Source organism: Streptomyces shenzhenensis (assembly GCF_021462265.1).
Taxonomy (GTDB): domain Bacteria; phylum Actinomycetota; class Actinomycetes; order Streptomycetales; family Streptomycetaceae; genus Streptomyces; species Streptomyces shenzhenensis.
Genome location: NZ_JAJONF010000031.1, coordinates 1 through 111,932, shown reverse-complemented (window position 1 = coordinate 111,932; position 111,932 = coordinate 1). Strand labels below are relative to the sequence as shown.

Below are 111,932 nucleotides of genomic sequence, written 5' to 3'. Positions count from 1 at the left end.
CGAACAGGCCCGCAAGGACGGAGACCTGAAGGCCGCCGATCTGTTCACCGAGATCGCCGCGGACGAGGGCCGCCACCGAAACGCCTACCGCACCGCGCTCACGGTCCTGACCACCGGCCGCGGCGCCATCCCGGCACCACCGATGGCCAAAACGGTGCCGGTGCCCGCCGGACTGCCCAAGGTGAAGGCCGCCCGCACCAAGGCCAACCTCGACACCGCCATGCACGGCGAGGCACTCGCCAACGCCAAGTACCTGCTCTACGCCGCCCACGCCAGGCAGACCGGCAACGCTGCCCTGGCCCGCCTGTTCGAGGGCACCGCGGGGGTCGAGCTGCACGAGCACTTCGCCGGCGAAGCGGTCCTGGCCGGCCTGGTCCGCACGACGAAGACGAACCTGCGCACGGCCATCACCGGCGAGCGCGGCGAGGTGTCCACCGTGTATCCGGGATTTGCCAAGCGGGCCACCGCCGTCGGCGACAGCGCCGCCGCCCGCTACTTCCGCAACACGGCAGCCGACGAGGCCACCCACGCGGCCGCGTTCCAGCAGGCACTCAACCAGCTGCGGTGACGCCTGGCTGAGCCGCGCGACCGGTCGGACACAAGGCGGGAACGTCCGGCCGGTCGGGCTTCGCGGGCGGTGCCCGAGCTGACGGTGACGCACCTTCTGGCGCGTCACCCCCCGCCGCCGGCCCCGGTTGTCGAGAAGCGGCCGTGCCAGACCGCCTTGGCGCCCGAGTCCCCGATCCGGTACACCTCAACGGCTGCGCCAACGGCCACGACCAGGGCGAGCACCAGCACTGCGACCCGTACCGGAACGGAAGCGGCCCGCCGAGCCGTAACCGAGGCCCCGCCCTCCGTGGAGCTCCCGGCAGCACCGCCGCCATCACGATCCCATCGAGAGCCGACACGGCCGAGCAGCCAGACGGCGACCGTCAGCACGAACAGGGCGATGACCCACGGAGTAAGTTCAGATCCCATCTCGGCGTGCTCTTCCACCAGCGCGGTCTCCTGTACTCGCTCCTCCAGCCACTCGCCGGATTCGGTGGTCAGCACCACCAGAACCAGGGTGACCAGCCCCAGTGCGGGCAGCACCCAGCTGAGCCGACGCGCTGCCGACGGCCACAGCACACAGACGAGAAGTGCCAACGCTGTCAGCGGGACGAGCACCACAGAGCTGTGAACGAAGAGGGGGTGGCCGGGAAGGCCGTTGATCAGCCCGACATCCACGGAAGCTCCTCAGGCACGCGGGTGGCACGCGAGTGCGGCGCCAACATCCCAAAATCTGCTGTTTCGGACATTGTGGGGCGGCCGTCGTTCGCGCGCAGGGATGCGCGCGCGTATGGAGTACCGAATGCGGTGCGGCAGCCTAGGTCGGCGGTCGGCGGTCGGCGGTCGGCGGTCGGCGGCTGGCGGCGATACGGCGTCGGCCTCTCAGCGCTCGCGACCCGTCATGGGCGGATCGGCGGGAGTTTCCGGCGCTTCCGGCTGGCCGGACCGTTGCGGTACGTGACCCGGTCGCGGGCCGCCAGGAGGGAGCCGACGATGCTGAGTACCGCGCAGCAGGTGGCGAGGACGAGGCCGAGCGGCTGGCGGTCGCCGGTCAGGGAGCCTGCCGCGTGGATCAACTGCGCCGTGCCGAGGGCCAGTGCGGCCCACCCGGCGACGGTGCCGGCCTGCCTGCGGCGTTGCCGCCGGACGGCTCACATGCCGAGCGCGAGCCAGAGGGCACCACCAGCGCCGAAAGCCACCGCACTGAACATTCCCGCCTCCTGCGGAAGCGTACCGATCCGCGAGGCGGAGCAGGAGTGTGCGCGGGCGGTCAGTTCAGGGGCGGTTGCCGGCGCTGCCCGACGGGTTGCCCGAAGTCGAAGCCGAAGTCGAAGCCGTGGACGTCGCCGTGACCGGCGTCGTGGCTGTGGCCGTCCACGCGTACGAAGCGCAGGAGTTCGCGGACGATGCCCGCGTTGCCCATGGCCCAGCCGGTCTGTGGTTCGAGGTCGGTGGGGGTGGCCCGGTGTTCGACGTTGGACCAGCGGGCGCCCTCGCCGTCGCGGATCGCGCGGGCGGCGAGGTCCGTGACGAGGACGTGGGCGAAGTCGTACGTGTCCTGTTGCTCGCCCTGCTCGCCGATCCGGTCGCAGGCCAGGGCGAGGACGCCCGCGGTACCGCAGCAGCGGCCGTTGTTGTCCCAGAAGCCGGGGCGCAGCCGCTGGGGCAGGCCGGAGTGGGTGACCGTGTGCCAGCAGCGGTCGGCGAGGGCGGCCCAGGCGGGGTCGGCGGTGATGTCACGCAACAGCCGGAAGACTTGTGCGTCCCCGGTCGGGCCGTGGCACCAGCCGTAGCTGAACGGCTCGATCAGTTCGGGGCGGAACTGAGGGGTGGAGTGCCGCACCAGGAAGCCCTCCGGCCCCGCTTCGTCGCGCGCGACGACGTCCGCGGCACCGGCCAGGGCCAGTTCGACCAGATCCGCCCGGCCGGTGGCGTCGCCGACGCGGGCCAGCGCGAGGACGATGCCGAGCGTGCCGTGCGAAATGTGGTGCAGACGGGCCTCGACACCCGTGCGGTGGGGCCAGTGGACGCCGGCCGGAGTCTGCTCCGCCGTGCGGAGATAGGGCTCCAGGGCGAGGACGGCCAGTTCGGGGTCGCCGGACAGCAGTGCGCCGAGGCCGATTCCCGCGTTCCCGCCCATCAGCTCGAACAGTTCGCCCCAGCGGGTGCCGTCGAAGCGTGCCCGCACGAGGCGCAGCGCGCGGTCGGCGGCGGCGCCGGCGGCCGGGTCGCCGAGTTCCTCGTGCACGGTCCGCAGGGCGAGCGCCATTCCGGTACGGCCGAAGCAGAGGGAGTCGTCGTCGACGCCGTCGACAAGGTCCGCGAGGCTGCGGGCCGCGCGCAGGGCGGCGTCGGCGTGGGAGTCGTCGCCGAAGTGCCGCCACGCCTCCAGGAGTACGGGGACGATCCCGGCCGTACCGCTGTAGAAGGCCGGGTTGAGGCTGTCGTCCGAAGGCCGCGTAGCCCAGGCGAGACCGCCCCCGGCCGTCCCGCGCGCCACCCCGGTCAACCAGCGCAGCCCCTCCACCGCGAGTTCCTCGACCTCGTCGACCGCTCCCGGGGCTCCTCGCATGGGTCCATTCTCGCAGGCCCTGCCGGTCCCCGTTTGCCGAACCGGCAAATAGGGACCGGCCTCTCGTGGGGGACTCTGCGGGAGCGGTTCCCCGTCGGCCGGCTGCCCGGGTGGCTCGGGGAGCGGGACCTCGACGTGTACGCGGAGGAAATTCGAGCGCACCGGACTGACCGGGGCGCTCAACCGGTACCGGCACATGGACCGCGACTGGGAGGATCTCGCCGCCTACGACGGCGCCCCGATCACCCAGCCGTCCCTGTTCGTCGGCGGCGGTCTCGATGCCGCCACGACCTGGCCGGCCGACGCCGTCGCGGCGTACCCGGTCACCCTCCCGGGTCTGGTCTCCTCCCGCCTCCTAGACGGCTGTGGGCACTGGATCCAGCAGGAACGGCCCGACGAGGTCAACCGGCTGCTCGCCGACTGGCTCGCCGGGCTGCCCGCCACCCGAACGTCGCTCTGCACGTGGCTCTGCACGTGGCTCTGAACGTCGCCCCGAATGTCACTTCACCAGATCGACAGCGGAGTCGCCCCGCACCGGCACGACGAAGGGCCCCCGACCGGAGTCGGGGGCCCTTCGTCGTGCCTGAAGTGCTGAGGCGTTCGGTCAGCCGCACTGGCAGGGGCTGCCCGACTGGCAGCCGCAGCCGCAGCCCGAACCGCAGCCGCAGGCGCCGATGACCAGGAGGTTCTTGATCTCGGCGGGTTGGTCGCTGTCGCGCTCCTGCGTAGGGTCGGGCGTGGTGCTGGGGGATTCGGCCATGGATCCCTCCCGGAGGTCCCTGAATGCCCTAGAGGTAGGGCCTTGTCCATTCCATGCCCGTTGCTCCGGGCGCATCAACGGCGCACGGCGGCGCACTGTGGTGCCCCGCGCCCGTTTCGCACCCCGCGTGCCCCGCCCGGCCGGGCGGTTACGCCCCCTCGGCGCCCGTCACCGGCTGGATGTCGGGCTGCAGCTCGTCCGCGTGCTCGCCGGTGACCAGGAAGACGACGCGCTTGGCGACGGCGACCGCGTGGTCGGCGTACCGCTCGTAGTAGCGGCCGAGGAGGGTCACGTCGACGGCGGTCTCGATGCCGTGCTTCCAGCGGTCGTCCAGCAGGTGCTGGAAGATCGTGCGGTGCAGCAGGTCCATCTCGTCGTCGTCCTGCTCCAGCTGCAGGGCCAGGTCGACGTCCTTGGTGATGATCACCTCGGCGGCCTTGGCCATCAGGCGCTGCGCGAGCTGCCCCATCTCCAGGACGGTCGCGTGCAGGTCGTGGGGGATGGCGTTCGCCGGGTAGCGGAGCCGGGCCAGCTTCGCCACGTGCTGGGCCAGGTCGCCGGAGCGCTCCAGGTCGGCGGACATGCGCAGCGAGGTGACGACGATCCGCAGGTCGGTCGCCACCGGCTGCTGGCGCGCGAGCAGGGCTATCGCGCGCGCCTCCAGGTCGTGGTGGAGCTCGTCCACCTTCTGGTCGGCCTCGATGACGCTCTCGGCGAGCTTGAGGTCGGCGTCGAGGATCGCCGTCGTGGCGCGCCCGATCGCCGATCCGACCAGCCGGGCCATGTCGACCAGGCTGTCGCCGATCGAGTCGAGTTCCTCGTGGTACGCGTCCCGCATGGGTTCCCTCTCCTACGTGTGTTCCCGGGGCTCCGTGGGCCGGGGCCCGTGGCCGAAAGCAGCTGCGAACCCCCACGCTTCCACGTTCCGGTCTCAACGCGACTGTTTCTGCCACCCCAAATGAACCAATACTGGCTCCAAGGTGAACTCTGGGCGACGAGTGTTCGAGCTGACACCTCGCGGGCTGTGGGGATGTCGTACGCCCTGCTTAACCTGTTTGCATGGACGTGAACGCGGCGGTCGCCGCAGCGGCAGCGATCGCCGGGGTTCTTACCGGTGTCATCGCCATGCTGGCGTTCCGCTGGAGCGAACGCGACCAGAAGCGACCGACCAGGACTTCTGTGCCGACCGACCCCGTGCTGCCCCCGGGCGTGGACACCGTACTGAGCGTGCTGCGCTCCTCCGCGGTCGTCCTCGACGAGGCCGACGCGGTGGTCAAGGCGAGCTCGGCGGCGTACGCCCTCGGACTCGTGCGCGGCGGCAAACTCGCCATCGAGCCGATGCTCGGGATGGCCCGGGACACCCGGCGCGACGGCGAGATACGGCAGGTCGAGCTGGACCTCCCGAGGCGGGGGACCGGGCGGGGCGAGGCCCTGGCCGTCTCCGCCCGGGTGGCGCCCCTCGGCTCCCGGCTCGTGCTGCTCCTCGTCGAGGACCTCACCGAGGCCCGCCGCATCGAGGCGGTACGCCGTGACTTCGTGGCGAATGTCAGCCACGAGCTGAAGACCCCGGTCGGCGCGCTCTCCCTGCTCTCCGAGGCCGTCATGGACGCCTCGGACGACCCGGAGGCCGTGCAGCGCTTCGCCGGTCGCATGCAGATCGAGGCCACGCGCCTGACCAACCTGGTCCAGGAGCTGATCGATCTGTCGAGAGTGCAGAACGACGATCCGCTGGAGGACGCGGAGCCGGTCCGGGTGGACGAGCTGGTCGCCGAGGCGATCGACCGGTGCCGGCACCAGGCCGGCGCCAAGCAGATCACCATGGCCGCCGGCGGCACCGCCGACCTGCGTGTCTGGGGCCACCGCGGCCAGCTGGCCGCCGCTCTCGGCAACCTCGTCGAGAACGCCGTGAACTACTCCCCGGCCCGCACCCGGGTGGGGATAGCCGCCCGCCGGATCGGCATGCCGGGCGGCGACATGATCGAGCTTGCCGTGACCGACCAGGGCATCGGCATCTCCGACAAGGACAAGGAGCGCATCTTCGAGCGCTTCTACCGCGTCGACCCGGCCCGCTCGCGGGCCACCGGTGGCACCGGTCTCGGTCTCGCCATCGTCAAGCACGTGGTCGCCTCGCACGGCGGGGAGGTCACGGTGTGGAGCGCCGAGAACCAGGGCTCCACGTTCACCCTCAGGCTGCCGGAGGCGGGCGTGGCCCGCGACCGCGCGTCGCAGCACCCCGACCCCGACCTCGACGACGAGGCCGGTACCACCGAGTCATCCCCGTACGAACCGCTTCCCGCCCCGGAGGTCCTTCCGTGACCCGAGTGCTCGTCGTCGAGGACGAGGAGTCCTTCTCCGACGCCCTGTCGTACATGCTCCGCAAAGAGGGCTTCGAGGTCGCCGTGGCGGCCACGGGCCCCGACGGACTCGACGAGTTCGAGCGCAACGGCGCCGACCTCGTCCTCCTCGACCTGATGCTGCCGGGGCTGCCCGGCACCGAGGTCTGCCGCCAGCTGCGCGGCCGGTCCAACGTCCCCGTCATCATGGTGACGGCCAAGGACAGCGAGATCGACAAGGTTGTCGGACTCGAAATAGGAGCCGATGACTACGTCACCAAGCCCTTCTCCTCCCGCGAGCTGGTAGCCCGTATCCGGGCCGTCCTGCGCCGTCGCGGCGAGCCGGAGGAGGTCACCCCGGCCGCCCTCGAAGCGGGCCCGGTCCGCATGGACGTCGACCGCCACGTGGTGACGGTCTCCGGCTCCAAGGTCGACCTCCCCCTCAAGGAGTTCGACCTCCTGGAGATGCTCCTGCGCAACGCCGGCCGCGTCCTCACCCGCATGCAGCTCATCGACCGCGTCTGGGGTGCCGACTACGTCGGCGACACCAAGACGCTCGACGTCCACGTCAAGCGCCTCCGCGCCAAGATCGAGCCGGACCCGGGCGCGCCGCGCTACCTGGTGACGGTCCGCGGTCTCGGGTACAAGTTCGAGCCGTAAGCCGGCGGTCTGGGCTTACGGCGGTACGGCCGACGTGTGGTGTGCCGGCCGTACCGCGGCTGTGCCGCGGTCGTCGCCCCCAGGGCCGGACCACCGTACGGCGGCCGGACAGGCCCCGGCCGCGACCGCACGGCCGTATGACGAAGACGGCCGTATGACGAAGACGGCCGTATGACGAAGGGCGGCCGTGAAAGAAGACGGCCGTGAACCAAGACGGCCGTATGACGAAGGGCGGCCCCCTCGGGGGTACCGCCCTTCTCGCGTCGCCGGTACGACCGCTCAGCCCGCGTTCGCCGATGCCGAGGCCGAGTCGGTCGATGTCGCCGAGGCGCTCGCCGACCCCTTGTTCTTCTTGCCCGGCTTGGCGCTCTGGCTCGCCGTGGACCCGGCGGCCGGGGAGCCGGCGGCCGACGAGGAAGCGGACACGGAGGGCGAGGCCGGGGCCGACGGCACCGCGCTCGGGCCCCAGCCCGTGAAGTAGCTCTCGGCCGGCACGACGAACGCGCGCAGGCTCACGTCACCGGTCTTGCTGAAGGTGAACGTGATCTTCTGCGCGTTGCCGTCGCGGACCGCCTCGCGGCTGCTGGCCAGCACTGCGGAGGCGTTGCCCTGGCCGCCCAGGATCAGCCGGCCGCCCGCCTGGATGGTCAGCGGCTGGGACTTGGTGGCGTGCAGTTCGGCGGTCTTGCCGGTGCCGGCGACGACGATCGACTGCAGCGTCTCCGGCACGGTGCCGGTGTTGAAGATCGTCGCGGCGATCGCGGCCGGCCCGGTCGACGTGAGGTCGGGCTGGGTGATCACGATCGCGTTCTGGATCTTGATGGCGCCGGCACTCGTCGCCGCGTTGTCCGGCTTGATCTGCAGCGTCTGGGAGTCGTTGCCGGCGCCGCAGGCGGCGAGCGCGGCGACGGAGAAGGCGATGGTGGCCGCGGCGAGGGCGCCGCGTCGAAGGCTGCTGCTCACGGCGGCGGCAACTCCTTGAACGCGCGGGCGGCCCCCTGTAAAGCCGCCCTAAGTGTCTGTCAGCGGACTTAGGTTACCGAGCCGTTCCCCGGCCGCCGCACCCGACCCTCCCCAAGCCCCTCGCTTCCCTCAAGCAGGGGTACCCACGGGCATCCACGAGTGCCCCTTCGGCCACTTTGGAGCGAGGCTCCCCCGGCATTCACATAACCCGCCCGCAACACCGCGCGAAAAATTTCCGTGAAGGAATGCGCGACCGCCGGGAAAATTGATCACACACTGCTTCAGGTGCGGCTTCGCGTACCGTTCAGTCGGCCCCGTGATCAATTCCGGAAACGTCCGGGATCCGGCTCCGGCAACCGAACGGAGTAGCGGAAGTCGTACGCTTGCAACCGGACATATGTGGACGTTCGGCCACCCGGGCGAGCCTCCGGATGTGTGTAACGTGCGCGTTTCGCCTCGCCCGGAGAGCCGCTCCCACCTGCGAATACCTGCTTCCGGGCGGCCCGCGAAGCACGTTCCTGTTGCTGTTGTCAAGCCCCGAGATATGCCCTGACCTGCGAAAACGCCATTCAGAACCGCCGGTTTCCGTGTTACCCTGGATAGCCACGGAAGGGGTACCTGTCACATGACGTTCAAGGTTGGCGACACCGTGGTCTATCCCCATCACGGGGCCGCGCTGATCGAGGCCATCGAAACTCGCCAGATCAAAGGCGTGGACAAGACCTACTTGGTGCTGAAGGTCGCCCAGGGTGACCTGACGGTACGTGTGCCAGCGGACAATGCGGAGTTCGTCGGCGTGCGCGATGTGGTCGGTCAGGACGGGCTGGACCGGGTCTTCGAGGTGCTGCGCGCGCCGTACGCCGAGGAGCCCACGAACTGGTCCCGTCGTTACAAGGCAAACCTGGAGAAGCTCGCCTCCGGCGATGTCATCAAGGTCGCGGAAGTCGTGCGTGACCTGTGGCGTCGTGAGCGCGAGCGCGGACTCTCCGCAGGTGAGAAGCGGATGCTCGCCAAGGCCCGCCAGATCCTGGTGAGCGAGCTCGCCCTCGCGGAGAACACGAACGAGGACAAGGCCGAGGCCCTGCTCGACGAGGTCCTCGCGTCCTGACGCAGACGCAGTCCAGCTCAGCACGCTGAACTCCGCACACCCGAACTGCCGCGGTGCCCGATGACACTTTCTGTCGCCGGGCGCTGCGGCATGTTTGCGTACGCCCTTGGTGAACCCCCGATACTAGGCGTGCCGGGCCCGGGCTGCTGGCTCGACCAGTGTCACGGAAGGGTCCGGTCAAGGCGTCGCGCCCGGCACTTCCCAGGCCATACCCACGCCAGGCCCGCACACAAACCTGACAGGAACCGATGTCTGACGATTCGCGTCCTTCGCGTACGGAACTGCGCACGGCAGCCGTGATTCCCGCCGCCGGCCGGGGCGTACGGCTCGGTCCGGGCGCTCCCAAGGCGCTGCGCACGCTGAACGGCACGCCCATGCTCATCCACGCCGTGCGCGCCCTCGCCGCCTCCCGCGCGGTCTCCCTGGTCGTCGTCGTGGCCCCGCCCGACGGCGCGGCCGAGGTCAAGTCCCTCCTCGACGTTCACGCGCTTCCCGACCGCACCGACTTCGTCGTCGTCCCCGGCGGCGAGTCCCGCCAGGAGTCGGTCCGCCTCGGCCTCGACGCGCTGCCCCCCGACTACGACATCGTCCTGGTCCACGACGCGGCCCGACCCCTGGTCCCCGTCGACACGGTCGACGCGGTGATCCAGGCGGTCCGCGACGGCGCCCCGGCGGTCGTCCCCGCCCTCCCGCTCGCCGACACGGTCAAGGAGGTCGAGCCGGCCGCCGTCCCCGGCGACCCCGAGCCGGTGCTGGCCACTCCCGAGCGCGCCCGCCTGCGCGCCGTCCAGACGCCCCAGGGCTTCGACCGCGGGACGCTGGTCCGCGCCCACGAGACGGTCACCGGCGACGTCACCGACGACGCCGGCATGGTCGAGCGGCTCGGCGAACAGGTCGTGGTCGTCCCCGGCCACGAGGAGGCCTTCAAGGTCACCCGGCCCCTCGACCTGGTCCTCGCGGAGGCGGTCCTGGCCCGCAGGAGGCTCAACGATGGCTTCTGAGGTGATCCTGCCCCGGGTGGGCGTCGGCACCGACATCCACGCCTTCGAGGAGGGCCGCGACCTGTGGTGCGCGGGCCTGAAGTGGGAGGGCGAGGGCCCGGGGCTGGCCGGCCACTCGGACGCGGACGTCGTCGCGCACGCGGCGTGCAACGCGTTGTTCTCCGCGGCGGGGCTGGGCGACCTGGGGCAGCACTTCGGTACGGGGCGGCCGGAATGGTCGGGCGCGTCCGGGGTGACCCTGCTGACGGAGGCGGCCCGGATCGTCCGGGCCGCGGGATTCCTGATCGGGAATGTCGCCGTACAGGTCGTGGGCCCACGCCCGAAGATCGGAAAGCGCCGCGACGAGGCCGAGAAGATCCTTTCCGACGCGGCGGGGGCTCCGGTTTCCGTTTCGGGGGCCACGACGGACGGCCTGGGTTTTCCGGGCAGAGGCGAAGGTCTTATGGCCATCGCGACGGCGTTGGTCGTTCAACAGAGCTGAACATAGGTGACCAGAGGTGAACAGAGGTGAGTGGACGCGCCGCCCGGGGGGCGCGGGGAATCGCGTGACGAGCCACGGCGCACCCGCACACGGCGACGGCGCTCCGCATACCGGTGCCATCCACCACCCTCGGCCCACTACCCTAGGTCCCGTGACCATTCGCCTGTACGACACCAACGCCCGGCAGATCCGTGACTTCACCCCGCTCATCCCGGGCTGTGTCTCGATCTACCTGTGTGGTGCCACCGTGCAGGCGGCCCCCCACATCGGGCACATCCGCTCGGGCCTGAACTTCGACATCATGCGCCGCTGGTTCGAATACCGCGGCTACCAGGTGACGTTCGTCCGGAACGTCACGGACATCGACGACAAGATCATCACCAAGTCCGCCGACCAGGGCCGCCCCTGGTGGGCGATCGGCTACGAGAACGAGCGCGCGTTCAACGACGGCTACACCGCGCTCGGCTGCCTCCCGCCGACGTACGAGCCCCGCGCGACGGGACACGTGCCGGAGATGATCGAGATGATGCGCGGGCTCATCGAGCGCGGACACGCCTACGAGGCCGACGGCAACGTCTACTTCGACGTGCGCTCCTACCCGGACTACCTCCAGCTCTCCAACCAGGAGCTGGACAACCTCCGCCAGCCCGAGGGCGAGGGCGAGACCGGCAAGCGGGACCAGCGGGACTTCGCGCTGTGGAAGTCCGCGAAGCCGGGCGAGCCCAGCTGGGAGACGCCGTGGGGGCGCGGCCGGCCCGGCTGGCACCTGGAGTGCTCGGCGATGGCCCACAAGTACCTCGGCGAGGCCTTCGACATCCACGGCGGCGGCCTCGACCTGATCTTCCCGCACCACGAGAACGAGATCGCCCAGGCCAAGGCGTTCGGCGACGACTTCGCCCGGTACTGGGTGCACAACGCCTGGGTCACCATGAGCGGCGAGAAGATGTCGAAGTCCCTCGGGAACTCGGTGCTCGTCTCCGAGATGGTCAAACACTGGCGCCCGATCGTGCTGCGCTACTACCTCGGCACCCCGCACTACCGCTCGATGATCGAGTACAGCGAGGAGTCGCTGCGCGAGGCCGAGGCCGCGTTCGCGCGGATCGACGGGTTCGTGCAGCGCGTGGTGGAGCTGGCCGGGGGAACCGTCGAGCCCTCGCCCGAGGTTCCGCCCGCCTTCGCCGAGGCGATGGACGACGACCTGGGCGTCCCGCAGGCGCTCGCGATCGTGCACACCACCGTCCGCCAGGGCAACTCCGCCCTCGCCGCCGACGACAAGGAAGCGGCCGTCGCCCGCCTCGCCGAGGTCCGCGCCATGCTCGGCGTCCTCGGCCTCGACCCGCTGGACGCGCACTGGTCCGGCGGGGCCGAGAAGGGCGAGGACCTGCACGCCGTGGTCGACACCCTCGTACGCCTCGTCCTCGACCAGCGCGAGTCCGCCCGCGCCCGCAAGGACTGGGCGACCGCCGACGCCATCCGCGACCAGCTGGGCCGGTCCGGCCTCGCGATCGAGGACAGCCCGTCCGGCCCGCGCTGGACCCTCAAGGCCTAGCGCTCCCAGCCAGCAAGATCGACTGTGCCGCCCGGCCCCCCGGGCGGCACACTGCATAAGACGTACGTACGAAACGAAGCTCACGGAGACGGGTAACTCATGGCAGCCAACAACCGCCGCATGTCCGGCAAGAAGGGCGCGCAGGTCGGCAGTGGCGGCCAGCGGCGCCGGGGCCTGGAGGGCAAGGGGCCGACCCCGCCCGCCGAGATGCGCAAGGGACACAAGAAGAACCGCATCGCCACGGTCAAGGCCAAGCAGGCCCAGCGCCGTCCGGTGGCCCGCGGCCGGGGCGGCAAGGGCACGTCCGAGATGGTCGTCGGCCGTAACCCGGTGGTCGAGGCGCTGCGCGAGGGCGTGCCGGCCTCCACCCTCTACGTCCAGCAGTTCATCGACAACGACGAGCGGGTCCGTGAGGCGTTGCAGCTCGCGGCCGAGCGCGGCGGCATCAACCTCATGGAGGCGCCGCGCCCCGAGCTGGACCGCATGACGAACGGCCTCAACCACCAGGGCCTGGTCCTCCAGGTCCCGCCGTACGAGTACGCGCACCCCGAGGACCTGGCCGAGGCGGCCTACGACGAGGGCGAGGACCCGCTGATCGTCGCCCTGGACGGGGTCACCGACCCGCGCAACCTGGGCGCGGTCGTCCGCTCGGTCTCCGCCTTCGGCGGCCACGGCGTGGTCGTCCCCGAGCGGCGCGCGGCCGGCATGACCGCCGGTGCCTGGAAGACGTCGGCCGGTACGGCGGCCCGTACGCCCGTCGCCCGCGCCACGAACCTGACCCGGGCCCTGGAGTCGTACAAGAAGGCCGGCATCGTGGTCGTCGGCCTCGCCGCGGACGGCGAGCACGAGATCGGTGACCTGGCGGCCCTCGGCGGACCCCTCGTCATCGTCGTCGGCAGCGAGGGCAAGGGCCTGTCCCGGCTGGTCGGCGAAACCTGTGACTTCCGGGTCCGGATCCCGATGCCGGGTGGTGCCGAGTCGCTCAACGCGGGTGTGGCCGCGGGGATCGTGCTGTACGAGGCGGCTCGGCAGCGGAGCTGAACAGACGTCCGTGACCGCACCCGCACGGAGTAATTCCGGCGTCCAGGACATCCTTGACGGGGTCCGGACACATCCGGGCGGTCGAGGCAGTGTCCTAACTCCACGTCACTCGGTTAGATGTGTGTGGACACCAGAACACCCCGCACACCCACGGGGGACCGCTTGTCGGGATTCCGCTCCGGATTCACTTCCGGGCCCGACGACGCTCCCGCGCTGAGCATGGTGAAGGTGCCGAGCGATCCGGCGCAGGTCGTCGTCAACAACGCGAGCTTCCGCGTGCAGCTGGGCGTATCGACACGGCGTACCCAATCCCCCCGGGTCGCACGGCACATGAGCGCCACCGAGGACACCGCGCGCATCCCGGTCGTCGGCACGGCGGGCAGAGCGGGGGCGGCGCCCGGCCGTCGCCGCCCGGTCGTCTGGAGCGGCAGGTCCGCGCCCGACGACACCGGCGCGCACCGGCTGCTCCAGGCCGTCCGGGGCGGCAGCGTCCGGCACACCGAGGAGGCCGCCGAACCGGTCGGTGCGACCCAGGTCATCCCACGCGTCGACGACGGCTACGACGCCGTCGGACAGACCGTCGAGACGCCGATGGTCGGCCACCCGCGCTCCCCGGCCTCCGGCGAGAACCGGCTGCTTCCGACCATGCCGGCGGTGGGCAGCGCCTACGACGACCTGACCTACGGCGACCCGCTCTACGACGGCCCGGGCTACGACGAACCGGCCCACGCCGACGACGAGTTCGAGGACTTCGAGGAACCGCGGCGGGCCCGGCGGTCCGGCGACGGCGACCCGGCCCGGCACGCCTACTACCCGGGCCGCCGGATGAACCTGGGCATGGTTCTCCTCCCCCTGCGCATCTTCCTCGGCTTCATCTCCGTCTACGCCGGCATGGGCAAGCTCTGCGACCCCGTCTACTTCGACGGCGGCAAGCGCGGCTCCATGGTCAAGTGGCTCAACACCCTGCACCCCTGGGAAGTGGCCGAGCCGCTGCGTCAGTTCGCGCTCCAGCACCCGGTCGGCTCCGGTCTGGTGATCGCCTTCCTCCAGGTGATCGTCGGCGTCCTGACCGTCCTCGGCTGCTGGCAGCGGGTCGCCGCGGTCGTCGGCGCGCTGCTCTCCGCCGCGCTCATCGTCACCGTCAGCTGGAAGACCGTCCCGGCGTACGACGCCCCCGACATCATCTACCTCGCCGCCTGGTCGCCGCTGATCACCGCCGGCGCCCCCGTCTACTCCGTGGACGGCCGCCTCGCGGGCAGCGCCTGGCGACGCCTCGGCCCCCGTTCCGACATCTGGGACCTGCGCGCCTACGTGCTCCGCCGGGGTGCCCTGATCACGGCCGTCACCGTCGGCCTGACCCTTCTCGTCGGCTCGCTCCTGGGCGGCGCGGTCCGCGACTCCAGCCGCGTGGTCGTCCCAGGCCCCGGCGAGGCGCCCCGCAACAACCTCCCCGGCGACCCGCTGCCCGGCGAGTCGGCCGAGCCCCGCCACCAGGCCCCCTCGGCCTCCACGGCTCCCTCCGGGGGCGCCACGGGGAGCCCCTCGCAGTCGGCGACCACCCCGGGTGCCGACCACAGCACGAGCGGCGCCACCACCGCCCCCAGCGAGACCCAGGGCACCACCGGCCAGGCCCCGCCCCAGCACACCGCCCCCGCACAGACCACAGCGGGCCCCACCTCGGGCGGCACCGCGACCGGCGGCGGCACCTCCTCGACGACCGGCGGCACCGGCACCCACACCGGCAGCACCGGCGGCGGCGCCACCTCCTCGGGCCAGCCGGGCCTGGTAGGCGGCCTACTCGGCTGACAGCCCCCACACGGCGACGGGCCCCGCACCTTACGGCGCGGGGCCCATCACCACACCGGCGCCCCTTTGCACCGGTGGTGGACGACGGTGGTCCGCCCTCCCTCGTAGGGGCGTGGGGTACCGATGCGGATGGCGGTGGTCTGCCGCGCCCGAAGGGGCGCGGGGAACTGCGTGCTCAGGTTCCACGCACCGGTGGTGGACGACGGTGGTCCGCCCTTCCTCGTAGGGGCGTGGGGTACCGATGCGGATGGCGGTGGTCTGCCGCGCCCGAAGGGGCGCGGGGAACTGCGCGCCCAGGCTCCACGCACCGGTGGTGGACGACGGTCGGTCCCCCCGCTAGGGGCGCGGCGGCCTCACCCGCTCGCAGTCGGCGAACCGGTCGCCCCGCCCCCCTTCGGCCTACCGCCCCAGCGAGGCCAGTTCCTTCGCGGCCTCGGACAGATCCTTCGCCGTGTCGATCGCCCGCCAGTACGCCCCCTGCGGAATCGGGAACCCGGCCAGCTGCCGGCTCCGGGCCAGGTGCGGGAACGTGGTCCGTTCGTGGTCCCCACGCTCGGGCAGCATCGCGGCGAACCCGGGAGAGAAGACGTAGACACCCGCGTTGATCTCGAACGTGGACGGCGGTGCCTCGATGAAGTCCGTGATGTGACCGAAGCCGTCCGTCTTCACGGCGCCCCAGGGGATCCGTGGCCGTGCCAGCGCCAGCGTCGCCACCGCGTCCCGCTCCGTGTGGAAGTCGGCCATGTCGCGCAGCGAGAACCGCGTCCAGATGTCGCCGTTCGTGGCGTACCAGGACCGGTCGGTGTGCGGGAGATGCGCGGCCGCGTACTTGAGGCCGCCGCCCCGCCCGAGCGGCTCGGTCTCCACCACCGTCGTGACGGACAGCGGCAGGTCGGCCGTCGCCAGCCACTTCTGCAGGACCTCGGCGAGATGGCCGCAGGAGATCACCACGTCCGTGACGCCCTCCTCGGCGAGCCAGGTCAACTGGTGGCCGATGATCGGCGTGCCCGTACCCGGGATCTCGACCATCGGCTTGGGCCGGTCGTCGGTGTACGGACGAAGCCGTGAGCCCTGGCCACCGGCCAGGACCACGGCTTGAGTGGGGCGCAACGCGGCGTTCGGATGGGTCATGCCCGAACTGTACGACGCGCCCCGTGGTCGGCTTCCAGCCGCGGGGGCCCCTTAAGGAGCCGTTACCCACTTCCCAACCGGCGTTAGAGCTTGCTAACTGTGCGCGGCCAGCACACCGGACGCGAAGGACGTGTCGCAGACCGGGCGGGCGTACGACTGGGCGCGCGAGGCGCCGTAGATGCGGACCGCGGCCCGGCCCAGTGCGCGGGCGATGGACGTGCAGTGCCGCGCCAGCGACGGGTGGCCGTTCACCGCCTGCTGGAGGTGGGTGAGGACCTGGCCGGGGTTCTTGTCCTGGAGCTCGGTCATCAACTGGTCACGCAGCACGTCCTGCGGGGCCTGGGAGAGGGCCTTGGAGGAGACGTGCGCGTCGGACACGTCGGTCGCGGTGAGCACCGAGCTCCGCGGGGATCCGGTCCAGTCGACGCGGGTGACCGCGAGGGTCCCGGAGAGCACCAGGACGACGGGCAGAACGAGGGCGAGAGTGTGGCCGATCCGGCGGGCAGGGCCGCCCCGGTGGCCGCGTCGCGTCTGAGGGGTGGTGGAGTGCTTCACGCGTGTGAGGGTAGCGCGTGGTGATGATTTGGCGACATTTAGTCACCGGTTCGGGGGACGGAAAAGCTCCGTGTTTCGGGTACGAGGTTGACGCACGGTGCTCGAAAACCACCCGCTTGCCGGGGTGAACCGGGTAACGGAAAGGGCCCCGCAGCAGGTCACGGGGCCCTTTCCGGCAACCTGGGTGAATTCACCCTGGTCGGAGGTTTCTCTGCTTGATCGCTCAGTCGGAGAGACGCTCGCCCGTGGACGTCGAGAACACGTGGGTCTCGCCCGGCCGCGGCACGACGTGCAGCGTGGCGCCCTTCTCCGGGACCGCGCGGCCGCTGACGCGGACGACCAGGTCCTTGAGGTCGTCGCCGACCTTGGCGCTGCCGTAGACGTAGCCGTCGGCGCCGAGCTCCTCGACGACGTTCACGGAGACCGCGAGACCGGCCGGCGCGTCCTCGGTGTCCTTGGTGAGGGCGGAGGCGGCCTCGCCGTTGTGCTCGACGATGTCGAAGTGCTCGGGACGGACGCCGACGGTCACCGTGCGGTCGCCCTTGTCGGCGGCGGCCTGCAGGGCCTCACGGTTGACCGGCACCACGCTGTTGCCGAACTTCACTCCGCCGTCGGTGATCGGGACCTCGACCAGGTTCATGGCGGGGGAGCCGATGAAGCCGGCGACGAAGAGGTTGGCCGGACGGTCGTACATGTTGCGCGGCGAGTCGACCTGCTGGAGCAGACCGTCCTTGAGGACCGCGACCCGGTCGCCCATCGTCATGGCCTCGACCTGGTCGTGGGTGACGTAGACGGTGGTGATGCCGAGACGGCGCTGCAGCGACGCGATCTGGGTACGGGTCGAGACACGGAGCTTGGCGTCCAGGTTGGACAGCGGCTCGTCCATGAGGAAGACCTGCGGCTCACGGACGATGGCGCGGCCCATCGCGACACGCTGGCGCTGACCACCGGAGAGCGCCTTCGGCTTGCGGTCCAGGTACTCGGTGAGGTCGAGGATCTTCGCGGCCTCCTCGACCTTCTGCCGGATCTCCGCCTTGTTGACGCCGGCGATCTTGAGCGCGAAGCCCATGTTGTCGGCGACCGTCATGTGCGGGTAGAGGGCGTAGTTCTGGAACACCATGGCGATGTCCCGGTCCTTGGGCGGCAGGTGCGTGACGTCGCGGTCACCGATGCGGATGGCGCCGGCGTTGACGTCCTCCAGGCCCGCGAGCATCCGCAGCGAGGTGGACTTTCCGCAACCCGACGGGCCGACCAGGACGAGGAACTCGCCGTCCTCGATCGCGATGTCGAGGCCGTCGACGGCGGGCTTGGTGGAGCCCGGGTAGATCCGGGTCGCCTTGTCGAACGTGACAGTGGCCATGGCTCAGAGGCCCCCTTCTACCGGCAGGAACGTGCCGGACGATCCGTTGTAGGAAGGTGGTTCGTGTAGTGCACTCGGGTAGACCACCCGAGTGAACTGGATCAGGACGGTACCTGTCGTTCACCCGGTATGTCAGTACCTGGAGCCCTGTGAACTTCACGGAAATTTTCGACAGGCCCCGTCCGGGACGTGGGTACACTGCACTGGCACGTCAGCGCCACGCGCGCGTGCAGGCCTCCTTAGCTCAGCTGGCCAGAGCAACGCACTTGTAATGCGTAGGTCGTCGGTTCGAATCCGACAGGGGGCTCCGACGACACAGGCGACCCGCCCGCTGGGCCCGTGACCTCGTGGTTTCGACTACGTTCGCGGCCCCGCGGCGTCGGCTCCCGCTTGGCAGCCGGTGCTGGTCGCGGGGTGGCCCCTGCCGGTTGATGTGACAGCCGTGCCACTGCCCTGACCGGTGCCGAGCGACGCTTCCGTGATGTCCAGTCCGTTGTCACCGTCGCCCCGGCGTGAGAAGCGGGCGCGGAACGTCATGGCGCTGACGTCGGCCTGCAGATGGGCGGTGGCCCCGTTCTCGGAGTCCCATCGCAGAACCATGACGGGCCCGTCCGTGGTGCAGGTGAAGTTCCCGGCGAAGGCGGGGTGGCCGTTCCTGGCGCGCAGCACGTCCAGCAGAGTGCTCACCACTGGCCGCTTCAGCGCTTCTTCCACTTCGTGGGCCGTGTAGTGGTGGCGGTTGACGTCCCGGCCCACCCCGGTGCGGCTGAGCAGGTCGAGATCGTTGCTGCCGGCCATGAGGCCGACGTAGTAGATCTGGGGGATGCCCGGGACGAAGAGCTGCAGCAGACGGGCCAGCAGATAGGCCCGGTCGTTCTGGCCGAGCGCGTCGTAGAAGGTGCAGTTGACCTGGTACAGGTCGAGGTTCGAGGCGGCGGCACCGGTTGCCAGTCGGCTCGATCCTCCGCTGTTGGCGTGGATGGTCTCGACCAGGTTGTCGATCTGCTCGGCGGACAGGAGGCCGGGTCTGCCGGGTGCGAGCGGGGAGGGGCCGATGTCGATGACGCCGATGCCGTCGTGCGTGTCGAGTACGGTCACCGCGTTCTCCGGACGGATCCGCAGCCACGCGGCAAGCGGTCCGGTGTCCCCCGTCATGAGGGTGTGCAGGACCAGAGGGGGCAGGGCGAAGTCGTACACGAGATCCACCCGGCGTGCGATCTCGATCTGCTGTGTGTGGTGGCCGTGCACCTCGACGAGGATGTGTGCGCCCTGCTCGTGGGCCGAGGACGACAGGCGGTCCATGACGGCGTATGCCTCGTCGGTCATGAAGCAGTCCGTGCCGGCCCTTTTGCCGACGTAGCCGGCGGCGTCCAGACGCACCATCCGCACGCCGGCGGATGTGAGGGAGGACAGCACCCGGGCCAGGTACGCCTCTCCCAGTGGGTGCGCGGCGTTGAGGTCTATCTGTTCGGGCGTGAACGTGGTCCACACCAGCCTCTGCCTTCCTCCCAGAGTCATGGGGGTGAACGGCAGTCCGGGCCGCGGCCGGTAGATGCGTGTCAGGTCCTCTTCGGTGGCACCGTCGGGGAAAACCGCGTCATACGTGAGGAACATCGGTGCCCAGTCGGAATCCTCGCCGCGCTCGACGACATCACGGAATGCTTCCGACCGGGCCGATACGTGGTTGACGATGGCATCCGCCATCACCGTGTGACGCGCGGCCAGATCGGTGATGTCCTGCCAGTCGCCCAGGCGGGAGTCGACGCTCGTGTGGTCGACGGGGTCGAAGCCCGCGTCGGCGCCGTCGTAGGGAACGAAGAAAGGAAGGATGTGGAGCCCGGCGAAGGCGCCCTGGAACGGGCCGTCCATCAAGTGACGTACCCCTTGCAGGGAGCCGCCGAAGCGGTCCGCGTAAGTGATGAGCTGGGGGCCCATTGCGGACCAGGCGTCCGGGGTCGCGGGGCCTGCGCTGGTCATGGGGTCTGCCTTTCAGCTGGTACTGGGGGCGGCCACTGGTTCAGGTCCGGGTGGGACGGCTCGCACACGACATCGGTGAGCAGGCGCGGGTGGGCCCGGCGGTCTCGGTCCGGCGGAGGAACCGGTACGCCGCCGGCGCGCAGCGGTGACGCCTGCGGCTCGGCCGCGTTCTGCGGCGGTGTGCTGTTCAGGGGACCGGTGCCGGGGGCGATCGCCGCTCCGGCCGTGTCGTCGCGGGCCGGTGGAGGGGGCTCGTCGGCACCGTGGAGCTGCCCCGGGTGAGGCGGGGAAAGGGCGCGGGGCAGGGCGGGTTGCGGGAGTGCCCCCCGCACTCGGTGTGGCCGCGGCTGCCGCCCGTCGCGGTTGCCTCGTGCAGTCGAGGACCGCTGGCCCTTCCGGTGCGAGTGATGCCATGGGCCCTGCGCTCGTGGTCGGTCACGGCGATGACGAGCAACTCCCCGGCAAAGGCGCCGAACCCTCGCCGAGGGCGCGGCGCAGGGCGGCGACGCGGGCCGCCCAGATCGTGCGCGACAGAGGCGCGTCCGGCGCGAGTTCCTCGCTGGCGTGGTAAGCGCCCGGATACACGTGCAGTTCGGTCAGGACCCCGGCGGCGGCCAGGCGCAGGCTGAAGGTCACGGACTCGTCGAGGAAGATGTCCTCGCTGCCGACGTCGATGAACACGGGAGGAAGACCGGCGAGTTGCTGCGCGTGTGCCGGCGAGGCGCAGCCGTCGGCGGGCCGGTCGCCGAGATACCAACGCCACGCCTCGATGTTGTTCGAGCGGTCCCAGACACCCAGGTCGGGAAGGCGGCGGGCGCTGTCACTCGCGGAAGTGTGATCGATCATGGGGTAGGGGGCCATCACCAGAAGGACCTGTGGGCCGGCTGCGTCACGGCAGCGTAGAGCCGTGGCCAGAGCCAGACCGCCGCCCGCGCTGCCGCCGAAGACGACGACGCGGTGCGGATCGGCGCCCAGGGATTCGGCGTTGGCCGTGGCCCACGCGAGCGCGGCCACGCAGTCGTCGAGGCCGGCGGGGTAGGGGTGCTCGGGTGCGAGCCGGTAGCCGACCGACACGACGAGGGCACCGCATGCCAGGCCGAGGCGGCCGGCCACGGTGTCGCCGCCGTCCAGGGTGCCCATGATCATTCCGCCGCCGTGGATGAAGAAGATCACCGGCATCCTGGGCCGGCGGGCACGTGGCCGGTAGAGCCGCAGGGGGATGGCGTGCCCTGCCGGGGCTGTGATCGTGACGTCCTCGACGGACAGGCGGTCGGAGAACGCCGTGCGGTGCCGCTGATCGAGGCAGGCGGCGATCTCGCGCCGCCGCGCCAGGTCCGGGATACGGTTCAGTCCGCCGGGAAGCTCTTGGTGCAGTGCGAGGAGCGCCTGCTTCGAGGAGGCGTCCACACGGTCGAACATGGGCAAGGGGCGGTCCTTTCACGTGGTTGTGCGGTGCGCCGGCCCTGCCCGGTGGGTGAGGGGCGGGCGAGATCGGACAGGCGGGGCCAGTCGCGCGCGGGCCGGCGCCGGCGGACGGGCGAGGGCCGCGCAGGCGGTCGTACGGAGCTGCGGCCAGGGTCTTCCGCGGCGTTCGCGGAACGCCGTGGTCATCCCTTCACGGCTCCTTGCAGGAGAGCCGTGACGAAGTGCCGCTGGAAGATCACGAAGACGAGGACCGCCGGAAGCATGATCAGCAGCGAACCGGCGGACAGGAGCACCACGTTGGTGCCGTAGTGCCCCTGGAAGGCGCCGAGGGCTCCGGCGACGGTGCGCTTCGCGGGATCGTCGATCAGGGCGATGGCGAGGAGGAACTGGTTCCACGTCCACAGGAACAGCAGGATCGCCAGGGAGGAGAGGGCCGGTCTGGCCAGCGGGAGGTGGACGCGGCGGAAGACGGTCCACGGTCCTGCCCCGTCCACCGACGCCGCCTCGGTGAGCTCCTTCGGCAGTGACAGGTAGAAGGTGCGCATCCAGACCACGCTGAAGGGCATGAACAGCCCCATGAGCGGGAGGACGAGCGCCCATCGCGTGTTCAGCAGTCCCATCGACTCCAGCTGGTAGTACAGCGGTGTGATCAGCGACTCGGTGGGAACGGTGAGGCCCACCAGCAGGAGACCGAAGACGATGCGGGCGCCGGGGAATCCCAGCACGGCCAAGCCGTAGCCGGCCGCGGCGGCGAGCGCCAGGGCGACAGGGACGACGCCCAGCACGATGAGGAGACTGGAGCCCAGCAGCGGCATCAGATCGGCTGCGTGGAAGGCGTCGACGAAGTTGTGCCAGTGCGGGTGGGACGGCCAGCTGATGCCGTGGGGCGTGGTGTTCTGTGGCGCCAGTGCCGTGGTGAACAGTGACAGGAACGGGATGGCCGTCGCCGCCATGAACAGCACGAGCATGACCCGCCCGGCGATGAGCTGAGGAACGCGATGGTTCATTCTGCGCCTCGGGAGATGCGTTGCAGGGGGGTGACCACGAGGAGGACGAGCACCATGAGGACGATGGCGGTGGCCGACGCCAGCCCGACCTCCCGCTGGGTGAACGCGAGCTGAAAGATCTGCAGGCCGGGGACGAGTGTCTGGGTGCCGGGGCCGCCCTGCGTGGTCACGTAGACGATGTCGAAACTGGCGAGGGCGGCGATCACCGTGACGGTGACGCAGACGCCGATCTCGCGGCGAAGGCCGGGAAGGGTGACGGCCATGAACTCCTGGACAGGGCCGGCGCCGTCGATCCTGGCCGCGTCGTACAGGGTGGGGTCGATCTTGTTGATGCCTGTGATCAGGAGCAGCGTGCACAGCCCGAGGGAGACCCATGAGCCGACGAGACCGACGGCGGTGAAGGCCCAGGTGAAGTCTCCGAGCCAGGCCCTTGACCAGCTGCCCAGCCCGATCGTCCGCAGAAACTGGTTCAGCACTCCGTCGCTGGAGTAGACCCAGCTCCACGCGAGTGCCGCGGCCACCAGGGGAATGACCTGCGGTATGAACAGCACCACGCGCGCCGTCGTGGCCAGCGGCCCGTTCGGCAGGCCGTGCAGCAGGGCCGCGGTGACCAGCCCCAGGCACACGGGGATCACGGTGAAGAAAAGGATCAGCTCGAAGGCGTGGAGGATCGGTGTCAGCTGTTCGGAGGAGGTCAGGACGCGACGGTAGTTGTCGACTCCGACGAAACGGGCGGCTCCGATGCCGTTCCAGTCGTAGAGCGAGTACTGCGCCGACACCACCAGCGGGCGCAGTACGAAGACTGTGTACGGCACCAGCGCCGGAAGCACGAAGAGCAGTCCCGCCCAGCGCCGCGCCCGGAGCCGGGGGCCCGGGCGAGGGGACGCCGGGTCCCGTCGCCCGGAAAGGGCGGTGCGGTCGGAAAGGAGCGTCACTGCGACAGCTCCTTCTCGTAGTCGGCCTGGAGCTTCTTCGCGAAGCCCGCTCCGGTTTCGCGGCCGGTGATGAGTTTCTGCAGCTCCGGCTTGATGGTGTTGGCGTAGATGCCGGCCGTCGCGTTGGCGGTGAAGTCCACGGCGACCCCCTTTTGGGCGAGATCGTTCGTGGCCTGCAGCGTCTGCGCGACCACGGATCCGTCGGCGACGGCCGGCAGCGCCAGATCCGTGGGGCCGCCGGGCGAGGAACCGGTGACATCGACGATGATCTTGCGTGCCTTGCTGTTGGTGTGGACCCAGTTCAGGAAGAAGGCCACCGTCGCGATGTTCTTGGACTTCGCCGGGATCGCGTACGTGGCGGGCGCGCTCATGGCGACCAGGCGGCCGCCGGCCGAGGCGGGCGGCGCGAGGAAGAAGCCGACGTTCTTGCCCATCGACTTCGCGAGGTTCTGCGATTCCCAGTCACCGTTGAACATGAACAGGCCCCCGCCCTTCTCGAACCGGGACATCATGTCGGTGTAGGTCAGGGCGTTGGCGTCCGAGGTGAAGTAGCCCTTCGCTCCCCAGGAGGCGATCTTGTCGGCGGCCTTGACCGTGGCCGGAGTGTCCAGATCGGCTCCGGGTCTGTCGAACACCCAGTTCGCGATCTTCGAGGGGTCCTCGTACTGGTTGAGCAGAGCCTGGAACGGGAAGTTGACGCCGCCGATGTCATTGAACTGCACGATCGGCTGAATTCCGGCCTTCTTGGCCTTGGCCAGCAGACTTTCGAGTTCCGCCACCGTGCTGGGCGGATTCGTCATGCCGATCTTGGCGGCCAGGGTCTTGTTGTAGAAGATTCCGGTGATGTTGTAGCCGATTCCCAGCGCGTACAGCGGTCCGCTGCCGCGGACGCCCTTGTCGCTGACTCTCATCTGGTCGATCAGGCCGGTGGAATACTTGTCCCAGCCGTATGCCCGGGCATATCCGTCAAGGTCGGCCAGCAGGCCGTCCTTGGCGGACGCGACGATGGTAGGAATGCGGATCAGGTCGGGCGCGTCACTGCTCGCCATGACCCTCGGAGCGTTCTGGGTGATGACGGCGAACTGGTCCTGGCGGATCTTGACCTTGACGTTCGGGTACTGCTTCTGGAATTCCTCCGCAAGCTTCACCGGCAGGGGGAAGCCGGTCTCGACGTAGAGGTTCAGGGTGACGGAACCCTTCGGCGCCGTCGTGCTGACCGCCTTGCCCGCCGCGCTCTTGGCGCCGGCCCCGACCGACGAGTTTCCGGGGGCGCTGCAGGCAGCGGTCAGAGCCATGCCTGCGGCAGCGGACAGCACCCATCGACGGGAGGGCCCGGACGTTTGCCGGCCCTCGTGAGAATTGAATCGAGACATGGCGGCGACTCCTTCTGGCGTAAGGAACGGCACTTGTCAGTGCAGTGGGAAGTTTCAGATCAGGGGGTGCGCCAGTGAGTTCGCAGGGTTGTCCGAGCCCGGTGAACAGGGGCGGCGATGTCCCGGCCGGATGGATCGATCGACCAACCGGCGCGCCATCTCGCACTGGCGGCTGCGGCCCAAATCGGCGGCAACGGTACGTGAGGTCGGGTAGGGCGTGAACCGTGGGACCGCAAGGGCAGGTTGCAGTTACGGCGCGGCGAGTTCCAAGGTGGAATTCGTGGCGATGCCGCGCTGTCCATCTCGTGGTGCGACCCGGTCAGGGTGGCGGGCGCTACGAGAGATGCGGCAGAGACGTGCCCGGCGCGCTCGTGGAGAACGGGCACATGAGAGCCGGTGTGCGGTGCACCGTGTTGTGCGACGCCTGCGGTCCAGGTAAGCGGTCGCTCACGGCAGTCTCCGGCGCGCGGGCTACGACGGCGCCACCACGCGCGGCGGGGCAGTGGTGTCGCGTAGTTCGAGCCTGGTCGGCATTTGCATGTGGTCCGCCACCTTCGCGTCGGGGTTGTCGAGCCGGCTCAGGAGCAGCCGGGCCGCTTCTGCGCCCTGGTCGGCGACCGGCTGCGCGATGGTCGTGAGACCGATCACCGCCGACAGTTCGTGATCGTCGAAGCCGACGAGCGAGATGTCGTCGGGCACCCTGAGCCGGTGCAGTCGCAAGGCGCGCAGCGCTCCCATCGCCATCTCGTCGGACTGGGCGAACACCGCTGTGGGAGGGTTGGCGACAGCCAGCAGTCTGCTCATGGCCCGCTCACCTCCCTCGACCGTGTATTCACCATCCACTTCCAGTTGGGCGTCGTAGGTGATGCCGCTTTCGTCCAGTACGTTCAGATAGCCGAGCCGGCGCTCGACGGGAGTCGTCCAGTGCAGCGGCCCGCTGCTGCCGGCGATCATGCCGATCCTGCGGTGCCCCAGGTTGACAAGATGGCGGACGGCCGCCTCCGCCCCGGCCCGGTCGTCGATGCCCACCACCGTGAAGCCGGGGCGGGCCGCACCGACGACTGCCGCCAGCGGCACGTCCAGTGAGCGCAGAGCGGCGGCTTCGTCCTCGTCGGGGATGAGGAGCGAGAGGACGGCGTCCACTCGCTTGCGCACCGGGAGCTTGGTGAAGAAGCGCTTGCGAACGTCCGCCGAGCCGAGGTTGTAGAGCAGTACGTCGTACCCGGCGGCACTGAGAACCCGTTCCGCCGCGTCGAGCACGGTGCCGAAGAACCATCGTCCGAGGTACGGGGCGACCACACCGACCGTGTACGTCCGCCCGCTGGCGAGACTCGACGCCGAGCGTGACGCCACGTAGCCGAGAGAGGCCGCGGTCTCCGCGATCCGTGCCCGCACCTCGTCGGAGACGCCGGTCCGGCCTCGCAGTGCACGCGACACCGTGGAGGGAGAGACACCCACCGCCTGCGCGACATCGGTGAGACTGGCGGTCATGTGGTGCCTCCCGGCTGCGCTGTTCGCGGACGTCTGAGGGGCGGACGACCAGAACGTAAGCCAGCCGCTCGCCGTGCGCAAGCGCTTGAGCTGAACTTTCTCAAGGGATCTTTGACCATGAGTCCCTTGCCGGGAACGCAAAGAGCACATGCGCTTGCGTAGACGCGCGGGCGCAGGCGCGAGCGGCAGGTTCTGTGAGGGCCGGAGGGGGAGACTCGCCTCGGCTGCTCGGCTGCTCGGCTGCTCGGCTGCTCGGCTGCTCGGCTGCTGCGACTGCCCGAGACGCCGCCGAGGATTCCCTGGAGAACGATCAGGACACCGCGGAGTGCACACTCAACGCACTGCCCTGCTTGGAAATGAACCTTGCACTCGGCCCCGAGCCGCTGCTTCGGGTTGCCCGCGGACTGCCTGCCGAAGGCAGCGGACCCATCGCATGCGGATGCCGACCGGCGGGGAAGGCCGGCGCCGCATGGTTGAGCGAGCGGCGGACGGCAGACCCGCTTCACTCGCGATCACCGCAGGTGCGCCGCCGGCTCTTCAGCCGGCGGCGCTTCCGGTGGCCGCCCGTACACTCTCCGCCGCGGTTCGCCACGTTCTCGGCGGGGCGGTCAGGGAACGATGTAGTTCGCGGCGCGGAACAGTTCGTACCACTCGGCGCGGGTCAGCGGGACGTCCGATCCGAGGGCGGCGTCCGTGACGCGCTGCGGGGTGGTGGTACCGATGACGACCTGCATCCGGGCGGGGTGCCGGGTGATCCAGGCGGTCGCGATGGCGAGGGCGGGCACACCGTACTTCGCCGCCAGGCGGTCGATGACGGCGTTGAGCTCGGGGTGGCGCTCCGAGCCGAGGAACGGTCCGTCGAAGAACCCGGCCTGGAACGGCGACCAGGCCTGCACGGTGATGTCGTGCAGTCGGCAGTAGTCGAGGAGACCGTCGTCGCGGCTGACCGACTGCTCCAAGCCCTGCATGTTGGCCGCGACGCCCTGCGCGACGAGCGGCGCGTGGGTGATCGACAGCTGGAGCTGGTTGGCCACCAGCGGCTGCGTGACGTGGCGCTTCAGCAGGTCTATCTGGCGGGGCGTGTGGTTCGAGACGCCGAAGGCCCTCACCTTGCCCGCCGTCGCGAGTTCGTCGAACGCCCGCGCCACTTCCGCGGGTTCGACCAGCGCGTCGGGACGGTGCAGGAGCAGGATGTCGAGGTAGTCGGTGCCAAGGGCCTTGAGCGAACCGTCCACCGACTCGACGATGTGTTCGTAGGAGAAGTCGAAGTACGGGCCTTCGCGGACGATGCCCGCCTTCGACTGGATGATCAGCTTCTCGCGCTGCGAGGCGCTCAGCTGCATGGCCTCGGCGAAGCGGCGCTCGCAGCCGTGCAGTTCGCTGCCGTACACGTCGGCGTGATCGAGGAAGGTGATGCCGGCGTCCATCGCGGCGGCGAGGAGTTCTCGTACCTCCGCGTCGCTCTTGTCCTGGATGCGCATCAGGCCGAGCACGATGTTCGGGACGACCATCTCGGTGCCGGGCAGCTTGAAGGTCTTCACGGTGGGTTTCCTTGTCCGTAAGCGGTGTGCGGTGCCGGTACCGGGCGTCTCAGGCCGCCGACAGGCGGGAGATCTGTTCGGGAGTCAGCGTGACGTCGGTGGCGGCGGCCGAGTCGCGGATGCTCTCGGGGCGAGAGGCCCCGGGGATCGGCACCACCACGGGAGCGAGGGCGAGCTGCCAGGCCAGGGTCACCCGGTAGACGCTGACGCCCACCTCGTCGGCGACCTCCCGGAAGACGGCGTGCTGCGCCGAGAGCGCGGGCGCGGCGGCGATGCCGCCCAGCGGGCTCCAGGGCAGGAACGCGATGCCGAGTCCGGCGCAGTGTTCCAGCTCGCCCTGGCTTGAGCGGAACCTGGGCGAGAACTGGTTCTGGACCGAGGCGAGCCGGCCGCCCAGGATCTCGTTCGCCTCGTCGATCTGGTGCACGGTCGCGTTCGAGATGCCCGCCATGAGGATCACGCCCTCGTCGAGCAGGTCACGGATCGCACCGACGGAATCGGCGTACGGGACGCGCGGATCGGGGCGGTGGAACTGGTAGAGGCCGATCGCCTCGACGCCCAGGCGTCTGGCCGACTCCTTGGCGGCCTGCTTGAGGTGGGCCGGATCGCCGTTCACGGTCCAACTGCCGTCGCCGGGCCGCAGATGACCGCCCTTCGTCGCGACGAGCACGTCGCCCGCTCCCGGGCCGTACTCGCGCAGCGCCCGGGCGATGAGCTCCTCGTTGTGTCCGACCTCGCCGGCGTCGCGGTGATATGCGTCCGCCGTGTCTATGAGCGTGACACCGGCGTCGAGTGCGGCGTGGATCGTCGCGATCGATCTGCCGGTGTCCGGCCGGCCCTCGATGGACATCGGCATGCCGCCGAGTCCGATCGCCGACACCGTCCGCCCGCCGATCGTGCGTTGCTTCATCGAACGTCTCCTCCGGATGTGGAAGACAGAAGACAGGGGGCCGAGGCCTTCTCGCACGAATTCGTCTCGCGTGCTCGCCCCGCGCGGGTCTTCGCTCGCTGAAGGCCTGCCTGAGCGAGCCTAGGAATCGATGATTCACAAGTCCAACAGCGGTTCGTCATGGCATTAAGAAGCGGAATGGATGAATAGAGCTGCCCGGGCGCAGGTGCCGTGTCGGCTGGGTGGGTCAGGGGCTGGTGTGGGTGGCGAGGTGTTCGGCGAGTCGGGTGCGGTAGGTGGTGATGCGGGCGGCGCGGTTCGCGGTGACGGCGCCGATGAGGGTGAGAGGGCCTTGGTGGCCGCCGGCGCGCAGGGCTTGGGTGGCCCGGAGTCCGGCGAGGGAGGCGCCGACGACGATGCTGTGGGGTGGGGTGGTCACGGCGATTTTTCGACGGTGATGGCGCGGACGGGGCAGGAGGCGGCGGTCCTGACGACCTTGCCGTGGCGGGCGCGGTCGGGTTCGGCGTCGTAGACGAGGTAGTCGTCGTCGAAGGAGAAGACTTCGGGGGCGGCGAAGACGCATTGACCGTGGCTTTCGCACAGGTTCATGTCGACGGTGACCTTGACGGTGGTGCTCATGCGGTGCCTCCCTCGACGGGCTGGTGCGCGGGTGGGTTGAAGCGGGAGTACTGCGGGGTGCTCCAGCTCAGAGGGGAGGCGTGGTCGGTCTGGACGACGTGGTGGATGGTGAATTCGACGATGCGCTGGGCACCGGGGACGGCGTCGGCGTGGTCGGGGTTCCAGTCGACGGTGGCGGTGCCGGTGAGCTGGAGGAGGGTGCCGGTGGTCCAGTCGGGGACGAGGAGGCCGGCGTGGGGGTTGACCTGGAGGTTGCCAAGGGTGTTGAACATGGCGTTGCCGGCGTAGTCGGGCCACCGGAGTCGTGTCGGGCCGAGGGTTTGGAGGAAGCCGGGGTTGCCGCCGCGGTGGGAGGCGTCGGCGTTGCCGTCCTGGTCGGCGGTGGCGATGAAGAAGGTGTCCGCTGTGGTGAGGAACGCGACTTGTCCGGCGCTGAGTTCGTGGCTGTGGCGGGGGGCGGCGGGGCTGGTGGGCCGCTTGGTGGGCTCCCGTTTCTGGATGTATTTGGGGCAGTTGGCGTAGACCTGGTCGAGGGTGACGTGGAGGCCGCCGGGGGTGGGGTGGGCGGTGCCGTTCATGCGCATGCGTCGCCGGGTGGTGGACTCCATGGCGAGCATGCCGAGGTGGGTGGGGCGGGTGAGTGGTTCGTGGAGCGGGTCTCCGGGTGGCGGCACGGCGGCGATGTCCAGGGACGTGGGGCCGGGGGCGGAGATGAATCCGGGTTCGCCGGTGAGTTGTGAGGCCCAGACGTCACCGTTGGCGTCGGTGCCGCCGATGACGATCACAGGTTGTTCGGCGAGGAAGTCGCGTGCGATGCCGGGGATCGCTGATCCGATGGCCGCGGAGGAGAAGTCGGCGTTGTCCAGCAGGCCGGCTCGTTCCTGCGCGATGCGTTCGCCGTGGTGGTAGGCACCCATGTCCGGCTCCTTTCCGGGTCGGTGGATGGCGGGCCCGGGCTGCCGCCGGGCAGCGGCGGCCCGGGGGCCGGAATGTCCGATGGGCGGCCCGCGACCTTGACGGGCTCGGTCACGTACCGGGCCGCAGAGGCGTGTGTCCTGTGTCCGGCCGGATCGGCGGGCGGTGTCGTGCGGCTTCGGAAGCAGGGCGGAGCTGGGAGTCAGGCGGAGCGCCGGCGACCGCCGGCAACTCGCGGAAGACGAGCCGCACGACGCCCTCGGCCCGGCGGAAACCTGCTACGGGCTTAGAAGAAGCCGCAGGTCGGAGCGGCTCCCGTGGGGGCGGGGGCGTTCTCCGCGCCGGTGGGGGCGTAGATCTCCAGGCGGATGCCGTCGGGGTCGGTGAAGAAGATGCCGCCGGACGCGGCGCCTTCGCCGTGGGAGACGACGCCGTCGTGGATGACGTCGACGCCGAGCTCCCGCAGGACCGCCTCGGCGGTCTTCACGTCGTCGATGGATTCGACCTGGAAGGACAGGTGGTGCAGGCCCGCGGTTCCGGTGGCGAACGCGGCGCTGCTCTGCTGCCACAGGGTCAGGACGAGGCGGCCGTCACGGCCGAGGAAGGCCCAGCGCTGGGCCTCGTCCTTGCCTTCGGCGATGGTCTCGAAGCCGAGGACGCGGCTGTAGAAGGGCAGCGACGTGCCGAGGTCGTTGACGTTCAGGCCGACGTGGCCGGTCTGCAGGGGGGTGTTGGCGAGGGAGGGGGACATGCGGGACGCCTTCCGTTGTGCGAAGCCGGGCAAGGCGTATGGAACCTAACCGATGAAATGAACGTTAATGGTTACATCGAACAGGGTCAACCGGTAAAACGTGGGTCAGCGGTTATCCTGGCCTCACGAGGCGAAAGGGCATCTTGATGAACAGTGACCCAGGCCGCGCCATCGGCGCGGACCCCCGCCCCCTCATCGGTGAGCCGCTGCCGCTGGACCTGCTCAACAGCCGCTGGATCGACGAGAGTGGTGAGCACGACCTGCTGGAGCACCCCGGCGGGATGGGGATCTGGCTCTCCTCCGCGGGGCTCGCCGACACCGCACCGCACAACCAGGAGACCCTCGACGCGCTCCTGGCCACCCGCACGGCGCTTGCCGCGCTCCTCGACGGGAAGGCCGATTCCGGGCAGGCCGTCGATGGGCTGAACGAAACCCTCCGGCACGGCAGGCTCCGACGCCGGCTCGGCCCCGAGGGTCCCGAGACCGTCATCGACACCGATTCCCCCAGCTGGCTGCCGGCCTGGAAGGCGGCCGACACCTACCTGCGGCTGCTGGAGGAGAACCCCGGCCGCATCCGCAAGTGCGCCAACCCCGAGTGCGTCCTGCATTTCTACGACATCTCCAAGAGCGGCGGCCGCCGCTGGTGCTCCATGGCCGTCTGCGGGAACCGCACCAAGGCCCGCCGCCACTACACGCGACACAAGAAGAGCGCCCCGGTTCCTGATGCCGATCGGTAGGCCGTGGTCCCCCTGCCGTTGCCCTCGCCGGGCAAGCCGGGGCTCCCGCCGGGTCGCCGAGCGGGAGATCTTCGCGTACCGCCGCATCGGTGAAGGCGGCAAGCGGACCGGTTGCCGCCTTCACCGTCTCCTGGCCAGGTCGCAACACGTCAGGGACTGCGAACCGACCGTGGGAGGGTGCCGCGATGATGTTCGACTGGGGAAGGCAGAGGCTGCACGAGCGCGATCTGTCCGACGAGCGAGGTTCTGCGCCTGCCGGGCGGCGGTCGTCTCCCCTGCCTGGACGATCCGGTCAGGTTCAACGAGGTGATCGGGAGTTTCCTGCTCGGGTAGGTGAAGATCCGCCTCGACGAAGGGCACGCGGCGAGCGGTGTCCGCCGTCGCGGGGCGCGGATCGCCCCGCGGCCGGCCGGCCGGTGGCCGCGGGGCGATCAGGAGACGTTCAGAAGACGTAGGGGATGTCGTGGATGACGTCCTGGTGGCGGATGCGCCACACTCCGTCGGTCCGGCGGAAGGTGAAGCGGTAGTACCCGGACTCGATCGGCTTGATGGTGCCCTGGGCGCCGAAGGTGCCGGCGGGCCATCCGCCCTCGGGCTTCCTGGTTCCGGCCACGTCGAAGGTGATGAACTGGGTTTCGATGCCGGCTTCGTCGCCGTCGATGGAGACCAGGTGGTCGTAGGTGGTGTGGTGGCTCCAGCCCAGGGGCGGGTGCGGCGCCATGGCCGTGGACATGGCCGCCGCGATCTGCTCTCCCCCGGAGAGGGTTCCGAGCAGTTCCGTCCCGTCGGGGCCGCGGTAGTGGATCTCGACGACGGCGTCGGCCTCGTAGAGCTCTGCCAGCGCCTCGCCGTCGCGCCGGTCCGCGGCCCGGGTGTAACGAGAAACGATCTCCCTGAGCTCGCTCTCGGTGTTGACGGTGTTGACGGTGCTCATGGTGTTCTCCGGTTCCCTGCGTGTGGGTGTCTGTGCATCCGCGGCGGACGGCCCCGCCCGGTCGCGTGCGTGCCGGGCCCTCGTGCAGGCGGCTGCCGGGGCGACGCAATATGCATGTGTGAAAAGTACATATTCTCGAGAGGAAGTGCAACTTTCATAGTTGCTAATATGGGTGCGCCAGGAACCGCCTGGACCGAGCGCTGGAACGAAGGGGTGCGGGCATGCTGGACGTGAGGTTCTCCAGTGCGCTGAAGGCCATGCTCCTGCTGGGGCATGGCGAGGAGGAGGGCAGTCCCGTCCTCAGCTCGACCCAGCTCGCCAGGAGCCTGGACACCAACCCGAGCCTGGTGCGCAAGCTGATGGTCCCGCTGGTACGGGACGGTCTCGTCGCGTCCATCAAGGGCCGCGGCGGGGGTGTCCGCCTGGGCCGGCCCGCGGACCGGATCACGCTGGAAGAGATCTACCGCTCAGCCATGGGCGACAAGCCGCTGTGGGCCCCCCGGCCGGAGGGGCCGCGGGAGTGCCTGGTCACCAACCACTCCGCCGAGTACTTCGTCAGGCTCACCGACGAGACCGAGGCGGCCGTCCTGGCCGCGCTGGCAGACCGCACCCTCGCCGACAGCCTCGACGAGCTGCGGGCCATCGACCGGGCTGCGGGTGCTCCCGCCGCACGCTCCCGCGACGGGCGACCTGCCTGACAGCGAGCCCGGGCGTCGAGGTGTGCCGATCCCGAGGGATCGTGAGCTTCAACGAGGCCCGGCCCCGCCCGGGGGAGGGCGAGGCCGGGGATCCCGCGCCCGTTCAGCGCACCTTTCGGAAGGTCTCGCGGACGTCGCCGACGTAGGCCTCGGGGTTCTCGTCATGGCCGAAGTGGCCGCCCTTGGCGTGGGCGTTGACGTTGACCGCGTTGAAGAGGCCGCGGGTCGGGCCGTTGGGCCGGGCACCCCGCGGAGGTCCGCAGAGGTCTGTGGAGGTGGCCGCGCGGGCGGCGCCGCCTTTCGGTGAGGACGGCATCCTCACCGAAAGGCGGCGGCCGCGCCCGCCCGGCGGTGTGACCTCGCGGTCAGCCGGTGACCGTCTTCGTCGGCTTGCTGGTCGCCGTGCCGTCCTTGTGACCGGTGCGGTGGGCGGTGACCTTCACGGTGATCTTCTTGCCCTTCTGGGCCGCCTTCAGGGTCAGCGTGGACTTGGTGGCACCGCTGATCGCCTTGCCGTTCGCGTACCACTGGTACGCGTATGAGGTCGCCGCAGGGCTCCACGTGCCGTGTGCCGCCGTCAGCTTCTTCCCGACCTTGGCCGTGCCGCCGACGGTGGGCGCCCTGGTCGCCTTCGGCGCGTCCCCCTTGGCGACCGTCACCGCGGCCGAGGTCGCCGTCCCGCTGAGCCAGCCGCTCTTCAGGGCCGTCACGGTCGCGGTGAGCTTCTTGCCGAGGAGGGCGGCCGGGACGGTGTACGACGCGGCGGTCGCCCCGGAGATCGCCTTGCCGTCGGCCTGCCACTGGTACGTGTACGAGCCCGGGGCCGCCGACCAGCTCCCGGTCGTCGCCGTGACCTTGGCGCCGACCTTGGCCGTGCCGGTGATCTGCGGGGCGGCCGTGCCGGTCAGCTGGGGCTGGGTCACCGTGAAGGTGCCGCGCGGGTACTCGCAGCACGTGGTGAACACGCCGACGTTCCAGGTGCCGGCCGTGACACCCGTCAGGTCCAGGGTGGCCGTCACGGAGCGGTTGTCGGCGGCGACCGAGTCGGCCTTCGCGGAGACGGTCCGGCCGGCCAGGCTCAGCCGTACCTCGGTGCTGGGACCGAGCGCGGTGCCGGTGACCGTCACCTTGACCTTGGTGCCGCTCACCCCGGTGGCCGGGCTGATCCCGTCGACGCTCACCTTGTCGGCCCCGCAGAGGGTGGACCGGCAGGCCAGCCGGGCGCTGTAGGCGGTGCGGGACGCGGTCTCGGGCAGGCTGAGCACGAACACCGTCGGGGTGGCCGCCGAGGACGAGCCGAGCACGGCGCAGTCGTAGCCCGCGCCGTCCGAGCCGATGGCGTAGGTGCAGCCGTCGCGCCAGGTCGCCGGGTTGTACAGGGTCGGTACGGCCGTGGCGGTCGCGCCGGCGGTGTCCTTGATGTCGGCCGAGAAACGGTCGAGGCCGGCCGTCGGCAGCACCGCGCAGACCGCGCTGTGCGCCTCGTCGAGGGTGCCGGTGACCGGGCCGTAGCCGTACGACACCGACGGGACCCGGGTGCACTCCGGCGCGGGGCCGTCGGCGGTCGCGATGCGCAGGGCGTCCAGGTGGTACTCGGGTGCGGCCTTCAGGGAGACCGGGGTCTGCACCAGGACCTGGTGGGTGGTGGAGCCGGTGACCGCGCAGGCGCTGTTGCGGAAGGAGCACTCGCTCCTGCCGTCGCCGCCGAGCACCGCGATGTTCGCCGTGCCCAGGGCGTCCCGCACGTTGACGTGGACGACGTCGGTGGCGGCGTCGGTGGTGACCTGGTGGCAGTTCAGGGTGCCGGGTCCGGCGTACGCGGCGGTCAGGGACGGGCCGCCGACCCTGGTCGCCGCCGTCTTCGCGCAGCCCGCCGTCGAGGCGCTCGCGCTGACGTCGCGCCGGGTCAGCGTGTAGGCGGCGGTCTGGTCCCGGCCGGTGACGAGCACGGTGTGGGCCAGGCCCGGGGTGAGCCCGCACACCGTCCAGCCGTTGGTGGTGGCGGACCGGTCGCAGACCTTCTTGCCGGTGGCGTCCAGCACCGAGAACTGTGCCGGTACGCCGCCCGAGGTGGCGATCAGCTGGAAGACCTCGGCGCCGGTGTGGGCGTCGGCGGGGATGGTCAGGCACTGCGAGAAGACGCCGTCGCCGGTGGTGAGGGCGGCCTTCGCGCCGTCGGCCGTGAAACTGCCGGCGGGCAGCACCGGGCAGCCGCCGGCCGCGTCGGTGCGGTGGAAGGCGATCGTGTACGGGCCGACCGCGTCCGCTCCGGAGTCCTCGGTGTGCACCAGGGCCCGGTAGGGGGCCGTACCGGTCAGCGCGCAGTCGCCGCCCGCCAGCTGTGTCGCGGTGCACTGCTCGGTGCCGGCGGCGTCGAAGACCTGCACGTCGACGTCGACGCCGGAGGCGGCGAGCGGGGTGAGCGCGGCGATCCTGGCGCCCTGCGGCTCGTCCAGCGTCAGGCAGTCGTACTGGCCGGCCGTGCTCAGCTCGCCCCGGTACGCGCCGGTCCCGGTGGCCACGCATCCGGCGGCGGAGGCGCGGTCGAGGACGACCAGGTCGTCATGGACCTCCTGGAAGGCGTACGACGCGTCGAGGACGGCGGTGTAGGTGCCCGCGCCCGGCAGCCGGCAGGGGTCGGTCTCCCGGCAGGCGATCTTCCCGGCCGCGTCGAAGACGAGGGCCGGGTCCGCGGAGTCCTCGTCGACCGCGTGGACCAGGAGGGCGGCGGCCTTGTCGACGGTGAACCTGAAGCAGGGGTCGGCGCCGAAGTCCAGGTCCGTGAGCTTCCCGAAGGGGCGTACGGACGCGGTCCGGCAGCCCTGCGGGTCGGACAGCGAGCGCACCTTGACCGTGTACTCGGCGGGGAAGTCCGCACCGGTCACCTGGGAGATCACCCGGTAGGGGCCGGTGCCGGGCAGCACACAGCTGAGGGTGGCCTCGTCGTCCTCGGTGATCCGCGGGCAGATCCGGGCGCCGCTCGCGTCGGTGATCCAGGCGACCATGCCGCCGTAGACCTTGGTGTCCCGGGAGAGCAGGACGCGTTCGCCGGGGCTGCCCGCGAAGGCCTGGCAGTCGGCCTCCAGCGGGCTCACCGCGGTCCGGGTGACCGTGGGCAGGTCCCAGCCGGTGCCGGCGGAGTCGAGGCAGCCCGGCGTGTCCGAGCCGAGCGGGACGACGGTGACCTGCGCGTCCTCGGGGTCGGCCCAGTCGCTGTTGACGACCGTGACGGTGTAGCCGCCGGCCGCGGGCACCTGGCAGCGGCCCTGCTCGGAGAACTGCTCGTCGTAGCAGTCCACCGGGGTGCCGTCCGCGGCGGACATCTCGGTGTACGCGTTGTTGTGGCTGTCGTCCAGCGACACCAGGTACAGGCCCGCCGCCGGGGCGGTGACGGTGAAGCAGGCGCTCTCCCGGGCCGGGACGGTAGCCCTGCCGACGGCGTCGCCGGGGTCGCCGAAGGGCGCGAGGGCCAGCGGCGCGCACACCGGGTCGTCGGCGCGGGCGGACCCGGCGGCGGTGAGGGTGAGCAGCGAGGTGAGCAGGGACACGACGAGGGCCGTCACGGCGGTGAGCCGCCCGGGTCTCGCCGACGTGCCGGAACCGGTGCCGGGCGCGGGATACGCCATCAATTCCCCCCTGGAATAAGAACGTTGAGGCGATGGTGATGGTCGCACACAGGTGTGACACAGCCTCAGCGAGTTTCCGGGGGCGCCCGGCCCGGGGGGCCTCAGTGCCGGCCGGCCACCCGGTCCGCGACCTGGGCCAGCCGGGAGGAGGCGGTGCTCGGGTGGCGGCGCTCGCGCTGGTCGGCGGCGCGGTAGGTGGCGTACATGCCCTGGACGCCGAGCCAGCGCAGCGGCTCCGGCTCCCACTTGCGGACCTTGTGCCCGACCCAGGGGAGTTGGGTCAGGTCGGTGCGCCCGGCCTGCCCGGAGTCGAGCTGCACGAGGTCCCGGAGGGTCCGGGCCGCGAGGTTGGTGGTGGCGACCCCGGATCCGACGTAGCCGCCCGCCCAGCCGAGCCCCGTCGCACGGTCCAGGGTGACGGTCGCGCACCAGTCCCGCGGCACTCCGAGCACCCCGGACCAGGCGTGCTCGACCGCGACACCGGCCAGCGACGGGAAGAACCGCACGAGGATCTCCCGCAGCGCCTCGATCGTCGCCTCCTGGGTGCGGCCGTCGTTGTCCGTCCGCGACCCGAACCGGTACGGCACGCCGCGCCCGCCGAGCGCGATCCGCCCGTCGGCCGTGCGCTGCGCGTACATGTACGCGTGCGCCATGTCGCCCAGGGTCTCCCGGCCCTCCCAGCCCACCGACGCCCACTGCTCCGCCGTCAGCGGCTCGGTGGCGATCATCGAGGAGTTCATCGGCAGCCAGGTCCGCTTCTGGCCCCTGAGGTTCGCGGTGAAGCCCTCGGTGCAGCGCAGGACGTAGGGGGCCCGGACCGTGCCGTAGGGGGTGACGGCGTGCCCCGGCCGGATCTCGGTGACCGGGGTCGACTCGTGGATCCGCACCCCCAGTGCCTCCACCGCCGCCACCAGCCCCTTCACCAGCTTCACGGGGTGCAGCCGGGCGCCGTGCGGGGTCCAGGTGCCGCCCACCGCGTCGGCGACCCGGATCCGCTCCCGGGTCTCCCCGGCGCCGTACAGCTCGCGGTCCTTCTCGCCGTACGACAGCTCGTGCCGGTGGAAGGCCTTCAGGCGGGCCAGCTGGGCCGGGGTGGTGGCGACCTCCAGCACCCCGCCCTTGTGCAGATCGGCGTCGATGCCCTCGGCCGCGGCGACCGCCACGACCTCGTCGACGGTGTCGTTCATCGCCTTCTGCAGGCGTACGGCGGCCTCGCGGCCGTGCAGCGCGGCGTACCGGTCGCGGCCGGCGATGCCGTTGTAGAGCCAGCCGCCGTTGCGGCCGGAGGCGCCGTAGCCGCAGAACTTCTGCTCCAGGACGGTGACCCGGAGGGAGGGAGCGGCCTTCTTCAGGTAGTACGCCGTCCACAGGCCGGTGTATCCGCCGCCCACGATCACCACGTCCGCCGACGCGTCACCGGCGAGCGGCTCGCGCACCGCGGGGAGGCCGTCGTCCGCGTACCAGAAGGAGATGCCGCCGTTGACGACACCGCTTGCCGAACTGCTTGCCGAGCTGGTCATGACCTGGACGCTAACCCCTGAGACCGGCCAGTGTCTCCTTCGGATTCCATGCTTTTCCGCGCCCCCTGACCAGCGGATAGCAGCCGAGACCGATCAGCGCGGCGACGAAATGTCCCAGGTCGGTGAAGGTGGGCGACTCGGTCAGCGGCAGCCCGTAGACGAGCAGGACGGCCGCCAGGTACGGATACCGCCAGGGCGTCTCGATCCGGTACGCGAGCACCGCGATCACCCCGGCCAGCGCGTAACTCACCCCGATGTCCAGGGTGTTGACGGCGGAGTGCGGGGCGATGCCGTCGTGGATCCCCTTCAGCAGCGCGCCCTCGCTGATCAGGGTGGCCAGGACGTGCGCGGTCACGCACACCGCCAGCCAGCGCGCCGTACCCAGCCAGCGTTCCGCCGGCGCGTGGAAGACGGTGTACAGGAAGGCGTACGGCACCCAGTGCCCGCCGTCGATCCACATCGCGCTGGCCACCAGCGCCCGCACCGGGTTGTCCGACAGCTCGCGGATGTTGGTGGACCGCTGCCGCAGGAACTGCTGCTCGAACTCCGGCGACATGTAGTGCAGCGCGACGGTGGTCACGAAGAGAATCGCCAGCCAGGCGTACGTACCGGGGGCGCTGCGGACGTACGCCCACACCGCGCCGCCGAGTTCCCGGAAAAATCGCATGAGGCGATTCATGCACGACCGTAACGTCGGGTGAGTGATTGACATTCCGGACGAACTGATCAACTGGCACGAGCGGAGCGGAGCGGCGGGCCGCGCCTTCGTCGCCGCGCTGCCCGGCCGGGCCGAGCGGTTCCTGGACCGGTGGGGGCTGCGGCCGGACGGCCCGTCCATGTACGGGCGCTGCGCGCTGGTCCTGCCGGTGCTGCGGGCCGACGACGGGGTCCGGGCGGTACTGAAACTCCAGGACGTCGACGACGAGACGGCCGGGGAGCCGGTCGCCCTGCGCGCCTGGGGCGGAGCGGGGGCGGTCCGGCTGCTCCGCGCGGACCCCGAGACCGGCACGCTGCTGCTCGAACGGCTCGACGCGGGACGGCGGCTCGCGGATCTGCCGGACTCCCGTGCGGCGACCCTGGTGGTCGCCCGCCTGCTGGCCCGGCTGACGGCCGCCGAGGCTCCCCAGGGCCTGCGCCGCCTCGCTGACGTCGCGGTGCGGCTGCGGGAGCGGGCCGCGGTGGCGCTGGCCGCGTACCCCGAGCCCGCCGAACGGCGTCTGCTCGGGGACTGCGCGGCGGCGCTGGGGGAGGTCGCCGGTGAACCCGGCGACCGGCTGCTCCACTGGGACCTGCACTTCGAGAACGTGCTGGCCTCCGATCGCGCCCCCTGGCTCGCCATCGACCCCAAGCCGCTCGCCGGCGACCCCGGCTTCGACCTCTTCCCGGCGCTGTGGAACCGCTTCGACGCCGGGGAGGTGCGGTGGCGCTTCGACGCCATGACCGACGTCCTCGGCCTCGACCGGGAGCGGGCCCGCGCCTGGACGCTGGGCCGGGTGCTGCAGAACGCGGTCTGGAGGATCGAGGGCGGCGGCCGGCCCGGCGAGGAACAGCTGGAGATCGCCCGCCGACTGCTCGGCTGATCGGCTGACCGACCTCGTACGGGGTGTTTTCGCAGGTCGCGGCGATTGTCAGTGGGGGCCTGCACTATGGGGGGCATGGCGAGGACAGGGACCGGTGGGGCCGGTGGCGGCGGGGTGCGGGGTGCACGGCGGCCGGAGGTGCGGCTGCCCGGGCTGGAGCCGTGGGACGGGGGTGAGCTGGAGCCGGACGGGGATTACGACGGGCAGGAGTTCCGGGAGGCGGACTTCGCCGGTCAGGACGCGGCGGGCGCCCGCTTCATGGACTGCGCGCTGACGGACTGTGCCTTCGACGAGACGCGGCTGCGGCACGCGCGCGTGCTGGACTCCGTCCTCACCGGGGCGAGAGGCGTCGGCACCGACCTGGCCGACGCGACCCTGCGCGACGTCGAACTGGTCGACGCCCGGCTGGGCGGTACCCAGTTGCACGGTGCCGTCCTGGAGCGCGTGGTGATCCGCGGCGGCAAGATCGACTACCTCAACCTGCGTACGGCGAAGATCAGAGACGTGGTCTTCGAGAGCTGCGTCCTGGTGGAACCGGACTTCGGCGACGCCGTGCTGGAGCGGGTGGAGTTCACCGACTGCACGGTGAAGGGGGCGGACTTCAGGGGGGTGACGATGAAGGACGTCGATCTGCGGGGCGCCGCCTCGCTGGAGATCGCGAGCGGGGTGGAGCGACTGGCCGGGGCCGTGATCAGCATGTCCCAGCTGCTGGACCTGGCACCGGTACTGGCGGCACAGCTGGGGATCCGGGTGGAGGGATGACCAGCCTCGGGGCCGGCACCCCGTGAGCGCACGGGGCGGTGCCGACGTGCGGCTACCGCCGGGGGGCGGGGCCGCCGTGGGGCGTGATCGCCGTGGGGGCGGGGCCGCCGTGGGGCGTGATCGCCGTGGGGGCGGGGCCGCCGCAGGGGCGCGACCAGCCCGCGCCGGCCCGCCCCCGGCCGCCCCGCAGCCGCGACCGGTCTGAGCGCTCAGACCGGAGCGCTCCGGCCGCCCTCAAGCAGACTGCCGTCACGGAGGGCGTCGTGACGCAGGCTGCTGTCACGCCGGTCGTCGGCACGCCGGCTGCGGGCGCTCGCTCAGGCCGGGGGCGGGGGCGCGGCCTTCTTCCGCAGGCCCAGGTGGTCGTCCGGGTCCTGAAGGCTGGTCTGCTGGGCGGCCAGCATGCGGCGGACCACCGGTTCCGGCATGCGGACCACCACCGGCCGGGGGAGGGTCAGCTCCCGTACGGCGGTGCCGGTGCGGCCCGAGCGCACGCGGTTGGTCACCCTCGCCACCACCCGCACGTCCAGCGTGAACTGCACGAGGACCGACGCCGCCTTGGGCTTGTGCAGCGGCATCGAACCGGACGCGTTCACCGCCGCGTCGGCCGCGCCGCCCGCACCACCGGCGTTGCCCATCAGCTGGTTGAGGCGGAACTCGTCGGCGTTGAGCAGCCCCGCGCCCGCCAGCCCGCGCGCCGACCGGCCCTGGTCGGCGGAGCTCAGGCCGTCCGTCTGGGTGGGCCTGGGCGCGTCCAGATGGCTCTGCCCCACCGTCTCGAAGGTCATCTTGTCGCCGACGCCCAGCACCCGCCCGTCCCGCAGCCGCGCGTGCAGGGACGCCCGCAGGTCCTGGCCCTCCACCCCCGTGGCGTGCACCGGCGGCAGCTCCGCCCCGGCCGAGGTCAGCAGCGGCAGCGCCGCGATCAGCCACTCGGTGGAGACGGCCTCCCGCAGGGTGTAGGCGGCGGCCTGGCCCGTGCTCCGGAAGCGGTCACCGCCGCCGGCCTCCCGGACCGCCGAGCCGACCAGCTCCCGTACTTGCGGGGCCCCTTGGAAGCCGTTCACCTGCGCCTCCATCGGCAGCCGCACACCCGCGGAGCGCCAGGTGCCGAGCGCGGCCGGGCGGTCGTCCCCCGGGCCGGGAGCGGGCGCCGCCGGCTGGTGGCGGGGCGCGGTCAGCCCTGCGAGGGCGGCGAGGTCCTTGTCCAGGACGCGGTGGGTCAGCGCCTGGCGGCCCAGTGAGACCAGCGCGATCCGGCGGCCGCCCTTGTGCAGTTCGAGGGTCGCCTCGATCGGCACCCGCATCCGCGACGACTTCGCGGTCTTGGCCTCCGCGACCGTCTTCATGCCGAGCTGGCCGCGGCTCGCCGTGCCGGAGCGCCGCGAGCCGCCCGAGCCGACGCCCAGGCCCGCCGCACCGCCCGTGCTCTTCAGCTGCCCGGCACCGCCGTCCGGTTTGCCGGAGCCGGCCAGGATCCCCTCCACGCCGGTCGTCACGCCCTCGTCGTGGGAGGCGGCCTGCTGGGCGACGGCCGCGGTGATGTACTCCATGTCCCGGCCGTCGTCCGCCGCACCCTCGCGGGTGCCGTCGCCGAGCCGGTTGACCTTGAACACCGCCCAGTACGGGGTCCTGCGGCCGTCGAACAGCTCGACGGTGACCCCGCCGTCCATCGCGCCGGACAGCAGTCCCGCGCTGCCGTCGCGGTCCAGGACGCGCAGCAGCCGTTGCACGTTGTCGTTGCGGTCCGCGAGCTGCTGCCGGGGCAGCAGGTCGTCGGCGAGGCTCTGCTGCCCGCCCTCCGCGAGGCGGGTACGCAGCCGGGCCAGCAGCGGCACGAAGTTCGGCAGGTTCTCGACCATGCCGAAGCCGAGGGGCAGCGCGCGGGAGAAGGACGGGCCGCCGGTGCGCCGCGGCCCGGCCGTGGACGGCCCGGCCTTGTCCGCCTTGTCTGCCTTGCTCGCCGTGTCCGTGTCCGTGTCCGTGTTCGTGGGCGTGCCCGTGGCGTGGGTCTTTCCCCGGGCCCCCTCCCGGGCCTCGCGTTCGGCGCCCGCCCGGGAGCTCTCGGCGGCCGTCCGGGACGGCGGCGACATCAGCTCCGGGTCGGGGTCGAGCTTCAGCTGCCGGCGGATCGGCGCCGGAAGCTGCGCCTCCGTCAGCCAGACCGCCGCCTCGGCCGGCAGGGTGCGGGCGGCCGTCGCCACGTAGGGGCCGCCGCCGGTGACCTTGACCTCGGCGACCATGGTGACCAGCAGGTCGCACTGGACCAGGTAGAGCGGCGCCTTCTTCGGGGTGTGCGCGTTGCGCTCGACCGTGCCGGACAGGGCCGACGCCCGGGCGTCGCCCTCGCTCGTGGTGTGGCTCCCGGACAGGCCCTGTCCGGTGCGCCACTCGGCGCCGTTCTCCGAGCCGGTCGCGCCGAACTGCCAGGTGCTGGTGGTGCCCCGACCCTCCTGGCCGGCCGCCTGGTGGCCGCCGAGCACGAAGGTCTCCGTACCGGGACCGGCGCCCCGGTGCACGAACTTCGGGTTGGTCAGGGTGAGCCGGGTGCCCACGGCCCCGTTCAGCGCGGCGAGCCGGCGCGGATAGCGCAGGTTCTTCACCACCCACCCGGAGGACGCGGCCTGCCGCAGCGAGGCCGTGATGGCCTGCGGTCCGAACCGCTCCTCGATCGCCAGCCGCGGCGCGAGCCCCTCCGTCTGCAGCGCCGGATCCTCGCGTACGCCCTTGTTGCGGGCGGCGGCCCTGGACAGCAGCTGGAAGGCGAGGTCCCGGACGGCCTGGCCGTCACCGACCGTCTCCACCAGCTGCCAGTCGCGCAGCGGCTGCCCGACCGACGGCCGGGGCACGAGGCCGGCCAGGTCGCCGATGCCCTCGGCGGTGACGGCGTACTCCGGCCGCGGCGCCTGCGCCCGCCGTCCGCCGCGGACCGCGTCCTGCCGCCGCCTGCCCTCGTCGTCGAGGGTGAACTCGGTCGGCGTGACCAGTCGGACGTCCTGCTCGTCCAGGTGCAGTCCCGCCAGTTGCTTCGCCTCGGCCGTGTCCTGGCCCGGCGAGCCGGGGGTGAGGGCGCGGCCCAGCTTGCGCTGCCGGGAGGTCATGGTGACGTCGACGTCCAGGCGCAGGGCCGCCCCGAAGGTGCTCGCCTTCTCGGAGCCGTTGGTGAGAATGTCCGTGCGCGTGGTGGGGCCGGCCTGGTTGCGGCGGGTGCCCGAGCGGTGCTTCTCGTAGCGGGCCGAGCCGGTCAGGACGCCGGGGACGAGCCTGGCCTGCCCGAGCACCAGACCGCCGATGGAGCGCGAACTGCCGCGTCCGCTCTGCGCGTTGGTGGTGACACCGGAGTGGCTGCGCACCAGCCAGTTGTCGGTGTCGCCGAGGTAGCCGGTCTCGCGGAGCTGCCCGCGGACGCGGATCTGCACGTCGTGGGAGTGCAGGGTGGTCTTGCGGCGCAGCCGTACCCGGATGCCGGTCGAGGTCAGCTGGTCCTTGTTGACCCGCAGGTTGGTCTCCGAGAGGGCGGCCATCAGCTCGCGGTGGTTGCGCCGCTGGAGCGCGGCCTCCTCCTTGCTCGGGATCGAGGCCACCGGGTCCGTACCGAAGGGGGGCAGGTAGCCGGCCAGCCGGGGATCGGTCGCGAACAGTTCCCGCACGGCCCGCACCATGGGCCCGGTGTCGAGCCGGCTGAGGGTCACGCTGGAGCCCATGGCGCCGAAGGGCAGGTGCCGTTCGACGTCGACCTCGTTGCCGTTCTCGTCGGTCCGCTTCGGCTTCTCGATGAACTCGCCGGCCTCGGTGCCGGGCGGCAGCGGCAGCCCGAGGGACTGTGCCTCGTCGGCGCGCAGGCTCATCCACACCCGCATCGAGTGCCGGGCGACCCGGCTTCCGGGGCGCAGGATCATCTCGGCCGACCGCGGTCCGGTGCCCTCCGCCGTGATCCGGACCGTCGTGAGGTAGAGCACCTTGTCGCCGCGCACCTCGGCGCCCTGACGGCTGGACACGGTCTGCTCGGCCACGGTGAACCGTGCCTTGCGGGCCGCCGCGACCGGCATCGCCGTACCCCGCAGGACGGCCGCGTTGCCGGCCGCCCCGACGCCGATGGCCGGGCCCAGGCCGCCGGTGACGGCGCGGCCCTTGCCCGCGCTCTCGGTGACGGTGTGCTGGGTCTGCTGATGGGTGCGCAACTGGGTCCCACCGGTGCCCCAGGCCGGTGACATGCCGGTGATCTCGGCGTGCATGCGGTAGCTGCCCACGGTGCCGCCGTCCTTGGCCGCGAGGTCCTCGCCGGTGACGCCGTCGCGCAGCAGCCGGGGCATGTCCTCCAGGACGGTCGCCGTGGAGGTGGCCTCGTAGAGGCGGCTGCGGCCGGGGGCCCCGGGTGCGGTGAGCGAGGGGTGCAGGACGGACGCGACCGTGTCGAAGAGCCCGCCGCCGCCCTGGTGCGGGGCGGCGGTGTCGCTGACGGCGACCGGGGCGAGGGAGTCGGCGAGCGAGACGTGCCGGGCGGTGTCCGCGCCGACGGGCTGCGGGGCGGCGGGCGCCCCGGTGCCGGCCGGGACCAGGTGTTCGGTGGGGACGCGCTGGGTGAGGGTGCCCGAGCCGTGGAAGGTCTGCGCGGTCGGCGCGCCCTGCTTCTTGATCCGTACGCCGTACCGCACCTTGCGCGGCGCCTCGACCGAGCCCTTGTCGCTGCGCAGCACCCGCGGCTCGGCCACGTTGCGCTGACTGCGGGACTCCCGCGAGGACTGCCAGGGCTGGGCGTTCGCCAGTGCGGCACCGCCCATCCAGAACCCCGGCGCGACGGGCGCGAGCCCGAAGGCCATACCGCCGGAGCCCTTGCTGGATCCACCGCTCGCGGTGGTCGCGACGGTGGTGGCGGTGTTGTGCTGGACGTCGACCTTGGTGTCCTTGCCCTCCGCCTCGTCCACCGCGGCGAGCGGCGCCCCGTCCGGGTCGGGCACGGTGTTCGCGAGCAGGTCCCCGGGGTGGAAGACCGGCGGCCGGTCGTCGGCGGCGCGGGAGACGGTGACGGTGACGTCGTACCACTCCTTGCCGCCCTTGCCCTGGACCGCGAAGGCGCGGCCCTGCCCGTAGAACGACTCGGGGCGGCCGGCGAGCTCGGCGCCGATGTCGGCGACCGTGCCGTCGCCGTGCCCGACGACGGCGGCCACCGCGTTCCGTACGAACTCCTGCCCGGTCAGCCCGTACGCCGTGGACAGCCCGGCGGCCTGGAAGTCCATCAGGTAGGGCGGCAGGACGAGGCCGGGGTCGGTGCGTTCCTCCGGGATGGGAGCCACGGGCGCCACGGGCCGGTTCCGTACCGTCGGCGGCCGGACGGCACCCTTGCCCTTCGCGTCCCGCAGCGCCCGCGTGGCGGCCATGTTCCCCGCGGTCCCCTGGAGGGCGAGCAGCGCGTGCTCCGGGGGCCCGAGGGGCTTCGAGGAGCCGGCCGGACTCGCGGTGGCCGGTCCCCGCGAGACCCCGGAAGAGGCGTCTTTTCCGCTGTCGCCTGCCTGTCGCTGCGTCCGCACGGAGTCAACGTATGGGGGGCCGGGACCTGCGGAACGGCTTCCGCCGACTCCCGCCTCACTTGTCACCCGCGCCTCAGCGGCCGGTCAACTCCCGTACAACCGACAGTCGTTCAGCCGCCCGGAACGGCGTCCGTCCGGGCGGCTACGACACCCTCGGGAAGCGGGCCTGGAGCGTCCAGATTGCCGGGTTGTCGGCCAGCTCCTCGTGCATGTCGGTGAGGTCGGCGATCAGGTCGTGCAGGAAGTCGCGTGCCTCCCGGCGCAGTTCGGCATGGGAGAAGGTGAGGGGCGGCTCCTCGGCCGGCATCCAGTCCGCCTCGATGTCCACCCAGCCGAAGCGGCGCTCGAAGAGCATGCGGTCGGTGGACTCGGTGAAGTCGAGTTCCGCGTGCTGGGGCCGGGCGGCCCGCGACCCCGCCGGATCCCTGTCCAGCCGCTCCACGATGTCGCACAGCGCCCACGCGAAGTCGAGCACCGGCACCCATCCCCAGGCTGTGGACAGCTCCCGGTCCGCCTTGGTGTCCGCGAGGTAGACGTCCCCGCAGAACAGGTCGTGGCGCAACGCGTGGACGTCCACGCGCCGGTAGTCCGTCTGGGGCGGGTCCGGGAAACGGTTGGAGAGGGCGTAGCCGATGTCGAGCACAGGCTGATGGTGTCACGCGTCCTACGATCACGAACATGTCCCGATCGACCACAAGCGTGCCCCGATCGACCATGAGCGTTCCCCGGTACCGGCTGGTGCTCCCGGCAGCCCTGCTCTGCCTCGCGCTGGCCGCGTGCGACGGCGGGGTCCGCGGCACCCCGGGCGGCGCGGGCCTCCGCGACCCGTACTTCCCGAAGGCGGGCGACGGCGGCTACGACGTCGGCCACTACGGCCTGACCCTCGCCTACGACCCCGGCACCCGCCGCCTCACCGGCACCGCCGTCATCACCGCCCGCGCCACCCAGGACCTGACCGCCTTCGACCTGGACCTGCAGGGCCTGAACGTCGACGACGTCACCGTGGGGGCCAGGCAGGCCCGCTGGAACCGCGCCGGCCAGGAGCTGACCGTCCGCCCGCACGACGACCCGGCGAAGGGGGAGACCTTCACCACGACCGTGCGCTACTCGGGCCGGCCGGAGACGCTCACCGACCCCGACGGCTCCAAGGAGGGCTGGCTGCGGACCGCCGACGGCGCGCTGGCCCTCGGCGAACCCGTCGGTTCGATGGCCTGGTTCCCCGGCAACGACCACCCCTCCGACAAGGCGTCGTACGACATCACGATCACCGTCCCCCAAGGCCTCCAGGCCGTCTCCAACGGAGAGCTGCGCGGCGAGACGACGAAGAACGGCCTGACCACCTTCGTCTGGCACACCGCCGAACCGATGGCGAGCTACCTCGCCACGGTCGCCGTGGGCCACTACACGGTCACCCGCTCCACCCTCCCCGACGGCCTGCCGGTGTACACGGCCGTCGACCCCACCGAGGCGGAGGCGAGCCGTGAGGTACTGGCGAAGCTGCCCGAGATCATCGCGTGGGAGCAGCACAACTTCGGCCGCTACCCCTTCTCCTCCGCCGGCGCGATCGTCGACCGCCCGGAGGACGCCGGGTACGCGCTGGAGACCCAGAACCGGCCCGTCTTCCCCGGCGCCCCGGACACCGACACCCTCGTCCACGAAATCGCCCACCAGTGGTACGGCGACTCCGTCACCCCGAAGACCTGGCGGGACATGTGGCTCAACGAGGGCTTCGCCACCTTCGCGGAGTGGCTGTGGGAGGAGGACCACGACGGGCTGACCGCCCAGGAGTCCTTCGACAAGCTCTACGCCACCCCCAAGGACGACGCGACGCTCTGGGGTTTCCCGCCCGCGAAGCCGCCGGGCGCCGCGTACGTCTCGGAGCGGCCGGTGTACGTGCGGGGCGCGATGGTCCTGCAGAAGATCCGGCAGACGGTCGGCGACGACCGTTTCCACGACATCCTCCAGGGCTGGGCGGCCGCCCACCGCCACGGCAACGCGGACACCGCCGGGTTCACCGCGTACGTGGAGAAGAAGGCACCGGGCAAGGACTTCACCGCGATCTGGGAGGACTGGCTGTACGGCGCCGCAAAGCCGTCCCGGCCCTAATCGCCGGTACCCAGTTCCTTGCGCAGCACGGCACAGGGGCGTCCGTGCTGCCGGTCCGGACGACGGCCGATCACCTCGTACCCGAGCGCGCTCCAGAAGGCGAGTCCCTTCGGGTTGTTCTCCAGCACGGCGAGCCGCACGGCGTCCCGGCCCGCCTCCCGGAACCGCTGCTCGACCTCCCCCGCGATCCGCCGCCCGTACCCCTTCCCGTGCTCCCCCGCGGCCACCATCAGCAGCCCGATCCACGGATCCGGGTCGGCCGGATCCGGATGCCGCGCCAGCGTGACGACCACTCCGACCAGCCGCCCTTCGGCCCGTGCCAGCAGCACCTCCACGTCCGGACTGGCCAGCTCGTCGGCCAGCTCGGCGGCCACCTGCTCCGGCCGGATGTCCTCCGGATCCGGGAAGTCACCGCTCAGCGCCTGGAACTCCCGGTTGGAGGCGTACAGAGCGGTGAGCTCGGAGAGCACCGGGGCCGGGATGTCGTGGTCGGGGGTGAGGGGGACGGGGGCGAGGATCATATCGGCCAACCTATCCGGCGAGCTCGCGCGGCGGGGCCGGGCGGCCGCGTGCGGGCAGCGCGTCCGGACGCGGCAGGATCGTCTCTCTGGAGCGCGCGCCTGTGCTCACGCCGGCTGTCGCCGGTCACAGTCGCACCTGCTCAGTGCTGCTCGCCCGTCCTGTCCCCGTAGCGCGGCAGGTTGTCGGTCGAGATGGTCCAGTCGCCGATGGTGACGTCCTCGCCGTAGACGAAGTCCTTGCAGGTCGCGTAGCGCGGGCCGTCGGGGGTGGGGTGGATGTCGGTGAGGACGGCGCCGGTGCCGGTGCGGGGGTCGAAGAGCGCGTGGACGGGGACGCCGATCAGGGGGTTGTGAACAGTTGGCTGTCGATGGCGCTTGAGTGTGTTCTGGCGCGAATGAGTGAGCGTCGGGGGAGGCGGGGCGCTTTCCCTTCCCCCGGGGAACGAGGGTTCCTGGGTCGAATGTGTGACCTTTACCGGTGACAGTCGTTGGGTGGGGTGAGGGTTTTCTGCGGCGCGGAACCGGGGGGTGGCAAGGGATGGGTGGACTGCGGCAGGTGGCGGCGCCCTTCGTGGCACCCGGTCCCTCGGGGGTCGCGGTCCGTACGCGGCTCAAGGACCTGACCCGCGGGGACGAGGAGGTGCTGGGCCTGGTCGGCGACCATCTCGGCGCGCTGGCTTCCCGTGATCTCAAGGCGCGCTGTTCGGCCGGGCCGGAGCATGACAGTGAGGGGTGGGCCGCGCGCAAGCGGGCCCTGACCGCCGAGTCCTCCTCACGCTGGGCGGGGTCGGTCACGAAGGCCAGCCATGACCAGTGGGCGCTCGCCCGACGCGGTCTGCTCGCGCACATCCACAGTCTTCAGGCCGGTGTGCGCACCCTCGCCCACCGGCTGTCCCTGCCCGTGGGCGAGAAGGGATCCAAGCGTGCACCCGGCGGATATCGCAGCGGGCGGGAATGGTTCGCCAAGTCCCGGCGTCTGCGGGTCCTCGAAGACCGGCTTCAGGCGGCACAGGCCGACTGGGAGGGCGGCATCGTGCACGTGGTGCGCGGCGGCAGGCGGCTGCTCAACACCCGCCACCACCTCGAGGCCGCCGGGCTCGGTGAAGCCGAATGGCGCCGCCGCTGGCGGGCCGGACGCCGCTTCCTCCAGGCGGACGGGGAGTCCGGCAAGCGGTACGGCAACGAGACCATCCGCGTCACCCCTGACGGCGAGGTCTCCCTCAAGCTCCCGGCTCCGCTGGCGTATCTGGCGAACGCGCCGCACGGCCGGTACGTCCTGGGCGCCCGGGTGTCGTTCGCACACCGGGGCGGGCAGTGGGCCGACCGCGTCAGCACGAACCGGGCCGTCGCCTACCGCATCCACGAGGACACCGGGCGGGGACGCTGGTATTTGACCGCGTCCTGGACCCTGCCCCCCGTCCAGACGATCCCGCTGGACGCGGCCCGCGCGAGGGGTGTGGTCGGCGTGGACACCAACGCCGACCACCTGGCCGCCTGGCGTCTGGACGCACACGGCAACCCCCTCGGGGAACCGCTGCGCTTCGGCTACGACCTCACCGGCACCGCTTCGCATCGTGACGCACAGGTCAGGCACGCCCTGATCCGGCTGCTGCACTGGGCCAGGCGGCACGGCCTGGCGATCGCCGTCGAGGACCTCGACTTCGCCGCGGAGACCACCCGGGAGAAGCACGGCCGCAGGAAGCGGTTCCGGAACCTGATCTCCGGCATGCCCGTGGCCCGGCTGCGGGCCCGGCTCGTGTCCATGGCGACGGAACTCGGCATCCCCGTCATCGCGGTCGACCCCGCCTACACCAGCCGCTGGGGCGCCCAGCACTGGCAGGAACCCCTCACCACCACAAGCAGGAAAACCACCCGCCACGACGCGGCCGCCGTGGCCATCGGAAGACGCGCCCTGGGACACCCGATCCGGCGACGGACGGCACCGCCCCCTGCTCACCGGAGCGATGAACAGGGGCATCGGACCGTCCAGGCCCGACCGGGCAGCCCGGGGCGTGAGGGACACCGCCCCCGCATCCCCGGACCACGGACACGATCCGTGCCGCCCGGACGCGCAGCGAACGCGGTCGACCAGAACGCCCAACACCGTCCGGGGCGTTCGGCTGAGCACGAGACCTGGCAACAGGACTCACTCCCGCTCAGTCTCTAGGAACGGTGGAGATTTCATCGTTCACGTCACTCAGAGTGGCCGAGCGCGCATACCGTGAACAGTGACGAAGCCCTTGCGTACGGTGACTGTCCGGCGCTTGTCCGGTGCTGTCCCGGCTGTCGGGACCGTTCTTACGGGAAAGGGCGTCGCGGGTACGGGCGTACGGCAAAAGGGGCGTGGGATGAGCGTGGACGACGGAGAGGTGACCGAGCCGGGCTGGGAGGTCGACCCGGACGACGACTGGGGCGTGGCGGTCATCGCCACCGTCGGGCGTCAGCTGAAGCTGCGGCGCGAGGCGGTGGGGATGCGGGCCGCCGAGTTCGGGGAGGCGGTCGGCTACGGGGAGGACATGGTCTACAAAGTGGAGGGCGGCAAGCGGATCCCCCGCCAGGAGTACCTGAACCGGGCGGACGAGGTCCTGGGCGCGGGTGGGCTGATCTCGGCGACCTGGGAGGACGTGAAGAGGGTCCGGTATCCGAAGAAGGTGCGCGAGCTTGCCAAGTTGGAGGGGCAGGCGGTTGAGATCGGGGTGTATGAGTGCAACATCATCGCCGGGCTGCTTCAAACGCCTGAGCACGCGCGAGCCGTGATCTCGGCGGCCCAGCCGCCCTACTCGCCAGATGACGTAGAGCGCATGGTGACGGCCCGTCTGGCTCGGCAGTCGGTCTTCGAACGCGACCCGGCTCCGTCCATCCACTTTGTGCTGGAAGAGGCGCCTCTGCGACGGCAGGTTGGGGGCACAATGGTGTGGCGACAGCAGCTCCAACGTCTGCTGGAGGCAGGGCGGTTGCACCACGTCACACTTCAGGTCATGCCGACCAACACGGATGCGCATCCAGGGTTGGACGGCAGGATCGAGTTGCTGAAGTTCCCGGACGGCACGGCCGTCGGACGCGCCGATGGTGCGTTCAGCGGGCGACCGACCACCGATCCGAAACAGCTTCGCCTCATCGAGCTGCAGTATGGAACCATCCGGGCGCAGGCTCTCCCTCCGCGGGAGTCGCAGGCCTTTATTGAGCAACTGCTGGGAGAGACATGATCCGCAAGGCCTCCTCCGGGGAACCCGCCGACCTGGTGTGGTTCAAGAGCAGCTACAGCGGCGGTACCAACGGCGAGTCCTGCGTAGAAGTCGCCCTCGCCTGGTTCAAGAGCACCTACAGCAGCGGCCCCGACGGCGAATCCTGCCTGGAAATAGCCCCCACCCCCACCACCATCCACATCCGCGACTCCAAGTACCGCTCGGCGCCCGGCCCCCGGCTCGCCCTCGCCCCCTCCGCCTGGGCGGCCTTCGTGCCGTACGCGTCCGCGCACTGAGCGGTGAGCGGACGCCGGAGCCCCCGGCCGCGACCCACGGCCAGGGGCTCCCGCACAGCGCAGCGTGCCGCGTCGGTCAGACGTTGACGCCGAAGTCCTGGGCGATGCCGACCAGGCCCGAGGCGTAGCCCTGGCCGACCGCGCGGAACTTCCACTCGGCGCCGTTGCGGTACAGCTCGCCGAAGACCATGGCCGTCTCCGTCGCCGCGTCCTCGGAGAGGTCGTAGCGGGCGATCTCGGCGCCGCCGGCCTGGTTGACGATGCGGATGTAGGCGTTGCGGACCTGGCCGAAGTTCTGGCCGCGGTTCTCGGCGTCGTAGATCGAGACCGGGAAGACGATCTTGTCGATGTCGGCCGGCAGGGCGGCCAGGTTGACGTTGATCGCCTCGTCGTCGCCGGCGCCCTCGCCCGTCCGGTTGTCACCGGTGTGGACGATGGTGTTGTCGGGGGTGTTCTTGTTGTTGAAGAAGACGAAGTGGGCGTCGGAGTAGACCTTGCCCTGCCCGTTGACCGCGATGGCCGAGGCGTCCAGGTCGAAGTCCGTGCCGGTGGTGGTGCGGACGTCCCAGCCGAGACCCACGGTGACGGCCGTCAGGCCCGGAGCCTCCTTGGTGAGCGAGACGTTGCCACCCTTGGACAGGCTTACAGCCATGGTTTGGGAGTCCTTTCCCTCGTTTGCGTACGGCGCTACGACGTACGGGCCTGAAGCTACAGGTACCCGTATGAACGCCACGAGGGGTACCGAAGGTTCCAGCTCCCTTTACTTTCTTTACCGAACGCTGGATGAACGTTATTCGCGTGACGTGCGCCGGTCAGGCGCGCGACTATGGGGGTATGTCCGGTCCTTACGTCATCCGCGGCTCCGTCTCGCTCCCCGAGGCGGAGCTCCACTGGCGTTTCTCCCGTTCGTCCGGGCCCGGCGGGCAGCACGTCAACACCAGTGACTCGCAGGTGGAGCTGCGCTTCGACCTCGCGAACACCGAGGCGCTGCCGCCGGTGTGGAAGCAGCGGGCGCTGGAGCGGCTGGCGGGGCGGCTCGTCGACGGGGTGATCGTCGTACGGGCGTCCGAGCACCGTTCGCAGTGGCGCAACCGCGAGACCGCCGCCGTACGCCTCGCCGCGCTCCTCGCGGAGGCCACCGCGCCGCCGCCCAAGCCGCGTACGCCGACCCGCATCCCGCGCGGGATCAACGAGCGCCGGCTGCGGGAGAAGAAGCAGCGCTCGCAGACCAAACGGGGGCGGACCGGCCGCGACTGGTCCTGACGCCGTTCCCGCGGCCCTCCCTTTTCCGCCCCCTCCGTCCCCTCCGGCCCATGGCTCGGCCAAGAAGTGATCACTGCCACCCAGGCCTCGGAAGGCGCGGTGGTGCAGCCGATCTCCCGGCCGGCATGCGCAGTCGGGAACGAGGATCTGTTCGTGGCACGCGGCGACGAGGCCACCGGGCTCACCCGTGGACTGCTCGCTGCCGGAATCCGCGACCCCGGCGGCGGACGAGCCCGGGAACGCCTCGCCGGCAGCGTCTGAGCTGCTGAAATCCCGCCAGATGGCTGGTTCGTGGCTGCACCGCGACGACTGCCCGGAGAACCGCACGGGCGTCAGGCGGATCATCGCCGCCTCGGTCACGGCCGTGCCGTTCGCTGTCAGCCGTTCGCGGTCGCAGTCGGGCGACGGTTCACGGACCGGCCGGTCTGAAAGTCGTTCCGCCATCCGGCGGATCCGCGGCGTCAGACAGAAACGCTTACGGAGTCCATTGGATGTGGCTACTATCTGCCACCAGTCGCCGGACTTTGGCGATTTTTTCCTCATGGATGCACCGAACGGCGGGGGGAGTGTCCCTAAGGTGACCGGATTTGGCGGGTTTGGTGGCAGGCGAACCAGGAGCATGGCCGCCGAGAACCAGCCATCGCATGGTGCTGTGCCGACGTCAGCCGACCTTCTCGCACGGTCGGTCGGGCCGGGCGGCAGCTCCCGTCGACTGCCCCTGCGTACCGTTCTGATCATCCTCGTGCTCGTACCGAGCCTCGCGCTCGCGGCCCTGTGGGGCCTGAGCACGTACCAGCTCACCAGCCGCTGGCAGTCGGAGAAGACCCAGGGCGACCTGGCCACCGCGTTGGGCAAGCCGTCGGCCATCCTCTTCCAGTCCCTCGAAGACGAGCGGCGGCTCACCGCGGAGGCGCAGGCCGGCCCCGGCACCACCACCCGCGGCAAGCTGGTCGCCGCGCGCGCCGCGACCGACAAGTCGGCGACCGGCTTCCGCGCGGTGGCGGACGAGGACACCTCGCACGGGCAGCAGGGGCTCGGCACCGCCCTGTCCGGCACCGTGCGCGACCTCGACCGGCTCGCCGCGCAGCGCCGGGCGGTGGACACCGGGTCGGCCGGTCAACAGGCGGCGTTCGACTACTACAGCCGCACCATCGACTCGCTGGTCACCGTCTTCACCGCGCTCGGCCACCGGAGCAACGCCGATGTGGCCCTGCTGTCGAACACCCTGGTCGACCTCTACGGCGCCGCCGACAGGATCGGGCGCGAGGACGCTCTGCTCGGCCGCGACTGGAGGACCGGGCATCTGCAGGTCGACGAGTACGACGTCTTCGTCGATGCCGTCGGCGCTCAGGAGTACCTGCTCCAGCGGGTCGCCCTCAGCCTCACCGATGGTGCCGAACGCGACGCCTACACGAAGATGACGTCCGCCAGGTCATGGCGGACCCAGCAGAGCCTGGAGGAGCAGGTCATCGTGGCCGGCCCCCACCACTCGCAGGGTGAGCTGGTGCTCGGCCAGATCCACACCCGATGGCGCGCCGCGGTGGACGCCAACCAGCCACTGCAGCTGAATCTGGTCCTGGCCCGGGTCGCGCACCTCGAGAAGGTCTCCGCCGACAGCGTCAGCCAGCTCCAGTGGACCCTGATCGTCGTCAGCGCCGTCGGCCTGCTCGCCGTGATCCTGGTCATCCTCACCACTTGGCGTCTCACCGTCCTCCTGCGCCGGCGCATCTTCGCCCTGCGCGAGGAAGCCGTGGAACTCCAGCAGCGGCTGCCCGACGTGGTGTCCCGGCTGGAGCGCGGCGAGAACGTCGACGTGGACCGCGAGGTCCGGCTGGTCGAGCCCACCCCCGACGAGCTCGGCGAGCTCGGGCGCGCCCTGAACGCGGCCAGCCGCAGCGCCGTGGCCACCGCGGTGCGGCAGGCCGAACAGCATCGCGGCTTCGAGCGGCTGCTCCAGCGGATCGCCCGGCGCACCCAGATCCTCATCGGCCTCCAGCTGCGGAAGCTGGACGAGCTGGAACGCACGCACGAGGACCCCGAGGTGCTGGAAGGCCTGTTCGACCTGGACCACCTCACCGCCCGGTTGCGCCGCTACGAGGAGAACCTGGTCATCCTCGGTGGCGGCCAGCCGCAGCGCCGCTGGCGCAAGCCGGTGCGGCTGCTCGACGTGCTGCGCGCCGCGCAGGGCGAGGTGCAGGACTACCGCCGGATCTCGATCGACGTCGAGGACGAGCCGTGGGTGTCCGAGCGGGCGGTGGGCCCGCTGGTGCACATCCTGGCGGAGCTGATGGAGAACGCCGCCGCCTTCTCCAAGCCGCCGACCCCGGTCGAGGTACGGGCCGCGAGGGTCGGCCGGGGCGTCGCGGTCGAGATCGAGGACCGCGGCCTGGGCATGGAGCCGGAGCACTACGCCGCCGCCAACGCGCTGATGGAGGCGCCGCCGCAGCTCGACGTGATGACCCAGGCCGACGACGTACGGCTCGGCCTGTACGTGGTCGCCCGGCTGTCGGCGGGCCTGGGCCTGCGGGTGGAGTTGCGGCCGTCCGCCTTCGGCGGCACCCGGGTGGTCGTGCTGCTGCCGGAACAGGTGGTGGTGGAACAGCCCGGCACGGCGCCCCAGCCGGTCGCGCTCCTCCCGGAGGCGCTGCCCCACGCGCCCGGTCCGCGGCCGCACCCGCACGACGCCGGTACCGGTCCGCGGGTGCCGAGCGAGGGCGGGCGGCTGCCCACCCGGGCCAAGGGACACGCGATGGCGAACGTCACCGCCTCCGGTCCGCGGCCGCCGGACGAGAACGAGGCGTCCCCGCCTCCGTCGACCGCCGAGCGGCCGCTGCCCCAGCGGGTCCGCCAGGCCAGCCTGGCGCCCGAACTCCAGATCGGGGCGGAACCGGAGGAACCGCATGAGCCGGATCCCTGGACGACGAGCCCGGGCCGGTCCGGCCGGTCCGGGGCCACGGTCGGCGCGTTCCAGCGGCAGTCCCGGCTGGCCCGCGGCGGGGACGGCTCGGACGACGGCACCGCGGGCGGCGCCGGCCACGGTTTCGGCGGCGGTGCCGTCGGCGGCGTCAACGGTGCCTTCCACGACGGCATCGGCGACAGCGGCGGCTACGACACCGGCCGCGGCCACGGCTACGGCGGCGACGGCGGCGGCGACAACGACGGCAGCGGTGACGGTGCCGGCTTCGGCGAAGGCAAGGGTGAAGGGCCCGCCTCGCCCGACCGGTCCGGCTCTCCTAGGACGGATGATCGAGAATGACGCAGCGTACGACGGCCACCGACGTGGATCTGGACTGGCTTCTGGACGGCCTGGTCGAGCAGGTCACGGGGACCCGGCACGCCATCGTGCTGTCGGACGACGGCCTGGTGATGAGCCGTTCGCGGACCATCGACCGTTCGGACGCCGAGCGGCTCGCCGCGATCGCCACCGGCCAGCAGAGCCTCGCCCGCGGCGCCGGGCAGCTCTTCGGCGGCGGCCCGGTGCACCAGGTCATCGTCGAGATGGCCGGCATGTGGCTGTTCGTGATCTCCGCCGGCCGCGGTACCCACCTGGCGGTGACCGCCTCCCAGGAGGTCGACGCCGAGCTGATGAGTGTCGCGATGCACACCCTCGTCCAGCAGGTCGGCCAGCGGTTGGGCACCGACGCGCGTACCCCGCTGCCCGATGACGCGGGGAGAGCCGGATGAGGCACTGGACCGAGGGGTTCGACGACGGTGACGCCGACGAGCAACTGGTCCGTCCGTACACGATCACCAGCGGGCGCACGACCCCCGAGCGCTCGGATCTGACCCTGGTCACCCTGGTGACGACGCTGCCCGAGGTCAGCACACAGGCGGCGCTCGCGGTGCGCAGGATGCAGCCGGAGCACCGCACGATCCTCGGGCTCTGCCGGGAACCCAGAGCGGTGGTGGAAGTCGCCGCCAAGCTGCGCCTCCCGGTGTCGTTGACCAAGATCCTCATCGGCGATCTGGTCGACTCCGGTTATATGTGGGCCCGTTCGCCGCAGCCGCTCACCCGGGCCGGCGGCCTTCCCGACATGACGATCCTGGAGGCGGTGAGAGATGGACTACGCAAGCTCTGAGCACGCGTCCGGCCACTCGCCCGACCATGTTTCCGGCCGCGCCGCGGACCACACGGCGGGCCGTGCGGGCACCGCACCGCTCGCGGTGAAGATCCTGGTCGCCGGCGGGTTCGGCGTCGGGAAGACGACCATGGTCGGCGCGGTGAGCGAGGTCGCCCCGCTGCACACCGAGGAGTACCTGACCCGGGCCGGCGTCGGCGTGGACGACCTGGAGGGGGTGGACAGCAAGTTCACCACCACCGTCGCGCTGGACTTCGGGCGGATCACCATCAGCGACGACCTCGTGGTCTACCTGTTCGGCACCCCCGGCCAGGAGCGCTTCTGGTTCATGTGGAACGACCTGGTCAGCGGGGCGATGGGCGCGGTGGTCCTGGTCGACACCCGGCGGCTGGAGGTGAGCTTCGCCTCGATCGACTTCTTCGAGAGCCGCGGCATCCCCTTCGTCGTCGGCGTCAACTGCTTCCACGGGGTCCGTGACCGCACCGCGGAGGAGATCCGCGCGGCGCTCGCCCTCGACCCCCAGGTGCCGCTGGTGCTCTGCGACGCCCGCGACCGGGGGGACGGCCGCGATGTGCTGCTGGCGCTCGTCGACCACCTGATGGCCGGTCAGTCCGCCACGACCGGGTAGGCGCGCCCTGAGACCGGGTGAGCGGCCCTGGCACCGCCCCGGACCCGCGCGCGGGTGGACACGGGGCACCCGGGCCGCCCACGACCCCCGCCGGACGGACGTACGGCCGGCTTGGCGTTGTGTTCCCGGTCGGGCCGGACACGAATTGCGGGGTGCCGCCTTCGAATTCGCGGTGGTGACTTCTTCGGGGCGGAGCGGAGAAGACATCCGCGCACTGGAAGGGCCGTTCAGCGACTGCCTGACGGAATTCACGAAACCGACCGTGCGGTCTCATCCCGACTGCTCATCCCAACTGTCGATACCGGCCCCGGAAATACATCAGCGGTCCGCCTTCCGCGCTCGGCAGTGCCGCGCTGAGGACGCGGCCGATGACGAGGGTGTGGTCGCCGGCCGGCACCCGCTGTTCGGTGCGGCACTCCAGGGTCGCGAGGGCGCCGCCGACGAGCAGGGCGCCGCTGGCCTCGCCGCGGACGTAGGGGATGTCTTCGAAGAGCAGGCGGTCGCTGATGCGGCCCTTCATCGCGAAGCGGCCGGCGATGTGCCGCTGGCTCTCGGTGAGCACGGAGACCGCCCACCGCGGCTGTTCGTCGAGCAGGTCGTCCATCCGGGAGCCTTCGCGGAGGCTGACCAGCACCAACGGCGGGTCGAGCGACACCGACATGAACGCGGTGGCGGTCATGCCGACGTCCTCGCCGGTCGGCGCCAGCGGGTCGTCCGGGTCCAGCGGCGGCTCCTGTGCGGTCACCAGGACCACCCCGGCGGCCAGCCGGGCCATGGCGGCCTTGAACGCTTCGTTGCTCACCCCCACAGCATGCCTGGTGGCTTCTGCGGCGGTGGGGGAGGGAGTCTTCAGCACGCCGGAAACGCTAGTCTCGGACCCGGCGCCGCCGCATCGGCCATCGGCCCGAGCCCGGTCCTAGGACCAAGGGCGGGGCATGGCCGGGGCGAAGGGTCGTAACGTGCATCATGTGCGCATGCCCGTAAAGGCTGCGTTCAGTAAACGCACAGGGAAAACGCAGAAACTCCACGCAATTGTTCACGTTCTCCTGTGACTTGAGTCACAAGGGGCGGTAATTGTTGACCCTGTGTACCGAGTGGGCAGCGCGCTGTGATTCAGTGACTGGGGAAAGTAGCGCCGAAGCAGACCCTTGATTCGCTGCGAGGTCTCGGGGGGAGGGCGAGCATGGAGACCGAGTCGGAACCTTACGTCCGTCTTGCGTCCCTGCGACAGCTGCACCAGGTCATGGCCGACATGAACACGGCCCGTAGCCTGGCGGACACACTGCAGACCGTCGCGGACGGTGTGATCAGCGCTCTGGGCTACGAGATGGCCTGCGTCAACCTCGTACGTCCCGACGGTGATCTCGTGGTCGCCGCCTTCTCCGGCAACTCCGCCGCCGAGGCCCTGATCACGGGCCGGGTCGGCTCCCGTGACTCCTGGGAGCGGCGGCTGGCCATGGGCGAGAAGTGGGGCGACCTCGTCTTCATACCGCACACCGAGGGCTGGATCCTCGACGACGACGACGTCCCGCAGTGGTACACCGACGGCCCCGCCCCCCGGTTCGAGGACGAGTGGCACCCCTCCGACCGGCTCTTCGCCCCGATGTACACGCCCGGCATATCGGGCAGCTCCTGCGGCGAACTGCTCGGCGTGATCTCCGTCGACCGCCCGCGCAACGGCCGCCACCCCGGTGCCTGGGGCCGCGAGGCCCTGCAGATGTACGCCTTCCAGGCCGCGATCGCGATCAGCAACGCGCGTCTGCGTGCCAACATGCAGCGGGCACTGGTCAGGCTGGAGCGCGACCAGCAGGCGCTGCGGGCCAGCGAGGAGAGCTTCCGGCAGGCCTTCGAGTACGCCCCCTCCGGCATGGCGATAGCCGAGATGGGCGGCGACCAGCACGGCCGGATACTGCGCAGCAACGACGCCCTGTGCCGCCTCCTGGGCCGTCCCGCCGCCGCGATGCGCCGCTACTCCTTCTCCGACCTGGTCCACCCCGAGGACATCGGCACCCTGCTCCGCACCTCCGCGGAAGGCGGCCGCGCCGAACTCCGCCTCGGCCGCCGCGACGGCACCTACGTCTGGGTCTCGCTCCGGAACTCCGTGGTCGCGGACGCCACCGACGGCCCCCGCTTCCTCCTCACCCACGTCGAGGACATAGAGGAACGCAAGCGCCGCGAGCTCCAGCTCGCCCACCGCGCCTCCCACGACTCCCTCACCGGCCTGCCGAACTCCGCCGAGCTGCGCTCCCGGCTCTCCTCCCGGCTCTGCCGGCGCGCCGACTCCGGCGTCGGCCTGGAGTCCCTGGACGCGGCCTACGGCCACCCCGCCCACGACGCCAACGGCCACGGCTTCGACTTCGCCGGCACGTCGCCTTCGGTGTCGTACGACGGCGGGTACGACCACCACGTGCACACCGTCGCCCCCGAGGAGGGCCGCGACGACGGCGCCAAGGGGCTCGCGGTGCTCTTCTGCGACCTCGACGGCTTCAAGTCGATCAACGACCGTTTCGGTCACAACGCGGGCGACGCGGTCCTCATCGAGGTCGCCAGGAGGCTCGGCAGGGCGGTCCGCGACGGCGACACGGTGGCCCGCCTCGGCGGCGACGAGTTCGTGATCCTCGCCGACGGCCTCGGCAAGGCCGACGCCCAGGACCTGGCCGTACGCCTGCGCAACGAGATCATCCAGCCGATCCGCGCGGAGGGCCGGGCCGTCCGGGTGGGCGCCAGCTTCGGCATCGGGTGGGCGCACTGCGGCATGACGGCGGACGAAGTCCTGAAATCCGCCGACGAGCGGATGTACGTAGAGAAACGATCTCGTCCCAAAGCGCATCGCCGTGCCGGATGATCCGCAGGTCATCGTGCTGATGCGGTGTGAGTCACCCGTTTGGCTCAGTCAGACCGGGTAGGCTCGACTCTCAATACCTGTACCGCATCCGCCCGCACCTGTTGAGGAGTACCTAGGGATGACGCCCGGCAACAACGGCGCGAGCACGCCCGAGGACGACGACCCGTTCGGCTACCTGTACGCCGATGGTCAGGCCAGAGGGGCCCAGCCGCCGTCCGGCTCCGGTGGCTACGGCTACCCGCATCAGGTCAGCAGGGTGCGCTCGGTCGGCGAGCGGACGTACGGCGGCCAGCAGCAGGCACCGCAGTCGCCGTACGGCGGCCAGACCATCCCCCAGCAGCAGCCCGGCGGCGGCTACGGCCAGCAGCCGAACGCGGCCTACCAGGCCCCGGAGACCTTCCCGGGCGGCCCGCCGCCCACCCGCCAGGCCCCGTCGAACCCCGGCCGCGGCCGGGGCCCGAACACCAAGGGCCTCCTCATCGGCGCCGTCGCGGTCGTCGCCGCCGTCGTCATCGGCATCAGCCTCGCGATGATGAACGGCAACTCCGACGACAAGGCCGGCAGCGGAGCCTCCAGCTCCCCGACCCAGTCGGCGAGCGCGTCACCTTCGCCGTCGAGCACGAGCTCGGCATCGGCCACGGGCGACATCCCGCCGATCGACGCGAAGGCACTCCGTCTCGACGGCGGCGCGACCCTGGCCTCGGACGTCAAGGGCGCGAAGGCCGAGGGCGGCATCTACGTCACGAACCTCAACCAGACGGGCGCCGGCGTCACCTGGACGGTCAACGGCATCCCGTCGGACGGCCTGTACACCGTCTTCGCGCACTACAGCGCCGTACAGGACGGCAGTATGACGCTGTCGATCAACGGCAAGGCGTTCGGCAGCAAGTTCAGCCTGGACAACTACACACACCAGAGCGACCCGACCAAGGCCTGGACGACCAGCTACGCCTGGCCGACGCTCACCAAGGGCACCAACACGATCTCCCTGTCCTGCCAGAGCGGCGACAGCTGCGACGTCCTGTTGGACCAGTTGTGGGTGCAGCAGGGCAAGCACACGAACAAGGGTTAAGGGGCCGTCGTCCCGCCCGTCACCGTGACCTGCCCCAGCAGTTTCTCGTAGGCCGCTCGGTCGAACTCGCCTGCCGCCGGGGCCCGTACCGTTGCCGCGGAGAGGGCCGCCGCGCGGGTCAGCCGGTCCGGCCAGGGGAGTTGTTCGATCAGGCCGGAGAGCAGGCCGGCGACCGCGGAGTCGCCGGCTCCGGTCGGGTTGCCGTGTTCGCGGGCGGGTGGGACGGCACGCCAGCGGCCGTCGGGGGTGAGGGCCAGCAGGCCCTGTGCGCCCAGGGAGGCGACCACCGTGCGGGCGCCGCGCCGGCGGGCGTCCTGGGTGGCGCGGGCCGGGTCGTGGGACCCGGTGAGTTCCGCCAGTTCGTCGGTGTTCGGCTTGACCAGGTCGGGGCGGGCCGCGACCCCGCGTCGCAGGGGCTCTCCGCTGGTGTCCAGCAACACCGGGACACCCGCTGAGCGGGCGGCCTTCGTCAGTCCGGCGTACGCCCCCACCGGCACCCCCGGCGGCAGGCTGCCGCACAGCGCCACCGCCGAGGCGGCGGGCAGCAGTTCCTCGTAGTGGTCGAGGAAGGCACCCCACTCGGCCGGGGCTATCTGGGGGCCCGGCTCGTTCAACTGGGTCGTGTCGCCCGTGAGTTCGTCCACCACCGCGATCGTGCGCCGAGTCGCCCCGGCGACCGGCAGCAGCGCGTCCACCACTCCCGGCGTTTCCGCGAGGTGCTCCCGTACCGCCCGTCCGGTGGCCCCGCCCACGAACCCGGTCACCGTCGTCTCGTGCCCCAGCGCGGCCAGCACCCGGGCCACGTTCACGCCCTTGCCGCCCGGCCGTTCGGCCACGTCCGAGACGCGGTGCGAGGTGTGCGGGCGCAGGGCGCCGACCCGGTAGGTGATGTCCAGAGCGGTGTTCAGCGTGACCGTGAGGATCACCGGGCGACCTCCCTCGCGTGTGCCCGTGCCGTCGTGCGGGGGCCTCGATCATGCCAAAGAGACGGCGACCTGGCCTAGATCGCCGTCTCTCAAGCCATGGTCATGATCAGGGAAGTTCGGGAACGACCACCCAAGCACCCTTCCGCATCACACCCTTGAGGGTGAAGTCCGCGTCCAGCACGAGCAGGTCCGCGTCCTTGCCGGGCTCCAGGGAGCCGACGCGGTCGTAACAACCCAGCAGCCGGGCCGGGTTGGCGGACAGCGCGGCGACGGCGTGCTCGACGGGCAGCCCGTCGACCGTCACCGCCCGCCGCAGCGCGCGGTCCAGCGTCAGCGTGGAGCCGGCGATGGCACCGCTGTCCGCGAGCCGGGCGACTCCGTCGGTGACCTCCACCTCCAGTGGGCCCAGCAGATAGCGGCCGTCGCCGAAGCCGGCCGCGTCCATGGCGTCCGTGATGAAGGCGACCCGGTCCGGACCCGCGTGGTGGAAGGCCAGTTGCAGGGCGGCGGGGTGGAGATGGGTGCCGTCGTTGATGAGCTCGACCGTGATCCGCTCGTCCTCCAGGAGGGCGGCGATCGGGCCGGGGGCGCGGTGGCCGAGCGGCGGCATCGCGTTGAAGAGGTGGGTGGCGACCGTGGCGCCCGCCTCGATGGCCTCCACCGTCTGCTCGTACGTCGCGTCCGTGTGGCCGACGGCGGCGATCACGCCGTGCTCCGCGAGCAGCCGCACCGACTCGATGCCGCCGGGGAGTTCGGTGGCGAGGGTGACCATCCGGGCCTGCCCGCGCGCCGCGTCGACCAGTTTGCGGACCTCCGCCGGGTCCGGGTCCCGCAGCAGCGCCTCGGAGTGGGCGCCCTTGCGGCACGGGGAGATGAACGGGCCCTCGAAGTGGATGCCGGCGATCTCGCCCTGCTCGGCGAGCTCGGAGAGGAGACCGGCCTGGCGGGCGAGGGCGTCCATGTCGTCGGTGACGGTGGACGCGACGAGGGTGGTGGTGCCGTGCGCGCGGTGCGTGCGGACGCCGGTGAGGATCTCTTCCGCCGTGCCCGAGCTGAAGGAGGCTCCGCCGCCGCCGTGGTTGTGGATGTCCACGAAGCCCGGGAGGAGCCAGTGGCCGGTGAGGTCGACGAGGGGGGCGTTCTCCGGGGCGGCGGCGGCGAGTTTCGTGCCGTCGACGACCAGGCGTCCCTTGTCGACCACTCCGGTTGGGAGAACTACGCGGGCACCGTCGAGGACCAGGCCGTTCGATCCCGGCTGCGGGAGCGTTGTGGCTGGTCGCGCCCACGCGGCGGTAGCCGCAGATTCAGCACGGTCCCGCGCCCCTGATGGGGCGCTGTAGTCACGCTCGTTTGCAGCCATCAGGGGGTTACCTCCGCAGTCGTCGTGGTCAACAGGTCCTGGGCGAGGAGGCCCGCGCCCCGGCAGCCCGCCGTGTCTCCCAACTCGGCAGGAACGATCGTCGGCAGTTTCTGGAACGTCACCCGGCGTTCCACCGCCTCCCGCAGCGGCTCGAACAGGACGCTCCCGGCCTCCGCCAGGCCGCCGCCGATGATGAGGACCCGGGGGTCGAGCAGGGTGAGGGCCGTGACCAGGCCGTCGGCCAGGGCGGCCACCGCCTCCCCCCACACCCGGACGGCGTTCGGGTCGCCGGACGCCACGGCCTTGGCGCAGTCGGCCGCGTCGGCGGCCGGGTCGCCGCAGGCCCGCGCCCAGGCCTCGCTCACGGCGGCCGCCGACGCGTACCGCTCCAGGCAGCCGTGCTGCCCGCACGGGCAGGGGGCGCCCCGCGGCCGTACGACGACATGGCCGATCTCGCCCGCGAAGCCGTGCGCGCCCGGCTCCACCCGGCCGTCCAGGCCGAAGCCGCCCGCGATCCCGGTGCCGAGCGCCACGAAGAAGAAGCGGTCCGCGCCCCGGCCCGCGCCCAGCCGGCCCTCGGCCAGGCCGCCGGTGCGCACGTCGTGGCCGAGGGCGACCGGGATGCCGAGGCGGTCGGTGAGGAGGGCGCGCAGCGGGACGTCGCGCCAGCCGAGGTTGGCCGCGTAGACCGCGACGCCGGCGGGCTCGTCCACGATTCCCGGCACGGCGAGACCGGCCGCGGACGCCGGCTCGCCGAGGTGCTGCTCGCCGTATGCCCGCAGGTCGGCGGCGAAGTCGAGGATGGCGGTGACGACGGCGTCGGGGCCGCGCTCCCGGCCGGTCGCGCGGCGGTCCTGGTGGAGCAGCTCGCCGTCCGGGCCGACCAGCGCGGCCTTCATTCCGGTGCCGCCCACGTCCAGGGCGATGACATGTCTCACGGGGACAGTGTGGCCCGCCGACCCGCAAGAGGTCTAGTCCACTTGCGTGGTGTAGACCTTATAGGTCAGACAATTGAACGACGAGACAGTGGGACAGGGGCAGTTCACGTGCGGCGGCGTAGGGCAGGAATGATCGCGGTGGTGTCCGCAACGGGCATGACGGCGGTCCTCGGTGGGTGCGGGACGACGGGATCCTCGGACGTCACCCTCAGACTGGTCGCCGCCGACTACGGAGACTCCGCCGCCAACGGCTCCCAGAAGTACTGGGACAAGCTGGCCAAGGCGTACGAGGCCCGGCACCCGGGCGTGAAGATCGACGTCACCGTCTACTCGTGGAACGACGTCGACCGCAAGGTCAAGGACATGGTCGGCGCCGGCCACGCCCCCGACCTGGCGCAGATCGGCTCGTACGCCGACTACGCGGCCGCCGGCAAGCTGTACGAGGCCGGTGACCTGCTCTCCATCCCGGTCCAGGCCGACTTCCCCGCCCAGCTCGCCGAGGCGGGCCAGTGGAAGCACGCGCAGTACGGCATCCCCTTCGCCGCGTCCACACGCGTCCTCTTCTACAACAAGACCCTCTTCGCCCAGGCCGGCATCACCACCCCGCCCACCACCTGGGACGAGCTCGCGGCCGACGCGAAGGCGCTCAAGGCGGACGGCGTGAAGTACCCGTACGCGCTGCCGCTCGGTCCCGAGGAGGCGCAGGCGGAGACCATGCAGTGGCTGCTCAGCGGCGGCGGCAGCGGCTACACCGACGACACCGGCACGTACACGATCGACTCCGCGCAGAACATCGACACCTTCACCTGGCTCAAGGACGAGTTGGTCGGCAAGGGCCTGACCGGCCCGGTGGCCCCCGGCAATCTGAACCGCGCGACCGCGTTCGCCGCCTTCGCAGACGGCCAGGTGGGCATGCTCAACGGCCACCCCACGCTCATCAGGCAGGCCGAGAAGAAGGGCGTGAAGTTCGGCACGGTTCCGATGCCGGCCCGGGCCGGTCAGAGCAACAGCACCGCGTCCTTGGGCGTCGCCGACTGGATGGCGGCCTTCCGGCAGAACGGCCACGCCGAGCAGGTGGGCGAGTTCCTCGACTACGTCTACAGCGAGAAGAACGTCCTCGCGTTCTCCCGCGAGTACGGCCTGCTGCCCGTCACGACGTCCGCGTCCCGGGCGATGGCCGACTCCCCACGGGCCCAGGACAAGCAGCTGCGCCCCTTCCTGGAACAGCTCCCGACCTCCGAGCTCTACCCGGCGGGCAAGACCTCCTGGGCCGCGGTCAGCGCCGGTGTCAAGGAGCAGATCGGTACGGCGGTGAGCCCGGCCGGCAACCCGGCCGGCGTCCTCGGCCGGCTCCAGGTCGAGGCCGCGACCGCCGAGAGCCGTGCGGCCGGGACCGGCTGAGCGCTACGGTTCTCGCCATGGACCGGCACGAACTGGGCATGCGGGAGCAGGCCGTCCTCGCTCTCGAACGCCGGGGCTTCGCGAGCCCCGGCGCGAAGGAACGCGCGATCCGCGAGGAACTGGGCCTGGCCCCGGTGCGCTACTACCAGCTCCTGAACGCCCTGCTGGACGACGAGCGGGCACTGGCCCATGATCCGGTGACGGTGAACCGGCTGCGGCGGGTGCGGGAGGCGCGCCGCTCGGAGCGCTGAGCCGGGGTTTCCGCCCCCGCCGCCCCTCCCCGTCCCGCACGACTCGCCGCCACCGACCGTGTCTACTGAGCTTTCTCCATGCTCTGCGGGTGCTCGATACGGGTGAGCACCTTGTCGGCGATTCGGTGCAGTGTCCCCAGTTCGTCTTCGGTCAGAGCATCGACGAACAGCTCCCGCACCCGGCCGACGTGTCCGGGGGCCGCCTCCACCAGATACGCGAAACCGGCCTCGGTCAGAATCGCCTGCGTGTACCGCCCGTTGTGCGGGTCGGGCTCGCGGCGTACCAGGGCGCGCTTCTCCAGGCGGCCGATCATGTGGGAGAGCCGGGACAGCTCCGTGTTGGCCATGACCGCGAGGTCGCTCATCCGCATACGGCGCGCGGGCTGGTCGGACAGGTGGGCCAGTACGTGGTACTCGATGAAGCTGAGATTCGAGTCCTGCTGGAGCTGCGACTCCAGAGCGGCCGGCAGCTTCTGGATGAGCCTTACGATGCCGCGCCATGCCGCCAGCTCCTCACGGCTGAGCCAGCGCGGCTCGTGGTTGTTCGACCCTCCGGAGACAGACATGTCCGCAGTGTATCGGCCACCGTGAGCATTGACTTGAATGTTCAAGTCAGTCGGGTTAGGGTTTGACTTGAAAATTCAAGTCACGCTGCACCGGAAGGCGCCATGGACAAGTTGAAGATCGGGATCATCCTCGGCAGCACCCGTCCCGGCCGTAACGGCCAGGCCGTGGCGGACTGGGTGCTGGCCAGGGCGAAGGAGCGCGCCGACGCCGACTACGAGCTGATCGACCTGTTCGACCACCCGCTGCCCCACCTCGATGAGGCCGTCCCCGCGAGCAGGGGCGCCTACGCCGGCGAACACACGAAAGCCTGGGCCGCGAAGATCAAGGAGTTCGACGGCTACATCTTCGTCACCCCGGAGTACAACCACTCCACCTCGGGCGTTCTGAAGAACGCCATCGACTACCTCTACGCCGAGTGGAACAACAAGGCCGCCGCCTTCGTCTCCTACGGCTCACTCGGCGGCGCGCGGGCGATCGAACACCTGCGGGCGATCTCCAGTGAGCTGCAACTGGCTCACGTGCGACAGCAGCTGTCGTTCTCGCTGCTCACCGACTTCGAGGGTTTCACGGTGTTCAAGCCCTCGGCCGCACACGAGAACGCCGCGACGGTCCTGTTCACCCAGCTGGAATCCTGGGCCGGCGCGCTCAGGTCCGTCCGCGGCTGAGCCGGGCCGTCATGAGGCTCTACGGACTCGAGGAGCACTTCCTCACCACCGACGTGATCGCAGCATGGCGCCGCCGCGACCCGCAGCTGGCCGAACCGATGATGAAGTGGGCCGTCCAGAGCGACATCACCTCGGCCCTGCTGGACACGGGCGCCGGACGCCTCACGGCCATGGACGACGCCGGGATCGACACGGCGGTGCTCTCCCTCACGACGCCGGGTCTGCAGAACCTCGACGCGGCGGAGGCGATCGCCCTCCAGGGGGCCACCAACGACGCGATCGCCGCCGCCGTACGCCACCACCCCGGGCGATTCCAGGGGTTCGCGGCGCTCGCCACCGCCGCGCCGCCGGCCGCGGCCGGCGAACTGAGGCGCGCCGTCACCGAACTCGGCTTCAACGGGGCGCTGGTGAACGCGAGCTCCCGTGGCCGGGCACTTGACGCCCCGGAGTTCTGGGACATCTACGAAGCCGCCGAAGACCTGCGCGCACCGATCTACCTGCACCCGAGCGTCCCCGTTCCGGACGTCACCGCGGCCTACTACCGGGGTTTCAGCGAACCGGTGAACAGCATGCTGGCGACCGGGGCGTTCGGCTGGCACTACGACGCCGGACTCACCGTGCTCCGGATGATCATTGCCGGTGTCTTCGACCGCTTCCCCGCCCTGCAAGTGATCCTGGGGCACTGGGGCGAGGTGGTGCTGTTCTACCTCGACCGCATAGCGGCCATGGACCAGCTCCTTGACCTGCAGCGCCCGATCGCGGAGTACTTCCGCTCCAACATCTTCGTCACCCCGGGCGGCGTCTCCAGCCACACATACCTGCGGTGGACCCTGGAGACCGTGGGGGCAGAGCGAATCATGTACGCCTCCGACTACCCGTTCAACCAGGAACGCGCCGGTTCCGCACGGCGCTTCCTGGACGACGCCCCGATCGACAGGGCCACTCGCGAGCGCATCACCTTCCGGAACTGGGAAGAGCTCGTCGCCGGCATCCGGCGTTGACCTGCTGCCCGAGAAGAACGTCTCACACGACACCGCACCTTCCGGCCACCGAAACGGAGCACCCCTGCGTGAGCTCCTCCCCGAGTCGTCTGCACGTTGTCTTCACCGACCTGCGCCGCGCCGTCGACGACGTCATCCTCAGGCACCAGGTCACCCTGGACGAACTGCTTGCCGCCATTGACTGGCTGCAACGCGTCACCGATGCCGGAGAACTGCCGTCCGCCGGCATCCTGTTCTACAAGACCGTCCTCAAGGCGACCGCCGGCGCCACCTATGCCCACGCGGAGAAGGACGGCGCAAGCCACTGGGAGATGGAGGGTCCCGCCCACCGCCCGGACGCCCCGGTCCTGCACAGCCCCGCCGTCCTGCCCATGCGTCCCGACGAACCCGGCGAACCCCTCATCGTCTCCGGAACCGTGCGCACCACCAACGGCACTCCGAAACCCGGAGCCGCCCTGGAAATCTGGCAGATCGACGCCAACAACGTCTATTCCGGCATGGACAGCGGCGACTTCGAACCGCTGAACATCCCCAACGACTCCACCGGCGTCCCCGTGAACAACCTCCGCGCCCGGGTGATCGCCGACGCGGACGGACGCTACGAGTTCCGCACGGTGATGCCCGGCACCGAGACCTTCGGCCTGGCCACGGACAGCCCGCTCGCCACGCTGATCCAGGCGTTGCGGTTCGAGGGTCTGCGTCCGCTGCACATACACGCGATCGTCTCTGCCGACGGGTGCCTGCCGCTGACCACTCAGATCTACTTCGACGGCGATCCACTGATCGAGAGCACCGTCGAGGGCGCGGTGCCCGCCGGGGCGGTCAAGGCAACCACGCTTCACCATGACCACCGCGCCCACGGCCTCAAGCAGCCGTACCGCACCCTCACCTACGACTTCGTCCTGCGCCCCGCCCCCGAAGGGGACACGGCCCCCGCACGGTGAGGAACTGCCGGGGCCGCCGCCCTGATCGACACGAGGACGGCGGAATTCGCCTCCCCTTGACCTGATGAGGCCTGCCATGGAAACCACCGCACCCCCCGAGGCCGCCTACGACCGCTTCATGAGCGAGCAGGCACCCGCCAGCCACGACCAACGCCGCTGGACACCGGCCTGCGGCCCTGTGCCGACCACCTGACCGGCTGGTCGCGCCCACGCGGTGCAGCCGCACCTCGATACCGCCCCGCGCCCCCGACGGGGCGCTGCCCCGGCACCTCCACGGGATAGTGTCGGAACCATGGGAACCCACATCACGGAACCCCTCCCGACGCCGCGCACCCCCGCCGGTCGTGACGGGCTCGCCGCGCTTGTCTCGCGGCCCGGGGCCGCGCTCGTCGGCCTCGACTTCGACGGCACCCTCGCTCCGATCGTCGCCGACCCCGAGCAGGCCCGGGCGCACCCGGACGCCGTACCGGTCCTGGCCGCGCTCGCCCCGAAGGTGGCCGCCGTCGCCGTCATCACCGGCCGCCCGGCCGAGGTCGCCGTCCGCTACGGCGGCTTCGCCGGCGTACCCGGCCTGGAGCACCTCGTCGTCCTGGGCCACTACGGTGCCGAACGCTGGGACGCGGCGACCGGCGAGATCACCGCACCCCCGCCGCACCCCGGCATCGCCGCCGTCCGCGCCGAACTCCCCGCCCTCCTCGACCGCGTCGGCGCCTCGCACGGCACCTGGATCGAGGAGAAGGGCCGGGCGATCGCGGTCCACACCCGCCGCGCCGCCGACCCTGAGGCCACCTTCGAATCCCTCCGCGCCCCCCTCACCGACCTCGCCACCCAGCACGCGCTGATCGTCGAACCGGGCCGCCTGGTCCTGGAACTCCGCCCCCCGGGCATGGACAAGGGGGCGGCGCTGCGCGACTTCGCGCGGCAGATCGGTGCGGGCTCGGTGCTCTACGCGGGCGATGACCTGGGCGACATCCCGGCCTACGCCGCCGTGGAGAAACTCCGCACGGAAGGCGTCCCCGGCCTGCTGGTGTGCAGCGGCAGCACAGAGGTGACAGAGCTGGCAGACCGCGCCGACGTGGTGACGGACGGCCCGGAGGGAGTCGTAAGACTCCTGAGAAGCCTGGCCGCCCTGAGCACCCCATGATCCGCAGCGCCCCGTAACCCGAGCGCCCCGAAGGGGCGCGGGGAACTGCGCGACCAGCCCCCACCGGCCCGCAGTTCCATTCCCACCGATGGGGGGGCCGAAGGGGGCGCAGCCCCCTGGAGGACGGGACGGCTAGGGGCGGCGGGAGCCGAACATCACCCGCCCAACGCCCCCAACTGCTCAAGAAACCACCGCGCCGGAGGCAACGCCGTAGCCGCCTCGGCCAGCCTCTTGCAGCGCTCCGCCCGCTCCTCCACCGGCATGGCCAGCGCCCGCGCCAACGCATCGGCCGTCCCCCCGATGTCGTACGGGTTCACGACGACCGCGTCCTCGCCCAGCTCCTCGTACGCCCCCGCCTCCCGCGACAGCACCAGCACGCACCCCTCGTCCGAGACCACCGGGATCTCCTTCGCCACGAGGTTCATGCCGTCGCGGATCGGGTTCACCAGTGCCACGTCGGCCAGCCGGTAGGCCGCCAGCGACCGGGCGAAGTCGTCCTTCACGTGCAGCACCACCGGCGTCCAGCCCGCCGTCCCGTACGCCGCGTTGATCTCGTCCGCCACCCGCCGCACCTCGGCCGTGTAGTCCCGGTAGACGGCGAGGTCCTGCCGCGACGGATACGCGAACGCGACATGCACCACCCGCTCACGCCACTCGGGGTGGTCGTCGAGCAGCTGCCGGTAGGCCAGCAGCCCCCGCACGATGTTCTTCGACAGCTCCGTCCGGTCGACGCGGACGATGGTCTTGCGGCCCTCGCCGCCGATCTCCGCGCGCAGCGCCCGCATCCGCTCGTCGACGTCCGGCTCGTGCGCCCGCCCGCGCAGGAAGTCCGCGTCGGCTCCCAGCCCGTGCACCCCGATCCGGGTCTTTCCCGAGGAGGGGATCCCCGGCCCCAGCACCGCGTGACAGCAGGCGACGAACGCGTCCGCCCAGCGCCGCGTCAGGAACGCCGCGTGGTCGGCGCCCAGGATCCCGCTCAGCAGCTCCGCCGCGATGTCGTCGGGCAGGAGCCGGAAGTAGTCCGGCGGCGCCCAGGGGGTGTGGGAGAAGTGGCCGATGCGGAGGTCCGGGCGCAGCCGGCGCAGCATCCGCGGGGCCAGGGCCAGGTGGTAGTCCTGGATGACCACCACCGCGCCCTCGCCCGCCTCCTGCGCCAGCGCCTCGGCGAAGGCGCGGTTGTAGGCCTGGTACGAAGCCCACTGCCGCCGGAACTCCGCGTCGAAGACGGGCTCCAGCGGGGTCTGGTAGAGCATGTGGTGGACGAACCACAGCACCGAGTTCGCGACGCCGTTGTACGCGTCGGAGAACACGTCCGCGTCGATGTCGAGCATCCGGACCCGCTGCCCGCCGGTGTCGCCGGCCGGCAGCCGGCCGCCCTCGGCCCGCCGCACCGCCTCCCGGTCGCCGTCGCCCAGCGCAGCGCACACCCACACCGCGTTCGCGTCCGGCCCGATGGCCGACAGCCCCGACACCAGCCCGCCGCCGCCCCGTCTGGCGTGCAGGGATCCGTCTGGGCGCAGCTCGTACGAGACCGGGCCGCGGTTCGAGGCGACCAGCACTTCGGCACCGCCGGGGGAAGCCATGGGAGAAGCCATAGGCCTGAACCTAGCCCGGCCCGTAAACGCTCAAACGTACGGGCCCGCCCGACGCGCCGCCGTATACGGCCGCACGGCGAAGTCACGCCACCCGGCGCTCGGCGTACTCCGTGATCTCCACCATCGGCGGCCGTTCCTCCGTGTCCACGGAGTAGGTGCGCGGTTCGAAGCCGTCCTCGCCTCGTTCGAACTGGGTGAGGGAGGGGCGGATGAGGTGGCCGCGGGCGAGCCGCAGCTGGGCGGTGCGGTAGATCGCGGCGGACATCCGGCCGAGGGCCTGGCCATCCTGGTGGCGGTGCTTGCGGACGCCCACGTCGACCTGCGCCAGCGCGTCGAGCCCCACCAGGTGCAGGGCGTCGACCAACATGCCCAGCTCCACGCCGTAGCCGACCGGGAAGGGGAGCTGTTCCAGCAGGGAGCGGCGGGCCGCGTACTCGCCGCCCAGCGGCTGGACGAAACCGGCCAGCTGGGGCCAGTGCATGTTCAGCAGCGGGCGGGCCATCAGTTCGGTGACCCGGCCGCCCTGCCCGGCGGCGCCGCCGAGCGGGCGGTCGTACATCGCCTTGACCAGGTCCACGTCCGGGTCGGTCAGCAGCGGGCCGACGATCCCGGTGACGAAGTCGGAGGAGAAGTCCCGCAGGTCGGCGTCGACGAAGCAGACGACGTCCCCGGTGGTGACCAGGAGGGAGCGCCAGAGGACCTCGCCCTTGCCGGGGACGGCGGGGAGGCGGGGCAGGATCGCGTCGCGGTGCACGACACGGGCGCCGGCCGCCGCGGCGACGGCCGCCGTGCGGTCGGTGGAGCCGGAGTCGACGACCACGATCTCGTCGACGAGCGGCACCTGCTGCATGAGGTCGTGACGGATGATCGCGACGATGTCGCCGACGGTCTCCTCCTCGTTGAGCGCGGGCAGCACGACGCTGACCGTCTGCCCGGCGGACCGCTTGGCGGCCATCACCTTGTGCAGCGGGCGATCGGTCACGGACCAGGAGCGGGTGGCCAGCCAGCGCTCGACTTCTTCCAGCACGGTCAGCGGCTCCTCACTGTCACGGCCACACGACGACGTGTGATCCATCTCGCGGTACGGACGACTCTCTCAACTGTCCTGGCCTTCGGTTACAGTCTTGAACAACGCCGATGACCATCGCATGTCCTGGGGTCACCCGGCGTTGACAACCGCATACAGCTCATCCAGAGGGGCAGAGGGATACGGCCCGATGAAGCCCCGGCAACCCTCCAGTCGGTACTCGTAGATCGCCGATCAGTGTCGATCGCTCGCGAGGCTCCCGGCTAGGGAAGGTGCCAAATCCGTCTCACGACGAGATGCGTCGTGAGGAAGATGAGGAGAAAGGGCCTCGCCTCACATGGCTGTGCAGACTGTTGCAAGCACCACGGATTCCGCCGTCGACCTCGGTCCCGCCGCTGCCCTCAGCTGCCGCGAGTGCGGTCACCGGGTTCCGCTCGGCCCGGTGTTCGCCTGCGAGGAGTGTTTCGGCCCGCTGGAGATCGCGTACGACTTCTCGGCCTACGACACCGAGGAGCTCCGCAAGCGGATCGAGGCGGGTCCCGCGAACATCTGGCGCTACGCGCCGCTGCTGCCCGTCCCCGCGGACGTGGCGACCAAGCCGAACATGAACCCGGGCTGGACCAAGCTCGTCAAGGCCGACAACCTGGCCCGTGAGCTCGGGGTGACCGGCGGGCTGTACGTGAAGGACGACTCCGGCAACCCGACGCACTCCTTCAAGGACCGCGTCGTCGCCCAGGCCGTGGAGGCCGCCCGCGCCTTCGGCTACACCACCCTCTCCTGCTCCTCCACCGGCAACCTGGCCGGCGCGGTCGGTGCCGCCGCCGCCCGGGCCGGCCTGCGCTCGTGTGTGTTCATCCCGCACGACCTGGAGCAGGGCAAGGTCGTCATGGCCGCGATCTACGGCGGCGAGCTCGTCGGCATCGAGGGCAACTACGACGACGTGAACCGTTTCTGCTCCGAGCTGATCGGCGACTCGGCCGGCGAGAGCTGGGGCTTCGTCAACGTCAACCTGCGGCCGTACTACGCGGAGGGCTCCAAGACCCTGGCGTACGAGATCTGCGAGCAGCTCGGCTGGCGGATCCCGGACCAGCTGGTCATCCCGATCGCGTCCGGCTCGCAGCTCACGAAGATCGACAAGGGGCTGCAGGAGCTGATCAAGCTCGGACTCGTCGAGGACAGGCCGTACAAGATCTTCGGTGCGCAGGCCGAGGGGTGCTCGCCGGTGTCGGTGGCCTACAAGGCGGGCCACGACGTGGTGCGGCCGCAGAAGCCGAACACCATCGCCAAGTCCCTCGCCATCGGCAACCCGGCCGACGGCCCGTACGTCCTCGACATCGCGCGCCGCACCGGCGGTGCCGTCGAGGACGTCACCGACGAGCAGGTCGTCGACGCCATCAAGCTGCTCGCGCGGACCGAGGGAATCTTCGCGGAAACCGCCGGCGGGGTGACGGTTGGAGTCACCAAAAAGCTCATCGAGAATGGGTTGATTGATCCGGCGAAGTCGGTCGTTGTACTCAACACCGGTGATGGACTGAAGACGCTGGACGCGGTTGCGGGAACCGGGCTCACCGCCACCATCCGCCCGAATCTGGAGTCTTTCCGTGAGGCCGGGCTCGCCTGAGTCCCCTGAGAAATAGGGCGTTGCCCCAGACCGGAGGTAAAAACGTGAGCGTCACCGTTCGCATCCCCACCATCCTGCGCACCTACACGGGCGGCCAGGCCGAGGTCACCGCCGAAGGGACCACCCTCGGTGAGGTCATCTCCGATCTGGAGAAGAACCACACCGGGATCTCGGCGCGCGTTCTCGACGACCAGGGCAAGCTGCGCCGGTTCGTCAACGTGTACGTCAACGACGACGACGTGCGGTTCGAGCAGGGCCTGGAGACCGTCACCCCGGACGGGGCCGGCGTCTCCATCATCCCGGCCGTCGCCGGCGGCTGACCTGCCCACCCGCTTGACAGGCTGATCGAATGACCGAACATTACCTTCGGTAACAGCCGTCACCGAGTGTTCAACTGATTGCCCCCTCCGTGAGAGAAGCGGAGGGGGCAATTCTGTGTGGTTGAGCGCGGTAGAGTTGGGGAACACGGCCCCGATCTCCAGGGCGGGGGCCCCGTATTCGATACCGCAGGCCCGCCAAGAAGTAGCCAAAGTGTGCGAGTTATATGCGGCTTTTGTGGCCTTTATGGGGCCCGACTTGCCCTGAATTCGGCCGAATTCTCGCTACATTCCGGACCCCTTCCGTCCAGAATTCTCGTCCGATTGACCTGTTGCAGACGGCAGTTGGACAGATACATTCAGCCGCGGTCGACGCGTTCCGGCGCACGCCCCCAACCAATGGGGGGTGAGGTCTGACCCGGATCCGCGAAGTGTGGATCTGTGCAAGGGCCAGTAATAGGGGAGTTAGGCATGGCTCAGGGCACCGTCAAGTGGTTCAACGCGGAGAAGGGGTACGGCTTCATCGCGGTCGACGGTGGTGCGGATGTTTTCGTCCACTACAGCGCGATTCAGATGGACGGCTACCGCACCCTGGAAGAGGGTCAGCGGGTCGATTTCGAGATCTCGCAGGGCCAGAAGGGGCCGCAGGCGGACATGGTCCGGCTCGCGACCAGCTGAAGCACGCGCCGACTGACTGCAGCGACGTTCTTCTGTTCTTCCGTTGAAGGGCTCGCACCCCCGGGTGCGAGCCCTTCAACATGCCCGGGACGCGCCGGAGCCGGCCCGTCGGGGCGGCTCCGGCGCGCCCGGAGGTCCGCCGGACCGCGGGAGGCGTTCGCTCCCGCCCGCCACCCGGCCGCCACCCCGCAACGGGCCCGGTTCGCGGGCGCGCCTTGCACTCGGGCATGCCGAGTGCTAATCATTGGCGTTAGCACTCTGAAGGTGAGAGTGACAAAGAAGGACCGGGTCGGTGAGGCCCGCAGACCGGGTGGGGCAAGGAACCCACGGGTCGGCGAGCCGTCCGTCGCGGGCGCGGGCGCGGTCCGGAAGACTCACCCCCAGTCCTGGAGGGACCACTTCACATGGCCAAGATCATCGCGTTCGACGAGGAGGCGCGGCGCGGCCTTGAGCGCGGTATGAACCAGCTCGCCGACGCCGTCAAGGTCACCCTCGGCCCCAAGGGCCGCAACGTCGTCCTTGAGAAGAAGTGGGGCGCCCCCACGATCACCAACGATGGTGTGTCCATCGCCAAGGAGATCGAGCTGGAGGACCCGTACGAGAAGATCGGCGCCGAGCTGGTCAAGGAAGTCGCCAAGAAGACGGACGACGTCGCCGGTGACGGTACGACCACCGCGACCGTGCTCGCCCAGGCCCTGGTCCGCGAGGGCCTGCGCAACGTGGCCGCCGGTGCCAACCCGATGGCCCTGAAGCGCGGTATCGAGAAGGCCGTCGAGGCGGTCTCCGGTGCCCTGCTGGAGCAGGCGAAGGATGTCGAGACCAAGGAGCAGATCGCCTCCACGGCCTCCATCTCCGCCGCCGACACCCAGATCGGCGAGCTCATCGCCGAGGCCATGGACAAGGTCGGCAAGGAAGGCGTCATCACCGTCGAGGAGTCCCAGACCTTCGGTCTGGAGCTGGAGCTCACCGAGGGTATGCGCTTCGACAAGGGCTACATCTCGGCGTACTTCGCCACCGACATGGAGCGTATGGAGGCGTCCCTCGACGACCCGTACATCCTGATCGCCAACTCGAAGATCGGCTCCGTCAAGGACCTGCTCCCGCTCCTGGAGAAGGTCATGCAGTCGGGCAAGCCGCTGCTGATCATCGCCGAGGACGTCGAGGGCGAGGCCCTGTCGACCCTGGTCGTCAACAAGATCCGCGGCACCTTCAAGTCCGTCGCCGTCAAGGCCCCGGGCTTCGGCGACCGCCGCAAGGCGATGCTGAACGACATCGCCATCCTCACCGGTGGCGAGGTCATCTCCGAGGAGGTCGGTCTCAAGCTGGAGAACACGACCCTCGACCTGCTGGGCCGCGCCCGCAAGGTGGTCATCACCAAGGACGAGACCACCATCGTCGACGGCGCCGGCTCCACCGAGCAGGTCCAGGGCCGGGTCAACCAGATCCGCGCCGAGATCGAGCAGTCCGACTCGGACTACGACCGCGAGAAGCTCCAGGAGCGCCTGGCCAAGCTCGCCGGTGGCGTCGCCGTCATCAAGGCCGGTGCCGCGACCGAGGTCGAGCTCAAGGAGCGCAAGCACCGCATCGAGGACGCCGTGCGCAACGCCAAGGCGGCCGTCGAGGAGGGCATCGTCGCCGGTGGTGGCGTGGCCCTGCTGCAGGCCTCCTCGGTCTTCGAGAAGCTGGAGCTGGAGGGTGACGAGGCGACCGGCGCGCAGGCCGTGAAGCTCGCCCTCGAGGCCCCGCTGAAGCAGATCGCCGTGAACGCCGGCCTCGAGGGCGGCGTCGTGGTGGAGAAGGTCCGCAACCTCACCCCGGGTCACGGCCTCAACGCCGCGACCGGTGAGTACGTCGACCTGATCGCCGAGGGCATCATCGACCCGGCGAAGGTGACCCGTTCCGCGCTGCAGAACGCCGCCTCCATCGCCGCGCTGTTCCTCACCACCGAGGCCGTCATCGCCGACAAGCCGGAGAAGGCCGCCGCGGCCGCTCCGGGCGGCATGCCGGGCGGTGACATGGACTTCTGAGCCTGACGGCTCGGCGGTTCCGACGCAGTACCGAGGGCGGCACTCCCTGTTCGACAGGGGGTGCCGCCCTTCGTCGTACCGTGTCCGGGGTCACACGGCAGCCGCGGGGGGCCGGGAATGCGTACCCGGGGCTGGTCGTTGTGCACGTACGTGCACTCGATGCGTGTGCACATACCACCCGGTATACGACCTAGGCACACCTATTCACGAGGAGCCCCCCCACGTGACCCTCTCCACGCCTCCCGCCTCCCGCGCGGCCGAGATCCTCTCCCGTCCCATCGCGCTGAACGGGCTCACGGTCCCCAACCGGATCGTGATGGCCCCGATGACGCGCCAGTTCAGCCCCGGCGGCATCCCCGGTGCGGACGTGGTCTCGTACTACTCCCGCCGGGCCGCCGCGGGTGTCGGTCTGATCGTCACCGAGGGGACGTACGTCGGCCACGACTCGGCCGGAGGCAGCAGCCGTGTCCCGCGGTTCCACGGCGAGGAGCAGCTGGCGGGCTGGGCGAAGGTCGCCGAGGGTGTGCACGCGGCCGGCGGCACGATCGTCCCGCAGCTCTGGCACATCGGCATGGTCCGCAAGGAGGGCCAGCCGCCGTACCCGGACGCCCCCGCCGTCGGCCCCTCCGGCATCCGCCTGGACGGCACCGAGGGCGAGGGCAGGGCGATGACCCGGCAGGACCTGGACGACGTCATCCGCGCGTTCGCCGAGGCCGCGGCCGCCGCCGAGCGCATCGGCTTCGACGGCGTCGAGCTGCACGGCGCCCACGGCTACCTGATCGACCAGTTCCTGTGGGCGGGCACCAACCGCCGCACCGACGCGTACGGCGGCGACCCGGTCGCCCGCACGAAGTTCGCCGCGGAGATCGTGGCGGCCGTACGCGAGTCGGTGTCCCCGCAGTTCCCGGTCATCTTCCGCTACTCGCAGTGGAAGTCCGAGAACTACGACGCCCGCCTCGCCGAGACCCCCGAGGAGCTGGAGGCGATCCTCACCCCGCTGGCCGCCGCCGGCGTCGACGTCTTCCACGCCTCCACGCGCCGCTACTGGCTCCCCGAGTTCGAGGGCTCCGACCTGAACCTGGCCGGCTGGACCAAGAAGCTCACCGGCAGGCCCGCCATCACCGTCGGCTCGGTCGGCCTGGACGGGGAGTTCTTCAGGGCCTTCGCGGGTGAGGGCGCCGCGACCAAGGGCATCGACGACCTCCTCGACAGCCTGGAGCGCGGGGAGTACGACATGGTCGCCGTCGGCCGCGCCCTGCTCCAGGACCCCCAGTGGGCGGAGAAGGTGCTCGCCGGCCGCGCCGACGAACTGAAGCCGTTCGACGGGGCGGCGCTCAAGACCCTGAGCTGACCCCGCCCGTCCGCCCTCGGGTCACCCGGCGACGCGGCCGGGGAACCCGAGGGCGGCCGTACGACCGGTCACAGCCAGCCGGCGATGCTCATGACCAGCGCGGCCACACCCTGCACGGGCAGGGACAGCAGGCCGAAGACCAGGGCGCCGTAGGCCCCGGCGTCGGCCTCCATGCCCGCGTACCTCCCCCAGCACCAGCCACCGACGGCGGCCAGGAGAGGTATGAGGGCCGGTTCTGGTCAGCCCGTCACCGCCGCTCGGCCGTGGGCGTGGTGATCGGCTTCTCGAACCAGTGGTGGGCGTAGGGCTCGTCGTTGAAGGCGGGGACCTCCTGGAAGCCGAAGGAGTGGTAGAGGCTGATCGCGGCGCTGAGCGTCTTGTTGGTGTCCAGGCGCAGGGTGTCGTAGCCCTGCCGGGCGGCCCGTGCCTCCAGTTCGGTCAGGAACCGGCGGGCGAGGCCGAGCCTGCGGGCCCGCGGGGCGACCCACATGCGCTTGATCTCCGCCGGAGCCCCGGACGGCAGCTTCACCCCGGCGCAGCCGACGGGTTCGCCGTGCAGCCGGGCGACCAGGAACAGGCCGCGCGGCGGCCGCAGTTCACCCGCGTCGGGCAGCAGGCTGCGCTCGGGGTCGAAGCCGGTGTCGAAGCGCTCCTGCAGTTCGGCGAAATAGGCCAGCAGGCAGTGCCGGGCATCGGGGTGGTCGGGGTCGACGACGTCGAGGGTGACCGTGCCGGCGGTCAGCAGCAACTCGACCTCGGCCATGGCCGCGACCAGCCGGGCGCGCTGGGTCGCGTTGAGCGGCTGGAGGAGGGATCCGGCCAGGTCGTCGCTGCGGTCGTCGAGCAGGGCGCGCTCCGCCCGGCCCTTCTCGGTCAGCCGCACGGTGCGCACCCGCCGGTCCTCGGGGTGCGGCTCCACCGCCACCAGGCCGTCGCCCTCCAGGGAGCGCAGTAGCCGGCTGACGTATCCGGAGTCGAGTCCGAGCCGCTCACGCAGCCGTCGCACGTCATCGCCCCGCTCGCCGATCTCCCAGAGCAGCCGGGCCTCGCCGATCGGCCGGTCACGGCCCAGGTAGCGGTCGTGGAGCACGCCGACGCGTGCGGTGACGGTGCGGTTGAACCGCCGTACCTGCTCGATCTGTGCCACATCCATTCTCTGACCTTAGTCAGAGAAGTCAGAGATTGCCTAGGGGCTCGATGTCCACGTGCATCGGGGTGCCCCACACCCGGAGCACCTCGTAGTCGGTGAACTCGTGGACCAGTCGGTAGGCCATCGCCGGCCGGGATCCGCGCCGCTGGGCGGCGAGGTACAGCTCGGCCTCGCGCCGGTCGCGCCGGGGGGTGCCGCACAGCTCCCACTCCCGGCCGTTCCAGGCCTCCGGCAGCCAGCGCTGCTGGGGCTGCGGCCGGTCGGCGCGCACGCCGTACCGGGACATGGAGGGCCCGGCGGCCTCTCCCGGCGCGGACGGCCGGGGCCCGCCCCCGTACTCGGACCTGCGCGCCGCCCGCCGCCGCGTCTCGCACAGCAGGCACAGATCCGGGGCGCTCTCGTCCACGGGCCCCTGCGGATGCTCGGCACACCGGGTGGTGGGCGCGGCCGCGCTGACGCTCTCCTCCAGCAGGTCGAGGGCGCGCCGCAGGTCGTCCTTGACCTCGTGCAGCTTGGCGTCGGGCGTGTCGCCGGTCAGGGCCTCCCCGTGCTCACCGAGCAGACGAAGGGCCCGGCCCAGGGCGGTGAGCTGGGAGTGGTTCATGGGGACCAGGGTGGCACACGGCGCTGACAACGCCCTGTGGAGGTCAGTACGCGTATTTCTTGAGTGGCTCGGTGTCGAGAGTGACGCTCACAGGCGGCGGAAGTTCGACGGTGGCGCCCCAGGGATGCGAGAGCGTCTGGCGGTAGCGGCCGTCCTTGGGCTCGCTGTGCACGACAACTGTGCAGTTGTCGCGGTCGATGAGGAGGTAGACGGGGATGTTCGCTTCCGCGTAGCCGACGGGCTTGTCGATTCTGTCGCGTTGATTGGTGTCACTGTCCCGGGATGTGATCTCCAGGGCCATCAGGATGCCGTCCGACTCGGACCACTCACCATCGCCGACGAAGTGGTCCACAGGTGCGAGTGCCGCATCGGTGCGGGCGCGTCCGTTGCGGTACGCCTCGGCCTTGACTCCGGACTCGGGTGCGAGATCGAGGTCGGGACGGTGGAGGAGGAACTGGCGTACCAGCCACAGGTAGATCGAACGGTGATTGCCGTCCGGCATCGCCTTGACCTCTAGTTTTCCGTTGATGTACTCAAGCCGGACGGTTTCCGGCGCCCGCCGTTCCAGTGCCTCGAAGTCCTCGACGCTGAGGGGATCCTTCGTGCGGACCTTTCCGTCGACGAATTCGAGTCGCACGCCCGCCGGGGTCACACCGGCGAGTTCCTCGAAGTCCTCGACGGTCATCTGCGGGCGTTCAGCGGTACCAGGGGTCATGACATTGCCTCCTCCCCTCCATCGTGCCCCGGGGCGGCGTCGGCGGACCGTAGGAGCCGTCATGCGGGTGTCCTCTCTCGTCGTGCGTTCATCGCGCCACGGATCTCGGCGACGCGGGACCGGACCTCGGAAGGCGACAGGGGCGTGTTGTGGCAGCCGGGGGCGCGTTCGTCCCGGCACGCGCCGCAGATGCCGCCCGGCAGCGCCTCCGGGCGGCCCGGTGCCCCGCACTTCGCGCACTCCAGGATCCGCAGCGGCGGGCGGGCAGCGGGCAGCACCGGCTCGGGCGGCGGAAGCTTGTCGGTGAGGCGTTTGCGGAGCAGGGCGGCCGGGTGGTGGACGGGGAAGGGCAGGCCACTGGTCAGGGCCTGGACGGCGTACTCGTCGCTGGCGCCCCGCGCGAACCACTCCGTCAGCAGCGGGGCGAGGGCGGCGCAGTCGGCCTGGGAGAGGGAGAGGACCGGGGCGGTGCGGCCGAGGGCGGCCAGCAGGATGTGGGCGCGGGAGCGGCTGGGGCGGGCCCGGTCGGGTGGCTGCTCCGGCTCCGGTACGGCGCCTCGCGTGAACGCCGCCCACCAGTCATCGTCGCGTGCGGTACGGGACCACCACGATCGGGTGATCCAGCGACGGCTCCCCGAGTCGGCCAGATGTTCCCGGCCCCGCCGCAAGTGTCCCGCCCGCTGAAGGTTGTTGAGGGCGGTGCGGAGGGCGCACTGCCCATAAGGAAGCTGCTTGGCCAGCGTCTTCACGGAGATGTCGGCGCCGTCGGGGAGCCGGTCGACGTACGCGGCGATGGCGGCTTCGCGAGGTGGGAGGTGGGCGAAGTCGTGCGCGGAGCGGCGGTGTTGGTCCGGCGCGGACCGCTTTCCATACCCCGGGTTGGCCATGGGGTGAGGGGTGGCGTGAGTGGGCGGGAGGGCAGCACTAAACTGGCTGTCAGCCATAGGGATCGCTTGTTCCGATCTCGTTGGTCAAGCCCCCGCAGGTGTTGGTAGCGCCTGGCGGGGGCTGTTTCGTTCGGTATGCGGGCACGCTAGACGATCGTGACTGTGCGTGGCAAACCGAACGCGTCAAGTCAACGCGCCGGGTGGGAGGGTGGGTTGAGGCCCTCCCACCATTCCTTGAAAAAGGGGCTCGGGGCTGGGCGCCCGAGGCTCAAGTCGGCTCAGGCGCCGTGGTCCTTGAGGTTTTCGACGAAGGCCGACCACGCCTCCGTCCGGAACACGAGCTTCGGGCCGCGGGGGGTCTTGGAGTCGCGGACGGGGACGAGTGCGGGGAAGCCGTGGGTGACTTCGAGGCAGTCGTCGTTGCCACCGGCGCTGTAGCTCGACTTGTGCCACACGGCCGTGCTCAGGTCGTCGTCAGGGATGTTCCTCATGGGCATAATCCTGCGCCAACTCCCCAATCAAGGCCGGGGACTTCTCCTGCGAGAGAGCCGAGGCCACGAGCAGATCGAACACGAACTTCAGTCGGGTGACGGTGGCCGGGTCGTCTTCCAGCCGCCCGGTGCGCGCCCCCTCGAAGTAGACCAGCGGAGGGGCATCCTCGAACTCCATCAGCTTGAGGGCGCCCCCCATCGCTGAGTGCGCGCCCGCACGGAACGGCAGTACCTGCACGATGACCCGACCGCGACGCATCAGACCGGCGATGTGGTGCAACGTCTCGGCCATCACCGCCCGGCCGCCGACCTGCCGGCGCAACGCCGCCTCGTCAAGCACCGCCCACAACACCGGCCTTGTCGGGTGGTCCAGCAGGCGGCCCCGCGCCATCCGGTCTTCCACCCACTCCTCGACGGTCTCCGCCGGAATCGTCGGGTCGTGCGCGCGGTTCACGGCCCGTACGTACGCGGGGATCTGGAGCAGTCCGGGGATCAGCTGTGGCGTGTACTGCCTGATCACCGTGGCCAGTGCCTCGGCCTCCGCAACCTCCGCGAAGTGCTCCGGATACTTCGACTTGGCCGCCGCCTTGCAGTTCCGCTTGAAGAAGCCGTCCGTCTCCAGTGCTTCGTCCAGCATGCGCGCGATGTCCGGCAGCATCCGCCGGGTGCCTGCCTCCAACTGCCCGATGAACGACCCGCTCACGAACAGCCGCTGGCCCAACTCCGCCTGGCTCAGCTCTCTCCGCTCGCGCAGGTGCCGTAACTCCGCGCCCAGCATGGCTCGCGGCGATGACGACGGGTCCAGGTTCCGCGGCTCTGCCATGTGCACGCTCCTGTCCGAACAGGCGGGGTTGTTGGGAGGCCGTATCTAGCCAGGTTAGGAGCATGACCGACACGCTGTGTGGTGAATCGGAAACCCAGCGTGGAGGTGCGGAATGGTGTGGCGACCCACCGAGGAAGTCGTGGAGACGTTGCGGGCGGCCCTGAAGGGCGTCGGCGTCGTGCTGCCGTCGCTCTGTGTCGACCCGGTGACCGGCGCGAGCGACGAGCCGTTCGCCCTGGTCGAACTGGGGCGGTGCAATGTGCGGGTCGCGGAGCGGCTTGCCTCGGTGGTGCGGGGGGAACGGCCGCCCGTCGGGGCGTATGTGACGGACGTACGGGACGGGCGGATCGGCGAGGTCAGGGGGCATGTCGGCGGACGGGTGCAGGTGCGGCCCGTGGCCGGGGGCCGGGAGTGGGACTGCCCGGCGGGGTCGCTGGAGCCGGCCCCGTCGGAGGAGGTGCTGCGGGCTCAGGTGCGGCAGGTCAACACGGCTGGGCGGCTGCCCTGCTGACGCCTCGGAACCCCTGCCCGAGCGCCGCAGTGAGAGGTGGCCCGGTCTGTAGTGTCGTTACCATGAGCGTTGAGGTAGCGGTCGTCCGGGAAGCGGACGGCGAGTCGGTTGAGGCACTGGCACGCCTGCTGCCTCAGCTTTCGAGCAGGGCCAGGCCCCTGGATCGCGGGGTCGTGCAGGCTCTGCTCAGCAGCGATGCGAATACGCTGCTGGTGGCCCGGGTCGACGGCGAAGTGGTCGGGATGCTGACGTTGGTCATGTTTCCCTTGCCTTCCGGTCTGCGGGCCCGCATCGAGGACGTGGTGGTGGACGAGGCCGCGCGGGGGCACGGTGTCGGGGGTGCTCTGACCGAGGAGGCTCTGCGGCTGGCGGAGGCGGCGGGCGCTCGAACCGTGGACCTCACCTCGCGTCCGTCGAGGCAGGCGGCGAACCGGCTGTACGAGCGCCTCGGTTTCGAGGCGAGGGATTCCCGGGTCTACCGCTATGTCCTGCCACGGTGAGCGGAGCCGTGCCGACGGACATCACCGAGCGCGAGCTGACCCATCCCTGGGAAGGTGTTCTGATCGCTCCGGCTCGCGGGAGTGAGGTGGGCGTTCTGGTCCTGGCGGGATCCAGTGGGCGCATCGAGCGTGAGCGGGCGCGCATCCTCGCTCAGCAGGGCTTCGCGGCCCTGGCGATCCGCTGGTTCGGCGGGCCCGGGCAGCCGCCGGGGATTTGCGAAGTTCCCCTGGAGACCTTCACCGCCGCCGTCGACTTCCTCCGGCTGGGCGGAGCGCGACGCATCGGAATTCTCGGCGTCTCCAAGGGTGCTGAAGCGGCCCTGCTCACGGCTGTGCACGACACACGCGTGGACGTGGCCGTCGCGCTGTCGCCCACGTCGCGAGTCTGGTGCAACGTCGGCCCGGGACACGACGGAGCGCACCACCCGTATCGCTCGTCCTGGACCTGGCGAGAACGACCGCTGCCCTTTGTGCCGATGGACGATTCCTGGGTTCCCGCGGAACCGGACGCCGGTCCCGTCGCCATCCGGGGATGGTACGAACTGAGTGAGCGGACCTTCGCCCACTCGCTTCCGCCGGCGGAAATCCTCGTGGACACAGCCAGAGCGGACCTCCTGTTGGTAGCGGGCGGCGACGATGCGATGTGGCCGTCGCTTCCCTTCGCAGAGCAGTTGGCACAACGCCGGCGGGCGGTCGGGGCAGCCGTGCGTCTTGTCGCTCGCCACGACGCCGGCCACCGGCCACGCCTTCCTGGTGAGAGCTCCGCACCGGCGTCCCCGCGCTTCAAGTACGGGGGAACTCCTGAGGCGGACACACTCCTCGGCAGGGCGGCGTGGCCGCACATCCTCGACGCGCTCGGCGGCGGAGGGGCCGACGACCGCTGAAACCGGCCGACGGCGTTCACGCCGGGGAGGAATCACCTCCCGTCGCCGTGCCGCCGGGGCTCGGCGTCTGACCTGCTGAGGGTGGTCGTGCCGTCATTCCGGGTCGGGGGCGTGCGTCTTCAGGAGCATCACAGCGGCCCGGGTACGCAGGCTCGGAGCGACGGTGGTGTCGTCGCGGAGGTCGTGAAGTACCGTTCGCGCTCGCTGTGGGTCGTCCCGAAGGAGCCTCTCGGCGGCCCACAGGCGGCTGAAGCCGTCCATCGTGGAGTCGAGGGCGAGCCTTTCGAGCAGTCCGGCGGTGCCGCCGGGACGGAGCTCTGTCAGTTCCTCCGCTGCCTTCTTCCGGTGGGGGGAGTCCACCCTGATGTCCTGCGCGATGTCGAGCAGGAGGAAACCGGCGGTCTCCGTATCGCTTTCGGCCAGCTTCAGCGCCGTTGCCATCCGGTCGCGCGGTGGGTCGAGTCTGAACGCCGTGAGCTCCGCGGCCGCGCGGTCGTACATGTCCAGGCTCGTGTCCTGGGCGACATGACGGAGGAGCCCGGCGGCCTCGGCCAGCCCGAGATTGCCGAGCTCGGTTGCCGCCAGCGCGCGACTGAGGCCGTCCAAGGTCTTGTCGTGGGCGAATTCCCGGGTGAGCGCCACGCCGTCCGCATCGCCCGTCTCGGTCAGCATCAGGGCGGCGATCACGCGTTGGTATCCGTCCAGCGACCGGTCACGGGCGCACTCGTGAAGCAGACGTACGGTGGTCTCGATGACGTCCTCGGGCAGTGAGGTTCCCAGTCTCACCTGCTTGTTCAGGAACTCGAAGCCGTCCAGGCCCGCACGCCGCGAGGCCATCCTGCCCAGGAACTCCTTTCTGAGGGGGTGGTCTTCCGGCGTCATGTCGAGGAGGAATCCGTCGTACGGGTCGTTCCGAGGCGGCTTCCAGTACCTGCTCAACCACAGCCGTGGCTTGACTCCCGGCGGCAGCTCGCTGCCCGGGACGTACCGGGCCGGACGGACATAGGTCTTCCGGAAGACGGCACGGAGCCTCGCCTCGTCGTCGACGACATGGCGGGCGGCGAAGTACTCCACGAACGTCTGGTGCGTGAAGGCGAGGTCGTTCGAGCGTCGGGTCAGCAGTCCGGTACCGGACACGACCGACTCCAGGAAATCCCGCCAGTGCCTCTCCGGTACCGCCCTGGGCCGTTCGGCGCACGGGTGGTCCCGCACGACGTCGAGGGCGGGCCGGTCCCCGTGCTGTGCGAGGAGCAGACGGTGGGCGAGGTCGGCCAGCATGTCCGGGAGGCCCTGGACGGTCCGCTCCGCCGCGGCCTCCGCGTCGGAGCCGTACTGCCTCATCACGGCGCGGGCCTGTGCCACGGCGCCTGCCGCGTATTGGCGGTCGTGCAGCAACTCGACGAAGTCCTGGTAGATCCCGCCGCGCCCACGGGGGAGCGGGTCTCCGGGAGCCCCGGCCCGGAGTTGGCAGAGCATGGACATCGTCAGCGGGACCCGGGCGAGTTCCGTCAGCCCGGCGGTGTCCAGGGCCGTGAGGAACTGCCGTGCGCCGTGATCGGGTTCGGGGATGCCGAGAGCGCTGAACCACCCGCTCGCGACGCGCTCCAACTCGTCCGGCCGGAACGGCTCCAGCTCGTAGCGCGGGACCTGGGGGCCGAGGACGCCGGGTTCGGCCTCGGGCACGGGGCGGGTGGTCACGACGAACACGTACTGGTCACCGGCGTGGGCCACGGTCCTGAGGACGTCCTTCCGGCCGGCGGGGTCCGTGATCTCGTCGAGACCGTCGACCAGCACCAGCCAGTCGCGCCCCGGGCCCGGACGGTTTTCGAAGAAGGTGTCGGGCAGGGGTGCCGTCAGGCCGTACTGGCGGAGCTGGGCGTTGACGGCCTCGACGAGTGCTCTGCTGAGGAGCGCACCCTGCAGAGCGGCCGCGGGTACCAGGACCGGCGCGCGGCCTCTCGCGTCCGGGCCGTCGAGCCATTGGGCGGCACCGTGAGCGAGACGGGTGCGCAGCAGACTCGACTTGCCGACGCCTGGTCCGCCGACCACCACGCAGGTCGCCTCACCGGTGAGGACCTCGTCGGCGGGCCGCGACGGGGCCATGGTGGACAGCGCCTCCTGGCGTACGACCTGCTGGCGCACGTAGACATGGGACAGCGGCGGCATGACGCCGGGGACGACGCCGGGGTACGGGTGTTCGGTGGCGCCGAGCCGGGCGGCACGCAGATACCGTTCCAGGTCCGTGCCGACGGGGCTCAGCCAAGGACGCCCGACCCCGTGCCTCTCCAACAGGCCCGTGAATCCGGGATCCTCGACGAACGACCGAGCTGGACACGCGTGCAGCCGCCGGTTCTCGAACGCCTCGTCGTCGTGGACGACGACCCCGACGAGATGATCCCGGCAGAAGACCGCGCTGCCCGAGGCTCCCGCCCACGCCTTCGCACCGCCCGGCGCGGGCCCCTGATCAAGGACGTACAGGTCCCGCTCGCCGACGCCTCCGCTCAGCACCGGCAGTTCTCCCCGCAGGTGCTCGACGGTGTACTGCCCGTTCTTCGCCGTCGCCGACGGGAAGCCGAGAGCGTCGTACGGAAGCGGGTCGTTGCCGACCGGAGCGCCCCAGCGCACCTCGCCGGGTACGTCGATTAAGTCGTCGAGCAGGAGCAACGCCACGTCACGACGGTCGGGGTGGGTCCAGCAGACCCGCGCCGCACAGCGCCGCGTACCGTCCTGAGGGTGCCCCACCCGCACGTCGATACGAGGCCAGGACTGTCCATGTTCCTTCTCGGCGACATGCCGGGCCGTGAGCACCAGACGCGGTGCGACCAGATACCCACTGCCGATCCGCCGGAACTCCCCTTCTTCCCCGCCCCGGACCAGGGCGAGCCGTCGGCGGTCCAACTCAGCCTTCTTCGTCCCAGGAACCGGACCGCTCTCCGCTGATCTCGGGGTTGCTGCCGCCGGCCGCCCGGTCCTTGACCTGCAGCTTCAGCGTCAACTTGTGCGACCGGGCCGTCGAGTGACCGGCGCCCGCGCCCGCGGTCGCCACCCCGAACCGCAGCCTCCCGTCGCCGTTGACGTCGTCCCGCAACTCCAGCAGCAACTCCAGCTGGGCCTCCTGGATCTCGAAGGCGAACTGCTCCCGGGCGCCCCGGTCCTGGGCCTCGTACAGCTCCTGACGCAGTTCCTCGATGGCTGCCGCCAACCCGATGTTCGTCATGCACTCCCCCTGATCGCGGACCCGTAGAGAGCAGTGTGCCAACCCGCGACCGTGACTGAGAACAGCCTGAGCTTCCCGCGATATCGCTGACGGTCCTGTGAACTGCGACGTGGCAAGGGGCTGTTGGGACGGCGCCGGGCACGGCGCCGACGACGACCCCGGTGACCTCATCCCGTGGAGCGCCGAGGCGACCGGCCCGCCGGGCCCCCGGCGCCGCTGAAACAGACGTAGGTCGCCAAGAACCCCACGGCGTAACCGGTCAGCAGGCCGCCCGCGTAGATCGCCGCCGCCAGGGCCGGGCCCCCGCTGCCCGTGAGGAGGGGGAACAGGGCCCAGCCCGAGGGGCCGATGGCGGTGGCGCCCACCCGGTCGCCGAGCACCGCGAAGAAACCGACGAAGGCGCCGCCCGCCGCCCCGCCCGCGCAGGCGGTCAGGAAGGGGCGGCCCAGCGGGAGCGAGACGCCGTAGATGAGGGGCTCGCCGACGCCCAGCAGTCCGGCCGGGAGCGCCGACCTGATGGTCGTCCGCAGCGAGGTGTCGTGGCGGAGGCGGGCGTAGACGGCGAGGGCGGCGCCGACCTGGCCCGCGCCCGCCATGGCCAGGAGGGGGAGCAGGACGGTGTAGCCCTGCTGCTGGATGAGGGTGGTGTGGATGGGGATCAGGGCCTGGTGCAGGCCCAGCATGACGAGGGGGAGGAAGAGGCCGCCGAGGACGAGTCCGGCGAACGGTCCGGTGGTGACGAGCAGCCAGTTCGCGGCGGTGCCGATGGCGGAGGAGACGCGACCGGCGGCGTACATGAGGCCGTAGAGCGTGGCGAGGCCCGCGACGAGGACGGTCACGGTGGGGGTGAGGAGGACGTCGAGGGCGTCGGGGACGCGGCCCCGGCACCACCGTTCGACGTACGTCGCGAGCAGCGCCGCCGCCAGGGCTCCGAGGACCCCGCCCTGCCCGGGGGCGAGCGTCACCCCGAAGGCGGTCACCTTCGCGACGCCCGGCCAGACGGCGATCGCCGCGACCGCGCCCCCGAGGACCGGCGTCCCGCCGAACACCTTCGCCGTGTTGTACCCGACGAACACGCTGATCAGGGCCATGAAGCCGGAGGCGATGGCGGCGAGGGCGGGGGTGAGCCAGGGCAGCCGGCCGGTGTTCACCAGGAGCCCGTTGAGTCCGGCCAGGACCCCGCAGCCGATCAGGGCCGGGATGAGCGGCACGAAGACGTCGGCGACGCGGCGCAGGGCGGTCTTGACGGGGGTCGCGTTACGGCGGGCCCGGTCCGCCCGCAGCTCGGCTCCGCGGACGGCGAGCCGCCGCGCCGACAGCAGCTTCTCGAACTCGGCGGTCACGGTCACCACGGCCCCCGGCCCGATGACGACCTGCACGGTGTCCCCGTCGGTCACCACCCCCAGCACCCCCGGCACGGCCCGCACCGCCTCGGCGTCCACGAGCGAGCGGTCGTCCAGACCCACCCTGAGCCGGGTCATGCAGTGGGCGACGGAGGTGACGTTCGCGGGGCCGCCCACCAGGGGCAGCAGCGCGGCGGCGGTGTCGTACGACGATCTCTGCACCCTCCGAGCGTGCGGGTCAGCCGCCCGTCGTGGCGAGCGCCGCGCGCAGATGACCGCCGGACTCCTCCAGAAGGCGGGCGGCGGTGGGCCCGTCGACGCCGGCCAGGATCACCAGGACGGCGTTCTTCACCTCGCCGCCGGTCTCGGTGAGGGCCGCTTCGATCTCGGCGTCCCCGGCGCCGGTCGCCAGGGCCACGATCCGCCGCGAACGGGCCCGCAGCTTCTCGTTCGAGGCGCGGACGTCCACCATCAGGTTCCCGTAGGTCTTGCCGAGCCGGATCATCGTGATCGTCGACAGCATGTTGAGGACGAGTTTCTGGGCGGTGCCGGCCTTGAGGCGGGTGGAGCCGGTGAGCAGCTCGGGGCCGACGACGACCTCGATGCCGTGCTCGGCGGCGGCCGCGAGCGTACTGCCCGCGTTGCAGGAGAGACCGACGGTCAGGGCGCCGAGACCGCGGGCGTGCTCGACGGCGCCGACGGCGTAGGGGGTGCGGCCGGAGGCCGAGATCCCGACGACGGTGTCGGAGGCGTCGATTCCGAGGGCGTCGAGGTCCGTCCGGGCCAGCGAGGCGGAGTCCTCGGCCCCTTCCACCGACGTGACCATGGCCTCCGGCCCGCCCGCGATCACCCCGGTGACCTGACCGGGCCGGGTGTTGAAGGTGGGCGGACACTCGGAGGCGTCCAGGATCCCGAGCCGCCCGGCGGTACCGGCCCCGGCGTAGACCAGCCGCCCGCCGTGGGCCATACGGGGGGCGATGGCGTCGATCGCGGCCGAGATCTCGGGCAGCCGGAGAGCCACGGCGGCGGCGACCTTGGCGTCCTCCCCGTTCATGAGGCGTGCGATGTCGAGGGTGGGGAGCGTGTCGATCCCGGCGAGCTCGGGGCGGAACGCCTCGGTGGTGAGCGACTCCAGTTCGGAGCGCAGAGCACGGTGTTCGGTGGTCATGGGAAACGGCTCTTCCTGACTCGGTCGAGTGCACCCCCAGGGGCGCGGAGCGGTATCGGATGCGCGGCCACCGCCGCGTGGGCGCGACAGGCCACGACGAACCGGCACGTCCCACGATGATCAAGCCCTGCGGTCTATCGGGGAGAACTCCGGTGCCGATGGGCCAGCGCCTCGTACGACGCCGCCAACGCCGGCGCCGCCGCCTCGTACGTCCGCTGCGCCACCCCCACGAACAGACAGTCCACCACCAGCAACTGACTGGTCCGCGACGACATCGCCGCCGGCCGCAGCTCGCTCTCCCGCGAGGTCGACGTCGTGAGCACGTGGTCGGCGTACCGCGTCACCGAGGACCCCGGCCGCCCGGTGACGGCAACGGTCGTGGCCCCCCGCTCGAAGGCCGCCCGCAACGGCTCTATGACGTCCTCGGTCGCCCCCGAGTGCGTGATCGCTATCGCCACGTCCCCGGCCCGCAACTGCACCGCGTTGGTGACCGCGAGATGCGGATCGCTGTGGGCGTGCGCTATCAGCCCGATCCGCAGCAGCTTCTGCGTGAGGTCCTGGGCCACCAGCCCCGACGCCCCGATGCCGTACACATCGGTCCGCCGCGCCCCGGCGAGCGCGCTGACGGCGGCCCCCAGCTGCGCCGTGTCGAGACCGGCCGCCGTGTCCGCGAGGGTCTGCTGCTCGTCGTGGGCGAGTTTCGCGACGACGTCGGCGATCGGGTCGTCGACGGAGATGTCGGTGGTGATCGTGGGCGCCCGCCCCGACTGCTGCTGCGCGGCCAGCCCGGCGAGGGCGAGCCGCAGGTCGCGGTAGCCGGGGTAGCCGAGCAGCCGGGCGGTGCGGACGACGGTCGCCTCGCTGGTACCGGTGAGCTTCGCGAGTCCGGTGACCGTGAGGGCCGCGCAGCCGGCCGGGTCGCCCGCGACGGCCTCGGCGACGCGCTGCATGGAACGGGTCATGGAAGGCGCGAGGGTCCGCACCTTGGCCGCGAGGGCGGCGGGAGCCGGCGGCGCGACGCCGCTGCCACCGCCGTTGCCGTTTTCACGGGGTCGGAAAATTTCCTTCACACCCTCGGTCACCCTTGAAAGATATTTTCGGTTCGGTCGTCCGGTCAAGACCGCGCACAATGGGTCCATGGACCCCGTAAGCCCCCTGGAGCAGGCGTTGCACGCAGCCCGCGCCCTGGTTCTCGCCGACCTGGTCGCCGGCGAGGTCGCCGAGGCGCACGTGGTCTCGCTGGTGGAGGACTCCGTCGTACAGCGCCGATGGTGGGTCCAGCAGTGGCCGGACGGTGCGGAGTACGTGGCGGGCCTGGTGGCCCAGGACGTACAGGACGCGCTCCTTGAGCGGTACGGCCGCTGGCCGCTGTGCCCGGTGTGCGGCTCCGGCGACCCGCACGCCCTGGACGTCGAACCGGAACTCGGCCCGGACCCGCACTGGGTGTGCCACAAGGCGGGCGTGAAGGTCGCCTCCGTCGGCTCCCTGGGCGGCTTCCGGGACGGGGAGTCGCCCTCGTGACGGTGTACATCGACCCGCCGAACTGGCCGGGTCACGGCCGGATGTGGTCCCACCTGGTCAGCGATGTGTCATACGCCGAGCTGCACCTGTTCGCCGAGGGGCTGGGCGTGCCGCGGCGCGGCTTCGAGCGCGACCACTACGACCTCCCCTCCCACCGCTACGCCGACGCGGTACTGGCCGGTGCCGTGGAGGTCAGCAGCCGCGAGGTGGTGCGGCTGCTGCACGGGGCGGGGCTGCGCCGGCGCAAGCGCGGCGTGCCCCGGTGACGGCGTAACGGCCGCTACTTCTTCCGCAGTTCGAAGGCGAGCCCCTCGTCGTCCTCGCTCACTTTGCTGAACCCGGCGCGGGTGAGGACCGCCTGCGAGGCGATGTTGGCCACCTCCGTGGTCGCGAACAGGGACCGTACGTCGTCCCGGGCGAACGCCCAGTCGGCCAGGGCGCGGAGTGCTTCCGTCGCGTAGCCGTGGCCGCGGGCGGCCACGGTCAGGTCGTAGCCGATCTCCACCCGGCCCTCGTCGTCGGGGGCGGAGTGGAAGCCGATGCCGCCGATCGCCCGGCCGTCCTCCCGGCGGACCAGGGCGAAGACGCCGAACTCGGGCCGGTGCACGCCCCCTTCGTAGGCCTTCAGCAGGAAGCCGGCCGCGTCCCGGGTGCCCTCGTAGGGGCCGCCCTCGATCCACTCGAAGCCGCCGTCGCCGCCGAGGCGCAGGTCACGGGCTTCGGCGGGGCGGATGCCGACGAGGTCGAGGCGTTCGGCGGGGATGACGAGGTTGTTGTTCCAGCGCCAGTCGGTCACCGGGGCGCGGCCGGGCAGCTCGCCGCGGCCGGTGGCCCAGAGCAGGGTCGGCCAGGGCGTCGGACCGGGCTGGACGTGCGGGAAGAGGTAGGCGAGGACGGACTCGGCGAGTTCCCCGGCGGGCCGGTAGGGGAGGCCCAGGCCCTGTGTCATGTCGTGGGTGTGGAGCAGGACTTCGGCGATGCCCATGGCGGCGAAGCCCGCCCGGTCGGCGCTGCGGAAGGGGTACGGGTGGAAGGCGCGGACGTGGCGGGGGGCGGTGCGGACGGCGGCGGCGAGCAGGGCGCCGGTCGTCTCGATCACCTGCAGCAGACCGGAGTTGTCGGTGCCCTCGTCGAGCTTGAGCTCGAAGGGCACGTACCTGCCCTGGGCGCGCCCCGCCAGGTTGCCGGCGTAGGCGACGAGGTCGTCGGCGACGTGGAGCGCCGTCTCGTGGCAGTTCCAGTCCAGCCCGCCCGCCGTCACCTCCGTCCAGTCCCGTGCCACCGCCGGCCGCAGCGCCGCGACACAGCCGGCGACGGCCTCCGTTATCTGCTCCCCGCCCAGTTCACGCATGAGCCGCACCCTAGGTCGCCGGGTCCTCGGCGGTCGACAGCATTTCCAGCTCGGCGGTGAGGTTGTAGCGGGCGGTCGGCTCCCACTCGGTACGGCCGTACGGCGTTCTGAACAGCTGCGGCAGGACCAGGAGTTGGCGCAGGACCGCGGAACGGCCCGCACGGAAGGCGTCGTTCGGGACGAAGTGGTACTCCTCGCGTACTTCGGCGGTGTAGGCGGCGTACGCGGCGGGCGGGGCGGCGAGGATCGCGAGGTCGGCGTCGCACAGGACCTCGCCGTTGCGGTCGCCGGGGGCCGGGTCGTGGGTGACGGTGAGCCGGACCAGACGGGCGACCTCGGCGGTCTGCCGTGCCGGGAGCCCGGCCTCGGGCAGGGCGCGTTCGGCGAGGCGGGCCGAGCGCTCCTCGTTCGTCGACCGGTCCGGGAGGTACACGGCGTCGTGGAACCAGACGGCGAGCCTGACCAGGTCCGGTTCGTCCGCGTACTCCTCCAGCACGTCGACGTGGTCGAGGACCGCGACGAGGTGCGCGACCGTGTGGTACCGCCGCTGGGGCTCCTGCCAGCGGCGGAGCAGTTCGTCGGCGTACCGGTGCGGGTCGGGCGTGCGGGAGTCGTCGTCCCGCGACCTGAGGAAGGCGGTCAGCCAGCGGGCGCGCAGGGCGTCGAGATCGGCCATGCGCCCATTCTCCCGCCCGCCACCGACATCGCCCTAGCGTGGACGCATGACTGCTGCCACTGACGACGCACGCGACCCCCTGCTGCCCGGACGTCTGCTCACCGTCGAGCGCGACACGCTGCTCCCGCTCCTGCGGTCCCGGCCGGACCCGGACTTCGCGCTGCCCGCCCCCGCCTGTCCGGGGTGGACGGTGCGGGACGTGCTCGCGCACTGTTCGTCCGCCCTGATCCGGGTGGTGGAGGGCCGTTTCGGGCCCGGCGTGTTCTCGCCGGAGTCGAACGACCGGGACATCGCCGAGCGCGCCGACTGGACCACGGTCCGGGTCCTCGACGAACTGGAGCGCGGGATGACCGAGGCCGGGGACGTGATCGCGGGGCGGGCCGACGGCGCGCTGGACCGGATCGCCCTCGGGGTGGGGGTCCCCCCACGCCTTTAGGGCAGTGGGGGAGGGTGCACGCCGGTGATGTCCGCGACGCCCTCGGGGAACCCGGCGCCTACACGGGCGCGGGCCTGCCCCACGCGCTCCCCCTCCTGGCCCGGGTGACCCGGGAGCGGGGCCACCTGCGGCTCCAGGCCGATCTGGACGACGTGGACGAGACGCTGCACCTGGGCGAGACGAGCGGGACCCGGACCCCGGCCCGTTTCCTGGGGGACGCGGCGACGCTCGTACGGCTGTACACCGGCCGGCCGACGGACGGGACGTCGTACGAGCTGATGGGGGCGGAGGTGGCGGAGCTGAACCTCTACGGCTGAATGCGGCCGGTGGGTGACGGGGCGGTCTCGCGGCCGCCGCCGTTCCCCGCTTACCCTTGATTGGACTAGACCTCCGGAGCGGATCCCGTGGTCGGTCGCATGGGTACACGGGGAACACCACGGAAGGGGCCCTATGAGCACGCGTGCAGTCCTGGAGGTGATCGCCCTCGACCCCGAGGACGCGGTCGCCGCCCAGGCCGGAGGCGCGGACCGCCTCGAACTGGTCACCGACATGGCGGCGGACGGGCTGACCCCGCCGCCCCGGACCTTCACCGCGATCCGGGCCGCCGTGGACATCGACCTGCGCGTGATGCTGCGGCTGTCGGACGGGTTCGCGGCGGGCGACGCCGACCGCCTGGTGGGGGTGGCCGGGGAACTGCGGGCGGCCGGGGCCGACCAGTTCGTGTTCGGGTTCCTGGACGCGGACGGCGGGGTGGACCTGGACGCGGTGGAGCGGGTGGTGGCCGGGCTGGACGGCTGCCGCTGGACCTTCCACCGGGCCATCGACAGGGCCGCGGACCGGGACGCCCTGCGCAAGCAGCTCGCCGACCTGCCGGGCCTCGACACCTACCTCACCGCGGGCGCCGCGGAGGGCGTGGACGAGGGGCTGCCCAGGCTGCTTTCCGAGGCGGGGCGGTGCGGGGAGCCGGGGTACGAGCAGACGCTCCTGGTGGGCGGCGGCCTGCGCCTCGATCACGTGGCCGAACTGCGAGCGGCGGGCGTCGACGCCTTCCACATCGGCGGCGCGGCGCGGCCGGGGGGCTGGGCCGGGGCGGTGTCGGAGGAAGCGGTGCGGTCCTGGCGCCGGGCGCTGGACCGGTCCGGGGACGCGGTACCGCGGTGAGACACGACCCCGGCCCGGGAGCAGGGCCGGGGGGTCTTCTCCTCCGCCGGGCGAAGCCGCCGCCGGTGCGGTGAGGACGGCCGGTTCAGGCCAGCTGCGCCGGCAGCGGGGCCGCGTGGGTCACGATCAGACCGGACACCGCCCGGGTGAGGGCCACGTACAGGCGCCGCAGGCCGGTGCGTTCGTCCGGTTCGCCGTCGACGACGGCCTGGGGCTCGTCGAGGACCACGTAGTCGTACTCCAGGCCCTTGGCCAGGGACGCCGGGACCAGGGTGAGGCGGGTCTCGGCCGTGGTCTCCTCGCCGGGGGTCAGGTGGCCGATGCCCGCCGCCGTCAGCGCCGCCGTGAGCGCGGGCACGCGCGCGTCCGCCGCGATCAGGCCCGTCGAGCCCTCGTTGCGCAGCAGCTCCTCGCACGCGGCGACCACTTCGGCGGTGCCCGTGACGGGACGCACGGCGAAGAAACCGGGGTTCTCACGGACCGAGGCGACCGGGGCGAGGCCGGGGGCGATGTGCGGGAGGAGCCGGGAGGCGTAGGTGATGACGTCGGTCGGGACGCGGAAGCCCGCCGTCAGCTCCTCGACGACGCCGTCCGGCTTGCCGAGGTGGGACAGGGCCTCGGCCCAACTCCGCGTCGCCCAGGGCGTGGTGCCCTGCGCCAGGTCGCCGAGAACGGTCGCCGAACCGGTGCTGCACCGGCGGCCGACCGCGCGGTACTGCATGGGGGACAGATCCTGCGCCTCGTCGAGGACGACATGGCCGAGCGAGTGCGTCCGCTGGACGAGGTCCATCGTCTCGTCGATCAGCACGGCGTCCGCGGCCGACCACTTCGCCGCCTTGACGCCGCGCACCGGCTTCGCCCAGACGATCGTCTTCTGCTCGTCCTCGTCGAGGATCCCGGCGGAGTGTTCCGCGAGGTAGTCCGCGTCCGTGAGCAGGCGCAGGACGAGTTTCGCCGGGTCGACCGGCGGCCAGATCCGCTTGACGGCCGCCTTCACCGCCGCGTTGCGGGCCACCGAGTCCTGCACGCGGTCGTCGGGCGCCTCTCCCGACCGCTCCATCTGGACCAGCACGGCGTGCGCGATGCGCTGCGGCAGGGCCTCGCGTGCCGCGCCGTACCGGATGCCACGGTCCAGCAGTTCCCGGACGATGTCCTCCAGTTCGTACGCCGCCACGCGCCAGCGGCGGGAGCCCCGCACGACCACGACCGGCTCGGTGGGCGGAGTGACGTGCGCGTATACGGCCCTGCGCAGGACCTCCGCCATCCGGGCGTCGCCCTTGACGATCGCGGCGGCGGCGTCGTCGGTCCCCGTCAGCTCGACGTGGGCCACCAGGTCGTCCACCGTCGCCTGCCGCACGGTCAGCTCGCCGAGCGCGGGCAGCACCTGCTCGATGTAGTGCAGGAAGGAGCGGTTCGGCCCGATGACCAGGGTGCCGGTGCGGGCGAGCCGCTCCCGGTGGGCGTAGAGAAGGTAGGCGACCCGGTGCAGGCCGACGGCCGTCTTGCCGGTCCCCGGGCCACCCTGCACGCACACCGTCCCGCCGAGCCCGCTGCGCACGATCTCGTCCTGTTCGGGCTGGATGGTCGCCACGATGTCGCGCATCGGGCCGACGCGCGGACGTTCGATCTCCTGCTGGAGCAGCTTGCTGGTGCGGGCCGCTTCAGCCGGGTCGGAGAGGTGCTCGTCCTCGTACGCCGTGATGTCGCCGCGGGTGTAACCGAAGCGACGGCGCAGCGCGATGCCCATCGGGTCCTTCTTGGACGCCTGGTAGAACGGCTGCGAGACCGGCGCCCGCCAGTCGATGACCATCGGGTCGCCGTCCTGGTCGTGCACGTGCCGGCGCCCGATGTGCAGCGTCTGATAGGCGTCCTCCGGCCGCGGGCGCTCCCCGTACGCGCCCTCGGCCCGGTCGGCGCCGGGGGCGTGCAGGTAGTCGAGGCGGCCGAAGAACAGCGGGGTGTCGCTGAGGTCGGCCAGCGCCTTGATGCGCTCCTCGATCTGGCGGGCGAGGACCTCGGCGTTGACCCAGTTCGCGGTGACGTCACTGATGTCCAGCGACTCGACGTCCTCACGCATGGCGCGCAGGGCGGCGCGGGACTGGGCGAGGTGGGCGCGCTCGCGGGAGAGCGGGTCGGGGTCGGGGGCGGGGCGCGGGTCCGCCAGCGGGTCGTGGGCGGGCGTGGACAAGGGGGTGCCTCCGAAGGCCTGCGAGTCGATGGCGCTCAGGTGTGGATGGCGCACAGGTGACGATCAGCCGACCGGTTTCCGTCCGGCCGACGGCACTCCGGGGGGCGGAGGCGGGCAAGAGCGGAGATTCTAGTGAGACAGGGGCCGCGGAGGCCAATGGATTTTCCGGCGGCCGGCCGTCTCCCGTGGAGGGGCCGGGGAGGGGGCCGGTCGTCCCCTAGGGGAAGCGTCACCCGGAGGGTGGGGCGGGGGTGGGGGGCGGGGTCCGCCGAAGGGTGGACGGGGGAATGCCGGAAATTGGACCCGTGGACCGATGCCCTGCTTATGCCCGAAGTTCCACCATTGAGGCATGAGCGCAGCAACCATCCACCCAGCCCCCAGCCGCCCCCCGGGCGCCACCGCCGTCGACGGGGCCGCCCACACCCACCACCGCCTGGGCGACGCCCTGCGCGCCGTCAAGGTCTTCGTCGGCGCGGCGTTCAGCGTCGTGATACTCGGTGAGTACGGTGAGGAAGCGGGCATACGCCGCAAGTAACGGCATAGGGTCACCACTGTGCCGATCCGGACGGTGACATCGCCCGCTGCCTCCTCCGCCTCCCCATCCCTCCTCGCATCCCTCCGCCTGTCCCTCCCCTTACTGACGGTCTCCTTCTGCACCTTCGCCGCCCTCTGCCTCCTGCTGCACGCCCCGATGGCCGACCTGCTGGTCTACCGGGCGGAGGGCGAAGCCGTGGTCCACGGCGGTGATCTGTACGGCTTCACGGTCACCGAGTGGCGGCTGCCGGCGACGTATCCGCCCTTCGCGGCGGTCCTGTTCGTCCCGACGACCTGGATCCCCGTCCCGGCCCTGAAGACGGCGTTCCTCGCGGGCAACGCGCTCCTGCTCGCCTGGCTCGTCGCCCTCTCCGCCCGCCTGGCCGGCCGCCCCGCACCCCTCCCGCTGCTGGGCGCGGCCACCGGGCTCGCCCTCTGGCTGGAGCCGGTCTTCCAGACGCTGCTCTTCGGCCAGGTCAACCTCGCCATCGCCTGCCTGGTCCTGTGGGACCTGACCCGCCCGCCCGGCGCCCGCGCCAAGGGTGTGGCCCTGGGCATCGCGGCGGGCGTCAAACTCACTCCGGCGATCTTCATCGGCTACCTGTTCCTCACCACGCGCAGAAAGGAGGCAGCCACCGCGACGGCGTCCTTCGCGGGCACCGCTCTGCTGGGCGCCCTCCTCCTCCCCACGGCCACCGTGGACTTCTGGACCCGGCGCCTGTTCGAGACCGGCCGGGTCGGCAAGGCCTGGATCATCGACAACCAGTCGCTCCAGGGCCTGATCGCGAGAGCGACGGGCACCGCGGCACCGGGCCCGGCCTGGCTCCTGCCGGCGGCCGCGGTGGCGGTGACGGGTCTGTGGCTGGCGACGCGCACCCGCGACACATCCGACGACGGCGACGCACCGGCCGACCGTGCCGCCCGCTGCGACCGGGCCCCCCACCGCGACCGCTGGGGCATCCTGCTCACCGCGTTCACGGCTCTGCTGGTCTGCCCGATCAGCTGGTCCCACCACTGGGTGTGGTGCGTCCCGCTGCTGGCGGTGCTGCTCGCCGAGGGCCGGACGCTCCTCGCGGCCACGGCGGCACTCGTGTTCACGGCGCGCACGATGTGGCTGCTGCCCCACGAGGGCGACCGCGACCTGCACCTGCCGTGGTGGCAGCAGCCGCTCGCGGCGCCGTACCCGCTCCTGGGGCTGGCGCTGCTGGCGGGCGCCGCGATCGCCCTGCGAAGGCGCGGCGCCGCCCTGCCGCACGGGACCGGCGCCGCCCTGCCGGACGGCCCTCAGCTCTCCGCGAGGAGCTCGTCCGCGTCCATGATCCGGTAGGCGTACCCCTGCTCCGCCAGGAAGCGCTGCCGGTGGGCGGCGAAGTCCTGGTCGATGGTGTCGCGGGCGACGACGGAGTAGAAGTGGGCCTGGTGCCCGTCGGCCTTCGGGCGCAGGACGCGGCCGAGGCGCTGGGCCTCCTCCTGGCGGGAGCCGAAGGTACCCGAGACCTGGATGGCGACCGTCGCCTCCGGCAGGTCGATGGAGAAGTTGGCGACCTTCGAGACGACCAGCACGCTGATCTCGCCCTCGCGGAAGGCGTCGAAGAGCTTCTCGCGCTGAGCGTTGGAGGTCTCGCCCTTGATGACGGGGGCGTTCAGGTGCTCGCCCAGCTCGTCGAGCTGGTCGATGTACTGACCGATGACGAGGATCTGCTGCCCGGCGAAGCGCCGCACGATCGCCTCCGTGACCTTCCGCTTGGTCGCGGTGGTCGCACAGAAGCGGTACTTCTCCTCGGTCTCGGCGGTGGCGTACGCCAGCCGCTCCGAGTCCGTCAGGTTCACCCGCACCTCCACACAGTCGGCGGGTGCGATGTAGCCCTGCGCCTCGATCTCCTTCCACGGAGCGTCGAACCGCTTGGGCCCGATGAGAGAGAACACGTCCGATTCCCGGCCGTCCTCCCGCACGAGGGTGGCCGTCAGCCCCAGCCGCCGGCGCGCCTGCAGGTCGGCGGTGAACTTGAAGACAGGAGCCGGCAGCAGATGGACCTCGTCGTAGACGATCAGCCCCCAGTCGCGGGAGTCGAAGAGCTCGAGGTGCGGGTAGACGCCCTTCCGCCTGGTCGTGAGGACCTGGTACGTGGCGATCGTGACGGGCCGGATCTCCTTCCGCGTCCCGCTGTACTCCCCGATCTCGTCCTCGGTGAGACTCGTCCGCTTCACCAGCTCGTGCTTCCACTGCCGGGCCGAGACGGTGTTGGTCACCAGGATCAGCGTGGTCGACTTGGCCTGCGCCATGGACCCGGCACCGACCAGGGTCTTCCCGGCCCCGCACGGCAGGACGACGACCCCGCTCCCGCCGTGCCAGAAGTTCTCCACGGCCTGCTTCTGGTACGGCCGCAGCGCCCAGCCGTCCTCGGCGAGCTCGATCGGGTGGGCCTCCCCGTCCACGTACCCGGCGAGGTCCTCGGCGGGCCAGCCCAGCCTCAGCAGAGTCTGCTTGATCTGCCCCCGCTCGGAGGGGTGCACGGCGACGGTGTCGGGGTCGATCCGGGCGCCGACCAGCGGGATGATCCGCTTGGAGCGCAGGATCTCCTCAAGGACCGGCCGGTCGGTGGTGGTGAGCACCAGCCCGTGCGCCGGGTGCTTGCTGAGTGTCAGCCGGCCGTACCGGTCCATCGTCTCGGCGATGTCGACCAGCAGGGCGTGCGGCACCGGATAGCGGCTGTACTCGACCAGCGCGTCCACGACCTGCTCGGCGTCGTGCCCGGCCGCCCGCGCGTTCCACAGCCCCAGCGGGGTCACCCGGTAGGTGTGGATGTGCTCCGGCGCCCGCTCCAGCTCGGCGAAGGGCGCGATCGCCCGACGGCAGTCGTCGGCCCGCTCGTGGTCGACTTCCAGGAGCAGCGTCTTGTCGGACTGGACGATTAGGCAGGACACACATACCTCCGCGGATAAGGTCGTCTCATGACAGAAACAACGCCTGTCACAGCACGGCTATGCCCCGTGCCCGACGCCGGAAGGGCGTCCCGGCCAGCGCGCCGGGGATGCGCGCCGCTGTCTATGTTCGCCTATCGCGCGAAACCGACGAGACGACTTCGCCGGAACGCCAGCGCGCGGCCTGTGAAGCGTTGTGCGAGGCACGTGGCTGGGAGGTCGTGGCCGCCGAGGAAGACATCGACGTCTCAGGCTTCTCGCGAGGGCTCGACCGGCCGGGACTGCAGCGCATCCTGACCAGGCTCGCCGAGCTGGACGTGATCGTGTTCTTCAAGATCGACCGGCTTGCGCGCTCGACGGTCGACTTCGCGGAGATCATGCGACTCGCCGAGCACCAGAGCGTTGCGCTCGCGTCAGCGACGGAGCCGCTCGACCTCACGTCGTCCATGGGCCGGGCCATGGCGAAGGTGATTGCCGTCTTCGCTGAGCTGGAGTCCGACACCATCGGGATGCGGATGGTCCAGGAGGCGGGCGAGGACTTCCGCCCGCAGATCAGGCAGGCCGAGGAAGCGTTGGCCGACCTGCAGAAGGATCGCTACGACCGGGGCCTGTTCAGAGGTGACGACGGAGCGATCCGGTACGCGGAGCAGTACGCCAAGCCGGAAGAGCGACTGGCGACCCTGAAGGAGAGGCAGTGGTCGATCACCTGCTCGGCCTCGTCCGGGGACGGCCGATCTCCTGGGCAAAAAACACCGAGGCGGCTTTGAGGATCTCGTTCGCCCGCTTCAACTCGGCGTCTTCCTTGCGGAGTTGCTTCAGCTCGTCACGCTCGGCGGTAGTGAGCCGGTCGTCACGCTCGCCATGGTCGGCCTCGGCCTGGCGGACCCAGCCGCGCAGGGCCTCCTTGCGGATGCCGAGGTCCTTCGCGACATGCGCGATCGGGCGGCCGGTGGTGCGGACCTCGCAGACGGCCCGCTCACGGAGCTCGTCCGGCTATTTACGGGGTGCTGGCATGGTGTTGGTGGATCTCCTTCGCCAGGATCGTAACCCTGGCATCAGGGACTCCACGAAACGGGGTGCAGCTCACACCGTTTCAAAGCCGCATGGTCCTCAGCGACGAAGTCCGAGCCCAGTTGGCCTATGCGAAAAACGCTCAGGCCGGAAGGAGTTGCGGCCTGTGACGCATGGAGGAAGCGTGGCTGAGGCCGACGGGGGGTTGCTGGAAACACACGTGGCGGGTGCTCGTTCGGCACGCCCGCCGTCGTGGCTGACTTCCGGTGGCTCAGGTCAAGGCCCTTTCTAACAGCTTGGTGCACGATTGCCTGGGGCAACGCGTTCGGGCGGAGCGGCACTATCAAGCGTGCTGGGCAAGGCCGAACAGAGCGCCGGTGGGATCGCGCAAGACCACGTCTCCGTTGGAGTCCTGGCGAACGTCGCTCGCACCGAGCTGTCGGGCCTGCTTGGCGTCGGCATCGAGTCTGCTGCTGGCGAAACTGACCAGCCAGAGTGATCGCTGCGCCGTTGGTTTCCCCGGCGCCGGACTGGTGGCGGCGATGGAGTTGTCCGGCAACCGGAACTCGGTGTGCTCAGGGTTGGAGTTCCAGTGCAGGGCTGGTCGGTAGAAGGCGGCGGCCCGCTCGGGGTGGTCGGTGAGAAGGCTGATGCCGGCGAAGGCTCCCGGTTCGTGGCTCAGCTGCATGCCGGCATGGGTGCCGGGCTGCCAGAGTGACAGTGGTGCGCCGACGGGGTCGATCGCGACGGCGGCGTGGCCGAGTGTCCCGACCCGGCTGGGTGCCACGATGATCTGGGCGCCCAGGTTCGTGAAGCGGGTGGCGGTGGCTTGGATGTCCGCCACGGTGACGTTGATCGTCCAGTAGGGCGCGCCGGCGTCCTCGGCCGGCCCCAGGGCGGCGACGAGTTGTCCGCGCAGTGTGCAGAGCCGGTAGCCGTTGGGGTCCGGTGGGGCGACGGTCCAACCGAACAGCGCGGTGTAGAACGCCGTCGTCGTCTCCATGTCGGGGGTACCGAGGTCGATCCAGCTCACGCTGTTCTCGGGGTGTCGCGCGATGTTCATCGACATGCCTCTCCGTTGGGGCCGCCTCGCCCCGGCGGTGGAGCGAGGCGGTGTCCAGTACTGATGTCGGCGACGGCCTGCGGTGTCAGGTGTAGTAGGGCGAGTTCAGGTCGATGCTGGCGTCCTTGACGATGTCGCCGTCGAACAGTCGTGTCGTAGCCGGGGCTCCGGCCCGGCGGGCTTCTTCGGCGAAGGGGCCCTGGGCGAAGGCCAGGGCGTTCTCGGCGCTGTCGAATTCGTAGAAGCCACCGATGGTGTGGGTGCCGATCCCGGACAGCCACGTCTTGCGGATCAGGCCCGGTGCGGTTTTCAGTGCCGCGTTGACCTGGTGCCAGTCGAACTGCTCGAACGGCACTGCCGCCTGGATCTCGGTGTAGAGAAAGGTCTTGCCCATCACGAACCTCCGGTTTCGGGGCCTGTCCGGCCCACGCGACTAGTACGTGCGTCCTAGTAATGTGAGCATGGAGTAGGATGGCCGTACTAGTCAAGGGGGGTGCGATGGCCGCGGACACGAAGTCCCGCATGATCAGCGCAGCGATCGGGCTGCTGCAACGCCACGGCCTGGCCGCGATGTCCTTCACCGACGTCCTGGCCGAGAGCGGTGCCGCGCGCGGGGCGATCTATCACCACTTCCCGGGCGGCAAACAGCAACTCGCGCTCGAAGCCGCCCGCCGCAACGCGGAGGACGTCCGCGGCCACCTGCACGAACTGCCGGCCCGCACCCCACGCGAAGTCGTGGAGGCATTCCTTGGCAACGTCCGCCCCGTGGTGCAGGCGTCCGCCGGGGGCGGCGGCTGCGCGGTCGCGGCGGTCACCGTCGACGGCGGTGCGGCCATTGCCGACCAGAGCAGCCTGCGCGCTGTCGCGGCCGAAGGGTTCGCCGGCTGGGTCGGCGAGCTCACCGGAAAACTCACCCACGTCGGAATGAGTCCATCCCAGGCCGCCGATCTGGCCACCCTCCTGATCGTCACACTCGAAGGCGCCCACATCCTCTGTCGCGCAGCCGGCAGCATCGCGCCTTTCGACAGCGCCGCCGCGGCCCTACTGTCCGCTCTCCCCAGCTCGGGTTGACCCAGTGCCAGAACATGGCAACGGGCGCGACTGTAACGATCATGCTTCTGCCATGGCATGAACAGGGACGTGTGGGTTGGGTGTTGTTGTGACGCAATACCTTGGCCGCACGGCCTTGTCCCACCGTCTCTTCACCGGCCTCCAGCGCCGTCGACTCGGTTCGCTGATCGCAGAGTTGGCCCAGGCGTGGATGGCCGCCGAGGAGGGCCGACTGCACGAGCGCCGAGGCCGCAGCCGGTTGCGTGCGGCCGGCGCCGGACCCAATCACCAGCTGGTGTTCACCGACCGGGTCATCGCCACGCTGGTCGTCCTGAGGTTCCAGCTCCCGCACGGGGCTCTGGCCCTGCTCTACGGAGTGGACCGCTCCACGATCACCCGGGCTGTCCACGAGGTCCGTCCCCTTCTGGCCGCTCGTGGCTTTGCTGTTCCCGAACAGGGTGACCTTCGGCTTCGCACTCTCGCAGACGTCTTCGCCTATGTGGCGGCCGAGGATGCCGAGCTGCGGCTGGACGGCACGGAGGTCCGGGTTCGACGCCCCCGGGCGAACAAGCCGGGCCGTCGCGCCTTCGTCTCGGGCAAGATGCGGCAGAACACCAAGAAGGCCACCGTCGTCACTGACGCGCAGGGCCGCACCCTGTGGGCCGGGGCCTTCTGGCCTGGCCGAATGCATCTTCGGCGCAGCGGAGAGGGCGGCATGTTCGACACCTACGCCAGCAGCTTCGACGCGGTGTGGGAGACCGCGACGCCGGTAGGCGAAGGGTGATCATGGCACGGACCGAGTACTACGACGACCCGGCGGCACCAGAGCCGAACAGCTTGGTGGTCGCCGCGTCCGCCGTGGTTACCGACGACGAAGGGCGCGTGCTCCTTCAGCGCCGCCGGGACAACGATCTCTGGGCGCTCCCTGGTGGCGGCATGGAGATGACCGACTCACTCCCGGGAACGGCCGTCCGCGAGGTGAAGGAGGAAACGGGGCTGGACGTAGAGATCACCGGGCTCGTGGGCACGTACACCGACCCTCGCCACGTCATCGCCTACTCGGACGGTGAGGTGCGCCGGCAGTTCAACATCTGCTTCACCCCCGCACGGTCGGCGGCCAACTCGCGATCTCGGACGAGTCCACAGAGCTGCGGTTCGTCCAGCCGGAGGAGATCGCTCAACTGCCTATGCACCACACGCAGCGGCTCCGGATCCGTCACTTCCTGGAGCACCGTGACCGTCCCTATCTCGGCTGACTCGTATTGCGCTCCAACTGCTACCCGTCACGCTGCCGTTGAGGCACCAAATTCTGCGAGCAGGCCACGCAAACGCCGCCCTACCGTCGTCCTGGATGATGCTGCTGATCGTATGGACGATTAGGCAGGACACGCATACCTCCGCAGATAGGATCGTCAGCGTGACAGACACTGCACCTGTCACTGCTCGGGCCATGCCCCGTGCCCGGCGCCGGAAGGGCGGTACCGGCCAGCGCGCCGGGGATGCGCGCCGCTATCTATGTTCGCCTATCGCGTGAAACGGACGAGACGACTTCTCCTGAGCGCCAGAGAGCGGCGTGCGAGGCGCTGTGTGAGGCACGTGGCTGGGAGGTCATAGTCGTCGAAGAAGACATCGATGTCTCGGGCTTCTCCCGGGGCCTCGACCGGCCAGGACTGCAACGCATCCTCACTCGGCTCGCCGAGCTGGACGTGATCGTGTTCTTCAAGATCGACCGGCTCGCACGCTCGACGGTCGACTTCGCGGAGATCATGCGACTCGCCGAGCACCAGAGCGTCGCGCTCGCGTCGGCGACGGAGCCCCTCGACCTCACGTCGTCCATGGGCCGGGCCATGGCGAAGGTCATCGCGGTCTTCGCCGAGCTGGAGTCCGACACCACTCTTTACTGGATCAAGGCTGCCCGCCTGCGGCGGGCCGCGCGCTGGCGGCCAGGGGCCGCCGCCGCTCCATGTCTCCGCCACCGCTCCGGCGGCCCCCAGCCACTCAGCGCGCAACACCGCCAAGGCGGACACCAAGACCAGAAAGCAACCCGATCACTCCGAGCACCAGGACCAGCCGACAGCGATCGAGCGTCGTCGCACGGTTCAACCGGCCACGACGCCACGACCGAATGGCCCTCAGAGCCACAGGGTGGTCCTGACACACCGTGGTTGACCGCTGCTGACCGCAGTTCGCCGACCCATCGGGCACGCATCGGGCACGCACCTATAAGTCGTCTGAGAAAACTGTGGGGGGTGAGGGGGGCTTTACGAGTGAGCTGAGCGGGCTGGTGGGGCGGGGGCAGCGTTTCGGGCCTGGTCGTCGCCTGTCAGCGTTGGTCGCCGTTGAACCCTGCCCTATGACGGCGCCTACGGAGCGCTTCCGCAGCAGGGCTGGGCGGGCATGCGCAGGGCGAGGATGGTGATGTCGTCTTGGCCTTCGCTGGGGTGCTGGTCGGCCAGGGTCTGCACGAAGTCGTCCAACGGCAAGTCGGCGTGGGCGGTGGCGAGGTCGGCGAGTGCGGTGAGTCCGGCGTCGATGGGGTGGTGGTGGTGTTCGACCAGCCCATCGGTGAAAAAGATCAGCGTTGCGCCCGCGGGCAGGAGACGGGTGTCGTCGAAGCGAGTCTGCTCGAGATCCACGCCGAGCGGGACACCCGGCTCGATGTGCAGGTACTCAGTCGCACCGGAGGCAGTGAGCAGCAGGGGTGGGGGATGGCCTGCGCTGCTCCAGTTCAGCTTCCAGCCACTGTCACAAGGCTCGATGCGGGCCACGCACGCGGTGGTGACCGGATGTCGCGTGATCGCCTGGAGGGTGCGGTCCAGCGCGGCGAGGACGGCGCTGGGCGCGGCGCGGCGGTCGAACAACAGAGCGCGCAGCATGTTGCGGATCTGGGCCATCGCGGCCGCAGCGTGCAGGTCATGCCCAGCGACATCGCCGATCACAGCGCCGACAGCGCCGTCAGGAAGCGGGATGGCGTCGTACCAGTCCCCGCTGAGGTATCCGACGCCGACGGCTGCGGGCCGGTAGACGGCGGCTGCGTCGAGCGGGGCCAGGTCCGGCAGCTCCGGCTGCAACAGCCGCTGGAAGCGCTCAGCGCCCCGTTCGATGTGTCGTCGGCGCGTCACGTCCCGCAGGGCGACGACATGCAAGGGCTCGCCGTGCAGAGCGGTGGTGACGGTTCGTATCTCGACAACCCTGTTGCCGCCGCCCGGCAGCATCAGTTCCACCTCCGTCGAGCGGCCCGTCACGATCGGGAAACCGAACGGTGCGCCGAGCAACTCCCGGGCGGGGCGGCCGAAGAGCACTGCCGCGGCCGGATTGCACAGCCGGACGATCCCCTGCTCGTCCACGGCGATGACCCCGTCAGCGGACTCCTGCACGATCAGGCGGCTGATCTCGGCGGCGAACTCCACGTCGGCGGAGCCTGGACCCTCCATCTCTTTGCCCTCCCGGCCGGCGGCAACCTCATTCATCACTTTGCCGGTGGCTTTCTGTCTCGACCGCTGCCGGCGTCTCCCCTTGGAGGGTTTCGCCGGACGCGAGGATGCCGATGTGGGCGCTGAGCCGCTCGCCGATGTGCATGCCGTCGGAGTCGATCGTCGCCAGGCGGATGCCAGGGTCATGGGCGGAACCGCGGGTCTGCGTGACCACGATGGCACGGTGGACCTGGCCGGCGCGCTCGAAGTAACGCAGCATGATCGTGACGTCGGTGAGGCTGGCGATCTCCTCCGAGAGGGATGACGTGAGCCGGCGGGTGGGTCGGCCAGGTGGCGCCGAGGTGAGCAGCGTGGTGATCCCGCGCTGGCGTGCGAGCGCACCGAGGGCAAGGATGAAGTCGAGCAACGCACGGGATGAGGCGATGCGCTCCAGCGCGGATATCGTGTCGATAACCAGCCGCTCGGGCTCGTGCTCTTCGATAGCCCGCCTGATCCGGATGAAATGGTCCTCCAGCGATGCCGTCTCCGGGTAGTCAGCGATGAGGCGGAGTAGGCCGGATGCCTCCATGGCGTCGATGTCCATCCCCCAGCCTGCCGCGTTCCGCTTGACCTGCTCCCGGGCGTCGTCGAAGGAGCAGGCAAGGCAGCGCTCGCCCGCCGCCACCGCCGCGGTGATGAACTTCAGGCTCAACAGCGTCTTGCCGACGCCGCTCGGGCCGGTCACCAGGGTGATCGCATCCTTGTAGAACCCTCCCCCACACATCTCGTCCAGTTGGGGGAGGCCCGATGACACGCGTACCCGGGAGGTGGCCGGGAGGGGCAGGGCGAGGAACGCGAGCGGGATCACCACGAGCCCGTCCGTCGGATCGATGGCGAAGAGCCATTCCCCCGTGCGGTGGGGAGCGCCGCGGAACTTGACGATTTCCACGGTCCGGCGCCGGCGCTCGTCCGACAGCACATTACGCAGGGTGATTACGTTGTCGACCACGAACTCCTCGACGCCGTACCTGGACACGCCGTCGTGCTCACCGGAGCGCTCCGCGGTGATGATCGAGGTGGCCCCGGTCATTTCCAGGGTGTAGACCATCCGCGCGATCTCGTGACGGACGATCGCGGGATCGGCGAAGCGGGTGAAGAGCGCGTCGAGCGCGTCGACCGAAACCCGGGCGGCGCCGATCCGGCCGGCCGCATGCCCGATCCGCGCCTCCAAGGCGCCGAAGTCGAAGGTGCCGATGACCGGTGCCTCCACGGCGATGTCGGCCGAGGCGTCGACAAAGGCCCACTTCCCGTCGTCCTCCCACTGCCTGATCGGGAAGCCCAGCGAGGCGAAGTTGCGCCGGATGTCCTTCGCCGTCTCCTCGAAGGTGACGAACACTCCCGGCTCTCCCGAATGGAGGATGCCCCGGGCCAGGAATTCCACCGCGAACAAGGTCTTGCCGCTGCCGGTGGTTCCAGTGACGAGAGTCGCACGACCTTTGGGAAGCCCGCCGAGGGCGACTGGATCGAAGCCCCGGATGCCGGTGGGGAGCCGTTCGATCGCATCGATGCCATTCATTCCGCGTTCCCCTGTCGGGCAGGACCGGACGGCGCCGGAAGTCCGAGTGCGTAGGCCGTGCGGCGTTGATCGGACAGGTCACCGATCGCCCGCAGTTGCGGCAACGGTGCGAGCCTGATCGCGATCGGAGTGGCCAGGATGCGCTGCTCCTCCGCGAGAGCCGGCTGCTCAGCGGTGTCGACGACCTCGATGTCGAAACCACCCGGCAAATGGGATTTGCACAACGCGCGCAGGTTCGCCTCCGCAGCAGAGGACCGCTCCGTGTGTCCGGCCACAAAGAGCCTGAAGGAGTACCTCGTGGCGACCTCCATGCGATTCATCCGTCATCGACTCTTTGCCCGGCACCCCATCCCTCACTAAACGAACAAAACATGATTTATATACTAACCTGGGCGGGTCAGGTGTGGGCGGTGCGGCCGTCGACGGTGGGGTCGGCACTTCGGCGTCGTGTGGGTAGGCGGCAGTCCGGGCAGCCGTGCCACCTGAATGCCGAGCCGTCCACCGCGAGGCGCAAGCGGTGTGGGGTCCAGTGCCGCAACAGGCAACGTTCGCCCCGTCGCGACGCCCGGCACGCACTCTCGCCGCACCGGCCGAAAGCCCAAGTACGTCCAGTACGAGGACTTCCGGCCGGCACTCCCCCCAGCCTCCGGCCGGGGGGACCCCCAGAGCACGCACCGGACGCCGCTCCTTGACGGGCGAACGTTGTCTGCCGCGGCACTAGTGGACTGTCGT

105 protein-coding genes, 1 tRNA gene, 4 pseudogenes and 1 riboswitch (1 of these 111 running past the window's edge) are annotated in these 111,932 nt (G+C 70.9%); of the genes and pseudogenes, 51 read left to right on the top strand and 59 right to left on the bottom strand.

All coding sequences use genetic code 11. From position 1 onward, the window contains the following. Positions 1–568, top strand: the 3' portion of a protein-coding gene (locus tag LQ326_RS32145; protein ID WP_234542569.1) for a ferritin family protein. It extends 437 nt beyond the left edge of the window; the window shows 568 of its 1,005 coding nt (coding positions 438–1,005); the start codon falls outside the window, past its left edge; its stop codon occupies positions 566–568. Between the two features lie 104 nt (positions 569–672). Here the strand turns inward: LQ326_RS32145 and LQ326_RS32140 are convergent, their stop codons facing one another. From LQ326_RS32140 to LQ326_RS32130, 3 genes are all read right to left on the bottom strand, one after another. Continuing rightward, positions 673–1,227, bottom strand: a complete 555-nt coding sequence (locus LQ326_RS32140) for a DUF2231 domain-containing protein (protein ID WP_234542568.1) — start codon at positions 1,225–1,227, stop codon at positions 673–675. A gap of 221 nt (positions 1,228–1,448) precedes the next feature. Then, a complete protein-coding gene (locus LQ326_RS32135) occupies positions 1,449–1,625 on the bottom strand; it encodes a hypothetical protein (RefSeq protein ID WP_234542567.1) in 177 nt (58 codons plus the stop codon). Positions 1,626–1,819: 194 nt separating this feature from the next. After that, entirely contained in the window at positions 1,820–3,121 is a 1,302-nt protein-coding gene (locus LQ326_RS32130; protein ID WP_234542566.1) for a lanthionine synthetase LanC family protein, read from the bottom strand. 69 nt (positions 3,122–3,190) lie between these two features. Here LQ326_RS32130 and LQ326_RS32125 point away from each other — a divergent pair. After that, a pseudogene (locus LQ326_RS32125) lies at positions 3,191–3,605 on the top strand (alpha/beta fold hydrolase); the annotation flags it as partial. Between the two features lie 120 nt (positions 3,606–3,725). On the opposite strand, the gene LQ326_RS32120 reads toward LQ326_RS32125, so the two are convergent. Together LQ326_RS32120 and phoU are read right to left on the bottom strand one after the other, a co-directional pair. Then, positions 3,726–3,881, bottom strand: coding sequence for a hypothetical protein (locus LQ326_RS32120; protein ID WP_234542565.1), 156 nt, complete (start codon positions 3,879–3,881; stop codon positions 3,726–3,728). A 148-nt stretch (positions 3,882–4,029) separates the two neighbouring features. After that, a complete protein-coding gene (gene phoU / locus LQ326_RS32115; protein WP_181801023.1) occupies positions 4,030–4,719 on the bottom strand; it encodes a phosphate signaling complex protein PhoU in 690 nt (229 codons plus the stop codon). Between the two features lie 221 nt (positions 4,720–4,940). Between phoU and phoR the strand changes: the two genes are divergently transcribed. Further along, positions 4,941–6,197, top strand: a complete 1,257-nt coding sequence (gene phoR / locus LQ326_RS32110) for a two-component system sensor histidine kinase PhoR (RefSeq protein WP_234542564.1) — start codon at positions 4,941–4,943, stop codon at positions 6,195–6,197. 5 nt (positions 6,198–6,202) lie between these two features. Continuing rightward, positions 6,203–6,874 carry a two-component system response regulator PhoP gene (phoP, locus tag LQ326_RS32105; protein ID WP_018568744.1) on the top strand — a complete coding sequence of 224 codons (672 nt, stop codon included), beginning with the start codon at positions 6,203–6,205 and terminating at the stop codon, positions 6,872–6,874. Between the two features lie 279 nt (positions 6,875–7,153). On the opposite strand, the gene LQ326_RS32100 is transcribed toward phoP, so the two are convergent. Further along, the gene (locus LQ326_RS32100) at positions 7,154–7,837 is read right to left on the bottom strand and encodes a copper chaperone PCu(A)C domain-containing protein (RefSeq protein WP_234542563.1); all 684 of its coding nucleotides are present in this window, start codon (positions 7,835–7,837) and stop codon (positions 7,154–7,156) included. A 625-nt stretch (positions 7,838–8,462) separates the two neighbouring features. On the opposite strand from LQ326_RS32100, the gene LQ326_RS32095 reads away from it, so the two are divergent. The 6 genes from LQ326_RS32095 (at position 8,463) to LQ326_RS32070 (ending at position 14,823) form a co-directional block, all read left to right on the top strand. Next, entirely contained in the window at positions 8,463–8,945 is a 483-nt protein-coding gene (locus tag LQ326_RS32095; protein WP_003953493.1) for a CarD family transcriptional regulator, read from the top strand. Positions 8,946–9,193: 248 nt separating this feature from the next. Then, on the top strand, positions 9,194–9,946 hold the full coding sequence (ispD, locus tag LQ326_RS32090; protein WP_234542562.1) for a 2-C-methyl-D-erythritol 4-phosphate cytidylyltransferase: 753 nt from the start codon (positions 9,194–9,196) through the stop codon (positions 9,944–9,946). Further along, positions 9,936–10,427 carry a 2-C-methyl-D-erythritol 2,4-cyclodiphosphate synthase gene (ispF, locus tag LQ326_RS32085; RefSeq protein WP_234542561.1) on the top strand — a complete coding sequence of 164 codons (492 nt, stop codon included), beginning with the start codon at positions 9,936–9,938 and terminating at the stop codon, positions 10,425–10,427. The genes ispD and ispF overlap by 11 nt, the downstream gene beginning before the upstream one ends. A gap of 151 nt (positions 10,428–10,578) precedes the next feature. Further along, entirely contained in the window at positions 10,579–11,976 is a 1,398-nt protein-coding gene (cysS, locus tag LQ326_RS32080; RefSeq protein ID WP_234542560.1) for a cysteine--tRNA ligase, read from the top strand. A gap of 99 nt (positions 11,977–12,075) precedes the next feature. After that, a complete protein-coding gene (gene rlmB, locus LQ326_RS32075) occupies positions 12,076–13,017 on the top strand; it encodes a 23S rRNA (guanosine(2251)-2'-O)-methyltransferase RlmB (RefSeq protein WP_234542559.1) in 942 nt (313 codons plus the stop codon). A 117-nt stretch (positions 13,018–13,134) separates the two neighbouring features. Further along, positions 13,135–14,823, top strand: coding sequence for a DoxX family protein (locus LQ326_RS32070; protein WP_234542558.1), 1,689 nt, complete (start codon positions 13,135–13,137; stop codon positions 14,821–14,823). Positions 14,824–15,222: 399 nt separating this feature from the next. Here LQ326_RS32070 and LQ326_RS32065 read toward each other — a convergent pair whose 3' ends face one another. From LQ326_RS32065 to LQ326_RS32055, 3 genes are all read right to left on the bottom strand, one after another. Then, complete coding sequence (locus tag LQ326_RS32065; RefSeq protein WP_234542557.1) at positions 15,223–15,954, bottom strand: nucleotidyltransferase family protein; 732 nt, start codon at positions 15,952–15,954, stop codon at positions 15,223–15,225. A 93-nt stretch (positions 15,955–16,047) separates the two neighbouring features. After that, positions 16,048–16,509 (bottom strand): hypothetical protein, encoded by a 462-nt coding sequence (locus LQ326_RS32060; RefSeq protein WP_234542556.1) that lies wholly within the window; start codon positions 16,507–16,509, stop codon positions 16,048–16,050. Positions 16,510–16,732: 223 nt separating this feature from the next. Continuing rightward, a complete protein-coding gene (locus LQ326_RS32055) occupies positions 16,733–17,869 on the bottom strand; it encodes an ABC transporter ATP-binding protein (RefSeq protein WP_234542555.1) in 1,137 nt (378 codons plus the stop codon). Between the two features lie 233 nt (positions 17,870–18,102). Here LQ326_RS32055 and LQ326_RS32050 point away from each other — a divergent pair. Further along, positions 18,103–18,176: transfer RNA gene (locus LQ326_RS32050), tRNA-Thr, on the top strand. A gap of 50 nt (positions 18,177–18,226) precedes the next feature. Here the strand turns inward: LQ326_RS32050 and gtfA are convergent. The 12 genes from gtfA to LQ326_RS31990 form a co-directional block, all read right to left on the bottom strand. Next, on the bottom strand, positions 18,227–19,846 hold the full coding sequence (gene gtfA, locus LQ326_RS32045) for a sucrose phosphorylase (RefSeq protein ID WP_234542554.1): 1,620 nt from the start codon (positions 19,844–19,846) through the stop codon (positions 18,227–18,229). Positions 19,847–20,281: 435 nt separating this feature from the next. After that, positions 20,282–21,265, bottom strand: a complete 984-nt coding sequence (locus tag LQ326_RS32040) for an alpha/beta hydrolase (RefSeq protein WP_234542553.1) — start codon at positions 21,263–21,265, stop codon at positions 20,282–20,284. A gap of 188 nt (positions 21,266–21,453) precedes the next feature. Further along, a complete protein-coding gene (locus LQ326_RS32035) occupies positions 21,454–22,278 on the bottom strand; it encodes a carbohydrate ABC transporter permease (RefSeq protein ID WP_234542552.1) in 825 nt (274 codons plus the stop codon). Further along, complete coding sequence (locus LQ326_RS32030; protein WP_234542551.1) at positions 22,275–23,213, bottom strand: carbohydrate ABC transporter permease; 939 nt, start codon at positions 23,211–23,213, stop codon at positions 22,275–22,277. The genes LQ326_RS32035 and LQ326_RS32030 overlap by 4 nt, the downstream gene beginning before the upstream one ends. After that, entirely contained in the window at positions 23,210–24,508 is a 1,299-nt protein-coding gene (locus LQ326_RS32025) for an ABC transporter substrate-binding protein (protein WP_234542550.1), read from the bottom strand. Before LQ326_RS32025 ends, LQ326_RS32030 begins: the two co-directional genes overlap by 4 nt. A gap of 549 nt (positions 24,509–25,057) precedes the next feature. Beyond that, positions 25,058–26,077, bottom strand: a complete 1,020-nt coding sequence (locus LQ326_RS32020; protein ID WP_234542549.1) for a LacI family DNA-binding transcriptional regulator — start codon at positions 26,075–26,077, stop codon at positions 25,058–25,060. A 608-nt stretch (positions 26,078–26,685) separates the two neighbouring features. Next, positions 26,686–27,618 (bottom strand): aldo/keto reductase, encoded by a 933-nt coding sequence (locus LQ326_RS32015; RefSeq protein ID WP_234542548.1) that lies wholly within the window; start codon positions 27,616–27,618, stop codon positions 26,686–26,688. Positions 27,619–27,667: 49 nt separating this feature from the next. Beyond that, positions 27,668–28,528 (bottom strand): aldo/keto reductase, encoded by an 861-nt coding sequence (locus LQ326_RS32010; RefSeq protein ID WP_234542547.1) that lies wholly within the window; start codon positions 28,526–28,528, stop codon positions 27,668–27,670. A 226-nt stretch (positions 28,529–28,754) separates the two neighbouring features. After that, entirely contained in the window at positions 28,755–28,946 is a 192-nt protein-coding gene (locus tag LQ326_RS32005; RefSeq protein ID WP_234542546.1) for a hypothetical protein, read from the bottom strand. Beyond that, positions 28,943–29,146 (bottom strand): ferredoxin, encoded by a 204-nt coding sequence (locus LQ326_RS32000; RefSeq protein WP_234542545.1) that lies wholly within the window; start codon positions 29,144–29,146, stop codon positions 28,943–28,945. Before LQ326_RS32000 ends, LQ326_RS32005 begins: the two co-directional genes overlap by 4 nt. Next, positions 29,143–30,063, bottom strand: a complete 921-nt coding sequence (locus LQ326_RS31995) for a pyridoxamine 5'-phosphate oxidase family protein (protein WP_234542544.1) — start codon at positions 30,061–30,063, stop codon at positions 29,143–29,145. Before LQ326_RS31995 ends, LQ326_RS32000 begins: the two co-directional genes overlap by 4 nt. A 284-nt stretch (positions 30,064–30,347) precedes the next feature. After that, positions 30,348–30,812 (bottom strand): VOC family protein, encoded by a 465-nt coding sequence (locus tag LQ326_RS31990; RefSeq protein WP_234542543.1) that lies wholly within the window; start codon positions 30,810–30,812, stop codon positions 30,348–30,350. 146 nt (positions 30,813–30,958) lie between these two features. Here LQ326_RS31990 and LQ326_RS31985 point away from each other — a divergent pair, with 146 nt between their 5' ends. Then, positions 30,959–31,549: a CGNR zinc finger domain-containing protein gene (locus LQ326_RS31985; protein WP_234542542.1), complete on the top strand. Its 591-nt coding sequence runs from the start codon at positions 30,959–30,961 to the stop codon at positions 31,547–31,549. Positions 31,550–31,991: 442 nt separating this feature from the next. On the opposite strand, the gene LQ326_RS31980 is transcribed toward LQ326_RS31985, so the two are convergent. Beyond that, positions 31,992–32,483, bottom strand: coding sequence for a nuclear transport factor 2 family protein (locus tag LQ326_RS31980; RefSeq protein WP_234542541.1), 492 nt, complete (start codon positions 32,481–32,483; stop codon positions 31,992–31,994). Positions 32,484–32,704: 221 nt separating this feature from the next. Between LQ326_RS31980 and LQ326_RS31975 the strand changes: the two genes are divergently transcribed. Next, a complete protein-coding gene (locus LQ326_RS31975; RefSeq protein WP_234542540.1) occupies positions 32,705–33,181 on the top strand; it encodes an Rrf2 family transcriptional regulator in 477 nt (158 codons plus the stop codon). Between the two features lie 103 nt (positions 33,182–33,284). Here the strand turns inward: LQ326_RS31975 and LQ326_RS31970 are convergent, their stop codons facing one another. The 4 genes from LQ326_RS31970 to LQ326_RS31955 all read right to left on the bottom strand — a co-directional run bounded on the left by LQ326_RS31970 (position 33,285) and on the right by LQ326_RS31955 (position 38,994). Then, positions 33,285–33,497, bottom strand: a complete 213-nt coding sequence (locus LQ326_RS31970) for a hypothetical protein (protein WP_234542539.1) — start codon at positions 33,495–33,497, stop codon at positions 33,285–33,287. Between the two features lie 49 nt (positions 33,498–33,546). Then, the gene (locus tag LQ326_RS31965; RefSeq protein WP_234542538.1) at positions 33,547–36,807 is read right to left on the bottom strand and encodes a Tat pathway signal protein; all 3,261 of its coding nucleotides are present in this window, start codon (positions 36,805–36,807) and stop codon (positions 33,547–33,549) included. A gap of 101 nt (positions 36,808–36,908) precedes the next feature. Beyond that, on the bottom strand, positions 36,909–38,327 hold the full coding sequence (locus LQ326_RS31960; protein WP_234542537.1) for an NAD(P)/FAD-dependent oxidoreductase: 1,419 nt from the start codon (positions 38,325–38,327) through the stop codon (positions 36,909–36,911). A 10-nt stretch (positions 38,328–38,337) separates the two neighbouring features. After that, the gene (locus LQ326_RS31955; protein WP_234542536.1) at positions 38,338–38,994 is read right to left on the bottom strand and encodes a rhomboid-like protein; all 657 of its coding nucleotides are present in this window, start codon (positions 38,992–38,994) and stop codon (positions 38,338–38,340) included. A gap of 34 nt (positions 38,995–39,028) precedes the next feature. Between LQ326_RS31955 and LQ326_RS31950 the strand changes: the two genes are divergently transcribed. Together LQ326_RS31950 and LQ326_RS31945 are read left to right on the top strand one after the other, a co-directional pair. Then, a complete protein-coding gene (locus tag LQ326_RS31950) occupies positions 39,029–39,907 on the top strand; it encodes an aminoglycoside phosphotransferase family protein (protein WP_234542535.1) in 879 nt (292 codons plus the stop codon). A gap of 75 nt (positions 39,908–39,982) precedes the next feature. Continuing rightward, on the top strand, positions 39,983–40,669 hold the full coding sequence (locus LQ326_RS31945) for a pentapeptide repeat-containing protein (RefSeq protein ID WP_234542534.1): 687 nt from the start codon (positions 39,983–39,985) through the stop codon (positions 40,667–40,669). A gap of 317 nt (positions 40,670–40,986) precedes the next feature. On the opposite strand, the gene LQ326_RS31940 is transcribed toward LQ326_RS31945, so the two are convergent. Both LQ326_RS31940 and LQ326_RS31935 read right to left on the bottom strand, forming a co-directional pair. Further along, complete coding sequence (locus LQ326_RS31940) at positions 40,987–46,197, bottom strand: hypothetical protein (RefSeq protein WP_234542574.1); 5,211 nt, start codon at positions 46,195–46,197, stop codon at positions 40,987–40,989. A 142-nt stretch (positions 46,198–46,339) separates the two neighbouring features. Beyond that, positions 46,340–46,840, bottom strand: coding sequence for a hypothetical protein (locus LQ326_RS31935; protein WP_234542533.1), 501 nt, complete (start codon positions 46,838–46,840; stop codon positions 46,340–46,342). Between the two features lie 71 nt (positions 46,841–46,911). On the opposite strand from LQ326_RS31935, the gene LQ326_RS31930 reads away from it, so the two are divergent. Then, positions 46,912–48,303 carry a M1 family metallopeptidase gene (locus LQ326_RS31930; RefSeq protein WP_234542532.1) on the top strand — a complete coding sequence of 464 codons (1,392 nt, stop codon included), beginning with the start codon at positions 46,912–46,914 and terminating at the stop codon, positions 48,301–48,303. Here LQ326_RS31930 and LQ326_RS31925 read toward each other — a convergent pair. Both LQ326_RS31925 and LQ326_RS31920 read right to left on the bottom strand, forming a co-directional pair. Next, positions 48,300–48,824: a GNAT family N-acetyltransferase gene (locus LQ326_RS31925; RefSeq protein ID WP_234542531.1), complete on the bottom strand. Its 525-nt coding sequence runs from the start codon at positions 48,822–48,824 to the stop codon at positions 48,300–48,302. The genes LQ326_RS31930 and LQ326_RS31925 overlap by 4 nt on opposite strands. A 140-nt stretch (positions 48,825–48,964) precedes the next feature. Then, positions 48,965–49,171, bottom strand: a pseudogene (locus LQ326_RS31920) (Uma2 family endonuclease); the annotation flags it as partial. Between the two features lie 191 nt (positions 49,172–49,362). On the opposite strand from LQ326_RS31920, the gene LQ326_RS31915 reads away from it, so the two are divergent. From LQ326_RS31915 to LQ326_RS31905, 3 genes are all read left to right on the top strand, one after another. Then, positions 49,363–50,991, top strand: coding sequence for an IS200/IS605 family accessory protein TnpB-related protein (locus LQ326_RS31915; RefSeq protein WP_234542530.1), 1,629 nt, complete (start codon positions 49,363–49,365; stop codon positions 50,989–50,991). A 181-nt stretch (positions 50,992–51,172) separates the two neighbouring features. Then, on the top strand, positions 51,173–52,030 hold the full coding sequence (locus LQ326_RS31910; RefSeq protein WP_234542529.1) for a helix-turn-helix domain-containing protein: 858 nt from the start codon (positions 51,173–51,175) through the stop codon (positions 52,028–52,030). Beyond that, entirely contained in the window at positions 52,027–52,305 is a 279-nt protein-coding gene (locus LQ326_RS31905; protein WP_234542528.1) for a DUF397 domain-containing protein, read from the top strand. Before LQ326_RS31910 ends, LQ326_RS31905 begins: the two co-directional genes overlap by 4 nt. 76 nt (positions 52,306–52,381) lie before the next feature. Here LQ326_RS31905 and LQ326_RS31900 read toward each other — a convergent pair whose 3' ends face one another. Continuing rightward, positions 52,382–52,957: a TerD family protein gene (locus tag LQ326_RS31900; RefSeq protein WP_234542527.1), complete on the bottom strand. Its 576-nt coding sequence runs from the start codon at positions 52,955–52,957 to the stop codon at positions 52,382–52,384. Between the two features lie 182 nt (positions 52,958–53,139). On the opposite strand from LQ326_RS31900, the gene arfB reads away from it, so the two are divergent. From arfB to LQ326_RS31875, 5 genes are all read left to right on the top strand, one after another. Next, positions 53,140–53,568 carry an alternative ribosome rescue aminoacyl-tRNA hydrolase ArfB gene (gene arfB / locus LQ326_RS31895; RefSeq protein WP_234542526.1) on the top strand — a complete coding sequence of 143 codons (429 nt, stop codon included), beginning with the start codon at positions 53,140–53,142 and terminating at the stop codon, positions 53,566–53,568. Between the two features lie 652 nt (positions 53,569–54,220). Continuing rightward, a complete protein-coding gene (locus LQ326_RS31890) occupies positions 54,221–56,824 on the top strand; it encodes a sensor histidine kinase (protein ID WP_234542525.1) in 2,604 nt (867 codons plus the stop codon). After that, a complete protein-coding gene (locus LQ326_RS31885; RefSeq protein WP_234542524.1) occupies positions 56,821–57,252 on the top strand; it encodes a roadblock/LC7 domain-containing protein in 432 nt (143 codons plus the stop codon). The genes LQ326_RS31890 and LQ326_RS31885 overlap by 4 nt, the downstream gene beginning before the upstream one ends. Further along, on the top strand, positions 57,249–57,647 hold the full coding sequence (locus LQ326_RS31880) for a DUF742 domain-containing protein (protein ID WP_234542523.1): 399 nt from the start codon (positions 57,249–57,251) through the stop codon (positions 57,645–57,647). Before LQ326_RS31885 ends, LQ326_RS31880 begins: the two co-directional genes overlap by 4 nt. Beyond that, a complete protein-coding gene (locus tag LQ326_RS31875) occupies positions 57,628–58,275 on the top strand; it encodes a GTP-binding protein (protein ID WP_234542522.1) in 648 nt (215 codons plus the stop codon). The genes LQ326_RS31880 and LQ326_RS31875 overlap by 20 nt, the downstream gene beginning before the upstream one ends. A gap of 283 nt (positions 58,276–58,558) precedes the next feature. On the opposite strand, the gene LQ326_RS31870 is transcribed toward LQ326_RS31875, so the two are convergent. Further along, positions 58,559–59,077, bottom strand: a complete 519-nt coding sequence (locus LQ326_RS31870) for a flavin reductase family protein (RefSeq protein WP_308402059.1) — start codon at positions 59,075–59,077, stop codon at positions 58,559–58,561. Between the two features lie 381 nt (positions 59,078–59,458). Between LQ326_RS31870 and cdgB the strand changes: the two genes are divergently transcribed. Both cdgB and LQ326_RS31860 read left to right on the top strand, forming a co-directional pair. Continuing rightward, a complete protein-coding gene (gene cdgB, locus LQ326_RS31865; RefSeq protein WP_234542520.1) occupies positions 59,459–61,120 on the top strand; it encodes a diguanylate cyclase CdgB in 1,662 nt (553 codons plus the stop codon). Between the two features lie 118 nt (positions 61,121–61,238). Further along, positions 61,239–62,192 carry a carbohydrate-binding protein gene (locus LQ326_RS31860; RefSeq protein ID WP_234542519.1) on the top strand — a complete coding sequence of 318 codons (954 nt, stop codon included), beginning with the start codon at positions 61,239–61,241 and terminating at the stop codon, positions 62,190–62,192. On the opposite strand, the gene LQ326_RS31855 is transcribed toward LQ326_RS31860, so the two are convergent. The 3 genes from LQ326_RS31855 to LQ326_RS31845 form a co-directional block, all read right to left on the bottom strand. Further along, positions 62,189–63,118, bottom strand: coding sequence for a 1-phosphofructokinase family hexose kinase (locus tag LQ326_RS31855; protein WP_234542518.1), 930 nt, complete (start codon positions 63,116–63,118; stop codon positions 62,189–62,191). The two genes, LQ326_RS31860 and LQ326_RS31855, sit on opposite strands and share 4 nt — an antisense overlap. A gap of 106 nt (positions 63,119–63,224) precedes the next feature. Further along, complete coding sequence (nagA, locus tag LQ326_RS31850; protein WP_372497008.1) at positions 63,225–64,478, bottom strand: N-acetylglucosamine-6-phosphate deacetylase; 1,254 nt, start codon at positions 64,476–64,478, stop codon at positions 63,225–63,227. After that, positions 64,478–65,416: an ROK family protein gene (locus tag LQ326_RS31845; protein ID WP_234542517.1), complete on the bottom strand. Its 939-nt coding sequence runs from the start codon at positions 65,414–65,416 to the stop codon at positions 64,478–64,480. The genes nagA and LQ326_RS31845 overlap by 1 nt, the downstream gene beginning before the upstream one ends. A gap of 129 nt (positions 65,417–65,545) precedes the next feature. Between LQ326_RS31845 and LQ326_RS31840 the strand changes: the two genes are divergently transcribed. Continuing rightward, positions 65,546–66,817 carry an extracellular solute-binding protein gene (locus LQ326_RS31840; protein WP_234542516.1) on the top strand — a complete coding sequence of 424 codons (1,272 nt, stop codon included), beginning with the start codon at positions 65,546–65,548 and terminating at the stop codon, positions 66,815–66,817. A gap of 17 nt (positions 66,818–66,834) precedes the next feature. Beyond that, positions 66,835–67,068: a DUF3263 domain-containing protein gene (locus tag LQ326_RS31835; protein ID WP_234542515.1), complete on the top strand. Its 234-nt coding sequence runs from the start codon at positions 66,835–66,837 to the stop codon at positions 67,066–67,068. Between the two features lie 62 nt (positions 67,069–67,130). Here LQ326_RS31835 and LQ326_RS31830 read toward each other — a convergent pair whose 3' ends face one another. After that, positions 67,131–67,634 (bottom strand): MarR family winged helix-turn-helix transcriptional regulator, encoded by a 504-nt coding sequence (locus LQ326_RS31830; protein WP_234542514.1) that lies wholly within the window; start codon positions 67,632–67,634, stop codon positions 67,131–67,133. Between the two features lie 102 nt (positions 67,635–67,736). On the opposite strand from LQ326_RS31830, the gene LQ326_RS31825 reads away from it, so the two are divergent. The 4 genes from LQ326_RS31825 to otsB all read left to right on the top strand — a co-directional run bounded on the left by LQ326_RS31825 (position 67,737) and on the right by otsB (position 71,389). Further along, positions 67,737–68,300 (top strand): NADPH-dependent FMN reductase, encoded by a 564-nt coding sequence (locus LQ326_RS31825; RefSeq protein WP_234542513.1) that lies wholly within the window; start codon positions 67,737–67,739, stop codon positions 68,298–68,300. 11 nt (positions 68,301–68,311) lie between these two features. Then, the gene (locus tag LQ326_RS31820; protein WP_234542512.1) at positions 68,312–69,301 is read left to right on the top strand and encodes an amidohydrolase family protein; all 990 of its coding nucleotides are present in this window, start codon (positions 68,312–68,314) and stop codon (positions 69,299–69,301) included. Positions 69,302–69,369: 68 nt separating this feature from the next. Beyond that, positions 69,370–70,245, top strand: coding sequence for a dioxygenase family protein (locus tag LQ326_RS31815; protein WP_234542511.1), 876 nt, complete (start codon positions 69,370–69,372; stop codon positions 70,243–70,245). Positions 70,246–70,537: 292 nt separating this feature from the next. After that, a complete protein-coding gene (otsB, locus tag LQ326_RS31810) occupies positions 70,538–71,389 on the top strand; it encodes a trehalose-phosphatase (RefSeq protein WP_234542510.1) in 852 nt (283 codons plus the stop codon). A gap of 155 nt (positions 71,390–71,544) precedes the next feature. Here the strand turns inward: otsB and LQ326_RS31805 are convergent, their stop codons facing one another. Together LQ326_RS31805 and LQ326_RS31800 are read right to left on the bottom strand one after the other, a co-directional pair. Then, positions 71,545–72,972: an alpha,alpha-trehalose-phosphate synthase (UDP-forming) gene (locus tag LQ326_RS31805; protein WP_234542509.1), complete on the bottom strand. Its 1,428-nt coding sequence runs from the start codon at positions 72,970–72,972 to the stop codon at positions 71,545–71,547. A gap of 94 nt (positions 72,973–73,066) precedes the next feature. Beyond that, a complete protein-coding gene (locus LQ326_RS31800; protein ID WP_234542508.1) occupies positions 73,067–74,011 on the bottom strand; it encodes a glucosyl-3-phosphoglycerate synthase in 945 nt (314 codons plus the stop codon). Positions 74,012–74,168: 157 nt separating this feature from the next. Next, a riboswitch (SAM riboswitch) is annotated at positions 74,169–74,330 on the top strand. 18 nt (positions 74,331–74,348) lie between these two features. On the opposite strand from LQ326_RS31800, the gene thrC reads away from it, so the two are divergent. From thrC to LQ326_RS31775, 5 genes are all read left to right on the top strand, one after another. After that, entirely contained in the window at positions 74,349–75,632 is a 1,284-nt protein-coding gene (thrC, locus tag LQ326_RS31795; protein WP_234542507.1) for a threonine synthase, read from the top strand. 44 nt (positions 75,633–75,676) lie between these two features. Continuing rightward, the gene (locus LQ326_RS31790; protein WP_234542506.1) at positions 75,677–75,952 is read left to right on the top strand and encodes a MoaD/ThiS family protein; all 276 of its coding nucleotides are present in this window, start codon (positions 75,677–75,679) and stop codon (positions 75,950–75,952) included. Positions 75,953–76,420: 468 nt separating this feature from the next. Beyond that, positions 76,421–76,627 carry a cold-shock protein gene (locus LQ326_RS31785; protein ID WP_019057200.1) on the top strand — a complete coding sequence of 69 codons (207 nt, stop codon included), beginning with the start codon at positions 76,421–76,423 and terminating at the stop codon, positions 76,625–76,627. A gap of 404 nt (positions 76,628–77,031) precedes the next feature. Continuing rightward, positions 77,032–78,654 carry a chaperonin GroEL gene (groL, locus tag LQ326_RS31780; RefSeq protein WP_234542505.1) on the top strand — a complete coding sequence of 541 codons (1,623 nt, stop codon included), beginning with the start codon at positions 77,032–77,034 and terminating at the stop codon, positions 78,652–78,654. 223 nt (positions 78,655–78,877) lie between these two features. After that, positions 78,878–80,005, top strand: a complete 1,128-nt coding sequence (locus LQ326_RS31775) for an NADH:flavin oxidoreductase (RefSeq protein ID WP_234542504.1) — start codon at positions 78,878–78,880, stop codon at positions 80,003–80,005. Between the two features lie 247 nt (positions 80,006–80,252). Here LQ326_RS31775 and LQ326_RS31770 read toward each other — a convergent pair whose 3' ends face one another. The 6 genes from LQ326_RS31770 to LQ326_RS31745 all read right to left on the bottom strand — a co-directional run bounded on the left by LQ326_RS31770 (position 80,253) and on the right by LQ326_RS31745 (position 84,675). Then, entirely contained in the window at positions 80,253–81,158 is a 906-nt protein-coding gene (locus tag LQ326_RS31770; protein ID WP_234542503.1) for a bifunctional helix-turn-helix transcriptional regulator/GNAT family N-acetyltransferase, read from the bottom strand. Positions 81,159–81,180: 22 nt separating this feature from the next. Next, a complete protein-coding gene (locus tag LQ326_RS31765; RefSeq protein WP_234542502.1) occupies positions 81,181–81,759 on the bottom strand; it encodes a hypothetical protein in 579 nt (192 codons plus the stop codon). 43 nt (positions 81,760–81,802) lie between these two features. Continuing rightward, a complete protein-coding gene (locus LQ326_RS31760) occupies positions 81,803–82,474 on the bottom strand; it encodes a Uma2 family endonuclease (protein WP_234542501.1) in 672 nt (223 codons plus the stop codon). A 59-nt stretch (positions 82,475–82,533) separates the two neighbouring features. Continuing rightward, complete coding sequence (locus LQ326_RS31755; protein ID WP_234542500.1) at positions 82,534–83,361, bottom strand: hypothetical protein; 828 nt, start codon at positions 83,359–83,361, stop codon at positions 82,534–82,536. A 278-nt stretch (positions 83,362–83,639) separates the two neighbouring features. Continuing rightward, on the bottom strand, positions 83,640–83,852 hold the full coding sequence (locus tag LQ326_RS31750; protein WP_234542499.1) for a DUF397 domain-containing protein: 213 nt from the start codon (positions 83,850–83,852) through the stop codon (positions 83,640–83,642). Continuing rightward, on the bottom strand, positions 83,836–84,675 hold the full coding sequence (locus LQ326_RS31745) for a helix-turn-helix domain-containing protein (RefSeq protein ID WP_234542498.1): 840 nt from the start codon (positions 84,673–84,675) through the stop codon (positions 83,836–83,838). The genes LQ326_RS31750 and LQ326_RS31745 overlap by 17 nt, the downstream gene beginning before the upstream one ends. Before the next feature lie 112 nt (positions 84,676–84,787). On the opposite strand from LQ326_RS31745, the gene LQ326_RS31740 reads away from it, so the two are divergent. The 3 genes from LQ326_RS31740 (at position 84,788) to LQ326_RS31730 (ending at position 86,570) form a co-directional block, all read left to right on the top strand. Continuing rightward, the gene (locus LQ326_RS31740) at positions 84,788–85,186 is read left to right on the top strand and encodes a hypothetical protein (protein ID WP_234542497.1); all 399 of its coding nucleotides are present in this window, start codon (positions 84,788–84,790) and stop codon (positions 85,184–85,186) included. 62 nt (positions 85,187–85,248) lie between these two features. Beyond that, on the top strand, positions 85,249–85,686 hold the full coding sequence (locus LQ326_RS31735; protein ID WP_234542496.1) for a GNAT family N-acetyltransferase: 438 nt from the start codon (positions 85,249–85,251) through the stop codon (positions 85,684–85,686). A gap of 8 nt (positions 85,687–85,694) precedes the next feature. Further along, positions 85,695–86,570 (top strand): acyl-CoA thioester hydrolase/BAAT C-terminal domain-containing protein, encoded by an 876-nt coding sequence (locus LQ326_RS31730; RefSeq protein ID WP_234542495.1) that lies wholly within the window; start codon positions 85,695–85,697, stop codon positions 86,568–86,570. A 93-nt stretch (positions 86,571–86,663) separates the two neighbouring features. Here LQ326_RS31730 and LQ326_RS31725 read toward each other — a convergent pair whose 3' ends face one another. The 5 genes from LQ326_RS31725 to LQ326_RS31705 all read right to left on the bottom strand — a co-directional run bounded on the left by LQ326_RS31725 (position 86,664) and on the right by LQ326_RS31705 (position 93,380). Beyond that, positions 86,664–89,468, bottom strand: a complete 2,805-nt coding sequence (locus LQ326_RS31725; protein ID WP_234542494.1) for a trypsin-like peptidase domain-containing protein — start codon at positions 89,466–89,468, stop codon at positions 86,664–86,666. Position 89,469: 1 nt separating this feature from the next. Further along, positions 89,470–89,787 (bottom strand): trypco2 family protein, encoded by a 318-nt coding sequence (locus LQ326_RS31720; protein ID WP_234542493.1) that lies wholly within the window; start codon positions 89,785–89,787, stop codon positions 89,470–89,472. 167 nt (positions 89,788–89,954) lie between these two features. Next, on the bottom strand, positions 89,955–91,352 hold the full coding sequence (locus tag LQ326_RS31715; protein WP_234542492.1) for a PTS transporter subunit EIIC: 1,398 nt from the start codon (positions 91,350–91,352) through the stop codon (positions 89,955–89,957). 16 nt (positions 91,353–91,368) lie between these two features. Next, positions 91,369–92,298 (bottom strand): N-acetylmuramic acid 6-phosphate etherase, encoded by a 930-nt coding sequence (gene murQ / locus LQ326_RS31710; RefSeq protein ID WP_234542491.1) that lies wholly within the window; start codon positions 92,296–92,298, stop codon positions 91,369–91,371. 134 nt (positions 92,299–92,432) lie between these two features. Further along, a complete protein-coding gene (locus LQ326_RS31705) occupies positions 92,433–93,380 on the bottom strand; it encodes a MurR/RpiR family transcriptional regulator (RefSeq protein WP_234542490.1) in 948 nt (315 codons plus the stop codon). 55 nt (positions 93,381–93,435) lie between these two features. On the opposite strand from LQ326_RS31705, the gene LQ326_RS31700 reads away from it, so the two are divergent. Beyond that, complete coding sequence (locus LQ326_RS31700; protein WP_234542489.1) at positions 93,436–93,819, top strand: DUF8819 family protein; 384 nt, start codon at positions 93,436–93,438, stop codon at positions 93,817–93,819. Beyond that, positions 93,816–94,085, top strand: a complete 270-nt coding sequence (locus LQ326_RS31695) for a DUF4031 domain-containing protein (protein WP_234542488.1) — start codon at positions 93,816–93,818, stop codon at positions 94,083–94,085. The genes LQ326_RS31700 and LQ326_RS31695 overlap by 4 nt, the downstream gene beginning before the upstream one ends. 14 nt (positions 94,086–94,099) lie before the next feature. Here LQ326_RS31695 and LQ326_RS31690 read toward each other — a convergent pair whose 3' ends face one another. After that, entirely contained in the window at positions 94,100–95,170 is a 1,071-nt protein-coding gene (locus LQ326_RS31690) for a GNAT family N-acetyltransferase (RefSeq protein ID WP_234542487.1), read from the bottom strand. A gap of 10 nt (positions 95,171–95,180) precedes the next feature. Beyond that, on the bottom strand, positions 95,181–95,846 hold the full coding sequence (locus LQ326_RS31685) for an HD domain-containing protein (protein ID WP_234542486.1): 666 nt from the start codon (positions 95,844–95,846) through the stop codon (positions 95,181–95,183). 46 nt (positions 95,847–95,892) lie between these two features. Between LQ326_RS31685 and LQ326_RS31680 the strand changes: the two are divergent. Both LQ326_RS31680 and LQ326_RS31675 read left to right on the top strand, forming a co-directional pair. Then, positions 95,893–96,599: pseudogene (locus tag LQ326_RS31680) on the top strand (maleylpyruvate isomerase family mycothiol-dependent enzyme). Positions 96,600–96,732: 133 nt separating this feature from the next. Further along, positions 96,733–97,443: a copper homeostasis protein CutC gene (locus tag LQ326_RS31675; RefSeq protein WP_234542485.1), complete on the top strand. Its 711-nt coding sequence runs from the start codon at positions 96,733–96,735 to the stop codon at positions 97,441–97,443. 85 nt (positions 97,444–97,528) lie between these two features. Here the strand turns inward: LQ326_RS31675 and LQ326_RS31670 are convergent, their stop codons facing one another. After that, positions 97,529–99,631 (bottom strand): HelD family protein, encoded by a 2,103-nt coding sequence (locus LQ326_RS31670; RefSeq protein WP_234542484.1) that lies wholly within the window; start codon positions 99,629–99,631, stop codon positions 97,529–97,531. A gap of 349 nt (positions 99,632–99,980) precedes the next feature. Here LQ326_RS31670 and LQ326_RS31665 point away from each other — a divergent pair, with 349 nt between their 5' ends. Beyond that, positions 99,981–100,166, top strand: a complete 186-nt coding sequence (locus tag LQ326_RS31665) for a hypothetical protein (protein ID WP_234542483.1) — start codon at positions 99,981–99,983, stop codon at positions 100,164–100,166. A 156-nt stretch (positions 100,167–100,322) separates the two neighbouring features. Then, positions 100,323–101,492, top strand: coding sequence for a glycosyltransferase 87 family protein (locus LQ326_RS31660; RefSeq protein ID WP_234542572.1), 1,170 nt, complete (start codon positions 100,323–100,325; stop codon positions 101,490–101,492). Here the strand turns inward: LQ326_RS31660 and LQ326_RS31655 are convergent. Further along, complete coding sequence (locus LQ326_RS31655) at positions 101,450–103,090, bottom strand: DNA repair helicase XPB (protein ID WP_234542482.1); 1,641 nt, start codon at positions 103,088–103,090, stop codon at positions 101,450–101,452. The two genes, LQ326_RS31660 and LQ326_RS31655, sit on opposite strands and share 43 nt — an antisense overlap. Positions 103,091–103,197: 107 nt before the next feature. Between LQ326_RS31655 and LQ326_RS31650 the strand changes: the two genes are divergently transcribed. Then, complete coding sequence (locus LQ326_RS31650; RefSeq protein ID WP_234542481.1) at positions 103,198–103,854, top strand: recombinase family protein; 657 nt, start codon at positions 103,198–103,200, stop codon at positions 103,852–103,854. Here LQ326_RS31650 and LQ326_RS48845 read toward each other — a convergent pair. The 3 genes from LQ326_RS48845 to LQ326_RS31635 form a co-directional block, all read right to left on the bottom strand. Beyond that, positions 103,790–104,026: a transposase gene (locus LQ326_RS48845; protein ID WP_234542571.1), complete on the bottom strand. Its 237-nt coding sequence runs from the start codon at positions 104,024–104,026 to the stop codon at positions 103,790–103,792. The genes LQ326_RS31650 and LQ326_RS48845 overlap by 65 nt on opposite strands. A 415-nt stretch (positions 104,027–104,441) precedes the next feature. After that, on the bottom strand, positions 104,442–105,161 hold the full coding sequence (locus tag LQ326_RS31640) for a VOC family protein (protein WP_234542480.1): 720 nt from the start codon (positions 105,159–105,161) through the stop codon (positions 104,442–104,444). 85 nt (positions 105,162–105,246) lie between these two features. Further along, a complete protein-coding gene (locus LQ326_RS31635; RefSeq protein WP_234542479.1) occupies positions 105,247–105,555 on the bottom strand; it encodes a YdhR family protein in 309 nt (102 codons plus the stop codon). 104 nt (positions 105,556–105,659) lie between these two features. On the opposite strand from LQ326_RS31635, the gene LQ326_RS31630 reads away from it, so the two are divergent. The 4 genes and pseudogenes from LQ326_RS31630 (at position 105,660) to LQ326_RS31615 (ending at position 108,487) form a co-directional block, all read left to right on the top strand. Continuing rightward, the gene (locus tag LQ326_RS31630; protein ID WP_234542478.1) at positions 105,660–106,232 is read left to right on the top strand and encodes a TetR/AcrR family transcriptional regulator; all 573 of its coding nucleotides are present in this window, start codon (positions 105,660–105,662) and stop codon (positions 106,230–106,232) included. Between the two features lie 88 nt (positions 106,233–106,320). Next, positions 106,321–106,995 (top strand): transposase, encoded by a 675-nt coding sequence (locus tag LQ326_RS31625; protein WP_234542477.1) that lies wholly within the window; start codon positions 106,321–106,323, stop codon positions 106,993–106,995. 2 nt (positions 106,996–106,997) lie between these two features. After that, a pseudogene (locus tag LQ326_RS31620) lies at positions 106,998–107,467 on the top strand (NUDIX domain-containing protein). A 243-nt stretch (positions 107,468–107,710) separates the two neighbouring features. Continuing rightward, positions 107,711–108,487 carry a recombinase family protein gene (locus tag LQ326_RS31615; RefSeq protein ID WP_234542476.1) on the top strand — a complete coding sequence of 259 codons (777 nt, stop codon included), beginning with the start codon at positions 107,711–107,713 and terminating at the stop codon, positions 108,485–108,487. 87 nt (positions 108,488–108,574) lie between these two features. On the opposite strand, the gene LQ326_RS31610 is transcribed toward LQ326_RS31615, so the two are convergent. The 3 genes from LQ326_RS31610 to LQ326_RS31595 are packed head-to-tail and all read right to left on the bottom strand — an operon-like array spanning position 108,575 to position 111,511. Then, positions 108,575–109,621, bottom strand: a complete 1,047-nt coding sequence (locus tag LQ326_RS31610; protein ID WP_308402058.1) for a PP2C family protein-serine/threonine phosphatase — start codon at positions 109,619–109,621, stop codon at positions 108,575–108,577. A gap of 52 nt (positions 109,622–109,673) precedes the next feature. Beyond that, positions 109,674–111,200 (bottom strand): circadian clock protein KaiC, encoded by a 1,527-nt coding sequence (kaiC, locus tag LQ326_RS31600; RefSeq protein ID WP_234542475.1) that lies wholly within the window; start codon positions 111,198–111,200, stop codon positions 109,674–109,676. Then, positions 111,197–111,511 carry a circadian clock KaiB family protein gene (locus LQ326_RS31595; protein ID WP_234542474.1) on the bottom strand — a complete coding sequence of 105 codons (315 nt, stop codon included), beginning with the start codon at positions 111,509–111,511 and terminating at the stop codon, positions 111,197–111,199. The genes kaiC and LQ326_RS31595 overlap by 4 nt, the downstream gene beginning before the upstream one ends. Between the last annotated feature and the right edge of the window lie 421 nt (positions 111,512–111,932).

Coding starts and splice junctions, on each gene's coding strand:
- LQ326_RS31885 (WP_234542524.1), top strand. CDS start 56,821: ATGACGCAGCGTACGACGGCCACCGACGTGGATCTGGACTGGCTTCTG.
- LQ326_RS31975 (WP_234542540.1), top strand. CDS start 32,705: ATGCTGGACGTGAGGTTCTCCAGTGCGCTGAAGGCCATGCTCCTGCTG.
- LQ326_RS31630 (WP_234542478.1), top strand. CDS start 105,660: ATGGCCGCGGACACGAAGTCCCGCATGATCAGCGCAGCGATCGGGCTG.
- LQ326_RS31830 (WP_234542514.1), bottom strand. CDS start 67,634: ATGTCTGTCTCCGGAGGGTCGAACAACCACGAGCCGCGCTGGCTCAGC.
- LQ326_RS31970 (WP_234542539.1), bottom strand. CDS start 33,497: ATGCCGTCCTCACCGAAAGGCGGCGCCGCCCGCGCGGCCACCTCCACA.
- LQ326_RS32070 (WP_234542558.1), top strand. CDS start 13,135: ATGTGTGTGGACACCAGAACACCCCGCACACCCACGGGGGACCGCTTG.
- LQ326_RS31765 (WP_234542502.1), bottom strand. CDS start 81,759: ATGAACCACTCCCAGCTCACCGCCCTGGGCCGGGCCCTTCGTCTGCTC.
- LQ326_RS31985 (WP_234542542.1), top strand. CDS start 30,959: ATGAACAGTGACCCAGGCCGCGCCATCGGCGCGGACCCCCGCCCCCTC.
- LQ326_RS32020 (WP_234542549.1), bottom strand. CDS start 26,077: ATGACCGCCAGTCTCACCGATGTCGCGCAGGCGGTGGGTGTCTCTCCC.
- LQ326_RS31965 (WP_234542538.1), bottom strand. CDS start 36,807: ATGGCGTATCCCGCGCCCGGCACCGGTTCCGGCACGTCGGCGAGACCC.
- cdgB (WP_234542520.1), top strand. CDS start 59,459: ATGGAGACCGAGTCGGAACCTTACGTCCGTCTTGCGTCCCTGCGACAG.
- LQ326_RS31990 (WP_234542543.1), bottom strand. CDS start 30,812: ATGTCCCCCTCCCTCGCCAACACCCCCCTGCAGACCGGCCACGTCGGC.
- LQ326_RS31675 (WP_234542485.1), top strand. CDS start 96,733: ATGAGCACGCGTGCAGTCCTGGAGGTGATCGCCCTCGACCCCGAGGAC.
- LQ326_RS32035 (WP_234542552.1), bottom strand. CDS start 22,278: ATGAACCATCGCGTTCCTCAGCTCATCGCCGGGCGGGTCATGCTCGTG.
- LQ326_RS31980 (WP_234542541.1), bottom strand. CDS start 32,483: ATGAGCACCGTCAACACCGTCAACACCGAGAGCGAGCTCAGGGAGATC.
- LQ326_RS31760 (WP_234542501.1), bottom strand. CDS start 82,474: ATGACCCCTGGTACCGCTGAACGCCCGCAGATGACCGTCGAGGACTTC.
- LQ326_RS32065 (WP_234542557.1), bottom strand. CDS start 15,954: ATGACCCATCCGAACGCCGCGTTGCGCCCCACTCAAGCCGTGGTCCTG.
- LQ326_RS31960 (WP_234542537.1), bottom strand. CDS start 38,327: ATGACCAGCTCGGCAAGCAGTTCGGCAAGCGGTGTCGTCAACGGCGGC.
- LQ326_RS31665 (WP_234542483.1), top strand. CDS start 99,981: ATGAGCGCAGCAACCATCCACCCAGCCCCCAGCCGCCCCCCGGGCGCC.
- LQ326_RS31785 (WP_019057200.1), top strand. CDS start 76,421: ATGGCTCAGGGCACCGTCAAGTGGTTCAACGCGGAGAAGGGGTACGGC.
- LQ326_RS31900 (WP_234542527.1), bottom strand. CDS start 52,957: ATGGCTGTAAGCCTGTCCAAGGGTGGCAACGTCTCGCTCACCAAGGAG.
- phoU (WP_181801023.1), bottom strand. CDS start 4,719: ATGCGGGACGCGTACCACGAGGAACTCGACTCGATCGGCGACAGCCTG.
- LQ326_RS31805 (WP_234542509.1), bottom strand. CDS start 72,972: ATGGCTTCCCCCGGCGGTGCCGAAGTGCTGGTCGCCTCGAACCGCGGC.
- LQ326_RS31820 (WP_234542512.1), top strand. CDS start 68,312: ATGAGGCTCTACGGACTCGAGGAGCACTTCCTCACCACCGACGTGATC.
- murQ (WP_234542491.1), bottom strand. CDS start 92,298: ATGACCACCGAACACCGTGCTCTGCGCTCCGAACTGGAGTCGCTCACC.
- gtfA (WP_234542554.1), bottom strand. CDS start 19,846: ATGACCAGCGCAGGCCCCGCGACCCCGGACGCCTGGTCCGCAATGGGC.
- LQ326_RS31735 (WP_234542496.1), top strand. CDS start 85,249: ATGAGCGTTGAGGTAGCGGTCGTCCGGGAAGCGGACGGCGAGTCGGTT.
- LQ326_RS31770 (WP_234542503.1), bottom strand. CDS start 81,158: ATGGATGTGGCACAGATCGAGCAGGTACGGCGGTTCAACCGCACCGTC.
- arfB (WP_234542526.1), top strand. CDS start 53,140: ATGTCCGGTCCTTACGTCATCCGCGGCTCCGTCTCGCTCCCCGAGGCG.
- LQ326_RS31635 (WP_234542479.1), bottom strand. CDS start 105,555: ATGGGCAAGACCTTTCTCTACACCGAGATCCAGGCGGCAGTGCCGTTC.
- thrC (WP_234542507.1), top strand. CDS start 74,349: ATGGCTGTGCAGACTGTTGCAAGCACCACGGATTCCGCCGTCGACCTC.
- LQ326_RS31745 (WP_234542498.1), bottom strand. CDS start 84,675: ATGGCAGAGCCGCGGAACCTGGACCCGTCGTCATCGCCGCGAGCCATG.
- LQ326_RS31910 (WP_234542529.1), top strand. CDS start 51,173: ATGAGCGTGGACGACGGAGAGGTGACCGAGCCGGGCTGGGAGGTCGAC.
- LQ326_RS31755 (WP_234542500.1), bottom strand. CDS start 83,361: ATGGCCAACCCGGGGTATGGAAAGCGGTCCGCGCCGGACCAACACCGC.
- LQ326_RS32010 (WP_234542547.1), bottom strand. CDS start 28,528: ATGAAGCAACGCACGATCGGCGGGCGGACGGTGTCGGCGATCGGACTC.
- LQ326_RS31825 (WP_234542513.1), top strand. CDS start 67,737: ATGGACAAGTTGAAGATCGGGATCATCCTCGGCAGCACCCGTCCCGGC.
- LQ326_RS32130 (WP_234542566.1), bottom strand. CDS start 3,121: ATGCGAGGAGCCCCGGGAGCGGTCGACGAGGTCGAGGAACTCGCGGTG.
- LQ326_RS31720 (WP_234542493.1), bottom strand. CDS start 89,787: ATGACGAACATCGGGTTGGCGGCAGCCATCGAGGAACTGCGTCAGGAG.
- LQ326_RS32000 (WP_234542545.1), bottom strand. CDS start 29,146: ATGAGCACCACCGTCAAGGTCACCGTCGACATGAACCTGTGCGAAAGC.
- LQ326_RS31615 (WP_234542476.1), top strand. CDS start 107,711: ATGCGCGCCGCTATCTATGTTCGCCTATCGCGTGAAACGGACGAGACG.
- rlmB (WP_234542559.1), top strand. CDS start 12,076: ATGGCAGCCAACAACCGCCGCATGTCCGGCAAGAAGGGCGCGCAGGTC.
- ispD (WP_234542562.1), top strand. CDS start 9,194: ATGTCTGACGATTCGCGTCCTTCGCGTACGGAACTGCGCACGGCAGCC.
- LQ326_RS32025 (WP_234542550.1), bottom strand. CDS start 24,508: ATGGCTCTGACCGCTGCCTGCAGCGCCCCCGGAAACTCGTCGGTCGGG.
- LQ326_RS31945 (WP_234542534.1), top strand. CDS start 39,983: ATGGCGAGGACAGGGACCGGTGGGGCCGGTGGCGGCGGGGTGCGGGGT.
- LQ326_RS31925 (WP_234542531.1), bottom strand. CDS start 48,824: ATGATCCTCGCCCCCGTCCCCCTCACCCCCGACCACGACATCCCGGCC.
- LQ326_RS31750 (WP_234542499.1), bottom strand. CDS start 83,852: ATGAGGAACATCCCTGACGACGACCTGAGCACGGCCGTGTGGCACAAG.
- LQ326_RS31860 (WP_234542519.1), top strand. CDS start 61,239: ATGACGCCCGGCAACAACGGCGCGAGCACGCCCGAGGACGACGACCCG.
- ispF (WP_234542561.1), top strand. CDS start 9,936: ATGGCTTCTGAGGTGATCCTGCCCCGGGTGGGCGTCGGCACCGACATC.
- LQ326_RS31955 (WP_234542536.1), bottom strand. CDS start 38,994: ATGCGATTTTTCCGGGAACTCGGCGGCGCGGTGTGGGCGTACGTCCGC.
- LQ326_RS31835 (WP_234542515.1), top strand. CDS start 66,835: ATGGACCGGCACGAACTGGGCATGCGGGAGCAGGCCGTCCTCGCTCTC.
- LQ326_RS31880 (WP_234542523.1), top strand. CDS start 57,249: ATGAGGCACTGGACCGAGGGGTTCGACGACGGTGACGCCGACGAGCAA.
- LQ326_RS31595 (WP_234542474.1), bottom strand. CDS start 111,511: ATGGAGGTCGCCACGAGGTACTCCTTCAGGCTCTTTGTGGCCGGACAC.
- LQ326_RS31685 (WP_234542486.1), bottom strand. CDS start 95,846: ATGGCCGATCTCGACGCCCTGCGCGCCCGCTGGCTGACCGCCTTCCTC.
- LQ326_RS31905 (WP_234542528.1), top strand. CDS start 52,027: ATGATCCGCAAGGCCTCCTCCGGGGAACCCGCCGACCTGGTGTGGTTC.
- LQ326_RS32095 (WP_003953493.1), top strand. CDS start 8,463: ATGACGTTCAAGGTTGGCGACACCGTGGTCTATCCCCATCACGGGGCC.
- LQ326_RS31740 (WP_234542497.1), top strand. CDS start 84,788: ATGGTGTGGCGACCCACCGAGGAAGTCGTGGAGACGTTGCGGGCGGCC.
- LQ326_RS32055 (WP_234542555.1), bottom strand. CDS start 17,869: ATGGCCACTGTCACGTTCGACAAGGCGACCCGGATCTACCCGGGCTCC.
- LQ326_RS31700 (WP_234542489.1), top strand. CDS start 93,436: ATGGACCCCGTAAGCCCCCTGGAGCAGGCGTTGCACGCAGCCCGCGCC.
- LQ326_RS31640 (WP_234542480.1), bottom strand. CDS start 105,161: ATGAACATCGCGCGACACCCCGAGAACAGCGTGAGCTGGATCGACCTC.
- LQ326_RS32120 (WP_234542565.1), bottom strand. CDS start 3,881: ATGGCCGAATCCCCCAGCACCACGCCCGACCCTACGCAGGAGCGCGAC.
- LQ326_RS31875 (WP_234542522.1), top strand. CDS start 57,628: ATGGACTACGCAAGCTCTGAGCACGCGTCCGGCCACTCGCCCGACCAT.
- LQ326_RS32040 (WP_234542553.1), bottom strand. CDS start 21,265: ATGTTCGACCGTGTGGACGCCTCCTCGAAGCAGGCGCTCCTCGCACTG.
- LQ326_RS31930 (WP_234542532.1), top strand. CDS start 46,912: ATGAGCGTTCCCCGGTACCGGCTGGTGCTCCCGGCAGCCCTGCTCTGC.
- LQ326_RS31660 (WP_234542572.1), top strand. CDS start 100,323: ATGGCCGACCTGCTGGTCTACCGGGCGGAGGGCGAAGCCGTGGTCCAC.
- LQ326_RS31650 (WP_234542481.1), top strand. CDS start 103,198: ATGCGCGCCGCTGTCTATGTTCGCCTATCGCGCGAAACCGACGAGACG.
- LQ326_RS31915 (WP_234542530.1), top strand. CDS start 49,363: ATGGGTGGACTGCGGCAGGTGGCGGCGCCCTTCGTGGCACCCGGTCCC.
- nagA (WP_372497008.1), bottom strand. CDS start 64,478: ATGGCTGCAAACGAGCGTGACTACAGCGCCCCATCAGGGGCGCGGGAC.
- kaiC (WP_234542475.1), bottom strand. CDS start 111,200: ATGAATGGCATCGATGCGATCGAACGGCTCCCCACCGGCATCCGGGGC.
- LQ326_RS31995 (WP_234542544.1), bottom strand. CDS start 30,063: ATGGGTGCCTACCACCACGGCGAACGCATCGCGCAGGAACGAGCCGGC.
- otsB (WP_234542510.1), top strand. CDS start 70,538: ATGGGAACCCACATCACGGAACCCCTCCCGACGCCGCGCACCCCCGCC.
- phoR (WP_234542564.1), top strand. CDS start 4,941: ATGGACGTGAACGCGGCGGTCGCCGCAGCGGCAGCGATCGCCGGGGTT.
- groL (WP_234542505.1), top strand. CDS start 77,032: ATGGCCAAGATCATCGCGTTCGACGAGGAGGCGCGGCGCGGCCTTGAG.
- LQ326_RS31690 (WP_234542487.1), bottom strand. CDS start 95,170: ATGCGTGAACTGGGCGGGGAGCAGATAACGGAGGCCGTCGCCGGCTGT.
- LQ326_RS31840 (WP_234542516.1), top strand. CDS start 65,546: ATGATCGCGGTGGTGTCCGCAACGGGCATGACGGCGGTCCTCGGTGGG.